The organism is Kribbella sp. VKM Ac-2568 (assembly GCF_004345365.1).
Lineage (GTDB): Bacteria > Actinomycetota > Actinomycetes > Propionibacteriales > Kribbellaceae > Kribbella > Kribbella orskensis.
Genome location: NZ_SLVF01000006.1, coordinates 334,030 through 443,263, shown reverse-complemented (window position 1 = coordinate 443,263; position 109,234 = coordinate 334,030). Strand labels below are relative to the sequence as shown.

Here is a 109,234-nt window from a genome sequence, read left to right as displayed (position 1 = left end):
TCAAGGTACGGCGACGCGCGTCAGGGGTGGAGTGGGACGTGCAGCTGACGCCGTTCCCGGTCTGGGGTGACGAGCGGTTGCTCGGCCGGGCGGTGACGAACTTGCTCGACAACGCCGCGAAGTACAGCGTGCCGGACAACCCGGAGCCCGATCGCGAGGAAGGCGAACCGGTCGGGCGGGTCACCGTCAGGCTGGTGGACGGCGTGCTGACCGTCACCGACAGCGGGCCGGGGATCTCCGACGCGGACCTGCCGCACGTGTTCGAGCGGTTCTACCGGTCGAGCGAGGCGCGGAGCCGGCCGGGTTCCGGGCTGGGCCTGGCGATCGTGAAGCACGCGGCCGAGCAGCACGGCGGCATGATCTACGCCCGCAACGCCCCGACCGGTGGAGCCCAGTTCACCCTCTGGCTCCCCCACGCCGCCACCCAGTCGCGCTGACGTCGTAGGACCCCGCAGCTGGGGCGGTGTGCGGCGGGCGGGCCCCCGGTACGACGTACCGGGGGTCAGCTCCGGTCTTCCGGGCCGCGGAGCTCGGCGTTGATCCGGAGCGCCTCGGCCAGCTGGTCTTCCAGGATGATGATCCGGCAGGCCGCGTCCAGGGCGGTGCCGTTGTCCACGAGCTCGCGGGCGCGCGCGGCCAGGCGCAACTGGTACCGCGAGTAGCGGCGGTGGCCGCCGTCGGAGCGCTGCGGGGTGATCAGCTTCGCCTCGTCCAGGCTGCGCAGGAAACCGGCCGTGGTGCCGAGCATCTCGGCGGCCCGGCCCATCGTGTAGGCGGGATAGTCCTCGTCGTCGAAGTTCGCGGTCGGCGTCTCGGTGTCTGTCACCTTCTGCTCCACTTGCTGGTCTGGGGTCACCGAACCTCCATGTCGATCGAACCTCCAGGTCGAGGGCCCCGGTGCCGAAGCACCAGGGCCCTGGGTTTGGATTTTCACCATCGGCCGGCCCGGGGGGCCGGTCTCTACTTCCGCGATCCGCCCTTGCCGGCGGATCCAGCGGGGATCGCTGAATGCGTAACCGAGGACCACCTTCCAATCACGAAGGGACTGCGGTACCCGCCCGGCGAAGCACAGCCAAGGCAGGCGATCCTGATGATGTCATCCACTCCTTTTCTCGAGGCGTTCTGACTTCTTGCGTTGCAACACGAAAAACGTTAGTCCTGCTGACCACGAATGTCTACCCCCGCGAGCACAGATTTTCGAGATCTCCCAGCCCACCTTCCTCCTCCGCACGACCGCGGCGCCCGTCCGGTACGCCGTACCGGGCGCTGCCGCGCCTGAGTCGTGTGGACGGGCTCACAGGTCCTTCAGGGGATCTTCATGGAGTTCTTCGGCAGCTCTGACGGGATCTTCAGGGGGTTCTCAGGTCCGGCAGCCAAGCTAGTCGTCATGACCGAGAACCAGCCGCAGCAGCCGCAGAACCAGCCCGGGAACGACACCCCGGCGCAGGGTTCGACGTACGGGAACCAGCCCCAGCAGGGGGCGACGCCGTCGTTCGGTTCGAGTTCGCCCGATCGCACGCAGCAGCTGCCGATGTCCGGCTACGGACAGCACCCGCAGCAGCAGTACGCGCCGCAGGGTGGACAGCAGCGGCCGGGTCAGTACCCCTCGGGTGGAGGTGCTTACCAACAGGGCGGGCAGTTCGGGACGGCCGGGGCGCATCAGGGGACGCCGCCGGGTCCGAACTGGCCGTTCGGCCCGCAGCCGCCTCAGGCGGCGCAGCCTGAGCACCCGAAGCCCAAGCGGCGCGGCCTTGCTCTGGTGGCAGCCACCGCGCTGCTGGTCGGTGCTGCCGGCGGTGTGGGCAGTGCGGCTGTGTACTCGGCGACCAACGACTCGTCGAGCAGCCCGTCGGTGACGGCGCCGCTCAACGGCAGCCAGGCTGCGCCGGTGTCCGCACCGGACGGCTCGGTGCAGAACGCGGCCGCGAAGGTGCTGCCGAGCGTGGTGAAGATCGGCGTGATGACCTCGCAGGGCGCGGCGACCGGCTCCGGCATCGTGATCAGCAAGGACGGCCTGATCGTCACCAACAACCACGTGGTCGCCTCGGGCGCCAACGGCGGCAAGATCTCGGTGATGCTGAACGACGGCCGCACCGTGCCGGCCACCATCGTCGGCACCGACCCGCTGACCGACCTCGCGGTGATCAAGGCGTCCGCCAACGACCTGAAGCCGGCCGTGCTCGGCAAGAGCGGCGACCTCGGCGTCGGCCAGGGCGTCGTCGCGATCGGTTCGCCGTTCGGCCTGGAGGCGACCGTGACGAGCGGCATCGTCTCGGCGCTGAACCGGCCGGTCACCTCGGGCGACCAGGAGCAGGACAGCACCACCGTCTTCCCAGCAATCCAGACAGACGCCGCCATCAACCCGGGGAACTCCGGCGGCGCACTGATCGACCTCGCCGGCCAGGTGGTCGGGATCAACAGCGCGATCAAGACCGCCGGAGGATCGGGACAATCCGAAGGCGGCAACATCGGCCTGGGCTTCGCAATCCCGATCGACCAGGCCAAGCCGATCATCGACGAGCTGGTGGCCAAGGGCAAGGCCACTCATGCGAGGCTCGGCGTCACGGTCGGCGACGCGCAGTCAACCGACGGGCTCCAGCAAGGAGCGACCCTCGGCGAGGTGACGTCCGGCGGTGCGGCGGACAAGGCCGGCCTGAAGAGCGGTGACGTGGTCACCGCGATCGACGGCAAGGCGATCGCGTCCGGGGACGCGTTGGTCGCCGCGGTCCGTTCGCACCGCCCGGACGATGACGTCACCATCACCTTCACCCGGGACGGCAAGTCCCAGACCGCCAAGGCCAAGCTCGGCTCCGACAACGGCAACCCGACCGGCTGACCCCACGATCTCCCCGGCCCGACCCAGTGGGCCGGGGAGCACCTCCCTGGTAGGGACTGCGACCGCCCACCGAGCGGCCGCAGTCCCGTTTTTGTTTGAGCCTTGCCTGAGCGTGAATCGGCGGGGCGGCAGACCTACCGCACGTCAGACAGCATGATCAGACCGAGGGCGCCGGCTGGGCTGGGCTGCGGGGCGCGTTCGAGGTGTGACTCGCGTCCACCTTCGGTGCGCCCGACATTCGCAGCAGTTTCAGACTCGAGGCCACGATCACGACGTAGGACAGCACCAGGCCCAGGACCAGCAGCACGAAGGCGACCGGAACCTGGAAGCCGATGCCGACCACGATCGCGCTGACCAGCGCCACACCGCTGGCCGCTGAGATCCCGGCCAGCGTCTTGGCGAACAGATCGCTCCTCGAAAGGGCGACCGCATAGACGATCCCGAAGAGGCCGAGCGCGGCCCAGGACACTGCGAACACCCCGCCGGTCACGTCGCCGAGAGCGTCGTACACCGCGACATAGCCCGGCTTGAGCGCAGAGTTGGCCTCGGCCCACGACCGGGCAATTTCCGGGAGGGACCCGACGACCATCGTCGCTGTCGCGCCCGCTGCGGCTGAGACGACGAACAGTGTTCGAGCGACCCCGGCCCATGCGCTGCCGCGCCCCGCCGAGAACACCCTGGTGATCACGCTGACGCCGACCAGCAGCAGCAGGAAGGCGGTCATGTCGAGGACCCGGGAGAAGGTCAGGAAGTGGCTCTGCGAGGCTCGCAGTATCGCTTCGCTCGGGTCGTCGGGGTACGACGGGTCGACGGCAGACTGGACGACCGCCGCGACGACGCCGAGGATTGCACTGGCGGCACCCACTCGGAGGAGACCACGGTCGGGCATTTGATGATGCGTGTTCATGGAACGACCTTTCTTGGCTGAAGGAACGTCCCGAGCCTGCCGAGAAGCGTTTGGGTGGCCTTAAGGCGCGGCAGACGGGCTTGCGAGACTGGCCTGGTCGGCGGAGGATCCGGTCATGATGGGTCGCGCCGGGCCATTGGCCTGGTCGCTGTCCGCGGTGGCGATGATGCTCTTCGCCGTCGGCGTTGGGCTGAGCGCAGCAGGCGCGGCGTCCGACGGCCCGCACCTGGGCACGACCGGGGTGCTGTTCTTCGCCGTTGTCCTGACCTACGCCCTTGTCGGAGCGGTCGTCGCCTCCAGCAGACCGTCCAATCCGATCGGCTGGCTGTTGCTGACCGAGGGGCTGCTCTTCCAGCTCGTCTGCTTCTCCATCGGCTACACGCACTACGCCGTGTATGCGGAGCAGGGTCGGCTGCGTGGCGGCGCCATGGTGGCCTGGGCGGGAAACGCGACCTGGATACCGATCCTCGTGGTTGCATCCCTCGTCTTGATGATCTTCCCCACCGGTCGCCTCCGCTCCGCGCGCTGGCGTCCCGTGGTCGTGGTGGGCTTCGTCCTCGCCACGGCAAGCTTCGCCGCGCAGGCCTTTCGGCCGGGTTCGATGGGCGGATCCCTGTCGTCGCTGGACAACCCCCTGGGAGTCCCGGGAACCACAGACTTCCTGTCGGTGCTGGGAGCCGTGTCAACGAGGGCCGCGGGGCCGTTCCTCGTGGGAGCGGCACTGCTTTCGTTCGGACTGCGGTTCCGGGAGGCCGACGGCGAGCAGCGCCAGCAGCTGCGCTGGCTCGCGTACGCAGCGTTCCTTCTGATCGGCGGCTTCCTGCTCGGAGACGTCCTTCAGACTCTCGGAGTTGCCAGCTCCATCTACGCCCTGGGCTACCTGGTGCCCTTGGCGGCGCTTCCGCTCGCCATCGGGATCGCGATTCTGCGCTACCGGCTCTACCAGATCGAGGTCGTCATCGACCGCACGGTGATCGTTGCCGGCGTCGCCGGGTTCGCCGGCCTCGTGTATGTCGCGCTGGTCGTTGGGGTGGGAGCCCTCGTGGGCGATCGGACTGGGTCGAACGTGGTCCTGGTGGCCGTCGCGACCGCCGTGATCGCGCTGGCCGCCCAACCGGTGCTTCGGTGGGCACAGCGGCTTGGGCGCAGGATCGCGTACGGCGCCCCATCGGCACACGAAGTGGAACTCGGTCTCGCGCTGCGGTGCCTGGGCGTTTTCAGGGTCTTCCGGGACGGCCACCCGGTGTCGTCGACAGCCTGGCAGTCGAAGAAGGCGCGGACGTTGCTCAAGATCCTCGTCGCTCGTCGGGGACGCTCCACACCACGGGAGCTACTCATGGAGCAGCTGTGGCCCGACGAGGATCCGGCAAAGCTCTCCAACCGGTTGTCGGTCGCCCTCGCCACAGTGCGCGCCGTCCTGGATCCCGACAAGCGGTACGCCGCGGACCACTACATCACCGCCGACAGGGACGCGATGCGGTTGGATCTGCAGCAGGTCGCCGTCGACGTCGAGGACTTCCTCGCCTGCGCGGGATCCGGTCTGACTCTTGTCCGGCAGGGTCGATCGGCTGAAGGCGCTCCGGCGCTGACCAAGGCGGCAGCCATGTACGCCGGCGACTTCCTCGAAGAAGACACCTACGAGAACTGGGCGAGCGACCTGCGGGATCAGACGCGCGCCACGTACATCACAGTCGTACGCACGCTCGCCGAGATCTCCGTCGAGGCAAGACAAGGCGACGCCGCGATCGGCCACTATCTGCACCTCCTGGCCAAGGACCCGTGGGACGAGGACGCGCATCTGAGCATCGTGCGCTCGCTCGAGGCGGCCGGCCGACACGGCGAGGCGCGGCGCCACTACCGCGGGTATGCCGCACGGATGACCGAGCTCGGCCTCCCTGCGGCTCCCTTCCCGACCCGAGGACCTGCCTGATTCGGGCTGCGCTCAGCGCGAGCGAAGGACCGAGCGGCCACAGTCCCGTCCTTCTTGGGCGTTTGACGGTTTTGTCAGAGGCAGGTGGCGCGGGCGTAGTCGAACTTGGCGTTGTAGGCGATGGCCGAGCCGGTCTTGTTGAGGACCGCGATGCCTGCCTTGGTGGTGTTCGGCAAGTTCATGTCAACCGTTCCCAGTTCTCGCCACTGGGAGTCCTCGACCGGGCGCCAGCGGGCGCTCACCGAGGTGGACGTCTTGGTCAATTGCAGGACCACGTGAGTCTTGTCCGTGGTGACCACTCGCGGGTCTGTGCTCATGGGTGAGTGGATCCTGGTGTGCGGGCCGCCGTTCAGGCGGTACTCGAAGATGATCGCGCCGACGTCGCCGTAGCTGCGCTCCAACCGCACATAGGTATCGGCGCTGTTCCACAGAAGTACTCCGGCACTCTGGAACAGCTGCTGGGGATTGGCGGTCAGGTCACTCTCGAACTTGAAGTCGCCGGTCAGCGGGTGCAGTAACTTCGGCGCGGTCTGGAGCTCCTCGTTGATATCCGAGCCGTCGGGCGCCGACATGTCGAGAGAGCCGTCGGCAACCTTCAGGGCACCATCGCCGATTCGTACCTCTTCCCAGCCGCCGTCGATCGCGTTGCCGTCGAAACCATCGCTGAACCTGCACCCGGCCGACCACGGCCGCAGTACGACGAGTGCGATGCTCGCGATCAGCAGAACCGCAAGACCGGCCGCAACCCAACGCCCACGGCCGCGACCCAACCGAGCGAGCCCCCAGCGGCCATGCCCGCCAGATCCCGCGGTCGCCTCCGTGGCCGTCGTGGTGATCCCGCCTGCCCCACCGGAACCAGACGGCAGCTCTTCGAGATCAACAAGCGGCTCCGGCCGCACCGGACTCGACACGCCAGTCTCCGGCGGTTCGGTGGTGTCGGCCGTGGCGAGGACTGCGTTGGCCGCGCTTGCGACGTTGCGGCTGTCGTCGTCGGCTAGGTGTTCGAGGGCGACTCTGGCGGCGAGCGCCTGGCCGGCATGGCCGCCGTTCAAGAGGCGGGCGAGTTCCTGGACGGCGCCGGCGCGAACGCCGGCGAGTGGGTGGTCGATGACTTGCTGGAGCTCGGGTGGCAGCGCCGCCGGCGCGGTCACCGGGCGGCTGCGTCGCGCCAGGTAGAGCTCACCCTGCATCTCCACGTCACGGCTCGGCGTCTGGTGGGGATTCTGTTCGCGGACACGATCGAAGACGTAGTCGTAGAGCTCGTTGAGCGAGACCCAGCCGTCCTGATCGCGGTCCGCGTCCCCGGTGGTCAGACCCTCCACCAGAGCCGACGTGAACACCGATGGGCGCGGGCTGTGGTCATCGGCGAGCTGATCGCCCTCGAAGGCGTACTCCATCGCGCTGGACGCCGTGATCACCGCCCGGCCGCGCCCACCGCCCAGCCTCTCGCCAGTGAAACTGTCCAGCACGTTGACGTCCCCGGCTGCCCGTACGGCGACGCCCCGGGCGAAGGCCCCGCCGTAGCAACAATCGAGCAGCAGCACGATGCTGCGGGCCCGGCTCGCCCGCATGCAGCGCTGGACGAAGTCCGCCGAGACCGAGGTGGAGCCGAGCCGGTTGGGACGAGTGTTGCGGGCGGCAAAGAACAACTCCCCGGACTCACTCTTCAGCCCATGACAGGAGAAGTGCAGCAGGAGCACGTCGCCGGACCGGGCGTCCGAGAACAGGTCCTCGATCCGTCCCTCGATGACGTGCGCGTACTCGTTGCGCACCACCTGCACCTCGAACGCGCCGATCTCCGCGTCCCCGAGTACCCCGGCCAGCGCCACAGCGTCCGCCGCCGGTGCCCGCAGCTGTTTGAGCCCGTCGTGCTCGTACTCGTCGTTCGCGACGATCAGCGCCTTCCGCGCCCCGTCCATTACCCGCCGCCAACCACCGTCGACCCGCTCGTCACCGGCCACACACCTCCGCCCCCGGTGGAACCTCTCCCGCCAATATGCACCCGCCCACCGGAACCCGACAATCAGCAGGCCCGCGCCCCGGTAATTGCCATGCGGCGGTGGAGCTGGGCGCGATAGCGTCCGCCGGTATGACGATCTCGCGTGAGCGCCCGCCCTTCGTGGCCGACGAACGGACCCAGCTGGTCGGGTGGCTGGACATGCAGCGCGCGCTCGTGCGCTACAAGTGCGAAGGGCTCGCCGAGGCGGACGAGCACCGCTCGGTGCTGTCGACCTCGCCGCTGATGACGATGGCCGGGCTCGTCTCCCACATGCGCTGGACCGAGCACTGCTGGTTCAACGTCCTCTTCCTCGGCGAGTCGTTCGAGGGGAACCCGCAGTTCCAGGAAGAGCCCGAAGACGCCGACATGATGGTCGACGACGTCCCGCTGGCCAAGCTCCTGGACGAGTTCGAACAGCAGTGCGCCCAGTCCAACGAGATCATCGCCGCCCACTCACTCGACGAGACCGGCAAACACCCCGACTTCGGCTCAGCCCAGGCAACCCTCCGCTGGATCCTCCTCCACATGCTCGAAGAAACCGCCCGCCACATCGGCCACCTAGACACCATCCGAGAACTCCTCGACGGCGAAAAGGGCTACTACTAACCGACCTGTGATTCGGCGGGTGGCACGAAACTCAGCCGCCGTACGCGGGAAGGACTGCTCGGGCGAGGGCGAGGGTTTCGGCTGGGCGCATTGCTGAGGTGGATGCTGCGCCTACGTTCACGAAGGTGTTCTTGCCCACGCGGTACGCGGTGAAGCCGTCGGGCTGTTGCCAACCCTCGGCTCCGACCTTCACCGGGCGGACCCCGGTCCATGCATCAGCTCCCGCGTCCTTCGCATAGATGAAGTTCAGGCCCTGGTCGGAGGCGGCTCCCCCGGCGCGGGTGAAGGCGGTCCTGGTGGTCGAGCCCCACAGGCAGTGGGCGAATCCGTCGACCAGGGCATCTCGACGGGCCGTGGCCTTGGCACCAAGCATTTTCTCGGCGGCCGCGGTGCCCGGCGCACATTCCGGGACCTGAACCACCGCAGGAGCTTCGGGGATCCCGCCCGGCAAGCTGATGATGGTCCTTGCGACTGCCTGGATGGCGTCCAGTTCCCCGCTGGTGTCCTGCGCGACTCTCACCAGCCGCTCGCCGCTACGGAACACCAACCACGGGCCGACTGCCGCTGGATTCATCGCCCAGGAACCCGGTCCGACGCCACCGTCGACCTGCTTCGCCACGTAGACGCCGCGCAACCCGGCTGCTTCGGCCAGGCGGATCTCAGCCGTCTCCTTGGCCGTCGTCGGAAGCACCGAGACCGAGATCCGGAATCGGTTGTTCGGGTTCGTGGAGTCTGTGAGCCAGCAACTGTCCGACAGCGGCTCCAACGTCGCCGGTGCGTCCTCGGTCTTCCAGGTGCCTGCGAGGGTCGGCCGGAGCCGTTCGCACAGGCTGCCCATCGGTTGCTCGGCGGCGCGCTCCTCGACCGCAGGCTGATCAGCGGAGTCACATGCAGACAGCGCCAGCGCGCACGCCAGCCCCACCCCGACTCGACGCATCCGTCGCACCCCCAGGAACACAAGGCAGCCGCTGCATGCCGTCGGCAGAGTATGCGATCCCCGCCGGGTCAGCTAGTCAGACAAGCGCCTCGGCAGTGGGACAAGGTATTACTAGAGGGTGGATATCCGCCGGGCCGACGACCGTTTCCGGACCCAGAACGAGTGGCTCGACTCGCGGCATTCGTTTTCGTTCGGGCCGTACTACGATCCGGCGAACGTCGGGTTCGGGTTGCTGATGGTGCACAACGACGAGGTGGTTGCTCCGGGCACCGGGTTTGACACGCATCCGCACCAGGATCTCGAGATCGTCACCTGGGTACTGCGGGGCGCGCTCGCGCACCAGGATTCCGAGGGGCACAGCGGCATCGTGTATCCGGGGCTCGCCCAGCGGATGAGTGCGGGTAGCGGCATCCAGCACTCCGAGCGGAACGACGCGGGCGAACCTGTCCGGTATGTGCAGATGTGGGTCCGGCCGGACGAGGTCGACCTGGACCCGACGTACCAGCAGGCCGAGGTCGACGACAGCCTCGCGACGGGTGAGCTCGTCCCGATCGCCTCCGGCCTGCCGAAACACGCGACCACCGCCGCCATCCGGATCAACCAGCGGAAGGCCGGCCTGTATGCCGCGCGGCTGTCCCCCGGTCGGGCGATCCAGTTGCCGCGAGCGCCGTACGTGCATCTCTTCGTTGCCCTAGGCACCATCACGCTGGAGGGCGCCGGAGACCTCGGTACCGCGGACGCGGCGCGGGTGGTCGCCTCCGACGCTCAACTCGTGACGGCCGGGCCGGAGGGAGCCGAAGTACTCGTGTGGGAGATGCTCGCCTAGTCGGTTTGCTCGGACATCGTCCAGACGTGGCGCAGGGACTGCCCGGCGAGGCCGTCGGGGTTCTGGGCGAAGCTTTCCACGTACTGGCTCATGTGTTGTTGCCAGCGCTGGTCGACCGGGTCGTTGGCGAGTTGGGCAACAGCCGCCTCGTAGTCGTCGCACTCGACCAGGTGGAAGAGGTCGCGGCCGCTGCGCCAGATGCTCCAGTCGTGGATGCCGGCCTGGTTCATCACGGTGATCAGCTCGGGCCAGACGCGGGCGTGCTCGACCTCGTAGGCGTCCTCGGTGCCGGGGATCAGCCGGCTGTGCAGTGCTAGGCGGGTCACAATCGTGCAGACTACGCCAGCAGTGACCGAACTGTTACGCGATCCGCGGGGGATCTCCTCGACGTGGCCGGTGTGCCCTGGCAGGTTTGGCGGGGCTGTTCTGGACAACGTATTCCGGCAGGAGGACCCGATGGTCGATCGGAGCGTGCCGTGGCCGACGGGTACCCCGAACTGGGTGGACCTGGCCGCCGACGACGCCGTCGTGGCTACGCGTTTCTATGCCGGCTTGTTCGGGTGGAGCTGCGAGCACCAGGGCGCGCGTGACTACTGGGTCTGCAAGCTCGACGGCGAGGACATCGGCGGCATCGGCCCGAAGCAGCCGGGGACAGCACACCTCGCGAGCCGCTGGACGACGTACCTCGCCACGGATCACCTGGAACGCACACTCGAAGCCATCGCAGCTGAACACGGCGAGGAGTTGACGGAACCGCGGGAGATCGGCGAACACGGCCGGATGGCGATCGCCGCCGACCCGAACGGCGCGATCTTCGGCCTCTGGCAGGCCGCCGAACACATCGGCAGCGCGCGCCGCGCCGATCCCGGCATGCTGGTCTGGAGCGAAGCGCTGAGCGACGACTACGAGACCGCCAAGGCGTTCTACACCGCCGTGTTCGGCTATCGCGCGGAGCAGATCGACACGCAGTACGCCGCTCTGTACGCCGGCGACCGCCCCGTCGCCGGGACCGGGGCGTTCCACCCGTACTTCGCCCCCGGCACGCCGCCGCACTGGCTGCCGTACTTCGCGACCTCGAGCACCGACGGCACCGTCGAGCAGGTGGAACGCGGCGGCGGCAAGCTCGTCGGCGATCCGCTGGACACCGACTTCGGCCGGATGGCGGTGCTCGCCGACCCCGAGGGCGCCCGCTTCGCGGTCATCCAGCTCGGCTGAACCAGCCGATTCCCGTTGTAGATCAGGGGGATTCGCCTCGGCAATCACCACCGGATCCTGCGATCCGGGCCAACTTCACGACCGCGTCGCGCGTCGTAGAAGTGTCCGGGCCGGCCGCGACCTGAGTATTTTTCCCCTCGTGGCAGGCTAGCCACACGCCGAAGACTGTTCCAGGTGTGTACCCGTCGCCGTGCGAGAGTTGAGAACGTGAAGCGAACTGCTGCCATCGTCTGTCTGAGTGCTGTCCTCGTCACCGCTGGTTGTTCCGACAGCAAGCCGGACAGCGGAGGGAAGGCCGATCCGAACAACGAGAAGCAAGCTTCCGCGGAAGCCGTCAAGAGCTTCGCCGCCGCCTGGGTGAAGGCCTGGGCGCCGAACGGCAAGCCGGACGAGGCGGCGGCACTGACCGACGCGCCGACCACCTTCGGACCGCGGCTCGACGGCGTGGACACCGCGCTCGTCGCCCAGTCCGCCACCGTGACACCGCAGGGCGAGCCGAACTGCACCGACGGCAACACCTGCACGCAGGAACTCGCCGTCGAGGCCGTACTGCGCGGCATCGGCACGATGAAGTGGACCAGTACCGCGACCGCGGTGAAGACGGGTGACGCCTGGAAGATCAAGGCCTCCGGCGACACCATCTACCCGGGGCTGGGCGAGGCGAACTACCTGAAGCGGGTTCGCGCCCTGCCCGCGCGGGCGTCCATCCTCGACCGGAACGGCCGCGCGCTGACCGCGAACCGCCCGGTCGTGATCGTCGGAGTCGCCTCGGGCAACGTGGCCACCCCCGCGACGTACGCGGCCTTCACCAAGAATCTGGACGTCGACGGCGCCAAGCTGAAGGCGCGCGCCGTCGCCGCGCCGGCCGGGCAGTTCGTCGACGCGATCACCATCCGCGCCGAGGACTGGGAGAAGCTGCGGCCGGCGATGGGCAAGCTGCCCGGCGTGCTGACGATGGGCGGCACCCAGTCGCTGCCGGAGACCTCGACGTTCGCGCGTTCGGTGATCGGCACGATGAAGACCGCCACCGAGGAGACCCTGAAGAACGCGGGGCCGACCGCCTCGAGCGCGGACCAGGTCGGCACCACCGGCTTGCAGTACGCGTACCAGCAGCAACTCGCGGGCACCCCGGGCGGCACAGTCACCCTTCGCGACGGCAAGACCAAGATGACGATCAAGACGGTCTTCTCGCAGCAGGGCAAGGCCGGAGTCCCGGTGAAGACCAGCCTCGACGCGAACCTGCAGCGCGCCGCCGAGGCCGCTCTGGCGACGAGCAAGCTGCCGGCGTCGCTGGTCGCGGTACAGGCCTCGACCGGGCAGGTGCTGGCCGCCGCCAACGGGCCGGACGCGACGAACTACAACCGCGCCTTCCAGGGGCACTACGCGCCGGGCTCGACCTTCAAGATCGTCACCTCGGCCGCGCTGATGGGCAGCGGGGAGACCGCGAACACCGCGCTGCCGTGCACGAACACCATCAACGTGTTCGGCAAGACCTTCAAGAACTACGACGGCCTCGCGGCGTACGGCAACGGCTCCATGCAGAAGGCGTTCAACGAGTCCTGCAACACCGCCTTCATCTCCCAGCATGGCCGGCTGCCCGCCGACGGGATGACGAAGGCCGCCGCGATGTTCGGCTTCGGGAGGGACCTGAAGCTGTCGATCCCGGCGTACGGCGGCGAGGTGCCCGCGCCCAAGGACGACGTCGCCGAGGCGGCCTCGATGATCGGCCAGGGCACCGTGACGGCGAGCCCGCTGCAGATGGCGATGGTGGCCGGCGCGGTCCAGCACGGTACTGCGCTGAACCCCGTCCTCGTCCCCGGCAAGGACCCGGCCGGCGCGGCCGCCTCACCGTTGCCCGCAGCAACCACCGCGGCGCTGCGCACGATGATGCGGACGACGGTCACCGGCGGCACCGCGCACGTGCTGGCCGCGAACGGCGCGGTCGCGGCGAAGACCGGTACCGCGGAGCTGGTCTCCAAGGGCAAGGTCATCACCAACGGCTGGATGGTCGGCTACCGCGGTGACGTGGCCTTCGCCGTCATCGTCGAAGGCGGCGCCTCCGGAGCGAAGGCCGCCGGGCCGATCCTCAAGACCTTCCTCACCAAGTTCAAGTAGACCGAGGACGAACGAAGCCCCGTCCGGCGCAGCGCGCGCCGGGCGGGGCTTGTCGTTGGAGCTACCGACGGCGTCAGCCGAGGTAGTCGCGCCAGGGGCCGGTGATGGCGAGGGTGATGCCCGGGGTCTGGATGTTGACGAAGAGCACCTTCCCGTCATCGGAGAAGGTCGGGCCGGTGAACTCGGAGTCGTTGAGCATGTTGCGGGCGATCGCGTACGTCGGGCCGCCGGGGGTCGAGCTGAGCACGTGGCTGCTGGCGTTGCCGTCCTCGGCCAGGACCAGCGAGCCCCACGGGGTGACGGTCACGTTGTCCGGGCCGTCGAAGTTGTAGTCGTTGTACTTCGCCTCGGTGCCCTTGTTGGCGGCGGCACTCTCGGGGAAGTAGGTGACCAGCTGGATGGTCTTGGCCTCGTAGTTGTAGAACCACACCATGCCGTCGTGCGGCACCGCGTCGGCCGGCAGGTCCGCCGAACCTCCCTCGGCGAAGGAGTTGACGACGTAGACACCCTCGTCGGTGCCGTAGACGCCCTCGAACTTCTTGCCCCGGGTGACCTGGCCGTCGGTGAACTGCTTGCGGACGGAGACCGAGACCGCGTCGCGGTCGGACACCGGCACCCACGCGACCCGGAACGGACGCAGCAGTTGGGCCGACGTCAGGTAGGCGACGTCCGGGATCGGTTTGCCGTCGTCTCCCAGGATGGCCATCGCCTCGAGGGTGCCGAAGTCGACGTCCGCGAGGTCCTTCCAGCTCTCCGAGCTGAGCTTGTAGCCGCGCGGTGCGGACCACCGGTAGAACAGGCCGTTGGGGCCCGAGGCGTCCTCGGACAGGTAGATGTGGGTCCGCGACTTGTCGATCGCGAGGGCCTCGTGGGCGTAGCGGCCGAGCGCCTTCAGCGGGACCGGGTGCGCCGTCTCGCCGTCGGCCCAGACCTCGAAGACGTACCCGTGGTCCTTGAGCCGGGTGGAGCCGTTGGCCTTGGACTCGGTCTCCTCACAGGTCATCCAGGTTCCCCACGGCGTCGGGCCACCGGCGCAGTTGGTGAGCGTGCCGGAGATGCCGACCCACTCGCCACGGTTCCGGCCGTCCTTGTCGACCGAGATGACCGTGCAACCGCCGGCCGAACCGACGCCCGCGTCGTACACGGTGCCGGCGATCTGCGGCACGCCCAGCGGGTCGTTGGCGCCGATCTCGTGGTTCTGGATCAGCAGGTAGTTCCGGCCGTCGTCGAAGGCGGCGGTGCCGTCGTGCAGGGCCGGGGTCGGCTGACCGGACTTGAGCTTGGTCTCGCCGGCGTGGGTGACGACCGTGTACTTGAAGCCCGGCGGCAGCGCCAGCAGGCCCTTCGGGTCGTCCATCAGCGGCGGGAACGGGCGGTGCGACGGGAACGGCTGGTGCTGCGGCCGGGGCGTCGCCTCGGCGAGCGACGGGACAGCGCCGACAGCGGCGAAGCCGACGCCCGCGGCACCGGCGCCGGCGGCACCGCGGAGGACAGAACGGCGAGCGAGAGACATGCGGATGCTCCTTGGGGCATTCGTGGGCGGACGTCCAGGGGACGCAGGCCCGAGGTTCGGTACACGCGAGTTCGCGCGGAGCTCGTGGTCTCCGGCGGGTTTCCTCGAGCGGACGCCGCGGTGGCCGTCGGAGCGAGTTGATCCTCTCCCCGGCCGACGGCCCTGCGGCAAACACAACCTGAACAACCGATGGCAGCCGGGGTGTCGACACGGACCTGGTTGCCGAGTGTGTCGAGTCGGTGACTCAGAAGCTCAGGATCTCCTCGACGGCTGCCTTCAGGTCGGAGGCGTCCAGCGTCACCAGCGCTTCGTCGGAGGGGATGCCCGGGGAGTTGAACAGGCGGAGGTCCCGGTGTTTGGCGGCGGCCTCGAGCACGGTGCGGATGAAGCGGGCATTGCCCAGTTCGTCGATGCGGCCGCTGGAGCAGACCTGGTCGAGGACGGCGGTCAGGCTGGCCATGGCCGACTCGGTCAGGTGGTCCCCGCGGTTCTGGACCAGGCGATAGGCGATCTCGCGGAGCTGGTCGGCGGTGTAGCGGGGGAAGTCGATGCGGCTGGAGAAGCGGCTGCGGAGGCCGGGGTTGGCCTCCAGGAACTCGGCCATCGGTTCGGAGTAGCCGGCCACGATCACCACCAGGCGGTCGCGGTCGTCCTCCATCCGCTTCAGCAGCGTGTCGATCGCCTCGGTGCCGAAGTCGTTGCCGGTGCGCTTCTTGCGCAGCGCGTACGCCTCGTCGATGAACAGCACGCCGTCCAGCGCGGAGTCGACCACCTCGTTCGTCTTCACCGCGGTCTGGCCGATCCACTCGGCGACCAGGCCGGACCGGTCGGTCTCGATCACCGTGTCCGCGGCGAGCAGGCCCAGCGCGCAGTACAGGCGGGCGACGACGCGGGCGACGGTGGTCTTGCCGGTGCCGGGCGGTCCGGCGAAGATCAGGTGGCCGCCGAGCTTGGCGGTGGGCAGGCCGCGCTCGGCCCGCATCAGGCCGGCCCGCACCTGGGCCGCGACCGCGGAGACCTGTCGCTTGACGTCCTCCATCCCGACGTTGCGGTCGAGCTCGTTGAGGATGCCCTGCACCGCGCCCCAGTCGGGCCGGCGGTGCAGCGACGGCTGGGTCGGCGCGCCCCGCCTGATGACGGGCGCGACAGGGCCGGTACTGCGGGGTGCCGGGCGGGTGTCCAACCGCAGGTCGGAGTCCGCCAGGGCCTCCGCGACCTGCCGGTGCGCGTTGTTCCGCTCGTAGACCCACTCGAACTGGCGAAGCGCGTTCTCCTCGCGGTTCGTGCCGCGGTAGACGAAGCCCAGGTAGTACTCCGCGTCCACCTGGACGAGGTTGTTCAGCTGCTGGCCGGCGGCCTGCCGGAGCAGGGTCTCCGCCTCGCTCCACTGCTCGACCGTGGCGAGCAGCATCCCGAGCCGCAGTACCGCCTCGGCGCCGAGGTGCCCGTCCTGCGGAACCTGCCGAAGCTCGTGGATCGCCACGTCGTACTGCTTGCGCAGCATCGCCACGTTGGAGAGCAGGAAGTGCCGCCGGGTGCCCTCGATCACCTTGTCGGCGGCTTCCGCGGCCTTGTCGATGTCACCCGCCGCGAGCAGGCGGAGGACCTCCGCGTGCCAGACGTGGTCGGTGGTCTCCAGCGAGTGGGTGAACCACCAGCCGGCCTGGAAGGTCGAGCTCAGCCGGCGCTTGTCCTGGTCCCGCTCCTCGCCGAACCGGCCCAGTCCGGCGACCAGCTTGTCGAGCGCGGTGTCGTGGTCGCCACCGGCCGCGTGGAAGCCGAGCCACGCGTCCGTCATCCCGGGATCCAGCTCGAGGGCCCGGGTGAAGGTGTCCAGCGCGGCGGGCTTGTCCGGCGTACCGGCCTCCTCGCCGGTCTTCGCGAAGCCCAACTGCTTGGCGCCCTTGACCCACAGACCGCGGGCCCGTCGCCGGGCCAGCAAACCCGCGGACTGCTCAGCCATCGTTCTCCCCAGGATTCGGAAACGGCTCGTGCATCCTCTCATCAGCCGATGTCGGCGGCGGGGTCTACGGTCGCGTCATGACTGGCACCGAGCAGACCCGGGCCGTGGTCCGGCTGTACTTCGAGACGATGAGCGAGCGCGAGTGGGACGACTTCGGCGCGCTGGTGACCGAGGACGTGATCTACGAGATGCCGCAGACCGGCGAGCGGATCACCGGCCGGGAGAGGTACCTCGCGTTCAACCGGGAGTATCCGGACGACTGGCGGCTCACCGTGACCCGGCTGATCGCGGACGGCGCGACCGCCGCCGCGTCGATGAACTTCACCGTGGGTGACGAGGAGCTGGTGGGTCTCGTGTACTTCGAGCTGCGCGGCGAGCAGATCGCCCGGATCACCGACTTCTGGCCGGAACCGTACGTTCCCCCGGCCGGCCGCGAGCATCTGGTCGAGCGCGGCGTGACCGGGCTGGATCGCCTGAGCCTTCCCTGAGAGTTCGCTGAACTCCCGGGGTTCGGGCGATTTCGTCACCTAGAGTGTCTCAATGGAGACCCTGATCTGCCCCAAGTGCCGAGGCTCGATGCGCACGTACGAGCGCAGCGGTGTCACTGTCGACCAGTGCACCGAGTGCCGCGGCATCTTCCTGGACCGTGGCGAGCTGGAGAAGCTCGTCGACGCCGAGATCGCGTACAACGGGCCGCAGCCGGGCCAACCGGTTCAGCCGGTCCAGCCCGCCCGCCAGCCGGAGTACGACCGTCCCCGGTACGAGGAGAAGCGGTACGACGACCGCCGGTACGAGGACAAGCGCCGCTACGACGACCGCGACAAGTACCAGCAGTACCCGCACCGCAAGAAGAAGAAGTCGTTCTTCGACGAGCTGTTCGACTGAGACTGAGGCCGACGTCAGGCACGGACAGCGATCACCGTGCCCTGCGCGATGGCGCAGAGCGTGGTGTCGCCGTGCTCGTCCTGCACAAACAACTCGCAGGTGCACGTCGCCTGCCTGCTGCTGGCGTGCGCCACCCGGGCCTCGGCCCGCAGTACCGCGCCCGCGGCGGGCCGGAGGTAGGTGATCGTGAATCCACCGGTCAGCACCGCCGGCCCGAGCGCGGTGCCGCCCGCGAAGGTGATCGCGTTGTCGGCGGCGTAGGCCAGGACTCCCCCGTGCAGATAGCCGTTCTGCTGCCGGAGATCGTCGCGGACGTCCAGTTCGAGGACCGCTCGGCCGTCACCGAAGGCGACCAGCCTGGTCCCCAACAGCACGCTGAACGGCTGCGACGCGAGCACCTTCTCGGCCAGCTCCAGAGTCAGCTCCATGCCGTCATGCTAACCGGCGAGTAACCCAGGGCTGAGGGGATCAGCGGCGGCGGCCGTGGAGGGCGGGTTCGCGCTCTTCCTCGGTGGTGCCGCCCCAGACGCCGTACATCTCGCCGACCACGACCGCGTGCTCGCGGCACTGCCGTCTCACCGGGCAGGTGCCGCAGAGTGACTTGGCCAGCACCTCGCGGGCGTGCTTGCGCATGCCCCGCTCGGACTCGGCGGAGAAGAACAGTTCCGGATTCACGTCCCGGCAGGCGGCATTGTCCTGCCACTCCCAGTTCTCGAGCAGCGGGGACGGGAGTCCCTCCGGCGCTTTGGTGACCGCCCCGGCGGGCGGCTTGCGCCTCATCGGCGGGTCCGTTGAAGGTGAGCCATCACAGACACCTCGGAGTGGTCGGGTTCCGCACGGCTGTCTGCATAACCGCGGCATCTGTCAAAGTACCCGCCGATAAACCTGCTACCGGGAGACCAGGATCCACATCGATGTTCCGGTCTGCGTGAGCACCTTGATGGTGACGCCGGCATGCGGCACCTTCACGCCGTACGACGGAACCTCGGCCGACCAGAAGTTGTTCCGGTCATCGAACACCCGTACTCCGTCCGCGCCGGCCACCACGGCGAAACTCAGCAGCCCGATGGCCGTCGTTCGTGCGGGATTGACGCGCCCCTTCCTCTCCCTGGCAAACGCTGGCTCCTCCTGGAATCGCCGGGCGACTCCCGGACGTGGCGGCGGTCCCGCGTCAGACAGTGGCCAGCGGCAACTATCTCGCGCTGAGACCACCGCAGCGCCGTCCTTGGGCCGGGTGCCACCGAGTCGCCCGCGGCGGTATCTTCCTACGGGTGAGCAGCCCGAAGGCACCGCCGCCTGTCACCCTCCGCCCGCTGACCGAGGACGAGTTCGTCGCCTGGAGCGAGCGGGCCGCCGCATCGTTCGCCGCCGGGATCGGCCCGTCCCGCGGACTCGACCCCGCCACCGCTCTCGAGGTCGCCCGCCAGGAGACCGCCAAGCTGCTCCCCGACGGGCGGGACACCGAGCACCACCTGATCTGGATGGCGTGCCACCACGGCGAACCGGTCGGCAACCTGTGGATCAGCACCCAGAAGAAGAACCCGTTCATCTACGGCATCGAGGTGGACGAGGACCAGCGCGGTAAGGGTTACGGCCGCTCGATCATGCTGGCCGGCGAGGAGGAGTGCCGCCGCCGCGGCTTCGAGCACCTCGAGCTGAACGTCTTCGGCAACAACACCACAGCGATCGCGCTGTACGACTCCCTCGGCTACGTCGTCACCTCACAACAAATGCGCAAGCCCCTCTGACGCTCGCCGCCCCAGCCAGCGCAGTCTCTTGTCCAGCCCCGCAGGCGCGAGGAGGGGACGCAGATCCGTCCGACGCGGCGACGGAGGAGCCGCGAGCTGGCGCCTAGCGCCCCGCGGCAAGGTCGGATGCGGCGTCCAGGTGGGCGGGGTTCCAGCCGAGTTCTCGGCGGGCCCGGTCGCTGCGCATCTGCTGGTCGAGTGCGTATGCCTCCGCGATCGGGCCCAGCTGCTCGAGCGCCTGCTCCAGGCTGATCTGCTCGATCTTGCCCGCGTGACCAGCAGCCTGCGCCAGCGCCGGGGCTAGCTCCGCGAACCGCAAGTTCTGCGCGACTCCGAGATACACCGCACCCGCCGGCGCCTCCAGCGCGAGCACGTAGAGATCCGCGATGTCGTCCACGTGTACCAGCGTCGTGTGATTGGCCCCGTCCCCGATCACCCGTACCGCGCCCTCCGTGCGCGCCGGCTCCACGAAGAACGCCTCGATCAGGCCGTTCGAGCGCCCGTAGACGAGTCCGGGCATCACCACGACCGGACGCGAACCGGACGCTGCCGAGGCGAGCACCCGGGCCTCGTTGTCGAGTCGCCAGGCGGTGATCGCCGGTGGATTTGTCGGCGCGCCTTCGTCGATCAACCCGTCGGTGTCGCCGTAAACCCAGACACCACCGGTGTGCACGTACGGTCCGCGACCACCGAGACCGTCGAGCATCGCCTCGGCCGCGGCCAGGTCGATCGTCGCCGCCTCCGGGCTGTTCACGGCGCCCAGGTGGATCACGCCGTCCGCCGCGGACGCGCCTGCCCGCAGTACATCGAGGTCGGTCAGGTCGCCGACGACGGCCTTCGCGCCCAGCGCAGTGACCGTTTCGACCGCCCGGTCGCTGCGGGCGAGCGCGGTCACCTCGTGGCCGTGCCTGCGCAATGACTCGATCGTGGCCCGGCCGATGTAGCCGGAACCGCCGGTCAGAAATACCTTCATGCTCAGTTCCTTTCGTCGTTTCAAGCCTCCTTCGGTCGCGCCCCGAGGTCCAAGACCTGTTCTGCCGTCTGTGATACCCCTGGGGTATGAGCTGGTGGATCCTGCACGTCGACATGGACCAGTTCATCGCCGCGGTCGAGATCCGGCGTCATCCCGAACTCCGGGGACTGCCGGTGGTGGTAGGTGGCTCGGGCGACCCGACCCAGGCCCGCCAGGTGGTTGCCACCGCGTCGTACGAGGCCCGCGAGTTCGGCGTGCACTCGGGGATGCCGCTCCGGGCGGCCGCGAAACGCTGCCCGGACGCCCTCTTCCTGCCGACCGACCCGGCGGCGTACGACGCGGCCTCCGCGGAGGTGATGGACACGCTGCGCGAGTTCCCGGTGATCGTCGAGGTATGGGGCTGGGACGAGTGCTTCGTCGGCGCCTCGACCGACGACCCGGAGGCGTTGGCCCAAGAGCTGCGCCGGGCTGTGCTGGAGCGGACCGGGCTGTCCTGCTCGATCGGGATCGGCGACAACAAGGTGCGGGCCAAACTGGCCACCGGGTTCGGGAAACGCGACAGCGGGTCCGGCGAGGGGATCTACCGGCTGACCGTCGCGAACTGGGCCGACGTGATGCACCACCGTCCGGTCCGCGACCTCTGGGGTATCGGCAGCCGGATGTCGCAGAACCTCAACGAACTCGGGCTGTTCACCGTCGCAGACCTCGCGGCCGCCGACCTCGACGTACTGAAGAAACGCTTCGGTCCGAAGATGGGCACCTGGTACCTCGCGCTCGGACGAGGACTCGGCGACACCGAGGTGACCGACGTACCGCGTGAGCCGGTGTCGCGAAGCCACGAGGAGACGTTCGCCACCGACCTCGTGGAGCGGGCGGAGATCGAGCGGGAGTTGCGCCGGATCGCCGAGACGGTGACGCGGGAGGTGGTCGCGGACGGCCGCAGCATCCAGCGGATCGCCGTCAAGGTGCGGTTCACCTCGTTCTTCACCCCGATCAAAAGCCGCAAACTGCCGGAGATCACCCAGGATCCCGAGGTGATCGCGGCGGCAGCGCTGGTGCTGCTGGAGAAGTTCGAGCTCCGCCGGCCGGTGCGCCTGCTCGGGGTCAGAGTGGAGTTCGCGACCTAGTGAACTTCTGACCCGGCGAAGGCGTCGAAGGGGTGCGGTCAGAGGACCGTCAGGACCTGAGGGAAGCCGGATGAAGCTCACTCGTACTGCCGCGCTCAGCGCAGTCGCCGCCGTCGTCCTCGCCGGCGGTGTCACCGCCGGTTTCGCGATCGGCTCACACTCAACCGACGCGAACGAGCACGCGGGGGCCGGCCCGAACGCCGGCGCCGGCACCAACCCCAGCGCGGAGCCCAGCCCCGGCTCGGGGACTGAGCCGGGCGGTAACGCCAGCACTGAGCCAGGCGCTCAGCCGAGCGGTGGGCCGAGCGCTCAGCCGAGCGGTGAGCCCAGCGCCAACCCCGGCGCTGAGCCGAGTACCGGGCCCAGCTCCAAGCCGAGTGCCCATCCGACGCCCGCGGTACCGGCGCTGACCCCGGCTCAGGTGCAGTACACGCATCGGGGCTGGGGAGATCCGGCCACCGAGGTCGGCGTCATCATCCTGGCGCCGAAGACCTGGTCGATGGTCAAGCTGTCCACCTTCGAGGTGCGGTTCAGCAGCCCGAACAAGCTCTGGAACCTCCGGGTGAACGCCAATGCCTCGGACCTCCCGGTGAAGATGCTGACCGACCGCAAACTCACCCTGGCCAGCACCGCGTCGGCCGACTTCAGGCTCATCTCCCGCGTGGACGGCACCACCAAGGCGACCAACCCGAACTTCACCGGAATGGTCTTCCACCACACGACCTTCACCTACACCTACACGGATCCCACCCGCGGTCCGCGGCTGGTCGTCGACCGGCTCGTCTCCATCAACGACGCCCAGCACACCTTGTTCGAGATCGTCGCCGGCGGCCGCCCTCAGGACGCCTCGGCCCTCGCCGCGATCACCGCCACGGCCACCCGGGACTTCATCCGCCTCCCGTGATCAGGTCAGGTCGTAGACGCGGCGGGCGGTGTCACCGAAGGCGGCGTCGCGTTCGGTACTGGTGAGACCTGAGGTCAGGTCGACGGCCGCCTGCATGACCTCGCTGTAAGTAGCGGCTAGCAGGCAGACGGGCCAGTCCGAGCCGAACATCACCCGATCGGGGCCGAACGCGTCCAGCACAACATCCGCGTACGGCTGGAGGTCCGACACCTTCCAGTCGGTCCACGACGCCTCGGTCACCATGCCCGACAGCTTGCAGCTCACGTTAGGCAGCGCGGCGAGCGAGCGGAGTTCCGTTGCCCACGGCTCCAGACTCTCGCCGACCACCGGCTTGGAGATGTGGTCGACCACGAACGACAACTCCGGCAGCGCCCGCACCGTCTCCACCGCGGCCGGCAGGTGCGGCGTCTTCGTCAGCAGGTCGTACACCAGCCCGGCCTCAGCCACCGCGGCAAGCCCAGCCCGTACGTCGGAGCGGCACAACCAGCGCGGGTCCTCCTCGTCGTGCACCTGATGCCGGATCCCCTTCAGCCATTGGCCGTCGGCTCGCTCCTTCAAGCGGGCCAGGGCATCCGCGACGTCATCAGCCGTGAGGTCCGCCCAGCCGACCACGCCCGCGACCAGTTCGTTGTCAGCGGCAACGGCCAGAAACTCCGGTGTCTCCTCGGGCACCCCGACGGTCTGCACCATCACGGTGGCGGTGACGTCCGTCGCGGCCGCCAGCGGGGCGAGGTCGTCGATCGAGAAGTTCCGCCGCAGCGGATCCATCGCCGGCCCGACCATCCAGCTCTGCTCCCGGACGCTCAGGTCCCAGATGTGGTGATGCGCATCAACCCGCCCGCTCATGCCGCTGTAGTCCTTTCCGCGTGGATCAGCCGGATCACCTGCTGGCTCATCGTGTCGTAGTCGTGGTCGTTCGCGACCTCGCCGCGGACGCGGTGGTCCCGCATCACCACCACCCGGTCGGCCAGCGTGATCATCTCGGGCAGGTCCGAGGTGATCAGCAGGATCGCCAGCCCGTTCGCCGCCAGGTCCCAGATCAACGTGTGGAAGGCATCCTTGGTCCGCACGTCGATCCCGACCGTCGGTTCGTCGATGATCAGGATCTCGGTCTTCGCCGCCAGCCACTTCGCCAGCGACACCTTCTGCTGATTGCCGCCCGACAACGTCCCGGCCAGCTGTTCAGGAGAGGCGATCCGGATGCCGAGCTGCTCGACATAGTCGGCGACGATCGCGGTCTCCGCCTTCTTCGGCACATAGCGCAGGAACGGCACGTGCCCGAGGGCCTTACGCAGCCGGTCCCACACGGTCACCGCGATGTTGCGGGCGACCGACTGCTCGAGGAAGACGCCCTCTTCCTTGCGGTTCTCGGTCACGTAGCCGATCTTGTACGTCTTCAGCGCGTCCCGGACGTTCTTGATCCGGACCACCTGACCGCGGACCCGGACCTCGCCCGCGGTGATCCGGTCGAGCCCGAGCAACGCCTTGGCCAACTCGCTCCGCCCGGCGCCGACGAGCCCGTAGAGCCCGACGATCTCCCCCGGCCTGACCTTGAGATCCACGTCGGTATGACCGGTCGCAGTACCGACCCCGGTCAGCTCAAGCAGCGGCTCAGCGTCAGCAGCCACCGTTCGACGCGGCAGCGTGAGGGCCTCGTGGACCCGGCCGACCATCAGGTCGACCACCTGGTCGCGGGTGAGGTCGGACAGCGCCCCCGACTCGAGCACCGACGCGCCGTCCCGCAGCACCGTGACGGTGTCGCAGATCTGGAAGACCTCTTCGAGCTTGTGGCTCACGAACAGCACCGAGCGGCCGTCGTTCTTGAGCTTGTCCACGACCCGGAAGAGCCGCTCGGCCTCGTTCGGCGTGATGGAGGCCGTCGGCTCGTCGAGCAGCAGCACCCGGCTCTCCACCGACAGCGCCTTCGCGATCTCGACCAGTTGGGCTTGTGCCACCGACAACTCCGTGACCGGCTTGTCCGGATCGATGTCCAGGTCGAGCTCTCCGAGCCAGCGGGCTGCCTCGGAGCGGATCCTTCCGCGGTCCACCAGCCCGCGCGAGGTCGGGAGCTTCTGCAGCAGGATGTTCTCGCCGACGGTGAACCCCGGGATCAGGTTGCGCTCCTGGTGCACCACACCGATACCCGCGGACGCCGACTCGTGCGGCGACCCGAACTGGACCTCCTGGCCGTCCAGCAGCAACCGCCCGCCGTCCGGCTTGTAGAGACCAGTGATCACCTTGATCAGCGTGGACTTGCCGGCGCCGTTCTCACCGAGGAGCGCGTGCACCGACCCGGCTTCCAGTCTCAGCGTCACGCCGTCCAGCGCCCGGACTCCGGGGAACAGCTTGTCGATCTGCTCCGCCTCGAACAGCGTCATGACACACCTCCGGCCACGGCCACGTCCGGCGCCTTCACGACGGTACGGCGCTCCTGCCGGCGGCTGCGGACCTGGCCGAGCACGACCGAGCCGAGCACCACGGTGCCGACGACGAAGTTCACCCAGCTCGGCTCGAGCGAGAACTCGGCCCGGGCCGTGTCGACGAAGCGGACGATGAAGGCGGCCAGCACGGTCCCGAGCACCACCGCGGAACCACCGGTCAGCAGGGCCCCGCCGATGATCGGGGCGGCGAAGCTCGGCAGCAGCCAGTCCCCACCGATGCTCTTGTTGACGCCGGGCGACGACGCGACGGTCAGGATCGCCGCGACACCGAGGATCGCGCCGGACAGCGTGTGCGCGATGATCACCGACCGGTCGTTGGAGATCCCGGAAAGCCTGGCGGCGATGGGGTTCCCACCCGAGGCGAGTAGTTGCCGACCCGGCACGGTCCGGCGAAGCATCACCGCGAGCAGCGCGGCGACCGCCAGCGCCACCAGGAAGATCAGCGGCAGCACGCCGAACACGGCGTACGAGCCAAAGCTCTTCAGGCTCTGCGGGTAGGCGTCGACCGTCCGCGTCCCGACCAAGCGGTACTGCACGCCGAGCAGGACGGTCATCGTCGCGAGGGTGACGATGAAGCCGTTGATCCTGGTCAGCACGACGAGCAGACCGTTCAGCAGGCCGGCGACGGACGCGAGCAGGAAGCCGATCAACAGCGCCAGCGGCACCGGCACGCCGTGGTCGGCCATCAGCACGCCCATCGCGCACGCGGCGAATCCGCCGACGGCACCGACGGCGAGGTTGAGTTGACCCACGGCTAGAACCACCATCTGAGCCAAGCCGATCAGTACTGGCACGGCAAGGAACTGAAGGAGCACTCGCAAGGAATTCGGCTCGAGCAGATCGCCGTTCGAGGCGATCACCAGACCGATGAAGAACACCAAGCAGATGACCAGCAGCGTCATCTCGGTGGTCCGGGCGAACCTCAGCGCGAACCGCTTCATCGTTCTCTCACCCCCTGCCGGTCGGAGAGCACTGTCCGGAACCGGTCGGTCGACAGGGCAACGAGCAGGATCAGGCCCAGGTAGATGTTCAGGCTCTCCAGACCGACGCCGAGCAGGTCGAGACCCTTGCGGATCACCGAGGTGAGCGCGGTCCCGAGCAGCGTGCCCCAGACCGAGACGAAACCGCCGGCCAGGAGCGTGCCACCAAGGATCGGGCCGAGGAATGACGGCAGCATGAACTCCTCACCGATCGTCGCCTTGATCGACCCGGTGCTGACGGCCAGCATGAACCCGGCCAGCGCGGCCAGGCAGCCGGACATCGCGTGCGCGGTGATCACTCGGCGGGCGGTCGGGATCCCCGACAGCTCGGCGGCCTTGACCGACGTACCTGTCATCAGGAGTTCACGGCCGAGCTTGGAGCGGCTGTAGATCCAGCCGACCACGACCATCGCGATCACCGCGAACATCGCCAGTTGCGGCACCGCCGGAGACCCGCAGACGTTGCCGATGCACACGTCCGCGAGCGAGTAGTTGCGCAGTTCCCGCATCCCCGGCGGCTTGGTGACGAAGGCGGCGTTGTCCGTCAGGACGGTGTAGACGAGCGGGATCAACCCGAGCAGCAGGAAGTCCAGCGCCAGCGTGACGACGAACGAGTTCACCCCGGTGCGCGCGATCACCCAGCCCGCGAGGGCGCCGATCGCGGTCCCGGCGACCAGCCCGACCAGCAACCCGGCGTACAGGCTGAAGTGCCACAGGTCGTAGGAGATGCCGGTGATCATCATCGAGAACGCGGCCATCCGGCCGACCGCGAGGTTCATGTGGCCGATCGACAGCACACTCATCTGCGCCAGGCCGACCACCGTGAACATCGCGATGTCGCGCAGCAGCGGGAAGACCACCAACTGCTGGTTGAAGAACGCCGGTCGCAGGATGCCGAACAGCGCGGAGAGGGCGACCACCAGGATCAGCAGGCCGATCCGCTGGTTCGCCCACCATGGGGTCCGGCCGCCGCCCCGCCCACGCGGCGGCTCGACCGGGGTCTCCGGTTCCTGCAGCGCCGCGGTCGCGGTCTCGGAGACCGGTGCGCTCACGAGACGCGCCGGTTGTCGATCGCGTCGCGGTCCCAGGCGATGCCGAGTCCGGGCTCGTCCGGCGCGACGGCGTGCCCGTCCACGATCTCCATCTCGGCCGTGGTGATCGCCCGCAACTGCGGGATGTGCTCGACGTACCGCCCGTTCGGTACCGCGGCCGTCAGGCTGACGTGCAGCTCCATCAGGAAGTGCGGGCAGACCTCGAGGTTGAAGGTCTCGGCCAGGTGCGCCACCTTCAGCCACGGGGTGATGCCGCCGATCCGGGCCACGTCGACCTGGACGATCCCGGCCGCACCGGCCGCGAGGTACTCGCGGAACTGCGACACGGAGTACATCGACTCGCCGACCGCGATCGGGATCGAGGTGGACTCCGCGAGCCGGACGTGACCGGTCAGGTCGTCGGCTGGGAGCGGCTCCTCGAACCAGCTCAGGTCCAGCGGCTCGAAGGCCCTGGCCCGGCGCTTCGCCTCGGCGTACGTCATCGACTGGTTCGCGTCCACCATGATGTCGAGCGCCGGCCCCACCGCATCCCGTACTGCGCTGAGTCGTTCGAGGTCCTCGTGCACGCGGGGCTTGCCGACCTTCAGCTTCACGCCGGGCCAGCCGGCCTTCTGCGAGGCGAGCGCCCCGGCGACGAGCTGGTCGGTGGTCAGGTGCAACCACCCGCCCTCGGTGTCGTACAGCGGCACGTTCCGGCGGAAACCACCGGCCAGCCGCCACAGGGGCTCACCGGCGCGGCGGCAGCGGAGGTCCCACAGCGCGGTGTCGACGGATGCCAGCGCGAGCGAGGTGATCGCGCCGACCGTGGTCGCCCGGGTGGAGGCGAACAGGTCGAACCAGATCCCCTCGACGTTCCGGGCGTCCGCACCGACCAGCCGCGGCAGCAGGTGGTCCCGCAGCATCGCGAGCACCGCCTTACCGCCGGTGCCGATCGTGTAGGAGTAGCCGAGGCCGACGAAGCCGTCGGTGGTCTCCAGCTCGACGAAGACCGTCTCCTGCTTGAGGAACGACTGCACGGCGTCGGTCCGGACGGTCTCCACCTCGAGGTCGACGAGAAAAGCCTCGACCCGGCGGATGGTTGTCTTAGGCAAAGTCTGCATGTCCCTCTGCGTGTTCCCCTGGGTGGTCGCCTGGGCGGTTGGCGGTGTGTGCGGCTGGGTTCCGGTCACGAGCAGGACAGCTGGGAGACGAAGTCCTTCTGCAGCTCGACCGTCTTCGCCTTCCGCTCGGTGTCGTAGCTGTCCACGTTGGCCTTGGTGACGACGAAGGAACCGGAGTCGACGATCACGCCCGGCGTCTTCATCGTGCACTGCTTGGAGCCGAGCAGGGCGAGCAGCCAGCCGCCGACGTACGCCTGGCCGACCGGGTTCTGCGTCACGGTTGCGGCGACCCCGCCGGACTTGATCCCGGACAGGATCTTGGCGTCGTCGTCGATCGCCACCACCTTGATCGGAAGCTTGCTGCTGGCAACGCCGTCCGCCGCGGCGACCGCCGGGTTGTAGGCGGTGGTGACGATGCCCTTGATCTCCTTGCCCTTCGACGCGAGCAGATCGGCGACCGCCTTCTGCGCGGTCTGCAGGTCCTTGTCGATGTCGGTGATCACCGGCAGTTCGGTCACCTTGCCACCGGTCTCGGCGATCGCCTTCTTCACCCCGGCGATCCGCCGCTGGGTGTTGGAGTCGACGTTGTTGCCGGTCAGGTGCACGATCGTGCCGGAGCCGCCGATCGCCTCGATCGTCGCCTGCGTCGCCTTGTACGCTGCCGCCTCGACGTCGGTGGACAGGCAGAAGTCGGCCGAGTTCGTGTCACCGGCCGGGCAGGAGGCCAGCGAGCCGACCGCGAACCCCTTCGCCTTCAGGTCCTCGAAGGTGGAGTTGATGTCGGTCGGCGACACCCCGAAGATGCCGAACGCGTTGTACCCCTGGGCCGCGAGCGAGTTGATCACATTGTTCTGCTTGCCCTGGTCCCACTCGCCGGTCTCGTTGAACGTGACACTGCCGAGCTTGAAGTCGGTCTTGTCCTGCTCGGCGGTGGTCTTCCAGGGCTGGAAATACGGGTGCGCCCCGCCCGGGATCAGGGCTAGCTTCACCTTGGAGCCGTCCTTCAGTTCCACCGGGCCGGTCGACGTACCGGTGGAGGCGTCGTCGCCGGCCGTACCGCCCGCGGTGTCGTTGGAGTCCTTGGTGCTGCAGCCGGTCGCGACGAGTGCGACGAGTGCCAGCCCGACAGCGGTTCTGCGGTAGAGCGACGATGGGACGGTCATGGGCGATGACTCCTCGAAGATCCTATAGGATATTGCGTGGTTGATGCTGCCGCTTCACACTGATGGCGTCAAGACATGTGTCGGTAACGACTGTGCACACTTGTGCCGGTCGGTCGGGCAGAATGAGGCTTCGGGAGGAGCTACTGTGACTGATGCGCATGTGGGTCTGGCGGGGCAGCTCACGCGCCTGCCCCAGCGACAGGTACTGAGCGACGACGTCTACGAGACGGTCAAGGGCCTGATCATGGACAGCGTGGTCGCGCCGGGAACCCGGCTGAACATCGACGCGCTGACCCGGGAACTGGGCATCTCGCAGACGCCCATCCGCGAGTCCCTGGCCCGGCTGGAGTCCGACGGCCTGGTGATCAAGGAGCCGCTGCGCGGTTACCGGGTGTCGTCGACGCTGACCCGGGCCGAGTTCGAGGACCTCTTCGAGTACCGGCTGCACATCGAGCCCTGGGCGGCCGGCCGTGCCGCGGAGCGGACCGCCCCGGAGGACCTGACCCGGCTCAAGAACGAGATGCTCAGCTACACCGACGTACCGGACCGGCCGGACTACGACAGCTACAAGGCGATGGCCGCGCACGACCAGCGGTTCCACGACCTGGTGCTGGAACTGGCCGGCAACGAGACCGCCCGGCAGTCCTTCGCCCGCACCCACTGCCACCTGCATCTCTTCCGGCTGTACTACGGCGGCGGGATCGCGACCAAGGCCCTGCGCGAGCACAAGACGATCGTGGCGGCGGTCCGCAAGGCCGACCCGGTCGAGGCGGCCGCCGCGATGCGGTCCCACATCGAAGCCTCGCGGGCGCGGCTGCGTCCCGTGTTCGACCAGGAACTTCCGTCTAGCTAGGAGAGTCTGTGGAACTGCTGCGCCTCGGCGCGGTCGGTGAGGAGCGCCCGTACCTGCGCTCGACCGACGGCACCGTCTATGACCTGAGCTCCGTCACCGCCGACATCGACGGCGCCTTCCTCGCCTCCGACGGCATCGCCCGGGCTCGGGCCGCCCTCGACGCCGGCTCCCTGCCGGTCGCGTCGGCCGAAGGACTCCGGGTCGGCGCGCCGATCGCGAAGCCGGCCGCCGTGGTCTGCATCGGCCAGAACTACGCCGCCCACGCGGCCGAGTCCGGCGCCGAACCGCCGAAGGAGCCGATCGTCTTCTTCAAGCACCCGAACACCGTCGTCGGCCCGTACGACGAGGTGCTGGTGCCGCGGGGCTCGACCCGGACCGACTGGGAGGTGGAACTGGCCGTGGTGATCGGCAAGACCGCCCGGTACCTGTCCTCCGACGAGGAGGCGCTGGCCTGCATCGCGGGGTACACGGTCGCCAACGACGTCTCCGAGCGCGCCTTCCAGCTCGAGGTGTCCGGCGGCCAGTGGTCGAAGGGCAAGTGCTGCGAGACCTTCAACCCGCTGGGCCCCGCGCTGATCCCGGCCGACGAGGTCGACGACCCGCAGAACCTGGACCTCAAGTCCTGGGTGAACGGCGAACCGCGCCAGGACTCCAACACCCGCGACATGATCTTCTCGGTCGCCGCCCTGGTCCGCGACCTCTCGCAGTACATGACTCTCGACCCGGGCGACATCGTCAACACCGGCACCCCGGAGGGCGTGGCCCTGTCCGGCCGCTTCCCGTACCTGTCCCCCGGCGACACCGTCGAGTGCGAGATCCAGGGCCTGGGGCGCCAGAAGCAGACCCTCGGCAAGGCCTGAAATCCGGTAGCGGACGGAGGCGGTCTGCGGCACTGTCTGCCGTATGACCTCCTCCGTACGCACCGTCACGTTCGACACCCACGACCCGTACACCCTCGCGACCTTCTGGGCCAAAGTGCTCAAAGGCAAACTCGCCGACGACGACTTCCCGGGCGACCCCGCCGCATCCGTCACCACCGACTCGATGACGCTGCTCTTCTGGCAGAACACCGACGGCAAGGCCGTCAAGAACCGCGTCCACCTAGACCTGGAACCAGACGGCCCCCGCGAAGCCGAGGTCGAATGGCTGCTCACGCTCGGCGCCACCACCTATGACGACCGCACCACCCCCGAAAAACTCGAACCCGGAGCAAAACCCGGCGCCGGCTTCGTAGTAATGCTCGACCCCGAAGGCAACGAGTTCTGCGTCCTACAAAGCGCCGCAGAGCGCAAGGCAAACAGCTAACCGGCACGACAACGATCGGCGGGTCGGGGCGGGTCGGGGCGGGTCGGCGGGTCCGTGATTGGGCCAGGTGGATGCGACAAGTCGCCTGCCTGGAGCCGGCCAGCTTCTCGGAGCACGTCGTGCATGCCGGGGCTGAGCTGTGGAAGCTCACGGAGCACCGCCGTCTGGTTCGCCGTGAATCAGACGTTCGCTGGTGGTTGGCGCCCTGTGGACCGGTCAGGTTGTCCACAGGCGCGCATCACCGGTCAGTCGAGCGGCAGGATGAGGACAGTGGGTGCACAGAGGCAATGTCCACAGAGCCGGTCGCGGCTAGGCGCTCACTGGCCACGGTGGCTGCGGCACACGAGCCGGCTGCGGACGATTCTCGAGGCGTCGACGACCCCTGGTGACCTCTACTCCCCTGAGTCAGAGAGCGGCGGCGTTTCGCCGGTGAAGGTTAGGCGCCAGTCGGTGGTCCAGGCGTGGACGGTGATTTCGAAGCCGTCTCGGGAGGCGGCTACGCGGTGGTGGGTTTCCTCGACCGGTTCTACCTCCGCTCGCCAGCCTCGGCTTTGGAGGACGGCGGCTGCTGCGGCGACTGCCCAGGCCGGGTCGGACGCGGTCGGCTCGCCTGTTTCGACGGTGATGCTGCAGACCGTGGCCGGGCCGCAGCCGTCGAAGAGGGCGCCTGGGTTGATCGGCCCTGGGTCGTGGGTGACCACAGCCTTCTGACCCGGTACTACGGCCGTCGCCACGGCGAGGAGTTCGGTTCGGAGGAAGTCGCGGGCCTCGGTCAGCGTCATCGCTGGGGTCCTTCCGGCCGTCGGGGGTGCGCGGCGGCGGTTCTGGCCGGGTGCGTCGCGGGGCGGGTGGCTTGCTCGAGTGCTCCCTGCTGCGGCACCGGGGTCGACGCCGCGGCACGGTCCGGCTTGGTCTTCCGGAGCGCGGCGATGCCGTCGAACACCTTGGCCGCCGCGCCGGCAGCGGAGTGCAGCGGCTCGCCCCAGGACAGCCCGAGCGCGAGCTTGGTCTCGGCCGAGCGGCTCGTGTCGGTGGTGGTGACGTGTGCGAGGTCGCCGCGGACCACCCGGCCAACGTTGCGGAGCGCCTCGCTGTTCGGCCGGTAGTACTCGTTGTGGCCCTGGACCGTGATCCCGCCGCCGGCCGGTTCGTTGGTCGCCATCCGGGTCGCGTCCGGGTAGGTTGCCGGGTCCGGGCCGTGCCACTCGGTATAGGAGACGTAGTCGCCTGGCGCCCGTTCGACGAACAACCTGGTCTGGGACGGCACCAGTTGGGCGGCGCCGTTCACTGCCTTCGCGACGCCGGGGCTGCCGGTCAGCACGACCCGGTCGACCCGCACGCCATTGATCAGTCCCTGCCCCACCACGTGGCTACCGTAGCTGTGCCCGATCAGCGTGACCTTTGCCGTGGGCAACGTCTCGGTGTCGAGCCCGGCAGTGAAGCGTCGCAGCCCGGGTCCAGCCTCCTGGGCCGGAACACTACTCATCGCGTCGCGAACGCCTTGTGGAGAGTAGTAGCCGAGCCAGAGCACGGACGCCGTCCCCGGCCCGGCCTCGCGCCGGATCAGATCCGCCCGGTCCACCTGGTCGCGCAGGGTCTCCAGGTTGTTGCCCATGCCGGGCACCAGGATCGCGATGTTGCGCGCCCGATCCAGATCGCCGAGCACCTCGACCGCCCGCCCCTGCCCTTCGGGCTCGACCACCAGGAACTGCCGCGGCCGCTGAACCTTCACAACGTTGCCTGAGGCATCCACGTCGATCCCTGACACCGGAGTCAGCAGCTCCTCCACAGTCTGAAGACGCCGCCGCTCGTGGTCTGTCGCAGTACCGGCGTCGATCGCTGCCCGCAGTCGGTTGCGGGCCGCGAGCAGGCGCAGGTGGTTGGCCCGGTAGCGCAGCGCGGCGGGTGCACCGTCGAGCGATCCGACCAGCTCGGGCCGGCCTTCGGCCAGGGCGATGCCGGCGCCCGGCGGCAGCGCGTCAAAGAACGCGCGCGCCTCCCGGGCCGCGGCCTCGGGCGGGAGGCTCCGCACCCGCCGCACCAACTTCTCGAGCTCCGCCATCACGACTCCCCGTCACAGTCGGTCACCCAGGCCTCACACCGGGCTCCCGGCAGTGTGGCATCGGAAACCCCCTGACGGGAAGTCCCATCTATCGGAAAGTGACCTACGAAGACGACGCGCGCACCACGAGTTCGGGCCGGATCAGGGTTTTCCGAGGCCGCGCACCGCTCTCGCCCCGGATCCGGCGGAGCAGCAGGTCGACCGCCGTAGTACCGACCTCGGCGGCCGGGAGGCGGACTGTGGTCAGCGGTGTCTGGAGGTAAGCGGCATACGGATGGTCGCCATACCCCGTGACAGCAACGTCCCGCGGTACTTCGAGTCCTTGCTCGGCGAGAACCCGCAGCAGACCGAGCGCGAAGTAGTCGTTCCCGGTGACGATGCCGTCCGGGTGATCCCCGCCGGTGACGAGTTCACCCGCGAAGCGATACGCCTCCTCGGGCTGCCACGGCAGCGCCAGGGAGTCGTACCGCTTCGTCGGTACTGCGCGAACGGTGTCGGCGGAAACGGACAGCCCGGCATCGTTCATGGCCCGCCGGAACCCCGCCACCCGGTCGGCCGTGGTCGTGATCGGCAGGTCCTCCTCCAGCACCAGCAGCTTCCGCGCCCCGCCGGCGATCAGGTGCGTGGTGGCGTCGTACGCACCTCGCTCGTTGTCCACGCCGACCATGTCGCAGTCGAGCTCGGGCACATCGCGGTTGACGAACACGAGCGGGATCCCGGAGTCGCGGACCCGGCGCCAGTGGTCCCACTCGGCCTGCACCGGGACCACGATCGCGCCGTCCACGGCCGAGCGCAGCAGCGCCTCGGTGGCCCGCTGCTCGTTCTCCGCACTCTCGTCGGTGACGAGCAGCAGCAGCGAGTACCCCTGGCCGCGGACGCCGAGCTCGATCGAGCTGATCAGCTGGGCGTAGAACGGGTTGGACGGGTTGGTGATGACGAGGCCGAGCGTCATCGCGGACCCGAGCACCAGCGACCGGGCGAGCGAGTTCGGCACATAGCCGATCCGCGCCGCCTCGGCCTGTACTGCGGCCCGCGTCCGCGAACTCACGCTGTCCTTGTCGCCGAGTGCCCGCGACACCGTGTTGACCGACAGCCCCAGCGCATCGGCGATGTCGCGCAAAGTCGGGCGACGCGCCTCCCCCATCAGGACCTCCAGTCGTTTACACGGTGGGAGAAGACTAGGGCGTGTCAGACACGCCCTAGGCCTTCACCGCTAGGTGGATGCGGACCTGGACCGTGCCTTCGACCACGGCGCGAACCCGCAGCCAGTTGCCGAACCCGGTCGCCGGCCAGCTCACCAGCTCGCCCTGCCCCGCGACGTGCGAGGCGTCGTCGAGGTCACACCAGGTGATGCCGTCAGGCGATACCTGGGTGACGAAGCGGGCCGCGCCGTCGCCGCCGACCAGCTGGACGAACCAGCGCGCCTCCCCGGCCCAGGCGACCTCGTACGGCTCGGTCTCGAAGTCCTTGTCGAAGGTGGTGTCGCGTTCCAGTACTGCGGTCATGGACTGTCGCACGATGCCTACCAATCAACCGAGATGAGGACGGAGTCGAGGAAGAGGAAGTTGCGCACCGACGAGTGGGTCCGGACCGAGAAGTAGAAGTTCAGCAGGTTCTCCAGCGTCTCGTAGCGCTCCTCGTACGGCGGGACCGGGACGTCGCGCATGTCCATCACCCGGTCGTTCACCTGGAGCTCAACGTTGCGGCGGGCATCGGTATCGACCAGCCAGCGCAGGTAGTGCCAGTTCACCTTGGTCGGGACCTCGTTGTAGCAGAGCTCCTGCGGCTCGCCGAACGCCTGCCAGTCCTCCGGGTTCGGCGCGGTGAAGTCGGCCGCGTACTCCAGCTTCACCTTGCCCTCGAAGTGCTCGCGGGGCGTCGGCTCGGGCACCGTCGGCGCGATCCACTGTCGCGTGAACCGGTTGTCCATGTCGGTGTTCTGGTAGCGCGCGACCGTGTGGTACCTCAGCCCACCGTCTCCACACAGATCGGTGGCCACGGTGAAGGCGCCGAACTGGGCCTCCGAAGGGTGCGTGTTGCCGTCCCACTGGACGTCGCCGAAGGTGTCGAGCTCCGCACCGCCGCCCAGGGTGGCCTCGGACTTGAACGCGAAGTACGTCTCGAGCTGGACCAGGCCGCGGCCGCTCATAGTGAGCCGGCGGATCGCCACCGCGGTGTGACCCTTGTACGGCCGGGTGGCGAGCTTGAGCGCGTAGGTGCCGCTCATCGCACCGTGGGTGCCGATGTCGAAGAAGGTGCAGGACGACAACTGCGGCGGGCGGAAGTCGCGCATGTGCGCGTCGACCGTGCCGAGGTCGCCCCGGCCGTTGTAGTTGCCGAGCAGTTCGCACCAGCCGTGCGTCCCGCTGTCGAAGTCGTCGAACGCCAGGATGCGCGGCAGCGGCGAGAACTTGGACAGGCGTGGATCGGCGGCCAGCAGCGCGGCTCTGACATCGGTGGTCACGCGTGCCTCCAGGGTGACGGGGGTGGATGACAGCGAAGTTAACGTTCACGGGAATTCGTCGTCAATCGGCTGTTGCGCCCACTGGAACGGCGTCCTATTGACACGTAAATCACACACTTCTACGGTGCATTAACGCTCCCGTTAACGTTCATGTAACAAGACTCCGCCCGAATCGAGGCCGCCATGCAGTCGCTGAGCCGAGCCCTGACCGTCCTGGCCGAGCTCAACCGGCAGAACCGCCCGTACGGCGTCACCGAGCTCGCGGTCGCGGTCGGGCTGCACAAGAGCACGGTCCACCGGATCCTGATCACGTTCTGCGAGCACGGGCTGGTCGACCGCGTCGGCGATCACCAGTACTGCGCCGCCGAGGGCCTGAGCGGACTCCGCGGCTCGACCTGTACTACGGCCGGCCCGGGTGACCTGCTGTCCGGTTTGGGCGGCCGGCTCGGGCGGACCGTAGTACTGGCGAGGCCCGGGCCTCGTCCTGCCGCGGGCGGTGTCGGCTGCACCGTGCTCGAGGTAGCAGCCGTGGCCGGTCCGGCCAGAGGTTCCAGTGAGCTACGACCGACGGTGAAGCCCGGTGATCCGGTGTCGCTGCACCGGAGTGCGTTGGGCCGGGCCTACCTGTCCGCGTTCCCCGCCAGCGAGGTCGACGCCCACCTGGCCGACAGCGGCGACCGGCACAACACCCTCGCGGCCCTGCACCGCGCCCGGGAGACCGGCTTCGCCCACAACTCCCGGCCGGTCGCCTCGCTCCCGCGGATGGTCGCAGTACCGGTGCGTGATGCGGACGGGCAGTGCGTGGCGTCCCTCGGCGCCGAACTCGCGGGCGGCGCGACCGCGATCGAAGAGATCCGCGTCGTCCTGACCGCTCTCACCCGCGGCGCAAGACAGCTCAGCGCACCACCCGCGGCCCAGCTGGCCCACCGTCGGGGCGCCTGATGGCGGCTTATGTTCTGCGGCGGTTGTTCTTCTCGGTGTTCGTGCTCTGGGGCGCGGTCACGATCATCTTCGTCGTACTGCGCCTGGTGCCCGGCGATCCGGCGTACATCATGCTCGGGCCGGACGCGGACCAGGCGCAGGTCGCGGCGCTGCGGGCCCAGCTCGGCCTGGACCACTCGCTGATCCAGCAGTACGCGACCTACCTCTCGAACGTCGTCCGGCTCGACTTCGGGCAGTCGTTCCGGCTGAACGCGGACTCGATGAGCCTTGTCCTGCAACGGGTTCCGGCCACGGTCCAGCTGGCCAGCACGGCGCTGCTGGTGTCCCTGCTGATCGGCCTCCCGCTCGGTGTGGTGGCGGCGCTGCGGGCGAACACCTGGATCGACCGCGGCATCTCCGTGTTCTCGCTGCTCGGTCAGTCCACTCCGTCGTTCTGGCTGGGCATCGTGATGATCCTCCTCTTCGCCCGCGGGCTGCAGGTCCTGCCCAGCTCGGGCTCCGGTTCGTGGGCGCACCTGGTGCTGCCGACCATCACGCTCGCACTGCCCTTCCTGGCGATCCTGGTCCGCCTCACCCGCAGCGGACTGCTCGAGGTGGTGCACGAGGGCTACGTGCAGACCGCCCGGGCCAAGGGCCTGCTGGAGTCGACGGTGATCCTGTCGCACGCGCTGCGCAACGCCCTGATCCCGATCGTCACCGTGGTCGGGCTGCAGTTCGGCGCTCTCCTCGGCGGCACGGTGATCGTCGAGACCGTGTTCGCCTGGCCCGGCGTGGGCCGCCTGCTGATCGACTCGATCGGCCGCCGCGACTACGGCGTCGTCCAGGCGTCGATCCTGCTGGTGGCCACCATCTTCGTCGGAATCAACCTGCTCGTGGATCTGATCTACGGCTTCCTGGACCCCCGCGTCCGCCTGGCTGGTGACTGAGATGACCTCTACCGACCTCGACCTGACCACCACCGCCGTACCGAGGCCCGCCACCAGTACGCGCGGCCGGGCCGGCTCCGCGAGGATCCGCTTCGGCCTGGCCGTGATCATCGTGTACGTCGTCGCTGCCGCGATCGGGCCCTGGCTCGTCCGGTTCGACCCGGTGGCCACCCGGACGCAGGACCGGCTCAAACCACCCGGCAGCCGGTTGTCCGACGGCTCACTCGCGATCCTCGGCACCGACCAGGTCGGCCAGGACCTGCTCGCCCAGATGTTGCAGGGGGCAAGGATCTCGATCGCCGTCGGCCTCGCCACCCTGCTGCTGGCCGGCACCATCGGCGTCACCGTCGGCCTGGCCGCGGGGTACTTCGGCGGCTGGCTGGACAGCGTGCTGATGCGGCTCGCCGACATCCAACTGGCCTTCCCCTCGATCCTGCTGGCCATCTTCATCGCAGCGTTGCTCGGACCCAGCGTGGTCAATGTGGTGATCGTGCTGGCGGTGTCCAACTGGGTGACGTTCGCCCGGGTCACTCGCGGCCAGGCGCTGACCACCCGGCGGCGGGAGTTCGTCGACGCCTCCCGGACTCTCGGTGCGGGGACGTGGCGGCTGATCCGTCGCTGCGTGCTCCCGGCCTGCATCGCCCCGGTGCTCGTGGTGGCGACCGTCGAGATCGGCCACGTGATCCTGGCCGAGGCGTCCCTGAGCTTCCTCGGTCTCGGGACTCCGGCCAGTACGCCGAGCTGGGGCGTCACCATCGCGAACGGGCGCAACTACCTGGCCGACGCCTGGTGGATCTCCACCGTGCCGGGGATCGCGCTGGCCTTCCTGGTGGTGTCCCTCGGCGTACTCGGCGACGCCCTGCGGGACCGGTACGACCCTCGCCTGAGGAGCCTGTGATGACGTCCGAACCTCTGTTGTCCGTCCGGGATCTCCGGGTCGAGTTCAGTACGTCGGCCGGCGTGGTGACCGCGGTCGACGGCGCCTCCTTCGACGTACGGCGTGGTGAGACGGTCGCGTTGCTGGGCGAGTCCGGCAGCGGCAAGAGCGTCACCGCGCAGGCGATGCTCGGCATCATCCCGAAGCCGGCGGGCCGGGTGACCGGCGGCTCCATCGAGTACGACGGCCGCGACCTGCTGGCGCTGCCCGCCACCGCGACGCGGGAACTGCGCGGCCGGGAGATCGCGATGGTGTTCCAGGATCCGCTGAGCTCCCTGAACCCGGTGTTCCGGGTCGGAGCGCAGATCGGCGAGATGTTCCGCAAGCACCGCGGCGCCTCCCGCAAGGAGGCGCGGGCAGAGGCGCTCGAACTGATGCGCCGGGTCGGTATCCCGGCCGCCGAGAAGCGGCTCGACGACTACCCGCACCAGTTCTCCGGCGGGATGCGGCAACGCGTGATGATCGCGATGGCCCTCGCCCTGTCACCGCGACTGCTGATCGCCGACGAGCCGACCACCGCCCTCGACGTCACCGTGCAGGCCCAGATCATGGACCTGCTGGCCCGGCTGCAGGACGAGGAAGGGATGTCGCTCGTCCTGATCACCCACGACCTGGGCGTCGTGGCCGACGTCGCCGATCGCGTCGTCCTGATGTACGCCGGGCGCGTGGTCGAGGCCGGTCCGATCCGCGAGGTCTACGAGCACAGCGCACATCCGTACACGGCCGGGCTGATGGGTTCCCTGCCTGCGATCGACGGACCCCGCGAACGGCTCACTCCGATCCAGGGTGCGCCGCCGGATCTGCTGGACCTGCCCTCGGGATGTTCGTTCCGGCCGCGCTGTGCCTTCGCCTCCGAGCGCTGCGCGGACGAGGAACCAGTCCTGCTCGGCGCTCCGGGACGACCCGCACCGCACAGCTCCGCCTGCCATCACGCCGGGAAGGTGCTCACCGATGCCCCCTGAGACGACACCCCTGCTGCAAGTGCGCGACCTGCACACCACGTTTCCCCTCCGCTCCGCGCTGCTCCGGCGTACGGTCGGGCACGTCCAGGCAGTCGCCGGGGTGTCCTTCGACATCCCCGCGGGCGGCACGCTCGGCCTGGTCGGCGAGTCCGGCTCCGGCAAGTCGACGGTGGCCCGCACGATCGTCGGGCTGGAGAAGTGCGCGGCCGGCAGCATCCTGTTCGAGGGCGAGGACCTCACCTCGTTGCCCCCGGCCCGGATGCGGCAGGTGCGCCGCCAGTTGCAGATGATCTTCCAGGACCCGTACGCGTCGCTGAACCCGCGGGCGACGGTCGAGCAGATCATCACCGAGGCGTGGGAGATCCACCCTGACGTCGTACCGCGGGACCGGTTCAAGCCGGAGGTCCGTGAACTGCTCGAACGGGTCGGGCTGAACCCGGACCACGCCGCGCGGTACCCGCACCAGTTCTCCGGTGGCCAGCGGCAACGGATCGGGATCGCCCGGGCGCTCGCGCTCCGGCCGAAGCTGGTGATCTGCGACGAGGCCGTATCGGCGCTCGACGTCTCCGTGCAGGCCCAGGTGCTCAACCTGCTCGCGGAGCTGCGCGAGGACCTCGGCCTGGCCTATCTCTTCATCGCGCACGACCTGTCCGTGGTCCGGCACATCTCCGATCAGGTGGCGGTGATGTACCTCGGCCGGATCGTCGAGACCGCTTCCCAGCAGGAACTCTTCGCCGAACCCGTCCACCCGTACACCCAGGCCCTGCTGTCCGCGGTGCCGGATCCGTTGCCCTGGGCACGTCCGCCGCGGACGCCGATCATCATCGGAGGCGACGTGCCCTCTCCTGCGGATCCGCCGTCCGGCTGCCGATTCCGCACCCGCTGCTGGAAGGCGCAGGACGTCTGCGCCACGGAGGATCCAGCCCTGGAGCCGAGGCTCGGCCTGCATCCGGCCGCCTGCCACTTCGCCGAGCGCCGTACCGAACTGGTGGTCGGCTGATGAGCCGGAACGTCGAGGTGGTCCTGCTCCGGCATGGCGAGTCCTGGTGGAATGCGGAGGACCGGTACCAGGGACAGCAGGGCACCGGCCTCAGCGATCTCGGCAGGCAGCAGGCGAAGCAGGCCGCGGAGTACCTGCGCAGCGCCTTCCCGTCGTTCGACCAGGTGGTCGCGAGCGACCTGCAACGAGTCGCCGAGACGCTGCAGCCGTACGCCGAGGGCGGGTGCCCGCCGGCGCGGTTGGACCGCCGGTGGCGGGAGATCGACGTCGGCACCTGGGGCGGCCGGACCTTCACCGAGATCCTGCGTGAGGAGCCCGAAGTCGTCGCGGCGTTCGCCCGCGGCGAGGACGTCGCCCGCGGCGGCGGCGAGACGTTCGCCCAACTCCGGACCCGGGTGTGGGAGGCGGCCCGCGCCACCATGAGCGGGACCCGAGTCCTGGTAGTGACCCACGGCGGTCCGATCCGGGTCGCCGCCGCGGAAGCCCTCGGCCTTCCGCCGGGCGGTCAGCTGTCGCTCGATCCGCCGGTCAACTGCTCGGTGACCGTACTCCGGCTCGTGGTGGAGGGCGGCTCCGTCAGCTCGACCGGCTTGGCCGCCTACAACATACCGACCTCATCCGTCTCCGAGCGCGCCGAGGAGCAGCCCTCATGACCGTTGCCTTGAGCAACTTCAGTTTCGTCGCGATGACCTACAACCTGTGGGGCGACTACTACCTCGACGACCGGCGGGATGCGCTGCGAGCGCTGCTGACCACGCGACCGCCTGACCTGCTGGCGGTCCAGGAACTGAAGGACAGCACTCGCTCGCTGCTCGACGAGGCACTGCCTGGACACGACCGGGTCGAGGATTCCTTCCCTGGTTGGGAGAAGCAGAGCAACCTGTGGTGGCGGCGCGACCTGTTCGAACTGCTCGAGCACGGCGCCGAGGACGTCGGAATCCTCTCGCCGGACGCCGCCCTGTTCTGGGCCCGCCTCCGCCCCAACGCCCCCGAGCTGCCCGACCTTCTGTTCAGTACTGCGCACCTGACCTGGCCCGGTCATCCCGATGAGCGAGCCGATCTCGGCAATCGGCGCGTCACCCAGGCCCGGGCGGTCGCCGAGGCGCTGGAACGCCTGGCGGGCGACGGTCCGTGCCTGTTCACAGTCGACATCAACGACATCGGCCCGCCGCAGTGGGAGCTCGGCAACGCGAGCTTCCTGGACAGCTTCACGGCGCTCGGCCGGCACTCGCCCGTCACCCACCCCGTCGTACCGACCGTGGCGACCGGGTCGATCGGCACGAGGCTGTCGCCGCTCGCCTCGCCACCGAAGGCGATCGACTGGATCTTCAGCCGTGGTCCGCTCGCGGCGCGCTGCAGCGAGGTCGTCGACTTCTTCCACGCCGGACGCGCGCCCTCCGACCACCACCCCGTGGCCGCCACCTACACCTTCACGCGGCCTCAGGTCATGCCCTAGCCATGCCCTAGCCGTGCCGGTCATGCCCTGCCCTGCCCTGCCCTGCCCTGCAAAGGAGATCGACTGTGTTGAGGAAACGAAGGTTGCTGGTGGCCACCACGGCCGCGGTTGCCCTGGCGCTCGGGCTGATCGCCTGTTCGCCCGCGAGTGAACCAGGCAGCGGGGAGCAGGTGCTGCGCTACGCGCCGGCCATGTTCCCGGTGTCGCTGGACACGCACAAGTACGCCGGCGAGGAGGCCGTGCAGACCGCGATCCAGCAGATCATGGAACCGCTGGTACGGGTCGAGGACGGCAAGATCGTGCCGGTGCTGGCGACCTCGTGGGAGAACCCGGACCCGGCGACCTGGGTGTTCAAGCTGCGCTCGGGGGTGAAGTTCTCCGACGGCACCCCGTTCACCGCGAAGGACGTGGTCGCGTCGTACCAGCGGCACCAGAAGCTCGACGGGCCGCTGGTCCCGCTGTACGGGACGGTGACCTCGTTCGCGGCGACGGACGACCTGACCGTCACGGTGAAGACCAGCAAGCCGCTCGGCACCCTGCTCAGCTCGCTGACGCTGCTCTTCATCGGCCCGGCGGACAAGATCAACACCGAGGGGTTCTTCAGCAAGCCGATCGGCACCGGGCCGTTCACCGTGACCGAGTTCGCGCCGGACGAGAAGCTCACCCTGGCCGCCAACCCGACGTACTGGGACGGCGCGCCGAAGCTGAGCCGGCTCGAGTTCGTCGCGATCCCCGAGGTGGCCGGGCGGATCACCGGGCTGGAGAACGGTGAGATCGACGTGCTGACCGCGATCCCGCCGGACCAGGTGCCACAGATCAGCGGCAGCAAGGGCATCACCTACGCCACCACGCCGAGCTGGACCTATTTCTTCGACTGGTTCAACTCCAACCGCAAGCCGTTCAACGACAAGCGGGTTCGGCAGGCGATGTGGCACGCGCTCAACCTGGAAGGCACGGTGAAGGACCTGTACGGCGACCTCGCCGGCGTCGCCCAGGCTCCCCTCGCGCAGGGCGTGATCGGCGCGCCCAAGCTGTCGCCGTACTCCTACGACCCGGCGAAGGCGAAGCAACTGCTGGCCGAGGCGGGGTTGCCGAACGGGTTCAGCACCTCGATGCAGTGGCCCCTGGAAGGTGGCCCGAACATCCGGGCGCTGGCGCAGGCGATGATCTCGGACTGGGCCAAGATCGGCGTCAAGGTGCAGCCGCTGGAGAAGGAGCGGGCCCAGTGGCTGGAGGACTTCGGCAAGCTCAACTGGGACATGAACCTGCAGACCAACGTCAGCGGGACCGGCGACGCCGACTACACGCTGGCCCGGCTCTACGTCTGCTCCGCGAAGCGGAACGGCTACTGCAACCCCGCGCTGGACAAGCTGCTGCTGGACGCGCGGACCTCGATCGACCAGGCCGAGCGGTCGAAGCTCTACGACCAGGCCGGGAAGATCATCTGGGACGACGCGGTCGGCATCTTCCCTGCCGACCTGGCCAGCAACAGCGCCGTCCGCGACCGGGTGCAGAACTTCGTGATGCCCCCGAGCGGCCGTCCCCTGTTCGCCAAGGTGACCGTCTCGGACGGCTGATCAGCCGCCCGCGAGCAGACTCCAGCGACCGTCGTACTCGCTGAACCGCACCACGGCCAGCGGCCGGACGTCGACGTGGCGGAGGGACTCCGCCGGCGCTTCGAGCACATACAGGATCGCCGCTCGAACCACCGCCGGATGGACGACGGCCGCCACGTCCCGGACCCCCGTACTGCGCTCCGTCTCGGGCTGGGCCAGGTCGCCCAGCCAGTCGGCGACCCGGGTGATCAGGTCGTTCGCGCTCTCGCCGCCGGGTGGCGCGGCATGCGGTCGGTCGAGCCACGCGGCGACGGGCTCGGGTGAGGCCGCGAGCAACTCCTCGAGGCTTCGCCCGGTCCAGTCGCCGTACTCGCGATCGCGCAGGGCCTGGTCCACCGTCGGGACCAGGCCGAGCGCCTCCGCTGTCTGCACGGCGGCCGGCTCCGGACCGGAGTACACCTCGGCCGCGTTGATCCTGAGCTCACGAGCCGCCTTGACGCTCGACGTGTCCGGAGCGGCCGCGCCACCCAGGACGAGGCCCCGCAGGTCCGGGGTCAGGGCATGAGCGACCAACGTGAGACTCGTCAAGCTGCAACCACCTCGGACTGGGACACCGGAGTACGACGGTCGATCACCGCGGCGAACCCGAGCCCGAGGAGCAGCCAGAGCACCGACTGCGTCCCGAGCGAGGCGAGCCGGAACTGCCAGAGCAGCGTAGCGGGGAACGACCCCGGAACCTCGTTGATCGACGGCAGGATCAGGTACGCCACGACCACGGTCGCCAGGAAGGCGGCCGCGCCGACGCCGAGGCGGATCCACTGCGCCGGGCCGAACCGCTGGGCCCAGCGCGAGGCGGCGACCCCGGCCCAGACCGCGAGCAGGCCGATCACCACGGTCAGTAGGTAGGTCACGGTCCGCTTGGTGATCGTTTCCGGATCACCGACCGCGGGTGGATTCGGCGGGTACTTGACGAACGGCACGAGGACGATGCCGACGAAGCCCGCGGCGGCCACCCCGAGCGCGGCGTACGAGTCGCTGCCGGTCCGCAGCCGGCGCCGGAACAGGGCGAAGCCGACCGCGAAGATGCCGCCGAGCGACACGCCGTACAGGGAGGTGGCGAGGAACAGGCCGGCTCGCTGGCCGGTGCGGCTGACGAGGGGCTCCTCCTCGGCCTCGGCCGGGACGGCTTGACCGCCCGCGTCATGGGTGTGCGCGGCACCGGCGGCCTCTTCGATGGCGATCGCGGAGTCGATGTGCGGTTCGCCCATCACGTACGCGAAGGTTCCGGCCAGCAGGCCGGCGAAGAGTCCCACCAGAAGTCCGCGCACCAGAACAGATCCGAAGGTGCGCATGGCGATCCTGTCTTTCCGATCAGGCGGTGACAGGACTCAGTGGCAGGGGACGCCGAGCAGGTGGCGCCCGTCGTGCATCAGCTCGTGCAGGTACATACCCGACTGTGAGACGGCGCCCTGGTCGAACGCGACCAGGTAGGCGAGCATCAGCAGCAGGCCGACCGCGAGCAGGGCGACGGCGAGCAGGCGCGGCGAGATGGCCGGTACGGCGACCGATCGGGCAGGCGTGGGTGCAGACATCGAGTACCTCCTGGGGAAGTGCGCGTCCCCTTCGAAAGGCTGCTGATGCCCGAGCGTCCTGACTCACGAGCAAGCTCGCTCACAGTGGCGCGGCCGTACCGGTCTCTCACCGGTTTCCCTCATGGCACCGCAGGTTGTCCCTGGAAAGGTAGCCGCCCGCTTCACCCACGGTCAACGCGCCGGCGCGCCCCCGTCCAGATGCCGGAGCCTGGCGAGTGTCGGAATTCACCTGCGGCTGCGGGCGGGGCGGCCCTAGTGTGAGGGGATGCCGTCCGGTCATCATCTGCTCGCGTTCGCGATCACCTCGTTCGTGATCATCGTGGTTCCTGGGCCCAGTGTGTTGTTCATCGTGGGGCGGGCGCTGGCTGTCGGGCGGCGCGAGGCGGTGTTGACGATGGTGGGGAACACGGTCGGCGCGGCCGTGATGCTTGTTGCGGTCGCGCTCGGGCTAGGTGCGCTCATCGCCGCCAGCGCGATCGCCCTGACCGTGGTCAAGCTGGCCGGAGCGGCGTACCTGATCTATCTCGGGGTACACGCGTTCCGGACCCGGAAGTCGCTGGTCGCGGCGTTGCAGGGCGAGGTGAAGCCCGGGAACGCCCGGCGGGCGATGCGCCAGGGGTTCCTCGTCGGGGTGACGAACGCGAAGACAGCGGTGTTCTTCGCCGCGGTCCTACCGCAGTTCGTCGACAAGAACGCGGCGCCCGCGTCGCTGCAGGTCCTGCTGCTCGGGCTGATCTTCATCGTCATCGCCTTGTGCTCCGACAGCCTGTGGGCCCTGGTCGCCGGGACCGCCCGCGAGTGGTTCGCCCGCTCGCCGCGCCGCCTCGAACTGGTCGGTGGCACCGGCGGGCTGATGATCATCGGACTCGGCGCCAGCATCGCGGTCACCGGCTCCAGGGAGTAGCCCGCTACCCGACCTGCTGCTTGGTACGACGGGCGGCGAAGACGCCGAGCAGGGCGAGTACGGCGGGGAGCCCGAAGGCGGTCAGGTAGGCGGTGGTCGCCGAGTGCGGCTCGATCGCGGCGAACAGCGAGCCGCCGACCGCGAGCACCGTGGCTGTGGCCAGCGCGTCACTGAGCTGCAGCGCGGAGCTGTTCGCGCCCTGCTCCTCGCGGCTCGAGTACTCCAGGATCAGCACCGAGACGGTCGGGAACACCGTGCCCATCCCGAGACCGGCGAGCCCCCACCCGAGGATGCCCACGAGCACCGGAACGTGCGGGTTCAGCGTCAGGGTCGCCGCCGTGATGCCGAGCACGATCGAGATCATCCCGGCCTGCAGGAACACCTCGTGCGAGAACGGCTGGTGCGGCCGGCCCCGGTACCACGAGGCGGTGGTCCAGGTGAGCGCGCTGACGGTGAGCACGAGCCCGGCGAAGGAGGGCGAGAGTCCACGTTCGCGGGTCAGCATCAGCGGGAGGAACACCTCGGCTCCGAATCCGGCGGCCGCGACGAGGCCGCGGAGCGCGACAACAGCCGGGAGCCCGGTGCACATCGTGAAGGTCCCCTTGGGCAACAACTTCGGCGAGAAGGCGATCACCCCGGCCAGACCGACGGCGAGCAAGGCGATCTGGAGAATCCCGCGCTGCTGACCGCCGTAGTGGAGCAGGCCGACGCCCACCGCCGCGGCGATCGCCCACATAGCTCGCCGGTCCCAGAGCGACCTGTGCTCCTGCTCCTGAGTACCGGCGTCCGCACGAGCCAGCCCGGGGCGCATCACCAGGGCGGCCGGGATGGCCATCGCCGGTACTGCGAGGAACACGATCCGCCAGCTCCCGTGCTCGACGATCAGGCCGGCGATCGCAGGGCCGACCAGGGACGGGACCACCCAGCCGGTGGCGAACGCGGCGAAGATGCGCGGCCGGAGCTCTGCCGGGTAGAGGTGGCCCACGACGACGTAAAGGGCGACCGTGAGGAGGCCGCCGCCGAAGCCCTGGATGATGCGCCCGACGACGAGCACCTCCATCGTCGGGGCGATCCCGGCGATGATCAGGCCGGCCAGGAACCAGGCGGTGCCGTGCCAGAGCGGCCGGGCCGGGCCCTTCAGGTCGCTCCAGGTGCCGGAGACGACCATCGCGACGACGCTCGACGCGAGCGGGCCGCCGAACGCGAGCGCGTACAGGGACAGCCCGTCCAGCGACTGCGCGACGGTCGGCATCGCGGTGGTGACCGCGAGGGACTCGAACGCGACCAGGGTGATCAGCGCGACCATCCCGATGGTCAGTGCCCGGTACTCCGGCGCGAGCACGCTGCGCGGCCGAGGTGGTGCCGCGGTGCTCGTCGAAGGGTCAGCGGTTGTCGTCATGTAGAGACCCTCGGACATCAAGTGCTCTTGAAGTCAACTTTTCGACTTCAAGGGCGCTTGAGATTAGGAGTAGGTCAGAGGACCGCGGCGAGGACCAGGGCCAGGATCGGCGGGACAGCCTGCAGGGCGGCCGGGCGGGCCATGCGGCGGTCCGACGCGATCAGCACGATGCCGGCGCCGGCCATGCAGGCGCAGGCGAACAGCGCGATCGCGTGGCCCTTGTCGCCACCGGCGATCAGCCCGCCGATCGCGCCGATCGCGAGGAACAGGTTGTAGAAGCCCTGGTTGAACGCCCAGGGCCGGACTGCCTCCGCCTCGGCCTCGGTCTTGATCAGGAAGCGCTGGTAGGTGCTCGGCTTCTTGAAGAGCAGGCTCTCCAGAGCGAAGACGGCAAGGTGGAAGACACCGGCCAGGGCGACGAAGATCTGCGCGATCGTGTTCACCAGCGAACCGTACCGCCCGGATGCCCCCGGCAACAGAATGTCGCCGATACCGTCAGCTCATGTTCGCCAAGCGGTCGCGAAGGCGCGGGCGGGATTGGCGACGAACACCGAGGTCGCGAAGTCTTCGCCGAAGTGGCGGATCAACCTTGGCCTGAGTCCGGTGAGCAGGAACGGGATTCCCGGACCGTCCGCGGTGAACCGCGCCCGGGCAGTGGTCGTGTCGCCGCCGAGCAGCAGACGGTCGGCGTACCCGGCGTCGACCAGAGCGCCCAGACAGTCGAACAGCCGTGGATCGGTCGCGTGGTTCGCCCGGGACGGCCCGTCGAAGGCGAGGAACGATCCCCGGGCGGCAAGCTCGAGGTGGAATCCGTGGTCGGGGAATCGGTTCAGATGTCCGAGGATCACGTTCGCCGGTGGGACGTTGAGCTCATCGACCAGGAGATCCAGCACCGCATCCGCCGCCGTCCCCAACTCATGGTGGATCGCGATCGGCGCACCGGTCGCGTGATGCGCCTCGGCCGCCGCACTCATCACCGTGCGCGCGTGCTCCTCTAGGCGATGAAACCCACCGGCAACCTTGATCAGCCCAGCCTTCACGCCGGTATCGCCGATCCCCTCGGTCAACTCCTGGACGAACACCTCCGCCAACCTCAGTCTGACCGCCTCCACCACACCGTCCGGGTAGTGCTCCGCCCGGTGCAAACCCGTCGACGCCACGAGGTGAATCCCTGTCTCAGCGGAGATCTTCGGCAGGATCGCGGCCCGCCGCCCGAGCCCGTACGGAGTCCACTGCACGATCGCCTGCCCACCCACCTCGGCGAACGCTCGCACCTCGGCGAGGGCTGCGTCTTCGTCGTCCAACTCCTGACCGGGCAGCACTGCAGTCTTGAAGAACAGGTGATCGTGCGAGTCCGTCACCCCGAGCTCCTCGGGCGCCACATCCCGCAGCACCGTCCGTACCTTCATCCGTCCCCATCCTGCCATTCTTCTGACGTAACGCCCGAACCGTTACGACGGTAACGGCCGGGGCGTTACGCTGTCCACGTGAATAGTCGATGGCCCGCGGCTGGTGCGGTGATTTGGAGGGCGCGGTGAGCGGCCGGACGGCGCTGCGGTTCGATCTCGGGGCGACCTGGCTCAACCTGCTGGCGACCCGTGGGACGCACTTCGGCGAGCATCCGGTCGAGCGGATCCCGACGGTCGAGCGGTTGACCGAATGGTTCGAGGGGGCCGAACTGACCCCGACGCGGAAGTTGTCGACCCGAGACCTCCAGCGGACCTGGGAACTGCGCGAACTCCTGCGCCCGATCGCCCTCGCGAGCGTGGACGGCGACGAGCCGAAACCGACCGACGTCAGCGCTCTCGACCGGTTCCTGCACGCTCACCCTGCGCCGATCCGCCTTGCGCTCACGGACCGGCTGACTCGCGAGCGCCCGAAGACAGCTTCCGAGGCACTCGGCCGGATCGCTCGCCAGGCCGTCGACCACCTGACCGGCCCCGAGCGCGAGTTCCTGTCCGCCTGCCCCGAGCACGATTGCCGAGGTGTCTTCAGCGACCCCTCCGGCCGCCGCCGCTGGTGCCCGAACCCCGCCTGCGCCAGCCGAGGCCGAGTCCGGGCCCTACGCGCAAGACGAGCCCAGTCAGAGAATTCCTGACCGGGCCCGCCTCAGTACAAGCGAAAGGCCGGACCGACCCTGGGGTCAGTCCGGCCTTCTGTCGCTTCGAGTGTCTAGCGACCGCGGCCTGCGCGGGTGCCTGCGGAGAAGGCTGCTGCGCCGGCTGGGCGGCTGGTCGCGCCCGGCGTGGTGGTGCTGTAGCTCTTCGGGGCGGAAGCGCCGCCGCGGGGGTTGCCGCGCGACTTACCGCCCTGGCCGCCTCCGTTGCGAGCACCTTGGCCGGCCGCACGCGGCGCGCCCGGTCCGGCGGCGCGCCGACGGCGACCACCGCGACCCCGGCCGTCCGAGGATCCGCCGGCACCGGTACGGCGTACCGACTCCGACTGGACCGCGGACTTCACCGGCGGGGTGACGAAGGCGCGCTCGCCCGGCGCCAACTGCGCGAGCAGCGGGTCGCCGACGCGGAGCTTGGTCACCTTGGCGGAGATGCCGGCCTTGCGGGTCAGGTCCCGGACGTCGCGGACCTGGTCGTCCGTCATCAGCGTGATGACGGTCCCCTCGGCACCGGCTCGCGCAGTACGGCCGGAGCGGTGCAGGTAGGCCTTGTGCTCGATCGGCGGATCCGCGTGGATGACCAGCGTGATGTCGTCGACGTGGATGCCGCGGGCAGCGATGTCGGTCGCCACCAGCGTCTTCGCCGAGCCGTCGGAGAAGGCCTCGAGGTTCCGGGTGCGGGCGCCCTGCGAGAGGTTGCCGTGCAGTTCCACCGCCGGTACGCCGAGTGCGATCAGCTTCTTCGTGAGCGACTTCGCGCCGTACTTCGTGCGGGTGAAGACCAGCGTGCGGCCCGGTGCGGCGGTCAGGTCGACCAACACCGGCAGCCGGGTGTCGGACTGCACGTGCAGCACGTGGTGCGTCATCTTCGACACCGGCGACTGGGCCGAGTCGACGCTGTGCGTGACGGGCGACTTCATGAACCGCTTGACCAGGACGTCGACGCCGGCGTCCAGGGTGGCCGAGAAGAGCAGCCGCTGGGCGTTCGCCGGGGTCGCCTCCAGGATCCGCCGGACGGCGGGCAGGAAGCCGAGGTCGGCCATGTGGTCGGCCTCGTCCAGCACGGTGATCTCGATCGCGTCGAGCTTCGCGTGCCCGGACTTGACGTGGTCCTCGAGCCGTCCGGGGCAGGCGACGACGATGTCGACGCCGCGGCGCAGGCCGCTGATCTGCGGGCCGGCGCCGACGCCGCCGAAGATCGTCATCGTGCGCAGGTCGAGCGCATCCGTCAGCGGCGTGATCGACGCCTGGATCTGGGTGGCGAGCTCACGGGTCGGCGCCAGGATCAGCGCGCGCGGCTGGTTCGGACGGCGCCTGGTGCCGCTGGCCGCGAGCCGGGCGAGCACCGGCAGCACGAACGCGTAGGTCTTGCCGGAACCGGTCCGGCCGCGACCGAGCACGTCCTTGCCCGCCAGCGAGTCCGGCAGCGTCGCCGCCTGAATCGGGAACGGCTTGACCACACCGGTCGACGCGAGCGCCTTGACCAGTCCGGCCGGGACGCCGAGCTCGGCGAACGTCATGTCGTCGTCGATCACCGGCACGTCGAGCTCGTCGTACAAGTCGCTCTCCACAACCGTCTCGACCACGCGGTCGGCGCCGCGGGAGCCGGTACTGCGGGAGTCGGCGCCGCGCTGGTTGCCGCCGCGGCGGGTGCGCGGGCTACGCTTGCTCTGCGGGGCGGTGGTGTCACCAGCCGGCCGGCGTGAGCCGTTGACGGTGCCTTGCGGGGATGCGGTGGTGGACGAGGCGTTCAGCGTGGTTCCGATCTGGGTGTTCCCGTTCTGGGCATTCCCGTTCTGGGCGTTCCCGTTCTGGGCGATCCCGTTCTGGTTGTTGCCGCTGGCACCGGTCCGGCGACGGCGGCGGGGGCGCGCCGGGGCCTCACCCTGGGCGCGCGGAAGAGAGGTAGAGGGGGCGGAAGTGGGCGTGGTGTTACCGGGGCGGCTAGCCGCCATGAAGTACTCCAAGAAAGTCGGGGGGTCGTCCTGCCCGGCGCAGCCAGGTGGGCCGCGGCGCGTGGTGGTCGACTGCTAGCGCAGCGTGTGCACTGAATCGGCCCGAGGCAGAACTGGGCGGGCCGTCACAGATAGTGTACGTCACCCCAGGACCATCTGCGGAGAGTATCCAAACTCAGTGCGCCGTCAGGAACTCCCGAACCAGCGCCGCCACTCCGGCCGGGTCCTCGAAGAGCATCCCGTGCGACCCGTCGAACTCGACCACCCGGCAACCACGTGGGTCCCGCTCTTCCCGGCCCCACAGGTCCTCGACGACGCCGCGCTGCTGGGCCCGGAACAGGTCGGCGAAGGGTTCCTGGGCGGGGAACAGCCTGGTGGCGACGACGGCGAGCGCCGGGCAGCTCAGACCGTCGTACAGGTCGGTCGTGCGTTCGGCGGCGATCAGTTCGCGGATGACGTCGAGGGCCGGGCGCTCCGGCGGAGGAAGGTCTGTCCGTTTCTGCGGACGAGATTCCGCCGGAGGTGCGGCTGCTGAGTGACGAGCATCTCCTCGACCTCCGGCGTCAACGGCGCCGCCATCGCCTCCGCTTGCGCCTTGAACACCTCGTTCAGCTTCTCGCGCGCGGGCTCGACGTCCACCTGCCCCGGGTACGTCGAGGGCCAGCCGTTGCCGTCCAGATTCACCAGACCAGGGCATTCCGGGTGGCGCTTGCCCCAGCGCACGGCGAGCATCCCGCCGAGCGAATGCCCGACCACGAACGGGTTCCCGAGATCGAGGGTTTCGAGCTCGTCCAGCACCTCGTCCCATCGCCAGGAACTGTCACTGGATCCCCCATGGCCGGGCAGGTCGACCGCCGTCAGACTGAAGCCGTCGAGGTGTTTCGCGAACTCCTGCCACTGATCCGCGTTCCCGCCGCCGCCATGCAGGAGGAGCACCCGCGGGCCGGCCCCGCCGTACTCGTAGCTGGCGATCATGATCGTCCCAACTCTCGTTCGCGGACCGATGACACCGTGACCCCGCCGTCGGGGTCGCGGGAAAGCTTGCCTCTGACAACCAAGTCGTGAACTCCCTGGCGGGTGATACCGAGCATCGCTCCGGCCAGTGCGTACGGGACCGCCGTCGCGCTGGGATGGCCGACCCGACGCAGCACGGCGCGGCCCAGCGGAGTACGCCACCAGTCGGCGGGCGGGTCGAACGCAGTGTCGCCCGGATACAGCGCGCCGATCAAGGTCGCGGCAGCCCAGGCCGCGTCCCGGTCGTCGGGACCGAGCAGCCGGGCGGCGAAGGATCCAGCCGCGGCTTCGGCTTTCCGCCGGAGGCCGGCGAGGTCGGAGTCGACCAGGATCTCCAACGGGTCGAGCAGCCTGCGCTCGATGATCCCCACCAACTGCCGGGTCAACTCGTCCATCTGCCACCGCCCTCGCGTCTGCTTGACATAGATCGTCAAGTACTTGACAGCTGATGTCAAGCGGAGGATCAGCAGGTACGGTTCAGGCCGTGAGCACAGCCGACGTCTTCCGCACGGATCCGCCCAATGTGGGTGGGGAGCGTGAGTTGCTGCAGGGATTTGTGGACTTTCACCGGGGCACGCTGTTGTGGAAGACCTCGGGGTTGACCGGCGAGCAGCTCGTCCGGGCGAGCACCGAGCCGTCGACGATGAGCCTGCTGGGGTTGATCCGGCATCTCGCCGAGGTCGAGCGGTACTGGTTCCAGGTGTGCCTCGCCGGGCGGCCGCTGCGGCTGGAGCTGTGGACCGACGAGCATCCGGACGGCGACTTCGACCTGGTCGATCCCGCCCAGGCGGAGCAGGATCTCGCCGATCTGAAGGCAACGATCCGAGCGTCGGACGAACTCGCCGCGGCCTACTCCCTCGACCACACGTTCAAGCGACCGCGGGGCGATGCGGAGTACTCGCTGCGTTGGCTCTACCTCCACATGGTCGAGGAATACGCCCGCCACAACGGCCACGCCGACCTGCTCCGCGAACGGGTCGACGGCCTGACCGGCGAATAGCCCCGCAGGCCGCAGCCCAGGCCCTAGGCCTTGATCTTGCGGATGACGCCGACCAGGTCGTTGACGACGCCTTTGACGCCGGGGATGCGGGTCAGGCGGAGCAGCCGGTCGACCAGGGGAACCGTGCTGACGATCAGGGTCCGGGTCCGGCGCAGCCCCTCGCTGTCGTCGTGCACCCAGAACAGCACGATGCCCATCTGCATCAGCCAGAGCAGCTCGGGAAGTTCGGCCCGGAGATCGGCCGGGAGCTTCAGGTCGGATCCGTCCACCACCTGACGGAAGATCTCGACACTCGCCTCCCGGGCCGGCCGCGACTGCTCGCTGAACGGCGACAGCGGACTCTTCGGCTCGGCCGCCGTCTTGAAGAAGGTGCCGGCGAACTCGTGGTACGGCGCCGACACCTCCAGCCAGCTCTCCAGTACTCCGGTGAGCCGTTTGGTGAAGGACTTCTCCCCGGCCAGGATGCCGGCCACGGCCTCGCGGTGTTGCACCTGCAGGTGGTCGTAGTACGCCTGCATGAGGTGTTCTTTGGAGCTGTAGTAGTAGTACGCGTTGCCGACCGAGACGCCAGCCTCCGCGGCGATCGCGCGCATCGTGGTCTTGCCGTAGCCCTGCTCGCGGAACAACCGCAGGGCGGTCGACAGGATCAACTCACGCGTCTGCTCACCCTTGGCGGTCGCACTGTCCGTCACGTCAGTCAGAGTAATCACCCGTCGTTCTCCACCCAGACCTGAGCCGCCAGCCGCTCCTTGAACCGCCTGCAGGGGCCACACTGCGCGTCGTACGGGACTACTGACTGCTGCATGATCGGTCAGTAGCCGGAAGGCGTCGGCTGTTGGGTGCCGGTCAACGGGCGGTCGCCGGCGAACCCGTTCGGCGGGACCGGCGGCGCGGTCATCTCCTCGATCCGGCTGCGGCGGCGGATCGCGTTGAAGACCCACACGTTCACCAGGTGCAGCACCCCCAGCACCACCATCACGATGCCGACCTTGACGCTCAGCGCCTCGATCAGCCCGCGCGCGTCGGCCACCGTGTCGCCGGTTCGCAGGAACAGCGTCACGAACCCCAGGTTGACCAGGTAGAAGCCGGCCACCAGCAGCCGGTTCACCGCGTCCGCGAAGTCCGCGTTGCCGTGGAACACGTCGACCAGGAAGATCCGCCCGTTCCGGCTCAGCGTCCGCGCCACCCAGATCGTCAGCGGTACCGCGATCAGCAGATAGAGCAGGTACGTCGTCACCGTCATCGTCATCGTCGCCTCATCCTCACCATTTGAACACGTTCAACTCTTCAATGCTCTGAGCGTAGACCCAACTTTTGAACACGTTCAACACCTGCTCTTGGTGACCTGCGTCTCCTCTCCTCCGCGGCGTTGATCTGCGTGCCCTGCCCGCGTGCCCGCGTGAGGTTGTGCTCGTGGGGCGGCAGGATGCAGTGATGCGAGGGATGCGGGAGAAGGTGCTGGAGCGGTGGATCGCGCGGTACCGGCTTGCCTGGGAGACGAACGATCCGGCGGACATCGCCGCGCTGTGGACCGAGGACGCCGCCTTCTACCGCCGGCCGGACGAGGAGCCGGTGCTCGGCCGGGACGCGATCGTGGACGCCTGGCTCGAGGTCGCGGACGCGCCCGGGGAGACGACCTTCGACTACCAGGTGCTCGGCTTCGGCGACGGGGTCGGCTTCGTCCGCGGCTGGACGACGTACCTGACGGACCCGCCGAGCGAGTTCAGCAACCTGTGGCTGATCCGGCTGGACCGGGACGGGCGCGCGCACGAGTTCACCGAGTGGTGGATGGAGAAGACCTGAGCCGGGCGCGGGCGTAGGATCGGCGTCAGGCGCCCAGGGTGCCACCGGTCCGCGGGAAGGGCTCAGCCCACCTGGTTTCGAGCTTGCGCGGTGCCAGCCACCTCCTTTCTCGCCCGACGACGCGGACAGCGGGCACGTAGAGAGGAGGTCGCCATGCCGACCCGTCAACTCCCCAGTCCCCCGAGCCTCGAGCACCTGAAGAAGCAGGCCAAGACCCTGCTCAAGCAGGTCAGGGCGGAGGATCCCGCGGCTGTCGCACTCGCCGCCGAGTTCCACCCCGTCAGCAACCTGGCCGATGCCCAGTTGGTGATCGCCCGCAGCTACGGATTCGCCAGTTGGTCAAGGCTCACGCATCACCTCGACCTGATCACGCAGTACAGCCGTTATCCCCACCGTCAGGCGATCGGCGGACCCTTGGACACCCCTGGCCGGCGGGCCGACGAGTTCCTCCGACTCGCCACGCTGCAGTATGGCTCCGACGACCCGGTACGCCGGAGCGCGGCGTGCGAGCTGCTGACGAAGTTCCCTGATGTTGCCCTGAGCAACATCTACACGATGGTTGTCGCCGGCGACGTACCGGCTGTTCGTGCGGAGCTGGCCCGGGACGGCGCGCTGGCCAGTCGTGAGGGTGGTCCGTATCGGTGGGAATCCCTGCTCTACTTGAGTTATTCGCGCCTCGACGTGACGCCGGAGGCGCCGGTGGAGATCGCCCGGATGCTGCTGGCTCATGGTGCTGATCCGAATGCCGGGTACCTCTGGGAGGGATTGCCGTCGCCGTTCACCGCGTTGACGGGTGCGTTCGGCCGGGGTGAGGGGGATCAGCCGCCGCATCAGAGCCGGCTCGCGCTGGCCCGGCTGCTGCTCGAGGCGGGAGCCGATGCGAACGACAGCCAGACGATGTACAACTGCGGGCCGGGGTGTCCGCCGCCGTACGACGACGACCACCTGGAGCTGTTGCTCGAGTTCGGGCTCGGCCGAGGGGATGGCGGGGCGTGGCACGAGCGGTTGACGACCGTACATCACACGCCGCGACAGCTCCTGGAGGACGAGTTGGTCTTCGCGTCCTCGGAAGGCCTGCTCCACCGGGTGCAACTAGTGCTTGCCCAAGGCACCGATCCGGACGGCCGCGGGACCGAGCATCCGATCTTCTGTGGTCATCGGGCGTACGAACTGGCCGCCGTGGTCGGGTACACCGAGGTCGCGGAACTCCTGCGGGCACATGGTGCGGCGCCGCTCGACGACGTTCATGAGCTGTACGCCGCGGTCATGCAGGGCAGCTCTTTCGAGGCTGACAGCGACCTGGCGGCCCGGGCGGTGCAGCGCAATCGCTTCCTTCCGTTGCGGGCGGCCGAGCTCGGCCGGACCGAGGCGCTGGAGCCGTTGAAGGAACTGGGGTTCGACCTGAACGTGCTCGGGATGAACACGCCGCTGCACCAGGCGGCGTTCCACGGGCATCTGGAGACGGTGAAGAAGCTGATCGAGCTCGGGGCCGACCCGACCATCCGCGACTGTGGGTACAACAGCACTCCGCAGGGCTGGGCCGAGCACAACCACCAGCAGCACGTCGTCGACTACCTCGGCGGCCTCTGAGCCGGCCTACGGGCTGACCGCAAGGAAGACGAAGGAGCTGAAGATCATCAGGTGGACCGCGCCCTGGAGCAGCGTGGCCCGGCCGGTCGCCAGCGTCAGCATGCTGACGATCACCGTCAGCGCGAACAGGACCATCTCCGTGCCGCCGAGGCCAAGGACCAGCGGGCCGCTGAGCCAGATGGACGCGACCGCGATCGCCGGGATGGTCAGCCCGATGCTGGCCAGGGCCGATCCGAGTGCGAGGTTCAGGCTCGTCTGCAGCCTGTTCCGCAGGGCGGCGCGGACCGCGGCGACGGTTTCCGGGAGCAGCACCAGCAAGGCGATGACGACGCCGACCACGGCCACCGGAGCACCAGCCGACTCGACCGCGTCCTCGAGCTTCGGTGAGACCGTCTTCGCCAGGCCGACGACCGCGATCAGGCACACGAAGAGCAAGCTCAGGCTGAGCACCGCGACCCGCCCAGTCGGCGCCGCCGCGTGCACCTCCCCGTCCTCCTCGTCATCTACAAGATCGGCCGCGATCGACACCTTCTCGGCCTCCGAGCCGGCCCCGGCTGCCGCGCCATCTTGGCCCGCCCCGGCGGAAGCCCCCGCGACCGTCCCGACCCCAACCGCTGCGGTCTCTTCGGCGGCCACCGGGAGGAAGTAGTCGCGGTGCCGGATCGTCTGGACGAAGACGAAGACTCCGTACATCGCCAGCGACGCCACCCCGGCAAACGCGAGCTGGGCCGGGCTGAAGGTGGCCCCCGGAGTACTGGTGGTGAACGTCGGCAGTACGAGGCTGAGCGTGACCAGCGCGGTCATCACGGCGAGTGCGCTCCCCGACGCGTGCACCCGGAACTGCTGCGTCGTGTGCCGGACCGACCCGACCACCAGCGCGAGTCCGACGATCCCGTTGCAGGTGATCATCACCGCGGCGAAGACCGTGTCGCGGGCCAGCGAGGCCGCCTTGTCCCCGCCTGACGCCATCAGCGTCACGATCAGCGCGACCTCGATCACGGTCACCGCGAGGGCCAGGATCAGCGTGCCGAACGGTTCGCCGACGCGATGGGCGACGACCTCGGCATGGTGGACGGCGGCGATCACCGCGGCGCCGAGACCCAGGCAGACGAGGACGATCAGCACTGCGCCGAGGTCGCGGCCCCAGGTCAGCACCAGGACGACGAGAGCGAGCGGGGGCACGGCCAGACTCCAGCGCGGCAACCCATGGACAACGGTGTTTGTCATCCCCCGCGATGCTATCCGCGCGGCGCGGAATCCAGTTGGCATCCACCGCTCAACGCGTGATGCTTTTCGCACACCGAGAATCCTTGCTCGCCAGGTGGAGCCGGGCTGAAGAGAAGGGCTGCTGTGGAGATCCGAGACGCGACTGCCGGCGACTGGCCGGCGATCTGGCCGTTCTTCCACCAGATCGTCACCGCCCAGGAGACCTACGCCTACGACCCGTCGATGACGAGGGAGCAGGCCGAGTCGCTCTGGATGGCCCCGTCGAACTCGCCGCAGGCCCGGACCAGCGTCGCGGTCGATGCCGACGGCACGGTCCTGGGCAGCGCCAACATGTACCCGAACCGGCCGGGACCCGGCGCGCACGTCGCGAGCGCCAGCTTCATGGTCGACGCGTCAGCTCGTGGGAAGGGCGTTGGCCGGGCTCTCTGCGAGGACATGATCGATTGGGCCGGCCGGGAGGGCTTCCGCTCGATCCAGTTCAACGCGGTGGTCGAGACGAACGAGGCGGCCGTGAAGCTCTGGCAGGCCCTCGGCTTCCAGATCATCGGCACCGTCCCCGAAGCCTTCCACCACCCCACCCACGGCTACGTAGGCCTCCACGTCATGCACCGCGCACTCTGATCACCCCGCTCTGATCAGGCCGTTCTGATCACTCCGTCCTGATCGTGAGGGCTGTTCAGAAGGAGGCTAGTTCCTCCGCGGTGAAAGCCCGGAGCAGGCAGAACTCGTTGCCTTCGGGGTCGGCCATCACGATCCAGGAGGCGGACTCGTCCTGGCCGATCGAGGTCCGACGGCCGCCGAGCGCCACGATCCGGGCCTCCTCGGCCGCCTGGTCCTCCGGTCGGAGGTCCATGTGCACGCGGTTCTTGACCGCCTTGGCCTCGTCCGCGGGCACCCGCAGGAACAGGATGTCCGGCACGATGCCGTCCTCGGGGCTGCCCTCCGGCGGCTCGAGCACGGACTCCTTCTCGTTCTCGAAGGTGATCCGCCACCCCAGCACGTCGGCCCAGAACCGCGCCTGCGCGGCCGGATCGATCGCGTCGTAGTTCACACACTGCACCCGGATGCTCATATCGCACACCTTGGCCGCACCATACCGGTGCAGTCCAATCGGAGGGGAAAGTCTGCTTGGATCGGCTCATGAGCGAGTCCCGCGCCCGGCGTATGTGGCGAGTCCTGGAGCCGTACCACGCGATCAGCTACTTCGCGCCCGACACCAGACAGGCCACTGACGCACTAGGCCTGCGCGGCGGCTGGATGAGCTACTTCGGCTGCCGGGCGGCTCCCCTGGGCGCAGTAGGCCCAGACGTGGTCGCCGCGCTCTTCTACAACTTCCACCCGTCGATGGTCGCCCGCGCGATTCCCGACGCCTGGAACTACGCCTCGCCCGAGCAGTTGCTCACCGCTCGCCTCGAGGCGGTCGACAGCGCAGTACGCCGTCTCCTGCCCGACCCCAGTACTGCGGTACGCCGTACGGCTGAGCTGGCTCGTCGGGCGGCCGAGCTGGCTCCGGTAGCGGGGAGGGCGCTCGGTGCGGCGAACGCGGCGCTGGAGTGGCCCGACGAGCCGCACCTGGTCTTGTGGCAGGCGACCACCATCCTCCGGGAGTCCCGAGGTGACGGGCATGTCGCTGCGTTGGTCGGCGCGGAGTTGAGCCCGTGCCAGGCGTGTATCACCATCTCTGCCGCAGGTGGGCCGTCCAAGCAGGTGTTCCAGGTCAACCGGCGCTGGAGCGACGAGGAGTGGGCCGAAGCCGAGGAGGACCTCAAGTCACGAGGCCTGCTCGACGCGGACGGAGTGCTGACCGAGGCGGGTCGCGCGCTGCGTCAGCAGGTCGAGGACACGACCGACAGGTTGGCCGAGCAGGGCTGGTCAGCCTTCGGCGACGAGGCCGCGGCGGAACTCGACCGGTTGATCCGCCCGATCAGCGGCATGATCATGGCGTCCGGCGCGGTCCCACCCGACAACCCGATGGCCATGCGCTGGGAACCGGAGGAACTGCCGCCTACCGCTTCTGCGGACCCCGGACGGTGACGTAGATCAGGGATACCCCGAACGCGGCGACGATCGGCCCGACGATCGCCCAGAGGGAGCTCCCGGTCATCGAGCTGCCGCCGATATACCCGAGCCCCTGCAGCGCCCAGATGACGCCCACCACCGTGAGTAGGACCCCCAGCGCCACGAACACAGCCTTCTTCATGCTCTGACCCTAGCCGCATCGCCACCATCTCCCCAGCCGATCTCCGGCCGGATCTCAGGAGGTCCGGAGGCCCGAGTGGGCCGCTTGGAGGACCGCGGTGGTGAGGGCGGTGAGAACGGCCGATTCGAGTTTCCAATGTTGCCAGTAGAGCGGCACGTCCACATATTTGCCTTGGGCAACCTCTACCAGGCGGCCGGCGGCAAGATCCTGCTCGACGACCTCCTCCTCGATCATCCCCCAGCCAAGCCCGAGGCGGATCGCCCGGACGAACGGCCCCGGCGCCGGGATCGAGTGCACCGGCGGGTCGAGCCGACGGCGGGTGACCTTGCGGATCAACCGGTGTTGCAGCATGTCCTTCGGGTTGAACACCATCATCGGCGCCACCGCGAGCGCCTCGGGGAGCGGCCGCCCGGTCAACCAGCGCTCGGCGAACTCCGGGCTCGCGGTCGACAGGTAGCGCATCTTCCCGAGCGCCCGGATCCGGCAGCCCTGCACGGGCCGCGGGTCGGCTGTCACCGCGGCGAGTACCGTGCCGTTCCGGAGCAGTTCGGCCGAGTGGTCCTGATCCTCCTGACGAAGGTCGAACGCGGTCACCAACTCCGTGGGTACTGCGAGCAACGCGGGCAGGAACCAGCCGTTCAGCGAGTCCGCGTTCACCGCGATCGGCAGCCGCAGGCCTTCCGCCTTGCCCTTGACCGCGGCGATCGCCTCGGACTCCAACAGCGACACCTGCCGTGCGAGCCGGAGCAGCGCCTCCCCCGCGTCTGTACTCCGGGCCGGCTTGGTCCGCTGGATCAACACCTGCCCCAGGTGGCTCTCCAGCGCCTTGATCCGCTGGCTGACGGCCGACGGGGTGACCTGCAGGCGCCGCGCGGCCGCGTCGAAGCTGCCCTCGTCGATCACGGCCGCAAAGGTGTCCAGTTGCGCTGCATCGATCTGCATACTGCGGAGTCTATTCGTCGATGAAGCCCAACTAATGGTGATGAAGAATCTTTAGCTGGAATACCTGTCCGGTCGACCCTACGGTCGAGACATGCCCCTACTCGCCGGCTTTGCCACGTCGCTATCCCTGATCGTTGCGATCGGAGCGCAGAACGCGTTCGTACTGCGTCAGGGGCTGCGCCGCGAGCACGTCCTGCCGGTGGTGCTGACGTGCGCCCTCTCCGACGCTCTCCTGATCTCAGGCGGAATCGCCGGCCTCGGAGCGCTCCTGACCAGCAGCCCCCTCGCGCTGAACATCGCGAAGTACGGCGGTGCCGCCTTCCTCTTCGGATACGCCGTGATCGCGGCGCGGCGGGCGATCAACCCGGGCCTGATGAGCCCGGCGGATCACGCGCCGGCCGCGTTGCGCAGCGTCGTACTGACCTGTCTCGGGTTCACATATCTCAACCCGCACGTCTATCTCGACACCGTCGTGCTGCTCGGGGCGTTGGCGAACCAGCGGGGCTCCGACGGGCGCTGGCTCTACGGTGTCGGCGCGGTCGCCGCCAGCTTCGGGTGGTTCTTCGCGCTCGGGTTCCTGGCCCGCAAGCTCGGACCCGTCTTCGCCCGGCCCCGCGCCTGGCAGTTCCTCGACGCCGGCATCGCCCTCGTCATGACCACCCTCGCCGCCTGGATGGTCCTGCCTTGACCGCCCTCACCAGGATGGCGCGACTGCCCGGGGCACCCTCGCCCCCGTGAAAGCTTCTGCCTTGATCTAGCGTGAGGTCAGCTGCATCCGCTTGCTGGTCAGGGGGTTCGCGTGGACGTGTCGGTGTTGTGCGATGCGGTGGCGGTGTTTCCAGAGGCTGTGGAGGCAGCGCTGCCCGGGTGGTCGCCTGAGCACCAGCGGTGGACCGAGGCGAACCTCCCGGGGAACGTGGATGCCGCCGGCGGCTGGTGGCTGCATTTCCACAGCTACCTGGTGACCAGCGACCGTGGCGCTACCCTCGTCGACACAGGGATCGGCCCGGCCGGTGGAGAGGCGGCGAACTGGCTGGGGACGACCGGGCGCCTCCCCGAGCTCCTCGAAGCCACCGGGGTGCGCGAGGCGGACATCGACACGGTGATCCTCACCCACGTCCACCTCGACCACGCCGGCTGGAACACCGCCGGGGAGCATCCGCGCTTCGGCAACGCGACGTACGTGGTGCAGCAGGCTGAGCTGGATCACGCGCACGGCGGGCCGACCTACGAGCGGTTGATCAAGCCGATCGCGGACGCCGGGCAACTCCGGGCCGTCGACGGTGAGACCTTGCTGGACGACGGGCTCCGGCTGTTGCCGACGCCAGGGCACACACCTGGGCATCAGTGCGTGGTGACTCAGCGGGCGGTACTCGGCGGAGACGTACTGGTGCACCCGGCGCAGGCGCGGTGGCCCGAGCTGACCTACGTGTACGAGCGGGACCCCGTGGTTGCCGTGACCTCCCGGCGCGAAGTACTGGCTCTAGCGGCCGCTACTGGAATCCCCATCGCTGCTGCACATCCGCACACCGCGCTCGACGACTCTGCCCTGCCGCTGGTGGGTTCAGGTCTCGGTGACGAGGTCTGCCGCACCTACCGGCTCTGACGCGTGGCACTGGTTGTGGGGCTGGCTCAGCGGTAGCCGGTGGTGTCGGCCGGCTTGCCGGGGTCCTGGACCTCGACGATGTAGCGCCAGGCGTCGGGCCGGCTGCCGTCGAGGTCGGTGAAGCCGTAGACCTTCGCGAGCTCGCCGCTCGACACCGACTTGCCGTTCCAACGCGCGACGTCGGGGTCCGCGGCGAGGGCGGCAACAGCGCGACCGACGTACGACGGACTCTCCGAGATCGCGAAATGCGGGATCGCCTTGGTCGCGTCCCGCCAGTTCGCCTCGGTGACGCCGAAGCCGTCGAGCATCGCCTCGGACCGCAGCCACCCGGGCGACAGCAGTACGGCGGTTGCCTGGTGCGGTGCGAGCTCGTGCGCCAGGGCGAAGGCCATCCGGCTCACCGCACCTTTGGCGACGTCGTAGAAGAAGGAGACGCGGTAGTTGGTCGCGTTGTAGTCGTTGGTGCCGTCGGTCATCTCCACCACGAGGCCGCCAGGCGACTTGATCAGCAGCGGCAGCGCGAAGTGGCTGGTGATCGCGTGCGTCTCCACGCCGAGCCGGAACAACCGCAGGCCGCTGTCGAGGTCCGACTCCCAGACCGTCTTGTCCCAGTTCGGCTCGCCCGACTGGCCCCAGATGTCGTTCACCAGGATGTGCAACGCGCCCTGCTCGGCCTCGATCCGGTCGACGAGAGCACGAACCTGCTCAGGATCCGTGTGATCCACCTGTACTGCGATGCCATGGCCGCCCGCCGCGTCCACCAGTTCCGCGGTCTCCTCGATCGTCTCCGGCCGTTTCATCTCCGACTGCTGCGCGCGGGTCGTCCGCCCCGTCACGTAGACGGTCACCCCGGCGGCGCCCAGCTGCACGGCAGTCCCGCGCCCTGCCGCCCGGGTCGCACCGGTGACCAGCGCGACCTTTCCCGCCAACGGCTTCTCACTCATGCCCTGCTCCCTCCTCGAACGCCGGACTCCCCAGCTAGCCATACGCCGTATGATTTCTGTACCATACGACGTATGGTTAATGCTGGCAAGGCTGGTCCCCGGCGGAGTGGTCGGCCGCGGTCGGGCGAGGAGCGGCTCAGCCGGCAGGCGATCCTCGAGGCGGCGCTGCGGATCGTGGACGACGAGGGCATCGAGGCGATGACGATGCGCCGGCTCGCCGCCACGCTCGGCGTGAACCCGATGTCGATCTACCACCACCTGCCGAACAAGGCGGCGGTGTTCGCCGGGCTGGCCGAACTGGTGTTCGCGGACGTCGACTCACCCGACCCGGGCGACGCTGTTCCTTGGCAGGACCAGTTGAAGGGCGCCGCCCGCGCGTATCGGAACGCCCTTCGTGCTCACCCGAACCTCGCGCTCCAGGTCCTCTCCGACACGTCCGCGGTCTCCGACGTCGTCGTGACCACGGTCGAGCCGTTCTACCGAGCGCTGGATCGCGCCGGACTCTCGCCACGCCAGATCTTCGAGTCTGTGAACACCCTGATCGACTTCATCCACGGCTTCTCGCTCGGGGAGGCGGCGGTCCGCGCCGACACCTTCGACCTGGCCCCAGATCTACTGACCCGGGTTCAGAACCTCCCATCGGGCAAGGCTCCGACGCTGACCCGGGTGGTCGAATCCCTCGGCGAAGAAGGCCTTCACTACGACTTCAGCGAGGGCTTCGAGTCCGGCCTGACGACGCTGGTCAATGGCTTCACCGCTACCTGGACCTGACCGAGTACGACCGGCGTCAGTCTGGGGCTGGGACTGTCCCATCGGGGGATGGGGCGGAGGTCTGACCGGTCTTGCTCTTGGGCTTGTGGCGGGAGATGGCAACGCCGAGCAGGCAGAGGGCGCCGCCGGCGAAGGCGAGTGGGGCGGGAGCCTCGTCCAGGAGGAGCCAGGCCAGGAAGATCGTGAGGGGTGGGACCAGGTAGGTGGTGGCGCCCATCTTCCCGGCGCTGGTCCTGGCGAGCGCGTAGGCCCAGGTAGTGAATGCCAAGGCGGTTGGGAACGCGCCTAGGAAGACGACCCACCAGATCGTGGATGGTCGGGCGTCGGCCGTCTCGCGGACCAGGGCTGGCGCGAAGGGCAGGCAACTGATGGCGCCGATCGTGCAGGCCAGCCACGTCACCTCCAGAGCAGGGAGGCGTCCTAGCAGTGGCTTCTGGGCGACGACCCCGATGGCGTAAGCGATGGCGGCCACCACGCAGAGGATCACGCCCCAGGTCTCCGCTTTACCCTCGGACGACGACGTGCCGATCAGGACGACGCCACCGAACGCGGCGATGCTTCCGATCACCAGTTGCCGCTGGAATCCCTCGGCCAACAGCAGACCGGCGAGCAGCGCGATCAGCAGCGGGCCGATGTTCACCAGCATGGCGGCGGTACCGGCGTCGAGTCGTTGCTCGGCCTCGTTCAGCGCCACGTTGTAGACGCCGAACCACAACAAGCCGCAGACGAGCAGCAACTTCCAGTCACCACGGGCGGGCCAGCGCCGAGGCCGGCTGAAGACGAACACCCCGAGCAGCAGACTTCCGACGAGCAACCGCCCCAACGACAGCGCACCCGCCGAGAACTCGTGCCCCACATGCCGGATCGCCACGAAGGCCGAGGCCCAGAGCACCACCGTCACGCCTGCCGCTCCCGCAGCGAGCAAACCCTGCCGCCGATCCGTCATCATCACCCTCCGACCGTAGGTGCCCCACCCTTCGGCCGGCACCGAATATTCAACGCCCGAGACCCCCCGAGTGTGAGCCCCGCGGCGTCGGGCCTGGCAGGTGAGCGCGCCGGCGTGAGCCGGGCGGCTGAGTGCGGGCCGGGTGGTGAGAGTCGGGTGGTGAGAGTCGGCGGTGTGAGGATGGCGTCATCGCTGTCCACCCTCCTCGCTGGCTAGCTCCTCGGCTTCGTCGTCGGTCCGGACTCCGGGCGGCGGCAGGGTGAACGGGGTGATCAGCGCCGTCAGCAGCAGCGGCACGGTCAGCCCCGCGACCAGGATCGGCAGGCTGAACCAGACCGATCCGAGCGCGAACCCGGCGTAGACCGCCACCGCGAACACCTCGGCGAACAGCCCCGACACGGACGTCACCGTCGCGCGAGCAGGACCCTGGATGGCGTCCTGCAGCCGCGCCTCGGCCACGACGATGACGAGTTGCATCACCCCGTAGCCGACGGCGATCGGCACGAAGCCTTGCGCCGTCCCACTGAGCGACCCCCAGGCCAGCAACCCGGCAGCCATTCCCAGCGCCACCCCGAAGAACGACGCACGCCTCCGGTACGCCGGACCCGCGAGCGCACCGCCGATCGCCTGGGCAGCCACCGTGCCGGCGATCAGCAACGGCACCAGCGTCGTCGACGCCCCGACATCCCTTGCCAGCAAGGGGAAGTACTCGTCGAACGCCAGGAATCCACCCAGCAACGCGACCAGGGCAACAGCCTTCCGGACAGTACGGCTGGTCGACGCCTCGGACAGACCCGAGCGCAGCATCAGCGCGTACCGACCCAACGGCCCGTGCCCGGCGCCAGGCTCCACCTCCTCCGTTTCGTCAGCCGTGGCGACCCGCGCCGCCTCCGGCAGGGACAGGGCTACAACTACTTGCATCAGGCAACTGACCAGGCTGACGGCACCCACCAGGGGGTAACCGCCGAGCTCGTACAGCGGAGCTGCCAGCAGAGTGGCCGCCAGGTTGAGGACCAGCGAGGCCGACCTCGCCCGGCCGAGCAGCCCGGCATACCTGTCGGCAGCCCCGCGCGCGGCGAGCTCGTCGTACACGAGGGCTTCGAAGGTTCCGGAGATCAGCGCGGAGCTGACGCCCCAGAGGACGAAGCCCAGCGCGAACCCGGCGTACGAGGGAACGACGATCCAGCTGGCGAAGCCCAGTCCGCTGAGGACCGAGCCGAGCACCAGCAGTCTGCGGCGGGAGAACGTGTCCGCCAGGGCGCCGGAGGGCACCTCGAGGAGGAACGCGGTCGTCGACCAGATGATGAACAGCGTCGAGATCTCGGCCGCCGACAGGCCGTGATCCGTGAACAGCAACTGGTACAGCGGATACAGCGGGATGAAGTCCTGCAGCGCCTCGTACGCGACGATGCGGGCGGACAGGCTTCGCGGTACGGCGCTCATCGCAGCCCTCCCGGTCGGTGGATCGGGGGGCTCGGAGCAGCTAGGCGGTCAGGAGGTCAAAGGTGCGGGCTCGAGTAAGTCATGTCTAAGAAGGTATCCGGGAAGTCACTGCCGGAACAGATCTTTTGTGCCGGGTGTGGACAAGTGCAGCACCTGGTACCGCGTGCCCGGCACGATGCCCGGTTCGCCGCTCCACAAGGTGAAGTGGACCAGTTCCCACCGGGTCGGGTCCACCGCGATCGCCGAGCTGTGGACACCCGCCATCGCGGCCGTGCTCCGCAGGACATCGGCAGCCTCGGCGACCGGTTCGGCCGGATCGATGTCGGGCGGCAGCATCAGCGTGTACTTCGTCGCGGCCACCGCGGTCTGATCGATGTCGGGCCCGGCCAGGGTGGCCGCCCCCGTCCAGTGCCGCACGATCGGGCGCCCGAACGACTTGCAGATCCCACTGAAGAAGCCACCGCCCCAGAGGAACCGGCTCATCCCGGCCGTGTCGTTCCACAGGTAGAAGGGCGCGTACTGATTCACGGTCGCGCCGTTCGCCTGGTCCTGGACCAGGTAGGCCTTCAGCCCGAGCCCCTCGAAGTCGTCCGTGCGCGCGCCCAACGTCTCCACCCGCCGCCGGATGATCCCCATGTCGTAGTCCGCCGGCAAGGTGATCTCGTACTGCATCGCGTACACGCGCCCACTCCCTCTCGTCGACTGCCGTACATACTAGTAGGTACAAACACCGGCTCGTCCAGCCCGACAGCTAATTCGGAAGCCAACCCACGGACGATCCGGCAGGGTTGGGGAATGAGCGACGTTGGCGAGCGGGTCTGGCGGAAGCTACCGGAGGGTGCTCGGGAGGGTCTCACCACGGGACTGAGTCCGTCGGAACTGCAGACGGTCCTGCTGGAGGTCAGCCGCGCCCGGGCCGCGGCCGTCACGCCTGCGCGAGTCATGCAGCGCTGGCGGGAGGATCGGTTCGTCCGGCCGTCCACAGTGGATCCGCGAGCACTCGTGAAGACGCAGGCGAGGCTGTGGGAACGCCTACCGGAGCGATTCGCGGGCGTCGAGTTGTCGCCGGTCACCCCGCTAGGCACCTGTTCGTCCGTCGCGACCATCGACCAGAACCGGGTGGTCAGCACCATCCGGAGTACGGAGGTCGCGAGCGACCCGACCAACGAACTCGCGATCGAGGCCGCCGTACGCCGACGCGCCGGTCAGGCCCGGGTGGATCTCGCCGCCTGCCAACGGGTGGTTCGCGCCCAGGCAGTCGACGGGCCCGGGCTGTTCGCGCACTTCCAGCTGTTCGCGTTGGTGTCGAGCGCGCGGGACACTGGTTCGGGACGCGTCGAGGCGGAGATGCTGGTGGACCATCTGCGCTACTGGCACGACGTACTGGGTGATGAGGCGCGGCTGACCTTCACCACGTTCGCGCGGTCCGCGGTAAGTGAGCGGATCAACGACACCGTGCGGCCCGCGCTCAAGGTCGAGTTCGCCGAGGATGCGGAGCGGACCAACGGCTCGAACTACTACTTCGGTACTGCGCTCGGCGTGGGCTCGGGTGATGCCGATCTGGGCGACGGCGGGTTCACCCGGTGGACCGCGGACTTGCTGGGTGACGCCAAGGAGCGGTGCCTGATCTCGTGCGTGTCGACCGAGCGCCTGACCGCAGTGCTCAATCCCGGAGGTTGAGCGGCGCCGCCTCAGTGCTGATCAGGACGATGGTGCTGTCTTCGGTCAGCGGCAATTTGTCACGCGCCACTCGTACGCCGGCCAGCGTGGCGGCACCACTCGCACCGGAGGAGATTCCCGCGGCGCCGAGGTCCTCCACAGCCAGGAGAGCCTCGTCCTCCTCCACAGTGACGGATGCGTCCAGCCCGGCTCGCAGTACGGGCCAGGCGAGGCTGGACGGCGTACCGCAGTTCAGGCCGGCCATGACGGTTGTGCTGGTCTCCACCGTGACGGGCTCGCCGGCCAGCAGACTACTGGTGATACAGGCGGCCCGTGCGGGCTCTACTCCGAGAACCGACGGCGCAGGAGACTCGCTGCGGTAGTGAGTGACAGCCGCTTGAGCCACGGAGCCCACACCCATTGGTACTACGACGAGATCGGGCTGCAGGTCGATCTCGCGGAAGAGAGTCGAGTACCCGTCGACGATGCGCTGCGGCACGACCTCATAGCCGGGCCAAGCCGAGTCCTGAATCAGCACAGCGCTACCAGTAGCTGCCTCGGCCGCAGCAACCACAGCAGCGTCGTACGAGTCCTCGATGATCGTGACGGTGGCGCCTTCGGAGCGGATGGCCTCGATCGCAGGGGCGCTCACGACGTACGGGATGAACACGTGTGACTCGAGGCCGAGCATGGCGGCCATGCGGGCTACTGCACGACCGTGGTTGCCATCGGTCGCGGTGACGAGTCGGGTCACGTCCGGATGGTCCTGCAACGTGCGGTGGATGGCCCACCAGGCGCCAAGCGCCTTGAAGGCGGGCAGTCCCAACCGTTGCGACTCGTCCTTCACCAGCACGCGGCCGACACCGAGTTCGGCAGCCAACGCCGGTACTTCAGTCAGCGGCGTGGGCCGGTAGTCGGCCAGGCCTTGATGGAAGGCCAATGCGTCAGCGGGCGCGGCTGAGCAACGCCAGGCCTGAGCGGAAGGGTTGCTGTACCAGAGCACTACCTAGCCACCGGAGCACTGACTAGGCGACCAGCGCGAACGCCTGCGCGGAAGTCGAGTACGCCCCAGGGGACGAAACGGTGCGCTGCGGCGACGATTCGGCCACCCGGATCGACGAGGTCTGCAGCCGCAGCGGCACGGTGGCCCGCACGGCGGTGGCGAGGTCGAACTGCACCTCGGCGAGCAGGTCGGACAGCTCGAGGTCCAGCGCCCGGCAGATCGCGGCCAGGATCTCCGAGGACGGCTCCTTGCGGCCGCGCTCGATCTCGGACAGGTAGGGCACCGACACCTGAGCCTGTTCGGCGAGCTCGCGCAGGGTGATCCCCCGCTCGCGCCGCAGCCGGCGGAAGACGTTTCCGATCACCTGGCGTAGCAACACGTCTGGTCCTCCTCGGTCCGATGTCCTGTACCGAGTGTGCCACCCCGCCCGGGTCTGCGGTGGGCAGATCTGCCGAGGGCAGATTCCCGGGCCGGATCGCCGTGTGGCGCCCACGCTGGAGACATGAGCGAGACCACGTCACCGAATGCCCTCGACAACCACATCTACCAGCGCCTGCTCTGGCAGCGCATCGTCGTGCTCGGCGAAGAGATCAAGGAGGAGAACGCGAACGCCCTGTGCGCCCAACTGATCTTGCTGAACGCCGAGGACCCCAAGGCGGACATCTCGCTCTACATCAACTCCCCCGGCGGCTCGGTGTCGGCCGGGCTGGCGATCTACGACACGATGAACTTCATCAGCAACGACGTCGCGACGTACGCGATGGGGCTGGTCGCCTCGATGGGCCAGGTGCTGCTGACCTGCGGCACGCCCGGCAAGCGGTTCGCGCTGCCGCACTCGCGGATCATGATGCACCAGCCGCTCGGCGGCATGGGTGGCACCGCGACCGACATCAAGACCCAGGCAGAGCAGATGATCCTGGCCAAGAAGGACCTGGCCAGGCTGCTCGCCGACCGGACCGGGCAGCCGCTGGACCGGATCGAGACGGACTTCGACCGGGACCGCTGGTTCACCCCGGACCAGGCGCAGGAGTACGGGATCGTCGACCAGGTGCTGACGCGTCCTCCGGCGCCCGTGCCGGCGTGAAGTACTCCGGCTACTGCTGACCGAGGGCTTGAGCCAGATCGCCGGTGAGGTCGTCTGGGTCTTCGAGGCCGATGCTGAGCCGCAGCAGCCCTGCGTGCGGCTTGGCCTCGTCCGCGACCAGCCGGTGAGTCAGCCCGGCCGGGTGCTGGATCAGGGTGTCCACCCCGCCTAGCGACACCGCATGGGTGATCAGCCGCAGCGACGCGGCCACCCGGGCGGCAGCGTCGTACCCGCCTGCGGTAGTGAAGGCCAGTACTGCGCCCGGCCCTGCCTGCTGGCGGCCGATCAGCCCGCGCGGGTCGCACTCGGGGAGGCCGGGGTAGTACACCTTGTCCACAGCCGGGTGGGTGCTCAGCCAGTCGGCCACCTTCGCTGCCGAGGCCTGCTGCGCGCGCACCCGTACCGGCAGCGTCTGGAGCCCGCGGTGCAACTCGTACGCCGCCAGCGGGTGCAGGAGTGCTCCGGTGAGCGCACGGATCTGCCGGAGCCGGGCGGTCCACTCGGTGTCGGCAGCAACCAAGCCGCCCATCACGTCGCCATGCCCACCGAGGTACTTCGTCGCCGAGTGCAGGACCAACGTGGCCCCCTGCGCCCTTGGCCGCTGGAGCACCGGGGTGGCGAAGGTGTTGTCCACAAGCACCGGCACGCCGTTGGCCAGGCGGGTCACCTCGGCGATGTCCACGAGTTCCACCGTCGGGTTGGCGGGGGTCTCCACCAGTACCAGTCCGGTGTCCGGCTGGAGTGCCTCGGCGATGCCGCCCGGGCTGGTCCAGGTGACCGTCGTACCGAGGAGGCCTGTGGACAACAGGTGGTCCGACCCGCCGTACAGCGGGCGGACGCCGACCACGTGCGGGCGTTCGGCGGCGACGGTCGCCAGCAGGCAGGCGGTGAGGGCGGCCATGCCACTGCCGAAGGCGACGGCTCCCTCGCACTGCTCGAGCTCGGCGAGCGCCTGCTCGAGGCGGGCGACGTTCGGATTCCACAGCCGCTGGTAGACGAGGCTGCCGCCGTCCGGGCCGTTGCCGAGCGCCAACGCGTCATACGACGCGCCGCCGGCGGCCACGCCGGGCAGCGGGTAGGTCGTGGAGAGGTCGATGGGCGGGACGTGGACGCCGAGCGCGGTGAGGTCGTCACGGCCGGCGTGCACGGAGCGGGTGTCTGGCTGAGTCATCTTCGCCTCCTTCGGGTGAGGCGAGGATGGAATCTTCTGCAGACGGAGTGCAATAGTTCCGAAGAAAATTCGTCCACAGGCTTGTCCACACGCTGTGGATTCTGTGGATGACATTTACAGTGGGGGCATGCCGAAGGATCGTCGGACGCCTGGACCGGCCCCGCGGCCGGTGGCTGCTGCGCTCGACGAGGTCGATCAGGAGCTGGTCCGGCTGCTGACGGCCGACGGCCGGATGCCGAACAACGCACTGGCCGAGGCGACCGGGATCGCGCCGTCGACCTGCCTGACGAGGGTCCGCGCACTGCGCGAGCGCGGGGTGATCCGCGGATTCCACGCGGACGTGGATCTGGCGGCGCTCGGGCAGCCGCTGCAGGCGATGGTGGCGATCCGGATCGGCGCCCACTCACGCGACGAGATCGACCGCTTCCGCCACCAGGCTCCACGCCTGCCCGGCGTCCTCGCGCTCTACCACGTGAGCGGCGCCAACGACTACCTGCTGCACGTGGCCGCCGCCTCCCCCGACGCCCTCCGCGAGTTCGTCCTGGACCACCTCACGGCAGATCCTGCGGTCAGCCACGCCGAAACCAGCCTCATCTTCGAACACGTCCGAGGCATCCCCACAAGCTAGCCGCGGACCGGCTGCCGGGCGATCGCTCGCCAAGGGCTAGCGGGGCTTCAGGTTCCAGGCTTTGGCGAGGAGGGTGTAGGAGGCGCGGCGCTCGGCCGGGTCGTGGATGTTGGTGGTGATGATGAGTTCGTCGGCGCCGGCGGATTCCGCTCGGCGGGCCAGGTCGGCTGCTACCTGGTCCGGGGTTCCTACTGAGACCAGGCCCGACCATTCCTCGACGGCTGCTCGTTCGCCTTCGGACCACGGGTAGGCCGCGGCTTCCTCGGGGGACGGGAGCGGGCCGGGGCGGCCGGAGCGAAGACGGAGCATGGAGAGTTCGTTGGCGCGAGCGAGAGCCTGGGCGCGTTCCTCGGTCTCGGCGACGATCGCAGCCAGGGCCAGGATCGCGTGCGGCTGGGACTGCTCGGGGGAAGGCTGGAACATCTCTCGGTAGGTGCGGATCACGCCTGCCGGGTCGAGGGTGCCGAAGTGGCCGGCGTACGCGAAGCCGGTGCCGAGCGCGGCAGCCGCCTGGCCGCCGTACGCGCTGGAGCCAAGGATCCACACGGGCGGCAGCGGTACGTCGTCCGGCTGCGCGGAGATCGGGGCGAACGGGTGGCCCGCCGGGAAGCCCTCGGCGTACGCGCGCAGTTCGGTGTACTGCTCGGGGAAGTCGTCGGCGCCCAGCGCCTCGCGGCTGCGGCGGAGGGCCAGGGCGGTGCGTTGGTCGGTACCGGGGGCTCGGCCGATGCCGAGGTCGATCCTGTCCGGATAGAGGCCGCCCAGCACGCGGAACGTCTCGGCCACCTTCAGCGGCGAGTGGTTCGGCAGCATGATGCCGCCGGAGCCGACCCTGATCGTCGAGGTCGCCGCGGCGACGGCTGCGATCATCACCTCCGGGCTGGAGCTGACCACGCTCGGGATGTTGTGGTGCTCGGCGAGCCAGTATCGCTGGTACCCGGCGGCTTCGGCGGTCCGCGCCAGCTCCAGGGTCTCGTGCAGCGCCTGGGACGGTCGCGTCCCGGTCGGCACGGGCGAAAGGTCGAGCACGGACAGCGGCATACCTTCGACACTCACGACTAACACCCAACCACCCCTCCCCAACCCCTATTCCTCCGACCTGTACTCCGGTCAGCCGGGCGGGCGGGGTCAGGCGGGATAGGGAGTGGTGGTGCGGGCTTCGCGGAGGGGGCGGGCCCACCAGGCCAGGTGATCCAGGAGGGTGGTCGCTGCCTGCGGGGTGGTGGGGTCGGTCGGCGCGCCCTCGGGGGTGAAGGGGTCCGTGGGCTGGTGGAAGCAGAGGGTCTCGCGAATGGTGACGGCGTGGAGCTCGCCGAAGACCTGGCGGAGTTGCTCGGCGGCGCGGAGTCCACCGGAGCGGCCGCCGTAGACGATGAAGGCGACGGGTTTGGCGTACCAGGGGCGGCGGACGGCGTCGATGGCGGTCTTGAGGTCGCCCGGGTAGCCGTGGTTGTACTCGGGGCAGACGATGACGATCGCGTCCGCCTCGTCGATCCGCGCGGGCAGCTCGGTCAACGGAGTCTGATCGAGATCCACCAGATCGAGCTTGAAGTCGTCGCGTTGCTCCACCTGCCGGCCGAACCAGTCGGCCACGGCCGTGCCGAACTTTCCCGCCTCGGAGTTCCGGACGAGCAGGACCAGCCGCAGCGGATGAACAGTCACTTTTCGGACCGTAGTACCTCAACAAGACTTGAGGTCAACCGGCGACGGGCGGGGCGATCGTCGTACGTGCGCGGTCTATTCCGATCCGGATGCAGAGGTCTCGGGGTGGGAGGGGTTGGCAGGCGTGTCTGGGTCCGCGGTCGCCGGGTCGGGCTCGGCGGGCTCGGCCGGTTGGTCAGGAGTCGGAGGCATGGACGCGGGTGGCCGCGGCGGCGTGGCCGTGGAGAGGGCCGTCTTCGCGGCCCGCATCAACTCGACGGACTCCGCCGACCCAGACGGCTGGGACGGCTCCGAGCTGTCGGACTGGAGGACGCCCACCTCGGTCCAGGCCGTGCTGACAGCAGAGACCTGCGGAGAGTCAGCGCCGAAGAGAGTCTCAGCGGCGGCGAGCGTGGCCTGGGCGAAGTCGATGAAGGTAGCCGTCTCCGACAACTCGCCGGAAGTGAGGGTGTCGTACCAGATCCGGCCGGCGTCCCCGTACGCGTTGCCGCCGAGAGCCATCGCCACCAGGTAGAAGGCGTGGTTCGGGATGCCCGAGTTGATGTGGACGCCACCGTGGTCGGCGGTGGTCTCGACGTACCCGGACATGTGGGCCGGCTGCGGATCCCGCCCCAGCCGCGGATCGTCGTACGCCGTGCCCGGCGCCTTCAGCGAGCGCAGCGCGGCGCCGCTGACGCCCGGGCGGAAGATATCGGCGCCGATCAGCCAGTCGGCGTCGGCGGCACTCTGGCCGCGGTGATGCTGCTTGGCCAGCGAGCCGAAGACGTCGGAGATGCTCTCGTTCAGCGCGCCCGACTGTCCCTCGTAGACGAGGTTGGCCGTGTACTGCGTGACGCCGTGGGTGAGTTCGTGACCCGTCACGTCGATGGACCGGGTGAAGTCGCCGAAGATCTCGCCGTCCCCGTCGCCGAAGACCATCTGCGCGCCGTTCCAGAAGGCGTTCGCGTAGCCCCGGTCGAAGTGCACGGTCGAGCTGAGCAGCAGCCCCGCGCCATCGATCGAGTCGCGCCCGAAGCACTCCTGGAACATCGCCCAGGTCGCACCCGTCCCGTCGTACGCCTGGTTGACCGTCAGGTCCGTGGTGGCGGGGTCGCCCTCGGCGCGGACCACGGTGCCGGGCAGCGAGGTGCCGTTCTCCGCATCGTGGACGACTCGTCGCGGCCCTTGTCCGGCCCCCTCATCCTGGAAAGGAGCGGCATCCTGGGAAGGAGTCGCCGAGGAGCGGGCCCGGAACACGGCGTCGTGCTGCAGCGACAGGCGGTAGCGAGCGCGCAGGTTCGGGTCATCCGCGGTCCGCTCGAGGTGCTCGAGCAGGTACGGCGGGACGATGTGATGGACCCTCATGACCAGATGGTGCCCTTTCGAACGGGCACAGCAAAGGGCGAAATGCGGTAAAGTCGAGGATTTGTGGCTACCACCAGAGAAATGAAGGAAACCGGCTCTGGGAACCTGCGAAGGATAGTTTATCACGAGGGGTTGGAATTGCTGAAACCGGTCCAGGCTGAACAGGTTTACCTGACGACTTTCTATACGGCGCTCGACCGTGAGCGGGAGCGTACGGAGAGTCGCCGCGGCGACGAGCAGATCGCCGGCACCCGCAACGCGCAGGCCCTGCACCAGCGCGACGGCCGGATCCGCGACCTCAACGCGCGCCTGTCCCGGCTGAACTCGGCCGAGGAGGGGCTGTGCTTCGGCCGGCTGGACGACGAGTCCGGCGAGGTGCTGCACATCGGCCGGATCGGTCTGCACGACGAGGAGTACGAGCCGCTGCTGGTGGACTGGCGGGCTCCGGTGGCCAGGCCGTTCTACATCGCCACAGCGGTGGCGAATCACGGCATCGTGCGCCGCCGGCACATCCAGACCCGGCTCCGCCAGGTGGTCGACGTCCAGGACGAGCAGCTCGACCTGGACCGGACCGCGGACGGCGCGTCCCAGCCCGGTGGCGGGGTGGTCGGCGAGGCGGTGCTGCTGAACGCGCTGGAGGCCCGGCGGACCGGCACGATGGAGTCGATCGTCCGGACGATCCAGGCCGACCAGGACCGGATCATCCGCTCGGACCTGGCCGGGGTGCTGGTGGTCCAGGGCGGTCCCGGCACCGGCAAGACGGCAATCGCGCTGCATCGTGCGGCTTTCCTTTTGTATACACATCGAGAGCTTCTCGAAAAGCGCGGAATTCTGGTAGTCGGCCCCAATCCGACGTTCCTGAAGTTCATCGGCCAGGTGCTGCCGTCGCTCGGTGAGGACGGTGTCCGGCTCGTCACCGTCGCGGAGCTCTACCCGGGCCTGACCGCGACCCGGCCTGAGCCGGCCGAGGTGTCCGAGGTCAAGGGCCGCGCGGTGATGGCCGAGGTGATCGAGACCGCGGTCGCCGACCGGCAGTGGGTGCCGGCCGAGCCGCTCGAGCTCACCGTCGACCGGACCGTACTGCGGCTGGATCCGTCGCTGTTCGAGGACGCCCGCGCCAGGGCTCGCGCCCGCCGGCTGACCCACAACCAGGCCCGGCCGTTCTTCCTGAAGGACATCATCGACGCGCTGACCGGCCAGTACGCGGACATCATCGGCGAGGACCCGCTCGGCGGCGAGAACCTGCTCGACGACTACGACCTCCAGGAGCTACGCGCCGAGGTGGTGGCCGAGCCGGCCGTGGTGGCGTTGCTCGACCGCCTTTGGCCGCTGCTCACCCCGGAGGACCTGCTGGTCGACCTGTACGGCGACGAGGACAGGCTGGCGTCGGCGGCTCCACAACTCAGCCCGCTGGACCGCGAACACCTGCTCCGGTACGGCGACGACTGGAGCCAGGCCGACGTCCCACTGCTCGACGAGGCGGCCGAGCTCCTCGGCGACGACGGGCGCGACCGAGCCCGCGAACGCGCGGAGCGAGCCCGGGCGATCGCCTATGCCCAGGGATCCCTGGACCTGTTGTCGGGCTCGGGATCGACCGACTACGACGAGGACGACGAGGCGGAGATCCTCAGCGCCAAGGACATCCTCGACGCGGAGACCCTCGCCGCGCGGTACGAGGCTGGGGACGATCGCACGCTGGCGGAGCGGGCCTCGGTCGATCGCCGCTGGACGTACGGGCACGTGATCGTCGACGAGGCGCAGGAGTTGTCCCCGATGGCGTGGCGTGCGATCGCCCGGCGCTGCCCGCTGCGCTCGATGACGCTGGTCGGGGACGTCGCCCAGACGGGTGCGGCCGGCGGTGGTACCAGCTGGAAACAGGCACTCGCGCCGACGTTCGGGGATCGCTGGCGGCTTGCGGAGCTGACGCTGAACTACCGGACACCGGCCGAGGTGATGGAACTCGCCGCGGCTGTCCTGAAGGAGGTCGACCCGACCGCGAAGCCGCCTCGCTCCGTCCGGTCCACCGGGGTGAAGCCTTGGCACGTGGAGGTCCCGGCCGCGGAGCAGGCGGCGTACGCGGGCAAGGTGGCCGGTGCAGAGGTGCAGCACGGGCAGGTCGGGGTGATCACTTCGCGGCATCGGCTGGAGATCGTGCAGGAGGCGATCGGCGACCTCGCAGATGTCACGGTGCTGACTGTCGCCGGGGCCAAGGGACTCGAGTTCGACTCGGTGCTGGTGGTCGACCCGGACGGCATCCTGGTCGAGTCACCCCGGGGACTGCGGGACCTGTACGTCGCGCTGACCCGCTGCACTCAGCGGCTCGGTGTCATCGGTCCGCTACCCGACGTACTCCGCGACTCGGACACGTGGGAGATCCGGAGCTGAGGTCTGTTCCGGCCGCCCCGATCGTCATATTTTCGGAAGATGAAGAAGCCACTTCAGTGTCTTCTCGGCTTACACAGGTGGAGAACCGAGCGCAACGAGGAAGGGCAGCGGTACCAGCTGTGCCTGCGTTGTGGGACTTCGCGCGACAAGCTCTCGCTCAATGACTTCGGAGCCGGATTCTGAGAGCTAGTGGTCGACGCAGCACTTCTGCTGGTGCTCGACCTCGAACGGAATGAGTACGCCGCCGGCGGTCGGCTGGACCAGGAGGACCACCCGGCCGTTGCGGCGGATGGGGCGGACGAAGTCGAGGGTGTCGATCACGGTGTCGTCCTCGACCGGGAGACCGCCGAGGGCTTCCACCTCGTCGATGCCACCGCGTTCGCGGAGCTCGGCCGCGCCGGCCCGGATGATCGCCGAGCCGACCTTGTCCGCGACGGGGTCGGTGCCCAGCCTGCCGCCGAGCGGACCCAGGTCCGAACCGGAGATGGAGACGGCGAGGTGCGGCCGGTCGCCGCCCGGCACCATGTGGGTGCAGGCGACGATCGGACCGGACACGGTGGCGAGCAGCTGGTGCAGGAGGTGCTCGGCCTCGAGCGTGTCCCGGCTGTCCGCGTCGACGGCGATGATCACTTCTTCGGCAGAATCCAGATCGGGTTCGTGTAGAACCACAGGTCGGCCCACGGGTCCGCGTCGCCGACCACGTCGAGCTGCGGTCCCTTCGGGTCGATCGCCGCACCGAGGTAGCCGGCCTGGCTGCGATTGCCGTCGGTACCGCGGACGCGCACGTAGAACGGCTCCTCCGCCTTGCCGAGCGGCAGCACCTCGGGATCGGGCTCATGGTCGCGCGGGTGAGCGTGCGAGTGTCCCATCGTGCGTCCTCTCGGATGGCAGAAACCGCCGGGATCATCGCCTTTCCGAGTGACAGCAAGGTGTTTCTCCACATGAACCTCACAGGCCGCCTCCTGCCTCACCTTCCCTTGTTCTGCGATGGCGTCGCAGCTGCCGGCGGGCATGGACACAGCGGCCGGACCCGGTTTGAATGGCGCGGATGAGACGGCAGGTGTGGGCGGTGGTGCTGGCGACCGTGTTGGTGGCGGTGGTCGGCGTCGTGGTCGCCCTTGCCTCCCGCAACGACGCTGCCTCGCGCGGCGGCGACCTGGGCACCGTGCCCTCTGCCGGCGAGTCGCCCACGGCAAGGAACGTCGTCACGCCTACGCCGCCCCCGACCACCCGCCCGAGACGGACGCGACCGATCGTCTATGTGTTCCCCGTCGGTGGGTGTAAGGCGTCTGCCTCGCAGAGTCATCATGACTATCCGGCTTCGGACATCTTCGCGAAGGTGGGATGCCGGTTCGTGGCGCCTGTGGATGGGCGGGTCGACGAGGTGACTCGGGTCGATGCGTGGGACCCGAAGACGAATGTGGGCCGGGATCGCGGCGGGTTGTCGGTGTCGGTGGTGGGGGTCGATGGGGTCCGGTACTACGGGTCGCACCTGTCGGCGATCGCGGCGGGGATCAAGCCCGGCCTTCAAGTCAGGGCCGGGCAGACGTTGGCGCTGACAGGGAAGACCGGGAGCGCGCGGGCAACGCCGGCTCATCTGCATTTCGGGATCAGCTGGCCGACAGCGGCGGGCAAATGGTGGATCCGGCGCGGGTCAGTCCCGCCGCAGAGCTACCTGAACGCGTGGCACGACGGCAAGACGCTGTCGCCGGTTCAGGCGGTCGCACGCGCCCGGACGGCGTACGGGGTCGATCGCGGGTGCCGCTCGTACTGCTGAGGGTCAGCGAAGCGGACGGAAGAAGGCGCGGATGTCGTCGACGAGGAGGTCGGGGGCTTCCAGCGCGGCGAAGTGGCCGCCGCGGTCGAACTCGCTCCAGTGGGTGACGTGGTGCTCCCGCTCGAGGATGTGCCGCATCGCGGGATCGGTCGGGAAGACGGCGACGCCAGTGGGCACGGTGGAAGGCGGCGGATCAGCCGATGCGTGGCGGTTCTCGTAGTACAGGTTGGCCGAGGTCGCGCTCGTGTTGGTGAACCAGTAGATCGACACGTCGGTGAGCAGGTGGTCGAGCGAGACCGCGTCCTCCGGCAGCGGGCGAGCCGGGTCGGTCCACTCCTGGAACTTCTCGAGGATCCACGCGAGCTGCCCGACGGGTGAATCACTCAGGCCGAACGAGACCGTCTGCGGCTTGGTCGACTGCAGTTCGGCGTACCCCGTGCCGGTGGACCGAACCTGCTTCGCCGCCGCGAGCTTGGCCTGGTCGCGCTCGCTCAGGTCGTCGAAGTCCCCGGGCCTCGCGGCAGGAAAGGCCAGACCACCATTGAGGTGTACGCCGACCACGTGGTCCGGGTTGATCCGCCCGAGCAGCGGTGACACCACCGACCCCGTGTCACCACCCTGAGCGCCGTACTGCGAGTAGCCGAGGCGGGCCATCAGCCTGGACCAGGCTAGGGCGATCCGCTGGTGGTTCCAGCCGGATTCCTCCAGTGGGACGGAGAAGCCGTGGCCCGGGACGGACGGCGCGACCACGTGGAAGGCATCGGCCGGGCCACCGCCGTGGGAGGCGGGATCGGTCAACGGGCCGAGCACGTCGAGGAACTCCGCGACCGAGCCCGGCCAGCCGTGCGTCAGTATCAGTGGGAGCGCGCCGGGTTCGGGCGACCGCGCGTGCAGGAAGTGGATCGTCTGACCGTCGATGCGGGTGGTGAACTGCGGGAACGCGTTGAGCCGCTCCTCCCAGCTCCGCCAGTCATACTCCAGCCACCTAGCCACAACCCGCTGTAGGTAGTCGACGGGCACCCCGCGCTCCCAACCGGTCGAAGGGAGCGCTCGGGGCCACCGGACGCGCTCCAGCCGCTCGCGCAGATCGTCGATCGCCTCCTGTGGCACCTCGATCCGGAACTGCTCGATCCCTACCGGCGAATCCATTCCGCCAGGCTAGACAGCGGCCTTCGATCCGGTGCGGATTTTCCTGTCCGCGAGATCGAGTGGCAGCAGAGCGACGAGGAGGAAGACTCCGCCGAGGGGCATCAGGTCGAGGTTGATCGTGATGGTGATGAAGCCCAGCAGCAGGAGCACCGGCGACCAGACCGGCAGCTGGTGTTCGCGGGTGAGGAGGATGGCCAGCGTGAGCAGACCGGCGAGGAACAGCAGCGGGCCGACCGTGTAGAGGGTGTCGTACAGGCCGAGGTCGCCGGGCCAACGGTCGTACTCATCGCCGATCACGGACATGGCGGCGTGGTCGTCGGCGCGGAATCCCACGATCAGGTCGATCACGATCACCCGGAGGAACGCGGCGACGCCGATCAGCCCGGCCACCAGCGCGACCAGGCTCACCCCGCGCGCTCGGGCGAGCAACCCGCGCAGGACGAACAGCGCCACGGCGTACAGGGTGAAGCCGGTCAGGAAGAGCAGGTGGCCGATGGTCCAGGCGAGGCCGGGGCCGTGATCGCCATCCGCGCCGTCGATCCACCGGATGATGCCATAGGCAATGAAAAGGAGCGGTGCGGCAACGAAGGTCTTGGTCATGGTCACCATGCTGGCGAGCCGGCCCGGCCCGCACCTCGCCGCCGAGGACCAACTTGCCGCTGCGACTAGGTCGTGGGAGTGATCAGGCCGGTCTCGTAGGCGGCGATCACCGCCTGGACCCGATCGCGAAGGCCCAGCTTGGCCAGGGTGTTGCTGACGTGCGTCTTCACCGTGTGCTCGCTCACCGTGAGGGCCGCGGCGATCTCAGCGTTCGAGAGGCCGCGGCCGAGCAGGACCAGCGTCTCCCGCTCGCGCGACGTCAACACGTCGAGGCTCGCGGCCGGACCACTGCGGGGGCGGTTGCGGGTGAGGTCCGCGATCAACCGGCGAGTGATGGTCGGCGCGAGCAGCGACTCGCCCGCGGCGACCACCCGGACGGCGTGGACGAGGTCGTCGCGGCGGACGTCCTTCAGCAGGAACCCGCTCGCTCCCGCGTACAGCGCGTCGTACACGTAGTCGTCGGAGTCGAAGGTGGTCAGCATGATCACCTTCGTCGCGGTGCCGGCGCAGATCGTGCGAGCCGCCGCCAGCCCGTCCATCCGCGGCATCCGGACGTCGAGCAGCGCAACCTCGGGCCGGTGGGCGCGCACCAGTTCGACCGCCTCGGCGCCGTCGCCCGCCTCGCCGACCACCTCGATGTCGGGCTGCGCCTCGAGGATCATCGCGAACCCGCTGCGGACGAGTTCCTGGTCGTCGGCAAGTACCACTCGGATCATCGGACTCCTTCTGGACAAGGCAATCTGGCCCGAACCTCGAAGCCACCACCCGGACGCGGCCCGGCCTCCGCAGTACCGCCGCAAGCGGCCGCACGCTCCCGGATCCCGACCAATCCATGGCCGCCAGCAACAGTTGCCTGCTGCCCCTGCCCGTCGTCGACGATCGAGACCTCGAGCTCGTCGGCCGACCATTCCAGCCGTACTGCGACGTGCTGCGCGCGGGCGTGTTTCACGGTGTTGGTGAGCGCCTCCTGGACGATCCGGTACACCGCGATCTCCGTGTCCGGTGGCACCGGCCGCCGCTCACCCGTCACCTCGAGCGACGCGGTCCCACCGACGAGCTCGGGCAATTCGTCCAGGGTCGGCTGCGGAAGTCGCTGCGTTTCGTCCGCCTTGAGCACGCCTAGCAGCCGCCGGAGTTGCGTCATCGCGTCCCGCCCGGCGTCCGCGATCGCCTCGAAGGCCTGCTCCGCCCGCTCGGGATCACGCCGTACGACGACCGGGCCGGCCTCGGCCTGCACCACCATCAGGCTGACCGCGTGCGCCAGGATGTCGTCCATGTCGCGAGCGACGCGGGCCCGTTCCTCCGCCGCGGCGCGGGCCGCTTCGGCGACGCGCTCGCGCTCGAGTTGCTCCGCCCGTTCGCGCAGGGTCTCGGCATGCTCCCGACGGGTCCGCTCGAGAGAGCCCAGCAGGAACGCGGCCAGCGGAAGCAGCAGGGTGAACATGAACTCGTCGAGGTCGTTGTGCTTCAGCAGCAACGAGGCCGGCGGGAAGGTCACGAGGATGGCGACGAGTACGCCGAGCCGCTGCCACCGTTTCCGGCCGAGACTGGCGACCGTGTAGATCGCCACCAGGCCGGCGTACTGCAGGTTCTGTCCGGGGCGGTGGTACGCCGAGACTTCGGTGGCGGCCGCGCCGACGATCACCATCACGGCGAAGGGGGCGCGCCGGCGCCAGAGCAGCGGGATCACCGTAGCGAGGTTCAGGAGCAGGCCGAGCGCGGTCGCCTCGCCCGGGGCGGCGCCGATGAACGGGACCGAGGTCGCGACGGCGACGGCGAGCACCAGGCCCACGTCGACGGCGCGGTCGACCGGCCGCGGACCGGGGATCCCCAGGCGCGCCAACCAGCCATCGATCAGTCCGAGCACGCCCCCAGTCTGACTCAGCGGACCGGCCAGGACCTCGCTCGCACGAGCGAGGTCCCCGCCCCGCCTCCCCCGACCCGGTCAGTGCCCGGAGCCGCCGCGGGGCGGCGAGTGGGGCACGGCGGCCGGCTGGCTCAGGGCCAGGTGAGCATGGCGGCGCCGCGGGCGGGGGCTGCCTGGTTCGCGGGATCGCCTGCTCTTCAGGCGTTCGCGTAGTACTCGGGTTTCATCTCAATCAGCTGGACGTAGTTGCCGTCCGGGTCGATCATCGTCGCGAACCAACCGACGCCCCGATCCTCGGGCTCGACCAGCCACTCCACGTCGAGCGTCCGCAGATGCGCGGCCGCCGCCTGGATGTCGTCGACCGCGAAGTTGATCACCACGCGACCGGGTTCGGCGGTACGGCCGGCGACGTCGTCGCGCTTCTCGATCACCAGGCCGAAACCACCGACGTTGAGATTGCCGTAGCCGTCCGTCTCGGCGCGGAAGCCGTCGCGGTACCACGTCTTGAGACGGTCGGGGTCGGTGCTGCCGAGCAACATGCTGTTCAGAACGGGCCGGTCCATGATGTCTCCTCCTCCGAGCCGGCTTTCGGCTCACGACCGGTACGTCGGAGTCGCCGCGGCAGGCTCGACACGGCCCGGCGGCAGAGACAGAAAAACGTCCGCACCGGAGGACCAGGCGCGGTCACGGTGCGGACGGTGAATGTTCTTCTACTTCAGGCGCTGTTACTAAGAGACTTACTGAATCACGCGCATTCCAGAGGGGATTGAGGGCGGCAAGCGAGGGGCAGAACGCCCGCTGTCGCTTGCCGCCGATCGATGGCTTCGATCCCGCAAGTCCGGAGGACTAGCGGGGGGCCACATCCCACATGCGCTCGCCGGGCAGGGGGTCGGGGAGACGATCGACGGCCGGCATCGGGTCGTTGGTGACCCGGAGACCGGCGAAACGACGGCTCATGGCGTGTGCGTACCGCTCGGCCAACGCCGGTTCGGCGTTGTAGTCGGCGATGACATGCTCACCGAACCAGACTCGTACGCGTCGGCGCTCAGACGTCTGGGTGGCGGTGGCGGTTGTCACTTGTCCTCCTGGTAATTCGAGGGGTGGTCGGCCTTCAGGCGCGGAGCGAGCGCGGTGCCGGTGCGCCGTGTGTTCACCGTCACGTCAGATCCAACGGACGACGCGGACGTCAGGTCACGCCCGAATTTGGCCGATCGTCCAGAAAGTGGAATCCATTCCCCATCGCCGCTCGAAGCTTTGTTCGGTTCTCGCTGGAGAGCCAATTCACAGGGTTTCCTCAGGAACGACACGCCGGGTGTGACATCGCCGCTCCGTAGGCTGGGTGACGTGACCATCGAAGACGCTGGGCCGAGGGCTCTGGCTGTTCCTGAACGGGTCGTACTGCCAACGGGGATCGCCACTGTCCAGACCGAACAACTGATCGGAGACGTCAGCGACGCGCTCCGCTTGCTCGACGCCGTGGAGCGGGTCCGCGGCCATGCACACCCACTGATCCTCGGCCTGCAGGACGCCGTCGGCATGAAGATGCCCGCCGCTCTCGTGCTGAGCGCGATCTCGAACGGCCGGGACACGGTCGAGGCCGTCGCCGAGCAGATCGGCACCACCCCCGGCGAGGCAGAGCTCGCGATCGCCGACCTCGCCGCGCTCGGCTTGGTCCGCACCTCCCCGGAGCTCGCCGTCACCGGGGTTGGCCAGGCGCGACTGGCCCAGCTGGACGGCCTGACGGTCCGCGTCCTCGACGTGGTCACCGGCATCCTCGGCCCGACCGACGCTGCCCAGCTGGTCCGCCTGCTGCACACCGTCGCCGACGGCCTCGAGTCGGCCACCGTCACCGCCACCGCATCGGACCAGTCCCTCCCGCCAGCGATCCTGCACAACTGACCACCGCGCGTACGGCGTACCGCCTGAGTACGCCGTACGCGGGTGATCCCCGCGTACGCCGTACCGGCGGGGTGATGTCGAAGCGGGCGGGGGTGGCGTCGACGTACCTGGTGAAGGGCACCGCTTGGTGCGTGACGCGAGGAGGGCGAGATGTTCAAGGAGACGAAGGCGTTCAGCGGGTTCTCGGTGGACGACATCCCGGCGGCCAGGGAGTTCTACGCCGGGACGCTAGGGCTCGAAGTAACCGAGGACAACGGGATGCTCCAGCTGCAGATCGCCGGCGGGAATCCGGTGCTGGTGTATCCGAAGGACAACCATGTGCCGGCCGAGTTCACCATCCTGAACTTCCCGGTGGACGATATCGCGGCCGCCGCGAAGGGGCTGGCAGACCGAGGGATCACGTTCGAGCGGTATGGCGACGGCCACGACGAGCAGGGCGTCTTCCGAGCGGGCGGACCGCCGATCGCCTGGTTCAAGGACCCGGCGGGCAACGTGCTCTCGGTCATCGAGGAATGAGCGGTCAGCTGCTGGGGATCGGGTCGTCGTACTGCCCGAGGCGACCCTGGTAGCGAGAGTGGCCGAGATACGGCCACGCGTAGGCGGTGCAGCCGTGCAGGCCGAGGGTCTGCTGCTGCATCACGGGCGCGGGCTGTCCCGCAGCAGGGCACAGCTCGTGCCCGCGGCCGAGCCGGTGGCCGGTCTCGTGATTGATCATGTACTGCCGGTACTGCGGCAGCGGTGCTCCGTAGTTCGGGACACCGTGAGCCCAGCGGGCGACGTTCAGCACGACGCGGTCGCCGATCCGGCAACTCGTGTACCGGTCGGGGCCGCCGCCACAGATGGCGTCGCGGGTCGACGGCGTGACGAGCATCAGGGTGAAGTCGGCCGCCTGGCCCGGACCGACCTGACGGAATCGCCAGAGTCCACCGGAGGCCCAGCCCTGCGGGGCGGCGTACGTGGCCCGGACGAAGTTGGCGAAGGCGGTGCGGTCGACGCCCTTGATGCCGCCCTCGATCGCGATCTGGAAGGTGCGGAGGGTGCCGGCCTTGCCGATCGTGGCCGGGTTGCCGGGGAGCACCGAGTAGCGCACCGTCCCCCGCTGCGGGTAGGCGATCCGCTCCGCTGGTCCGCCCGGCGCCGAGCTCGTCTTGGGCGAGACCTTGGCGCCGGGACCGCTGGCGGGCTCGTTCTCGGCTTCCCCTGGGTCGTTCTGCGCCCGGCCGTTCTGGGATTGACCGTTCTGGGATGGGCCGGTGGAGGTGTTGGCGGCCGGCCGCTCCGGGTAGCCGTTGCGGGCGAACGGGCTGGCCGGGAGCTGGTACAGAGCTCCCACGGCGACCGCCGCCGCGATCCCCAGGACGGCGACCCTCATCTTGCGCATCGACAAGCTCCTCACACCGCGCCCACGTTGAGCGCGTCCTCACCTCTTACTTGCCTGATCCGGCAGAACCCCTTCTCGGTCCGGTGATCTCACGACCCGTGCTGCCTCGACCTCTGTTGCCTCGACCTCTGGTGCCCGATCCCGCGGAACCCATGAATCGCGCTTCCATGCTCGCTCGCTCTCGAGCGGACTCAAGCGCGGACGATCCTCAGGCGTTGGGCCGGGTAGCTGCTGTCGGCGAAACCGAGCGCGCGGTACAGGCCGTCGCCTTCCGCGGTGGCGTGAAGCTCGACCTGGCCGACGGCGGTCTCGTCGCGGTACCAGTCGAGCAGTGCGATCACGCAGGCGCGAGCCAGGCCGCGGCGACGGAAGGCCGGCTCGGTGCTGACGTTGTACAGGTGCCCGCGCGTCGTGCTGAGGTCATTCGGACCGGGCGGGTGCACGTTGCAGTTCCCTGCGGCGCCGGCGACCACGCCGACCTCCGGGTCGTCGACGACGAACGCGGCGAACGTCTCCGTCGAGGCGAGCTGCTCGGTGAAGAACCGCAGCGCGGACTCCCGCCATGGTGCGTCCGCACCACCGATGTCCTGGCCCATCGCCGCAAGCATCAACCCCCTGAGCCTGACAAGCGCCTCCGCGTCATCCGGCTTGGCCCGACGTACCTCGATCCCAGTCACCCGGAAATCATCTCCCGCCGCGGTCGGACGAGTTGTAGGCGCCCAACTGCTGGATCTGGTTGGGCCGGCGGCAGGTCTCAGCCGAGCGGCGTACCTGTCACGCGTAGCGGATGCCGAGGCCGCCGTCTACGGACCAGTTGGCGCCGGTGACGAAGGCGGCGGCTGGGGAGGCTAGGAAGCAGACGACTTCGGCGACGTTCTCGGGGGTGCCGATGCGGCCGAGGGGGTGGACCTGGAGGGCGGAGTCGCGGGCGCCGGGGATGGTGTCGAAGAACTCCTCGAGCAGGTCGGTGCCGATGAAGCCTGGGCTGACGGCGTTGACTCGGACGTCGTGCGGGGCGACGTCGAGGGCGAGGCTGCGGGTCATGCCGACCAGGCCGGACTTCGCCGCGGCGTACGGGAACATGCCGGCGGTGGTCAGGTTCGAGTGGATCGAGGCGATGTTGACGATCGAGCCGTGCCGGGCGGCGATCATCGCGGGCAGCACCTGGCGCGCCATCAGCCAGGCGCCCTTGAGGTCGACGTCGAAGACGCTGTCCCATTCCTCGACGGTCATCTGGGTGGCATCGGCGTAGGCGTTCTTGCCGGCGTTGTTGACGAGCACGGTGATCGGCTTGCCGAGTTCCTCGGTGAGCGAGGCGACGGATCGGCGGACAGAATCCTCGTCGGTGATGTCGCCGACCGCGGCAGCCACCGTCGCGCCGGTCTTCCTGATCTCCTCGGTGGTGCCGGCGAGCTCATCAGCCAGTATGTCGAGCAGCGCGACCGCGGCGCCTTCCTCGGCGGCCTTGGCGGCTACTGCGCGGCCGATACCCCGGGCGGCTCCGGTAACGAGCATGACCTCGTCCGTCAGACGTCCAGACACTGCTGCCTCCTCCATCGGTGTAGAAGCACCCTAGTGCCCGTAGATCCCCGCTCGGGCGGCCGCGGCGGAATCTCTCGCATACTGTTCGGCGGCCACGCGCGACAGCGGCTGCCGCAGCAACACCAACTGGTGGTAGATCGGCGCCGTCGCAGTCATCAGAACGCGCTGGGGATCGGTGTCCGGCGGGACCTCGCCGCGATCGATGGCTCGCTGTACTACGACCGCGCTCCGGGTGTACCGGTCCTCCCAGAAAGCACGCAACGCGTCGGCCGCCTCCGGAGTACGGAACGAGGACGATATGACGGCGACCGTCAGCGAAGGCGCGACGGCTAGTGCGTCATGAATCTCCCGGTTGAGCTTCATCAGGTCGCCTTCGAGCGAGCCGGTGTCGGTCGGCGCCCAACTGTCATCCACGCCCGCGGCCAACAGATCGACCAGCAAGCCGGCGACAGTTCCCCAGCGGCGGTAGACCGTCGTCCGGTGCACGCCCGACCTCGCGGCGACGCCGTCGATGGTGAGCCCGTCGTACCCGTGCTCGGCCAGTTCGGCCTCGACGGCCTTCAGCACGTCCGCCCGGACCCGGGCGGTCCGGCCGCCGGGCCTGGTTGCGTTCTCAGCAACTGCCATGGCATGATCCTAATGCAACATTCGTCGCATTAACCGGAGGTAGCAGTGATCTTCTGACCCCCGCCGTCGAACCCGGCCGTCATCTCGTGACCGCCAGCCGTTCCCGCGAGAGTCAGGAGGACACCTATGTCTACCCAGTTGTCCGAACTCGCCCGGCATCGCGGCGCGGGTCGGCTCGGGTTGTTCAGGCGGGACCAGCTGCAGACTCGCGTGGGCTCGTTGTCGACGGGACAACGCCGACGCTTGGCGCTCGGCCGCCTGCTCACCACGCCGTACGACCTGATGGTGCTGGACGAGCCGACGAAACCACTTGTCGCTCGTGCCGGTGGAAGAACTGGAAGCCGCGCTCGGCCGCTACGACGGAGCCCTGGTGGTGGTCAGCCATGACCGGCGCTTCATCTCTCGTTGGCGCGGCGTGACTCTCGAACTGAAGGAGAATTCCCTTGCAGGTCACTGAATTCACTGTCGCCGCAGCGGACGAAGGCCCGTACGGCGTGACGTTGGGCGTGGGTGGCTCGGAGGTGTGGACCACGCTTGTTCATGCGGGAGTGGTTGCGCGGGTCGTGGACGGTCAGGTCGAGCGGTTCGAGCTGGGTGCGCCCGGGAGCCGGCCGAGCGTGATCGTGTCCGGGCCGGACGAGGCCGTGTGGTTCACCCGGAACGGGGACGACCGGATCGGGCGGATCGGGCCGGACGGGGTGGTGTCGGCTGTGGACGTGCTCAGAGCGGGAAGCTCGCCGTACGGGTTGTGCGTCGGGCCGGACGGGGCGCTGTGGTTCACGTTGATGACTACGGACCGCATCGGCAGGGTGAGTGTGGAGGGAGTCGTCTCGGAGTTCCCGATCGGCACGACCGGCGCGTTCCCCGCGATGATCACGGCCGACGAGGACCTGTGGTTCACGCTCAACCAGGGCAACGCGATCGGACGGATGACCGTGGACGGCGAGGTGACGACCTATCCGTTGTCCACAGCGGGCGCCGGACCGGTCGGGATCAGCGCGGGCCCGCAGGGCGTGTGGTTCGTGGAGATCATCGCGGGCCAGGTCGGCCGGATCGACCGGGACGGCAAGATCGAGGAGTTCCCGCTGCCGGATCGGGCGTCGAAGCCACACGCAGTGATCGCGCTTCCTGACGGCGGCTGTTGGGTGACCTTGTGGGGTTCGGCTGCCTTGGTCCGGCTGGACTCCCACGGCACGGTTGTCGACCAGCATCAACTGGGCGAAGGCACCGAGCCACACGGCCTCGCGGTCGCGCCCGACAGTTCGGTCTGGGTGGCGCTCGAAACCGGGACACTGGCCCACGTCGTTCACTGAGCCCGCTGAGTGAGGTGTTCTCGACCACAGCCCACGCTGAGCGAGACCTGCGAGTGAGGGGACTCACCCGGTGGAGGGAGGACGTCGGAGCGGTGCGGGAGCAGTGTGGATCTCGTGACCACAGTGGTGGGACCGAGGGTGGCGGCGCCGGCGAAACGCTCGACCGGCGCGCGGATCAAGGACGTGCTGGCGGTGGGCCGCCCGGCGTTCTGGGTGGTGTCGGTAGTTCCTTATTACGTAGGGATTCTGCTGGCCACCCACCGGTTGGTGCCGACCGTCGAGGACTGGCCGCGGTTGATCGTCGGCGCCGTGGTCATGGGTCCGTTGCTCTGGCTGGCGGTGCTGGCGATCAATGACGCATACGACCTACCGGGTGATCTCCTCAACCCGCGCAAAACGACGTCGCCGCTGCTCGACGGCCGCGTCTCGCTCGCGGCGGCCAAGCGGATCGCCCTCATCGCAGGAATCGCATCGATCGCGGTGGGCCTGATCGTCGGCGTCGTGTTCACCCTCGGCGTCGTGCTCGCGCTGCTGCTCGGCTGGGCGTACAGCGTGCCGCCGGTCCGGCTGAAGACCCGGGCCGGGTTCGACGTCGCCGTGAATTCCCTTGCCCTGGGCACCTTCGGCCCACTGGCCGGCTGGGCCGCGGTGAGCCCGGACCTCAGCGACTTCCCGTGGCTGATGGCGTTGCAGGGCACGTTGGCCGCGATCGGGCTCTACCTGCCGACCACGCTCGCCGATCTCGAGGCGGATCGTGCCGCGGGCTACCGGACGATCGCGGTCCGCCTCGGCGCGAGTACGACGTACCGGCTGGGCTTCGCATTCTGGATCGCAGCTGCCGGGCTGTCCGTCGTACTGGCCGCGCTCGATGCGGTGATTCCGCGGAGCATGCTGGCGCTGGAGATCGTGATGGTGCCGGTGCTCGTCGCGGCGTACCGGCAGTTGATCGGGCCGAGGATGACCTTCAAGGGAGTCGTCGTGCTCGCGTCACTCTTCCTGTTCCCGTGTGGGACGTTCGCGCTGACCTACACCGGGGTGCTCTGAGCACTCACACGTCCCGGTCGCAACCCGTTCTACAGGTATGGATTTCGACTGGCAGAAGCTGACCGCGGAACTCGACGAGCACGGCTGCGCGCTCACGCCGCCTCTGCTCACACCCGAGCAGTGCACCGAGATCTCCGGCCTGTACGACGAAGTGCACCGGTTCCGCTCCACGATCGACATGGCCCGCTACCGGTTCGGCTCTGGGCAATACCGGTACTTCGACCACCCGCTGCCCGAGGTGATCGCCGAACTGAGGGAGGCGTTCTATCCGCACCTGCTGCCGATCGCGCGCGACTGGGCCGCGCGACTCGGGCGACCCGCGCCCTGGCCGGACACCCTCGATGAGTGGCTCGACGCCTGCCACCAGGCTGGGCAGGTCAAGCCGACGCCGATCCTGCTCAAGTACCAGGCCGGCGACTGGAACGCGCTGCATCGCGACCTGTACGGCGACCTGGTGTTCCCGCTGCAGGTGGTGATCGGGCTGGACCGGCCGGGCGTGGATCACGCCGGCGGCGAGTTCCTCCTGGTCGAGCAGCGGCCGCGCGCGCAGTCCCGCGGTACGGTCACGTCCTTGCCGCAGGGGCACGGGCTGATCTTCACCACTCGCGACCGCCCGGTGAAGTCCGCGCGCGGCTGGTCCGCGTCCCCGGTGCGGCACGGCGTGAGCACCGTCCGGTCAGGACTCCGCCACACGCTGGGACTGGTTTTCCACGACGCCGCGTGAGCTGATCCGGTCCTGGAAGGACCGCCGGGAGACCGCGGCAACCACCTCGGCCAGGACCTGACCGAGCGGCGCCGACAGTTCGGCGTCCAGCTCGGCCATCGCGGTCGTGGTCGCCTTCCACTCGGCCTCGATGGTCGGCAGCAGTTCGCGTGTCTTGTCGGTGAGGTGCACGATCCGCTGCCGGGCGTCCGAGCCGGGTTGCAGGGTCACGAGTCCAGCGCGTTGCAACTGCGCGACCGTCTGGCTCGCGGCGGAGTGCGTCACGCCGACCGCAGTCGCCAGGTCGCGGATCGACAACGGGCCCTCGGCAACGATCGTGCGGATGATCGGCGAGAACCTCGGCCGGTACTCAGGCAGGCCGAGCTCCAGGTAGACCTTCGCCACGTCCCCGTCGAGCAACTCGAGCACGTGCCGCAATCGGGTGCCGATCGCGCCGTCCATGGTAGTAATCTAACAGCACTGTTAGATCTGACGCGACGGAGGCCCTCGATGTACCCGGCGGACACGGAACCGTACGACCACGGCATGCTCGATGTCGGAGACGGCCAGCTCGTCTACTGGGAGGTGTGCGGCAACCCCGACGGCAAGCCCGCGGTTGTGCTGCACGGCGGACCCGGCTCCGGAGCCCGGCCGTTCTGGCGCGGCTACTTCGACCCGGCGAAGTACAAGGTGGTGCTGTTCGACCAGCGCGGCTGCGGGCACAGTACGCCGGACGCCGCCGAGCCGGAGGCGGACCTCAGCACCAACACCACCTGGCACCTGGTCGCGGACATCGAGCAGTTGCGCGAGCACCTCGGCATCGAGAAGTGGCTCGTCCTCGGTGCGTCGTGGGGAGCCACCCTGGCCTTCGCGTACGCCGAGCAACACCCGTCGTCGGTCTCCGAGATCGTCCTGTTCAGTGTCACGAGCACGACTCCCCGCGAGGTCGAGTGGATCACGCGGGACATGGGCCGCATCTTCCCCGAGGAGTGGGCCCGCTTCCGCGACGTCGTACCGGAGAACGAACGGGACGGAAACCTGGCCCAGGCCTACTCGCGCCTGCTGCATGACCCGGATCCGGCTGTCCGCGACCGAGCGGCCCGGGCCTGGTGTGAATGGGAGGACACCCACGTCGCCACGCACTCCGGTTACCAGCCGGACCCGCGCTACGAAGACCCCGTACTGCGACTCCGCTTCGCGCGGCTGGTCTCGCACTACTGGGGACACGCGGCCTGGGTGGAAGACGGCGCACTGCTCCGCGACGCCGGGAAGCTGGCGGGTATCCCCGGAGTACTGATCACCGGGCGGCTCGACATCAGCAGCCCGCCGGACACCGCGTGGCACCTGGCGCACGCCTGGCCCGACGCCGAGTTGCACATCGTCGGGGACGCCGGCCACGGGGCGAGCAGCGCAAGTGTTTCCGACCTCGTGCTGGCCGCGATCGACCGCTTCGCCGGCTGACTCAGGCATCGCCGTCGGCCGGATCGGCGACAGAAAAGTTGATCGCTCATCTTTACAACGATTGATGGTGCCTGGACCCTGTTGGGATGACGGTGACCCGGACTGATCTCGAGTCGGACTACAGCCTCGACCGCGACGCGATCGCGCGGTTCGCCGAGGACGGGTTCGTCAAGCTGAAGAACGTGCTCAGCCCGGAGACCATCACGCAGTACGAGCCGGAGATCACCGGCAAGGTGATCGAGTTGAACACGCAAGACCTGCCGCTGGAGGAGCGCGACACCTACGGCAGGGCGTTCCTGCAGGTGACGAACCTGTGGCAGGACAGCGAGCAGGTGCTGGAGTTCGTCTCGTCGCCGCGGCTGGCCCGCATCGCGGCGCAACTACTCGGTGTCCGATCGGTCCGGCTGTACCACGATCAGGCGCTCTACAAGGAGTCCGGCGGCGGGGTGACACCGTGGCACGCGGACCAGTACTACTGGCCGTTCGCCACGGATCGGTGCGTGACCGTGTGGATCCCGCTGCAGGAGACACCGCTGGAGATGGGTCCGCTGGCCTTCGCCTCCGGGAGTCATACCTTCGAGCACGGACGGGACCTGCCGATCAGCGACGAGTCCGAGCGGGTTTTGCAGGAGGCGCTGGCCGAGCAGTCGTTCCCCGAGGTCGTCGAGCCGTACGAACTGGGCGAGGTGAGTTACCACCTCGGCTGGACGTTCCACCACGCGGCGCCGAACGGTTCTGACGTACCACGCCGGGTGATGACGATCATCTACGTGGACGCGGCGATGGAGATCGCGCCACCGGCCAACAACTTCCAGGAAGCCGACCTGGCCGCGTGGATGCCGGGCAACGCGGCCGGCGAGACGATCTCATCGCCACTGAACCCGGTCCTGTACGCCAACTGACCGCTGCTCGCCCCTCGCCTAGCCTCCCTCAGCACCCCGCCCGCAACGGACGGCCGCTTACCTTAGAGGCGGCTGCGCATCTCGGCGTCGAAGGAGTCCTGCAGCGCCTTCATCGCAGCCGCCTCGGCAGGATCCGCGAACAACTCGGGCAGCGTCGCCGGATCGACGTCGTACAGGTGGGTCTGGAGCCACCAGATGTTGCCCTGCGGGTCCTTGATCCGGCAGCCGCGATCGCCGACGATCCTCGACGTGGTCAGCTCGGTCACCACCGTCGCACCCGCCTCCAGGGCCCGCGCCAGCACTCCGTCCACGTCGTCGACGTACACACTGAGCAAGCTCGGCGTAGCCGGCCAGTCCGGCCGCGCGTCGAACGCCATCAACACCGAGTCGCCGACTATGACCTCTGAATGCCCGATCGTCCCGTCCTCGTTCAGCACCCGGAACGCCTTCTCGGTCTCGAACACGTGCTCCACGAACTCGAGCCAGGCCGCGGCGCCTCGGACGGAGACGTACGGCGTGACAGTGCCCTTACCACCGGGATTACTTGATTTCGTCGTCATGCCTCGAGCCTTCCAACAGAAGAGGACAACTTGTGTCCTCTACCTTCGGCGGTCAGGCACACCCGCTGGTTCGGCTGAGGGCGCGCATTGCGGCTAGGACCTGGCGGTCTGTGGGGGCGGGTGTGGCCGGCGTGGGACCCGGGGCGCGGAGACCGTCGAGGACGTAGGAGAGATGGCGCCGCCAGGCGGTGGGCGCGGCATCGGCGGTTCGCTGGATCAGGCCTGCGGCCGCCATGAGGATCAGCACTACGTCCGCGTGGCCGAAGTCGGCGCGCAGGACACCCGCGTCCTGCGCGTTGTCGATCAACTGGTTGAGGTTGTCGAACGCGATCCCGCGAAGCTCAGCCAACTCCCCTTTGCCGCCGATCGACGCGGTGAGCAGATCGGCGAGAGCGCGGTTGGTCGCCTGGAGTTCGCCCAGGAAGACCAGATGTCCGGCGAAGGCGTTCCACGGGTCGGGCTCGGCCAGGGCGCGTTCGCTGGCGTCGACGACCTGCCGGAGGGTGTCGAGGAAGACCGCGGCGATCAGATCCCGGCGGACCGGGAACCGGCGGTAGAGGGTGGCGTTACCAACACCGGCGCGGCGGGCGATCTCGTCCAGGGGCGCGTCGAGGCCACGCTCGGCGAAGACGGCCCGCGCGGTTTCGACGAGCAACAGGCGGTTGCGCTCGGCATCGGCCCGCAGGTTCTCGGTCGGCATGCGGTCCAGCATACGGGGCTAAATGGGGAGGCGTCCCCGTATCGGTGGTACCGTCGGAACTAAGTAGGGACCAATCCCCGATTAAGACTTCGAAGGTGGCTGCAGATGGCACGCGCATTGGTGATTGCGGAACGCGACGAGAAGCCCGCGATCCAGGAAGTACCGGCCCAGATCCCCGAGGCGGGTCAGGTCCGGGTCGCGGTCGAGGCGGCGTCGGTGAACGGGATCGACGCGGCGACGGCGGCGGGGTACCTGTGGGATCTGATGCCGCACACCTTCCCGGTCACCCTGGGCCGCGACTTCGCGGGCCATGTGGAGGCGGTTGGCGATGGTGTGACGAATGTCCAGGTCGGAGATCGGGTGGCCGGGGTGATCACCGGGATGACTCTGGGCAAGGGTGCCATCGCCGACAGCGTGACGGTCGACGCCGGCACGACTGCCGTGATCCCCGAAGCGGTCAGCTCGGCCCAGGCGGCCGGGCTCGGCCTTGTCGGTCTGACCGCGACCGCTCTGCTCGACGCCCTGAAGCTCACGGCCGATGACACGGTCCTGGTGTCCGGCGCGACCGGCGGTGTCGGAGCAGTCGCAGTGCAGCTGGCTGCGGCGACCGGAGCGAAGGTGATCGGTACGGCTCGCCCCGGAGCGGCCGAGTTCGTTCGCGGGCTGGGCGCGCACGAGGTCGTCGACTACACCGCCGACCTCGGCGCCGCTGTCCAGGCAGTGGCACCGGACGGCGTGACCGCGGTCGTCCACGCGGCCGGCGACCCCGCCACCGTGGCCGGGGTCCTGCTGCCGGGTGGACGCCTGGCATCAGCGCTGGGCGCGACCCCGGAGCAGGCCGGTCGCGACGACGTCATCGTTCTGCCGGCGATGGCGGACGCGACCAGCGAGCAGCTCACGAAGTTGCTGGAGGCAACGGCCAACGGCAGCCTCCAGGTCCCCCTGTTCCACACCTACACCTTCGACGAAGCGCACCAGGCCGTTTCCGACTTCGGCAGCCACAAACTCGGCAAACTGGTCATCATCATCCGTTGATCCGAGCCCTGGGCACACAGGTTGCGGCTAGGAGGCCGCGGAGGTGTAGCGGCCGGCCAGGCTGATGGCCGCCTCCTTCAGTTCGGGTGGGCCGACGAATTCGAGGTCGGTCTCGAACATGCCGAAGGTGGCGGCCAGGCCGGTCCAGGACCAGCCGTTCAGGGTCAGCCGGCAGGAGGTCGGGCTGACCTCTTCCACGAGTGCCTCGCGGCCGGCCCAGCGGGCGATGTCCGAGGCCTTCGCCTGCAGGATCGCCGTACCGCGGCACGGCCACTGGTCCCGGCTCTGGAAACGACTCGAGATGTACGTCGCGACGTCGGGCGCGGGGAGTTCGCGCGGGGTGAAGCGCGGCCCGGTCGGGGTCTTCGGCAACATCCGGTCCACCCGGAAGGTGCGCCAGTCGTTCCGCTCGAGGTCCCAGCCGACCAGGTACCAGCGGCCGCCCCAGGTCACCAGGTGGTGCGGCTCGACCCGGCGGGGCGGCACCCACTCGTCCTCGGACGCACCTGGGGACGCGTAGTCGAAGCGCAGTACCTCGCGGGCGCGCAGCGCGGTACCGATCGCGATCAGGTGTTCGGAGTCGACCTTGATCCGGCGCGAATCGGCGTACCGGTCGACCGTGGTGACCTGGAGGGCGTCGACGCGTTGCCGTAGTCGCGCGGGCATCACCTGGCGGACCGTGGCGAGCGCGCGCAGGGCGCCTTCCTCGATGCCGGTCACGGTGGTCGTCGCGGTCTGCAGCGCGACGGCGACCGCGATCGCCTGGTCGTCGTCGAACAACAGCGGAGGCAGGTCGGCGCCCGCGTCGAGGCGGTAGCCACCGTCGGGGCCCTTGGTCGCGCGCACCGGATAACCGAGGTCGCGCAGCCGGTCCACGTCGCGGCGGACCGTACGCGGGCTCACTTCCAGCCGTTCGGCCAGCAGCGCGCCCGGCCAGTCGCGGCGCGCCTGGAGCAGGGACAGCAGCGAGAGAAGTCGAGCCGAGGTTTCGGACATGCCTTCAGATTGCCACGGGTAACGGCCAGAACCTGTCCTCTACTGCTGGAAATGTCGTCCCCAAGAACCCTGACGAAGGAGACGACCCGTGATCAGCACCCGAGAGCTCACCAAGGACTTCGTGGTGAGCCGCACCGAGACCGTGCACGCGGTCCGCGGCATCAGCCTGGACGTCGAACCGGGCGAACTCGTCGCCGTGCTCGGCCCCAACGGCGCCGGCAAGACCACCACGCTGCGGATGCTCACCACCCTGATCGCCCCGACCTCCGGCACCGCGAAGGTCGCCGGGTACGACGTCGCCGCGGAGCCCGGCCAGGTCCGCCGGCAGATCGGGTACGTCGGCCAGGGCAACGGCGCCGGGCATTCCCAGCGGGTCAGCGACGAGTTGTACGGCCAAGGCGTGATCTACGGTCTCGACCGCCGCGCGGCACGCCAGCGCGCGGAGGAACTACTCGAGTCGCTCGAACTGAAGGACCTCGCGCGCCGCAAGGTGTCCGAGCTGTCCGGCGGTCAGCGCCGCCGGCTGGATGTCGCGATGGGCCTGGTACACGCGCCCGGGTTGCTCTTCCTGGACGAGCCGTCGACCGGCCTCGACCCGCAGAACCGCGCGAACCTGTGGGACCACATCCTGCGGATGCGCGAGCAGTACTCGATGACGATCGTGCTCACCACGCACTACCTGGACGAGGCCGACTCGATGGCCGAGAGGGTCGTCGTGGTGGATCACGGCGAGGTGATCGCGGACGACACCGCCGATGCCCTGAAGGCGAAGCTGGCCGGCGACCTGCTCCAGCTGACCATTGCCCCCGGCAACCTGCAGGAGCTGGCCCGGCTGGCGGACAAGTTGCCCGGCGCGAAGGATCTGGTGGCCGAGGGCGACCGGATCACCGTCAGGGTCGCAGACGGCCCGGCCGCGTTGCCCGAACTGATCACCGCCGCCCAGCACGCCGGCGTACCGGTCGCGACCGCGCAGGTGCACCGGCCGACGCTCGACGACGTCTTCCTCAACCTCACCGGCCGCAGCCTGCGTGAGGCCGACTCCACCGGAAAGGCCGCAGCATGACCACCCTGACCGTTTCCTCCGTGCACCTCGGTACGCCGGAGGCCGGGCGGCGCAGTCTGCTCCGTGACACCGGCATCGTGATGACCCGCGAGCTGAAGCCGGTACTGCGGGACCCGTTCTCGTTGCTCTTCGGGATGATCCAGCCGCTGATCTTCCTCGGCCTGTTCGGGCCGCTGCTGGCCGGGTCGATGGGCGGGTCGCTCGACGGCGGCGTCTGGCAGTGGTTCGTGCCGGCGATCCTGGTGATGACGACGCTGTTCGGCACCTCGGCGACCGGGGCGAACCTGCTCTTCGAGTTCCAGACCGGTGCGCATGAGCGGATGATGGTGACGCCGCTGAGCCGGTCGTCGCTGCTGGTCGGGCGGGCGTTGAAGGAGATGGTCCCGCTGCTCGGCCAGGCGGTGATCGTGATCGCGGTGATGGTGCCGTTCGGCTTCGACCTGCACCTGGACGGCGCGCTCCTCGGGCTCGCACTGTTGGCGGTGTTCGGGATCGGGCTAGGCTCGTTCAGCTATGCGCTGGCGATCGCGGTACGCAAGCAGGACTGGATGTTCTGGGTGGTGCAGCAGACGTTCCTGTTCCCGCTGATGATCCTGTCGGGGATGCTGCTGCCGCTGGAGACCGGGCCGGAGTGGATGCGGGTCGCGTCGAAGTTCAACCCGCTGTCCTACCTGGTCGACGCGGAGCGCGCGCTGTTCTCGGGTGACGTCGCCTCGATGGCAGTGCTGTGGGGCTGGCTCGCCGCTCTGATCACCGTTGCCCTCGGGCTCACCGTCGGCATCCGGACGATGTTGCGCTCGGCAACCTGATCGCGACGTGAATCGGCGCCCCGGAGAACTGTGAGTTCTCCGAGGCGCCGTTCCGGTGTCAGCGCTGGTGGGCGGCGCTCACCTCGTTGAGATGGATCAGGACGTCGTACGAGTTGCCCAGCGCGATCGGGATGTCCGGGAACGGGTAGCCGGTGCCGAAGAGCTTCGTCCACATCTCCGGCCGCTGGCAGACCGAGGGCCGCGAGCACGACGACCCGTACTTCGGCTGGTTGTCCTCCGCCCTGGACCACGACCCGACCACCGTCAACCTGGCGACGAACCTGCACAGCCGCCCCGTCGGCGTACGACCCTTCATCGAACTGGAGCCGACCAACCACCCCCCCCGCCGCCGCCGCCGAGGAACGCAACGGCATCACCCTCGCCCGGATCCGAGAGATCGCCGAACGCGCGTTGCATCGCGACAACTGAGACCGGGTCGTTGGTTTGGCGGTGCTGGGTCTCTGGGAGTGGGACTCTGGGCTGGCCACTGACATCGCCGGGCCGTGCCGTGCGGAGACAGGTGCACCGTCAGGCTGACTATCCACGGGCGCCTACCGGATTACAGCGGCGTGCGGGTGCGGACCACGTTCTCTGGTAGCGCCCGGTGGAGGGGCGCATCACCCCACACAAGGTCATCCTGCACGTCTAACCCCAGATCTACGGAGCGGGCGCGGTGCGAGAAGCACCACCGACGATCTGCGCTGGGCGAGCCCACCGACTCCCGAGAGCGCCAACGGCTGCAGTGGAGCTGAGCTCCCCGCACATCACCATCGGAACGATGCCTACGGCCTGTGTTTGCACCTGCGTGCCCTCTGTGTCGCGAGGGCAAGACCTTGCGCCGATCCCACCTTGCCGAGTCGCGTAGCCGCGCCGACAAGCCCAGTCGCGTAGTCGATCCGACTTGCCGAGGCCTGCGGCGATAGCCGGTCTGCGGCTGGTGCCTGCTGGGCTGATGTCTGCCAGTGCTGACGTCTGCCGGGGCTGAGTCCGTTAGGCTAGCGGCTTCGCCTGTCGAGGCTCCTTACTCCACCGCCTCGGCAGGATGCCTACCGCGGGGCCTGAGGAGCTGACCGATCCGAAGGTCGCCACTCGAGCAGCCTCACTGGTGTCCGGCCACACCGAGACGAGTGCTCTCGCTGGTCGCAGGATGACTGCAGTGACCGAGTGTTCGTTGAACTGTGGTTCGCTCCCGCGTGGGCAAGGCGCGCACGCAGACTAAGGGGCTGTTTCACCGATCTCGGCAGCGGCCATGCGGAGCGCGGCCATCGGAGCCCACCCCACTGGCGCGGTCGACCCGACGGGCGCGGTCGGCCAGAACGGTGTGGACAGCACCGATGACATGGTGCTGGTGTGCCACGACGGGATGCGGCGGTTGCTTCGTCGGCGTCTGCGCGCGCCAGGTCTCCGCCTCGGCACGCACCGCCGGCCAGGGCTACTCCACCGGAGTCCGGTGGTTTGTCCCCGGCGGACGGTCAACTCGGTGAGGCACATGGTGGATCTGCCCAGTGGTCCGTGGTCCGCTTGCTGAGCCGTTGCGGCCAAGGCTCTGCTGAGGGTGGCGACCCGGGACCGTCGCCGACGCGGTGAGTGCCGAACCGACCGGTGTCGTCGATCGTGCCCGCCACATGGGAGGCGTTGACCGTCCTCGCGGCAGGCCGGTCGTGGTCACCCCGCGGGTTGAACCGCGCTTCGACGTTTTCGGTGGTGGCCTGTTCCGGCTTGTCTGTGGGCATGCTGTGGTCGGCCCATGGATCGAGCCGTGCGTCAGGGGCTTCGAGTCGTGCGTCAGCGTCTTCTGTGATGGCCCGTGTCGGTTCATCGGTGCGGTGCCAGTCCCGGTCATCGGTAAACGCCTGTGCCGGATGGCTCGGGTGATGCCAGTCCCGGTTGGTGGTGGCCGGTGGCGGGTTGTTGGCGTGGTGCAGCGCCCGGTGACCTGGGGCCGGGTCGCCGGGTGGACGGGTGTGGCTGCCGGAGCCTGGTTCGGGCGGGTCGGCATCGCCCCAGGGGTCGAACTGCGCGACCGCGGCGGTCGCAGTGGTGGTGGTGCATGCCGGGTCGTGGGTGTGGTTCCGGGCAGGGCTGCGCAGCGTTTCGTGGCCGCGGTAGCTGGTGGTGGGTGTGCGGTAGCGGGTTCGGGTGGGGCCGGGTTCGGCCCAGGCGGGGCGGGCGACGGTGACGGTGCCGTGGTGGAGGGTGATGGTCCAGTGGCCGTGGTGGGTGTCGATGTGGTGGCGGCGGCAGAGCAGGACCAGGTTGGTCAGGGCGGTGGGGCCGTTGTCGATCCAGGAGATCAGGTGGTGGGCGTCGCAGAAGATCGGCGGGGCTTTGCACACGACGCAGCCTTTGTCGCGGGCGTTCAGGGCGCGGCGGATGGCGCGGTTGACGAAGCGTTGGGCCATGGCGACGTCGAGGGGTTCGGAGTTGGCGCCGAGCACGATCGGGATGATCTGCGCCTCGCACGCCAACCGCCGGATCGCGCCCGCGGACAGCCCTTCGCCGTGCACCAGGGTGCCGACCGCGTGGGCTCCGGCGTCGGTGAGGTCTTTGAGGTCGATGGTGATCGTGATGTGTGCTTTCGGGCCGTGCCCGGCCTCCGCCGCGGCGCCACTCGCGGCGGCACGAGTCTGGGTGGCGCTGCCGGCCGCCGCTGGCGTGCCGTTGCCGCTGGGTGATCCGGTGGTCTCGGCATCGTCCAGGGTTGCTCCGGCCGGGTCGGCCGGATCGGCTGGATCTGCCGGGGTGGCGGTGGTGATGGCGTTGGAGGCGACGTTGAGGACGTCGGTGAGGGCGTCGGCGCGGCGCTTGTCCGGTGAGCGCGGGTCCAACTCGCCGGTGACGGTCTTACGGGGCTTCGAACCGGACAGGATCAGGGACTGGAACAGTTCGGCGTTCTCGTTGGCCAGGTAGCCGCTGAACTTGACGCCCCGGTCCGCGGGCCGCAGCCGCAACTCTTCCCGGGCATAGGCCTTGTCCTCTTCCGGTGCCGGCCCGTCGGCGTCGAGCAGGTCGCGGACCCGGCGGGCCGCCTTGCGCAGTTCCGACGGACAGAAATGGCGGCCCAGGGCGACTAGCTGTTGTTCGGCCACGGCCAGGTCCTCGACCGCGACGGTCTTGGGCACGTTCTCCAGTTCGGCCACGATCGCCGCGGCCTGCGCCGGAGACAACACCACTGCATCGGCTCCGGCCTCCCCGCCCGGCTCACCACCCGGGTCGCTGGCCGGCTCGTCGTCGTTGGCGTCTGCCGGATCCCCGACGCCGGTGGCTGGCAGGGCGTTGGTGATGGCGGGGTACTTGCGCAGTGCTTTGGCCAGGGCCAGGTCACGCTTGATCACGCCTGGGTCGAGGCGGTGCCGGAAGGCGAGGAGGCGGGCGGTGTCGCCGGCGCCGAGGGTGGCGGCGTGGCCGGTCGCGTCGTAGGCGGCCAGGACCTGCAGGCGGTAGGTCTGCAGCCGGGAGATCTCGGCCTGCAGGGCGTCGAGAGTCGTCAGCTGTTCGCTGTCACTCATCGACCACACCGGCCGCTCGCCCAAGATCTCCATACCCCAGACCCTAGATGCCGGCTCGGACAGTTTCTGTGCCGGAAGGCCCTTATCTGTAAGGGATTCCGAAGATTGACCGAAACTCGACGCAGGCATCGGATTCGGTCAGCTTGTCCACAACCACCTGCAGCTGTGGACGTAGGCGAGAAGGATGTCGCGGGTCGGCCGAGCCACCTGCAACCAGGCCTTCGCGGCCCGCGGTGCCGTCCGCAGGTCGATCAAGTAGTCGCGGTACGGGACCCTGTCGAGACTGTGCTCGTTGTTGCCGAGCGCAGCGGGGCCGACGGCGAACGTGCGCATCGCGCCGGCCGGGCCCTCGGTGTCGCGAGCGTTGAAGGAACCGTGGTCGAAGCTCAGGCCGACCGAGACGTAGCGCTTGCCGAGCGCGTCGCGGAGGAACTCGGCCTGCGCCTTCGGGTCGTCCGCCGGCATCGTCGTCTTGATCGCGATGTGCCCGTTGTGCGCGGACAGCACGAAACCTTGTCACCAGTGGTGCGGGTCCACCAGGTGACGTTCGCCGCCATCACCTCGTCGCGGAACCGCATCGCCTGCGGCAACACCTTCGGGTTCTGTGGGTCGAAGGAGTAGAACCTGGCCACCTGCCAGACGGCCCGCGCGTTCTGCAGCGCCCACGTCCTGTCGGAGCTCGGCGGAGTGCCTGCACCTTCGCGATCGCCTTGCGGGTGTCGGCTTCGAGCTTCTGCCGCTCAGGGGTTTGCCCATGTAGACCGCGGTCCAAGGAGCCACCTCGGGGCCTGCGACGGCAGACCGGCGCTGAGGTGGCGAGGGCTGTACTCGCAGGCAGGGCGGCGGCTGTCGCCGCCCACCCCATCCGGACAATGCCCGACCTGATGGTGGGGTCTGCTCTACCTAGAGCTTCTGGAGTGCTTCGTGCATGCCCTGCTCGGCCTCGTCACCGAGCTTCTTGAACTGGCCCTTGAGCAGCGGCTGGGCCAGCCGGGTCACGCCCTTGAACTCGAACTCGGCGCGATAGGTCACCTCGGTCCCGCCACCGGCCGCGCGGAACGTCATCGTGTCGAGCGCGGTGACGGTCTTGTTCTCCCCGCGCAGCTGGAAGATCTTGCCCGGCTCGAGCTGCTCCACGACGTACTCCAGCTCGGTCTCACGCCCCGCGAAGGAAGAGGTGTTCCGGTACTTCGTCCCGGGGCCGCCGTCGCCTTCGACCCTGACCGTCCGCACGGTGCCGGGATCCCACTCGGTCGTGGTCTCGAAGTCGGCCAGATAGCTGAATACCGCCTCGACCGGCCGGTCTACGGTAATGACGCGCTCGATGGTGATCACCTCGTCAACGCTACCGGCCGCATAAGTTTCGCAGAATCTTCAGCGATCGGTGACAGCCAGGATCTCAGGAATGGCCACGTGCCAGGTCTCCGATCCCACCGTCCGTCGAGATCCCGACGACGTGCGCCCGGCTGATGCCGATAACCGCGCGACGGATCAGTACCGCGGGTGTTGCAAGGACGTCTGGTGCTCAGTCGGAGCCGAGTTGGACTGGCTGCCCACGCCGGCGTTGAGGGCGAGGCCGAAGGCGATCACCCCCAGCAGGCAGGCCACCGCACGGACGTTGTTGGCCGGGTTCCACTTGGCCAGGTAGTTCAGCCACTCGGCCGCTCCCGCGGCGGAGTTCGGGTCGAGCGCGGCCAGCTTGTCGTTCAGCGGGATGTTGACCGCGATGCTGAGCACCATCACGCCGACCAGGTAGAGCGCCGCTCCGGCCAGCAACCACCACCGGCCCGGGCTGTCCCGGACGAACGCCAGGACCGCGAGCGCCAGGCAGATCAGAGCCGTGCCCAGGAAGATCAGCAGGAAGAGCGGGTTCTGGATCCGGACGTTGATGAGGTTCATCGCGGTCGCGCCCTGACCGGGTGGCATCCGCTCCAGTGAGCTCATCACCGTGGTGCCGAAAGCGAAGAACAGCCCACCCATCAGGCCCACCCCGCCGAGTGCGGCCAGGGTGAGGATCTTGGTGAGGTTCATACCGACCACACTCCCGTCTTCGCGGTCTCGCGCGCCCAGTCCGCGAAGTCCCGCGGCGCCCGGCCGAGAACCTGCTGGACTCCGTCCGACACGTACTCCGAGCGGTGGTTGCGAATCACCGCGAACAGGTCGCGGACGGACTCCGCGTCCTCCCGCAGTACGCCGTACTCGACCATCTCTGCGACGTGCTGCTCCGGCACGAGGTCGACCGAGGCGATCGGCCGGCCGGTCGCGGTGGAGAGCTCGGCCGCCACCTCGGCCATCGTGAGCGTGCGCGGCCCGGACAGCGAGTAGGTCTCGCCGGTGTGCCGCTCGTCGAGCAGCGCGGCGGCCATCACGTCGCCGACGTCGTTCGTGTCGATCCAGGCCTCGGCGCCGTCGCCGGCCGACAACCGGATCTCCCCGGCCTGCACGTAGTCGAGCATGAAGTCCTCACTGAAGCCCTGCATGAACCACGCGGGCCGGACGATGGTCCAGTCGGCGCCACTGTCCTTGACCGCGTGCTCCAGCTCGAGGCCGCTCTCGTAGACGGCGAACTCGCGGCCCGGGCTCCCGACACCGCGGCCGGACAGCAGGACCACACGGCGCAGTCCTTCGGACGCTGCCTGCTTGATGAACTTGCCCGCCTGGGCGAGGCCGGTCGGCCCGACCGGCGGAGCGAGGTACGCCGTGTCGATGCCGGCGACCGTGCCGGACCAGGTGTTCTCGTCGTACCAGTCGAAAGGCTGCTCGCTCGAACGCGAGGCCAGCCGGACCGGGAGCTGCCGGGCGTCGAGCTGCTCGACGACGCGGCGTCCGGTCTTGCCCTTACCACTCAGGATCAGAATCGGTGTGTTTGTCATGGCTTCAGTCCATCGCGAATGGATGAGACAAACCATGGTTGTCTGGCGCAATTCCATGTCTGTGCGTCTCAACCTGGGGTAGGCTGGCCGCTATGGACGTCCTCGACGATCTGCTCGCCGGCACCCGGGCGCGGGGCGGTGTGTTCAACCTGACGATCATGGATCCGCCCTGGGCACTGGACATCCGCGACGCCGCGCAACTGGCGCTGGCCACCTTGGTGCGCGGGTCGGCGTGGATCTCCCGCGCCGGGCTGCAGCCGCTCCGGATGGAGGAGGGCGACGTCGCGGTGATCGTCGGGCCCGAGCCGTACGTCGTCGGCGACGAGCCCGGCACGCAGCCACAGTTGCGGATCCACCCGGGTGGCATCTGCGAACCGTTGCCTGGGGCACCTATCGACTACAGCGCCCGGCTCGGGGTCCGCACCTTCGGCGGTCGCCCCGAGGGCACCGCGATGGTTGTCAGCGGCACCTACCAGCTCGAGGGCGACGTCAGCAGGCGGTTGCTCGCGGCCCTCCCGCCGGTGCTCGTGGTCCCGGCGGCCGAGATCGCCGGCCCGGTGATGGAGATGGTGCTCGGCGAGATCCAGCGAGACGAGCCGGGCCAGCAGTCCGTGCTCGACCGGTGGCTCGACCTAGCGCTGATCACCACGCTGCGGGCCTGGTTCGCGCGGCCGGAATCGCACGCCCCGGGGTGGTACCAGGCGCAGAGTGACCCGGTCGTGGGCCAGGCGTTGCGCCTGCTGCACGAGGACCCGGCGTACCCGTGGAGCGTTGTCGAACTGGCCGATCGCACCGGGGTGTCACGAGCGAGCCTGGCTCGGCGGTTCAGCGGGCTGGTGGGGGAAGCGCCGATGGCCTACCTCACCGGCTGGCGGATCACCGTCGCCGCGGATCTGTTGCGCGAGACCACGGACACAGTCGAGTCGATCGCGCGCCGCGTCGGCTACGCGAACGCCTTCGCTCTGAGCGTCGCCTTCAAACGCGTCCGCGGCACCAGCCCGACCGCACACCGCCGGGCCGCGGCCGCCTAGCTGCTGCCTGCCCCTCGTCCAGCTGACCGTGGTCTGGCTGATCGTGGTCTAGCTGGTCGTGGCGTCGATGAAGGCGAGCGCCTGCGGCCAGGAGAGCTTGAACGCCTCGGCGTTGACCTCCTGGTCATGGCGCCCGCGATCCGAGAACCCGTGATCCGCACCAGGGTAGAAGTGCGTGATCGTGGCACCGGTCGGCCGCGCCTGCAACGCGGTCTGCACCGCCTCGAAGTCAGCCACCGGCACGATGGTGTCGGCGCTCGGGTAGAGCACCATCACCGGCGCGGTGATCCCGCCCACCTCAGCGACCGTGTCGTACGAGTGCTGCGGCGCGAGCTTGGACGGCACGGTCGGGTGGTACGAGATCACGTTCGCCAACCGGTGCTCCCTGGCCCCCAGCAACAGCGCCAACCGCCCACCCAGACACCAGCCCATCACGCCCGCCTGCTGACAGCCGAGTTCCCCCAGGAGGTGGTCCAGCAACGCGACCTGCTCGCCGAGCGCGCTGTCGTCGTTCATCTCGCGCAACAGCCCTGACAACTCCTCCCGCGTCGAGTTGTCGGTGCTGCGGCCCTTGAACGGGTCCCACACCAGCGCGGTGATCCCCCGGCCGGCGAGCTCATCCGCCCAGTCGCGGACCTGCTCGCCGATGCCGGTGATCATCGGCAGGAACAACATCCCCGGCCCGCCCTCGACACCCTCCGGCCTGGCCAGATAAGCGCCGAGATCTCCCACCCTGACAGTCGCCGTCTCGATCATGACCCGCACGTTAGCCGACCGCCTGGGCGAACGTCAGACCCGCTGGGCCTTGAGCATCCGGAGGCCGGCGAGGTTGACGAGAACCAGGATGATCGCGGAGAAGACCAGCAGCGCGAGCTGGTCCGGGAGCACGGCGACGCCGACACCGACGGCAAGAACCGGCAGCGCGAGTCCGGCGTACGCGATCAGGAAGAGGGCGGCAAGCACCTCGCCGCGCGAACCCGGGTCGGCCAGCGACGCGGCGGTCGCGACGGCGCCCCGGAAGACCAGGCCGACGCCCGCTCCGGCGACGACCCCGCCGATCACGAACAACCAGAGGCTGGGGATCAGCCCGCCCACGGCGATCCCGACCAGACCGGCCGACATCAACGCGAGCCCGAGCCGCAACTGCTGCTGCCTCGCGAGCCGCACGAACACCACCTGACTGGTCGCACCCGCGATGAACACCACGAACGTCACCACCCCGGCGAGCAGCCGCGAGGTGTGGTGCAACGTGCCCGCCAGGAACGTCGGCGCCAGCGAGGTGAACAACCCGAAGATCGCGAAAGCGGCGAACGCCCCGACCGCGGTCGCGAAGAACAGCGGCTTCGCGGCGGCCGGCAATGCCACCCGCTGCGGCCGGTACGCCGGACGCACCTCCAGTCGTTCCACCGTCTCCGGCACCAACGCGATCCCCAGCGCGCTGAGGAGTAGCAACACCAGGAACAACTCGTACGGCCGATCCAGCGGCGCCGCGACGTACTGCGCGAGCAGACCACCCACGAGCGGACCGAACGCCAGACCACCGAGGTTCACCATGCTCGAGATCAGCGCGGACCTGCTCCCGTCCTCCTGAGGCCTGGCGATCTGCCGGAGCTCGGACAGGTGCGCGGTCGCCGTCGCGGTCAGTACTCCGACGCCGACACCGGTGACGAACCGTGCGAGGAGCAGACCGGGCACGTCCTGCCAGACGAGGAAGATCGCCGCCGCCAGCGCCTCGGCCAGCACCGCGAGCAGCGCGACCCGGCGACGGCCGAGCCAGTCGCTGATGTGGCCGGCCAGGTACAGGCTGGCCATCACGCCGACCGCGTAGGTGGCGAAGATGACCGTGATCATGAACGTCGGGCACCCGTCCCGACGCTGGTAGATGGCGTAGAGCGGGGTCGGGACGGTGGAGAACGCCATCGTGATCAGGAACGCGGCGGCGATCATCCAGAACCCTGTGCTGTGGGCGAACCGCACGGGCGAGCCCGCCTTGTCGAGCGCACGAGGGCCGGAAAGAGTTGTCATGCTTCCAGACTTACTCGCCGGATCTATCGAGTCCAACGAATCTTCTTGCATCGTGTTATCGCTCTGATCGATAATTGCCGTCGTGGATTCGAGACAACTGGAGTACTTCGTCGCCGTCGCCGAGGAGTTGAGCTTCACTCGCGCGGCGCATCGGCTCTTCACGGTCCAGTCCACCGTGTCCGCCGCGATCCGGGCGCTGGAGGCGGACCTGAAGACCACGCTGTTCGACCGATCCACCCGACGGGTCACCCTGTCGGATGCCGGCCAGGCCCTGCTGCCCGAGGCGAAGGCCGCGCTGGA

General features: G+C 69.0%; 124 protein-coding genes and 1 riboswitch (2 of these 125 running past the window's edge). Of the genes, 53 read left to right on the top strand and 71 right to left on the bottom strand.

Translation table 11 applies throughout. The features are described 5' to 3' along the window. On the top strand, positions 1-437 hold the 3' portion of the coding sequence (locus EV648_RS20140) for a cell wall metabolism sensor histidine kinase WalK (RefSeq protein ID WP_241995392.1). Its footprint begins 1,342 nt before the window's first position; 437 of the gene's 1,779 nt are visible here — the last part of the coding sequence; its start codon lies off the left edge, out of view; it ends in the stop codon at positions 435-437. A gap of 65 nt (positions 438-502) precedes the next feature. Here EV648_RS20140 and EV648_RS43310 read toward each other — a convergent pair whose 3' ends face one another. Further along, positions 503-826 (bottom strand): MerR family transcriptional regulator, encoded by a 324-nt coding sequence (locus EV648_RS43310; protein ID WP_241995391.1) that lies wholly within the window; start codon positions 824-826, stop codon positions 503-505. A 561-nt stretch (positions 827-1,387) separates the two neighbouring features. Between EV648_RS43310 and EV648_RS20130 the strand changes: the two genes are divergently transcribed. Next, a complete protein-coding gene (locus tag EV648_RS20130) occupies positions 1,388-2,836 on the top strand; it encodes a S1C family serine protease (protein ID WP_132293720.1) in 1,449 nt (482 codons plus the stop codon). Positions 2,837-2,993: 157 nt separating this feature from the next. Here the strand turns inward: EV648_RS20130 and EV648_RS20125 are convergent, their stop codons facing one another. Beyond that, positions 2,994-3,743: a hypothetical protein gene (locus tag EV648_RS20125; protein WP_132293718.1), complete on the bottom strand. Its 750-nt coding sequence runs from the start codon at positions 3,741-3,743 to the stop codon at positions 2,994-2,996. Positions 3,744-3,858: 115 nt separating this feature from the next. On the opposite strand from EV648_RS20125, the gene EV648_RS20120 reads away from it, so the two are divergent. After that, positions 3,859-5,673, top strand: coding sequence for a BTAD domain-containing putative transcriptional regulator (locus EV648_RS20120; protein ID WP_132293716.1), 1,815 nt, complete (start codon positions 3,859-3,861; stop codon positions 5,671-5,673). A 74-nt stretch (positions 5,674-5,747) separates the two neighbouring features. On the opposite strand, the gene EV648_RS20115 is transcribed toward EV648_RS20120, so the two are convergent. Next, on the bottom strand, positions 5,748-7,634 hold the full coding sequence (locus EV648_RS20115) for a caspase family protein (protein WP_199234709.1): 1,887 nt from the start codon (positions 7,632-7,634) through the stop codon (positions 5,748-5,750). Between the two features lie 128 nt (positions 7,635-7,762). Here EV648_RS20115 and EV648_RS20110 point away from each other — a divergent pair, with 128 nt between their 5' ends. Then, positions 7,763-8,278 carry a DinB family protein gene (locus tag EV648_RS20110; RefSeq protein ID WP_132293714.1) on the top strand — a complete coding sequence of 172 codons (516 nt, stop codon included), beginning with the start codon at positions 7,763-7,765 and terminating at the stop codon, positions 8,276-8,278. A 31-nt stretch (positions 8,279-8,309) separates the two neighbouring features. Here EV648_RS20110 and EV648_RS20105 read toward each other — a convergent pair whose 3' ends face one another. Continuing rightward, positions 8,310-9,215, bottom strand: a complete 906-nt coding sequence (locus EV648_RS20105; protein WP_132293712.1) for a hypothetical protein — start codon at positions 9,213-9,215, stop codon at positions 8,310-8,312. Positions 9,216-9,333: 118 nt separating this feature from the next. On the opposite strand from EV648_RS20105, the gene EV648_RS20100 reads away from it, so the two are divergent. Continuing rightward, on the top strand, positions 9,334-10,041 hold the full coding sequence (locus EV648_RS20100; protein WP_132293711.1) for a pirin family protein: 708 nt from the start codon (positions 9,334-9,336) through the stop codon (positions 10,039-10,041). On the opposite strand, the gene EV648_RS20095 is transcribed toward EV648_RS20100, so the two are convergent. Then, positions 10,038-10,367 (bottom strand): L-rhamnose mutarotase, encoded by a 330-nt coding sequence (locus EV648_RS20095; RefSeq protein ID WP_132293710.1) that lies wholly within the window; start codon positions 10,365-10,367, stop codon positions 10,038-10,040. The two genes, EV648_RS20100 and EV648_RS20095, sit on opposite strands and share 4 nt — an antisense overlap. Positions 10,368-10,497: 130 nt before the next feature. Here EV648_RS20095 and EV648_RS20090 point away from each other — a divergent pair, with 130 nt between their 5' ends. Both EV648_RS20090 and EV648_RS20085 read left to right on the top strand, forming a co-directional pair. Next, positions 10,498-11,256, top strand: a complete 759-nt coding sequence (locus tag EV648_RS20090; RefSeq protein WP_132293709.1) for a VOC family protein — start codon at positions 10,498-10,500, stop codon at positions 11,254-11,256. 207 nt (positions 11,257-11,463) lie between these two features. Further along, on the top strand, positions 11,464-13,371 hold the full coding sequence (locus EV648_RS20085) for a penicillin-binding transpeptidase domain-containing protein (protein WP_132293706.1): 1,908 nt from the start codon (positions 11,464-11,466) through the stop codon (positions 13,369-13,371). Between the two features lie 73 nt (positions 13,372-13,444). Here EV648_RS20085 and EV648_RS20080 read toward each other — a convergent pair whose 3' ends face one another. Then, positions 13,445-14,884: an alkaline phosphatase PhoX gene (locus EV648_RS20080; protein ID WP_132293703.1), complete on the bottom strand. Its 1,440-nt coding sequence runs from the start codon at positions 14,882-14,884 to the stop codon at positions 13,445-13,447. Positions 14,885-15,128: 244 nt separating this feature from the next. After that, entirely contained in the window at positions 15,129-16,847 is a 1,719-nt protein-coding gene (locus EV648_RS20075) for an AAA family ATPase (RefSeq protein WP_132293700.1), read from the bottom strand. Positions 16,848-16,924: 77 nt separating this feature from the next. Here EV648_RS20075 and EV648_RS20070 point away from each other — a divergent pair, with 77 nt between their 5' ends. Then, positions 16,925-17,335, top strand: coding sequence for a nuclear transport factor 2 family protein (locus EV648_RS20070; RefSeq protein WP_132293697.1), 411 nt, complete (start codon positions 16,925-16,927; stop codon positions 17,333-17,335). 52 nt (positions 17,336-17,387) lie between these two features. Continuing rightward, positions 17,388-17,732, top strand: coding sequence for a zf-TFIIB domain-containing protein (locus EV648_RS20065; RefSeq protein ID WP_132293694.1), 345 nt, complete (start codon positions 17,388-17,390; stop codon positions 17,730-17,732). Between the two features lie 14 nt (positions 17,733-17,746). Here the strand turns inward: EV648_RS20065 and EV648_RS20060 are convergent, their stop codons facing one another. The 3 genes from EV648_RS20060 to EV648_RS44170 all read right to left on the bottom strand — a co-directional run bounded on the left by EV648_RS20060 (position 17,747) and on the right by EV648_RS44170 (position 18,752). After that, complete coding sequence (locus tag EV648_RS20060) at positions 17,747-18,160, bottom strand: PaaI family thioesterase (RefSeq protein ID WP_132293691.1); 414 nt, start codon at positions 18,158-18,160, stop codon at positions 17,747-17,749. A 40-nt stretch (positions 18,161-18,200) separates the two neighbouring features. After that, positions 18,201-18,512 (bottom strand): WhiB family transcriptional regulator, encoded by a 312-nt coding sequence (locus EV648_RS20055; RefSeq protein WP_132293688.1) that lies wholly within the window; start codon positions 18,510-18,512, stop codon positions 18,201-18,203. 108 nt (positions 18,513-18,620) lie between these two features. After that, complete coding sequence (locus tag EV648_RS44170; protein ID WP_241995390.1) at positions 18,621-18,752, bottom strand: immune inhibitor A; 132 nt, start codon at positions 18,750-18,752, stop codon at positions 18,621-18,623. A 251-nt stretch (positions 18,753-19,003) separates the two neighbouring features. Between EV648_RS44170 and EV648_RS20050 the strand changes: the two genes are divergently transcribed. Next, positions 19,004-19,480: a GNAT family N-acetyltransferase gene (locus EV648_RS20050; RefSeq protein ID WP_132293685.1), complete on the top strand. Its 477-nt coding sequence runs from the start codon at positions 19,004-19,006 to the stop codon at positions 19,478-19,480. Between the two features lie 103 nt (positions 19,481-19,583). Here EV648_RS20050 and EV648_RS20045 read toward each other — a convergent pair whose 3' ends face one another. Further along, complete coding sequence (locus EV648_RS20045; RefSeq protein ID WP_132293682.1) at positions 19,584-20,453, bottom strand: NAD-dependent epimerase/dehydratase family protein; 870 nt, start codon at positions 20,451-20,453, stop codon at positions 19,584-19,586. Positions 20,454-20,539: 86 nt separating this feature from the next. On the opposite strand from EV648_RS20045, the gene EV648_RS20040 reads away from it, so the two are divergent. Further along, positions 20,540-21,580, top strand: a complete 1,041-nt coding sequence (locus EV648_RS20040) for a DNA polymerase IV (RefSeq protein ID WP_132293679.1) — start codon at positions 20,540-20,542, stop codon at positions 21,578-21,580. A 70-nt stretch (positions 21,581-21,650) separates the two neighbouring features. Beyond that, a complete protein-coding gene (locus EV648_RS20035; RefSeq protein ID WP_132293676.1) occupies positions 21,651-22,484 on the top strand; it encodes a PT domain-containing protein in 834 nt (277 codons plus the stop codon). On the opposite strand, the gene EV648_RS20030 is transcribed toward EV648_RS20035, so the two are convergent. The 6 genes from EV648_RS20030 to EV648_RS20005 all read right to left on the bottom strand — a co-directional run bounded on the left by EV648_RS20030 (position 22,485) and on the right by EV648_RS20005 (position 29,220). Then, positions 22,485-23,330, bottom strand: a complete 846-nt coding sequence (locus tag EV648_RS20030) for an amidohydrolase (RefSeq protein ID WP_132293673.1) — start codon at positions 23,328-23,330, stop codon at positions 22,485-22,487. After that, a complete protein-coding gene (locus tag EV648_RS20025; protein ID WP_132293670.1) occupies positions 23,327-24,862 on the bottom strand; it encodes a sugar ABC transporter ATP-binding protein in 1,536 nt (511 codons plus the stop codon). Before EV648_RS20025 ends, EV648_RS20030 begins: the two co-directional genes overlap by 4 nt. Continuing rightward, positions 24,859-25,866 carry an ABC transporter permease gene (locus EV648_RS20020; protein WP_132293667.1) on the bottom strand — a complete coding sequence of 336 codons (1,008 nt, stop codon included), beginning with the start codon at positions 25,864-25,866 and terminating at the stop codon, positions 24,859-24,861. The genes EV648_RS20025 and EV648_RS20020 overlap by 4 nt, the downstream gene beginning before the upstream one ends. Further along, a complete protein-coding gene (locus tag EV648_RS20015) occupies positions 25,863-26,957 on the bottom strand; it encodes an ABC transporter permease (RefSeq protein WP_199234708.1) in 1,095 nt (364 codons plus the stop codon). Before EV648_RS20015 ends, EV648_RS20020 begins: the two co-directional genes overlap by 4 nt. Next, positions 26,954-28,057 (bottom strand): mandelate racemase/muconate lactonizing enzyme family protein, encoded by a 1,104-nt coding sequence (locus EV648_RS20010; RefSeq protein WP_132293664.1) that lies wholly within the window; start codon positions 28,055-28,057, stop codon positions 26,954-26,956. The genes EV648_RS20015 and EV648_RS20010 overlap by 4 nt, the downstream gene beginning before the upstream one ends. Positions 28,058-28,122: 65 nt before the next feature. Next, positions 28,123-29,220, bottom strand: a complete 1,098-nt coding sequence (locus tag EV648_RS20005) for a substrate-binding domain-containing protein (RefSeq protein WP_132293661.1) — start codon at positions 29,218-29,220, stop codon at positions 28,123-28,125. A gap of 145 nt (positions 29,221-29,365) precedes the next feature. Here EV648_RS20005 and EV648_RS20000 point away from each other — a divergent pair, with 145 nt between their 5' ends. From EV648_RS20000 to EV648_RS19990, 3 genes are read left to right on the top strand one after another with little or no spacing between them, the layout of a single operon-like run. Next, positions 29,366-30,073: a GntR family transcriptional regulator gene (locus EV648_RS20000; protein ID WP_132293658.1), complete on the top strand. Its 708-nt coding sequence runs from the start codon at positions 29,366-29,368 to the stop codon at positions 30,071-30,073. Positions 30,074-30,081: 8 nt separating this feature from the next. Further along, a complete protein-coding gene (locus tag EV648_RS19995; protein WP_132293655.1) occupies positions 30,082-30,933 on the top strand; it encodes a fumarylacetoacetate hydrolase family protein in 852 nt (283 codons plus the stop codon). Positions 30,934-30,976: 43 nt separating this feature from the next. Continuing rightward, positions 30,977-31,378 (top strand): VOC family protein, encoded by a 402-nt coding sequence (locus EV648_RS19990; RefSeq protein WP_132293652.1) that lies wholly within the window; start codon positions 30,977-30,979, stop codon positions 31,376-31,378. A gap of 392 nt (positions 31,379-31,770) precedes the next feature. On the opposite strand, the gene EV648_RS19985 is transcribed toward EV648_RS19990, so the two are convergent. The 5 genes from EV648_RS19985 to EV648_RS19965 form a co-directional block, all read right to left on the bottom strand. Continuing rightward, entirely contained in the window at positions 31,771-32,160 is a 390-nt protein-coding gene (locus EV648_RS19985; protein WP_132293649.1) for a hypothetical protein, read from the bottom strand. Further along, the gene (locus EV648_RS19980) at positions 32,157-33,440 is read right to left on the bottom strand and encodes an alpha/beta hydrolase (RefSeq protein ID WP_132293646.1); all 1,284 of its coding nucleotides are present in this window, start codon (positions 33,438-33,440) and stop codon (positions 32,157-32,159) included. The genes EV648_RS19985 and EV648_RS19980 overlap by 4 nt, the downstream gene beginning before the upstream one ends. 103 nt (positions 33,441-33,543) lie before the next feature. Next, positions 33,544-34,584, bottom strand: coding sequence for a LacI family DNA-binding transcriptional regulator (locus tag EV648_RS19975; RefSeq protein WP_132293643.1), 1,041 nt, complete (start codon positions 34,582-34,584; stop codon positions 33,544-33,546). A gap of 55 nt (positions 34,585-34,639) precedes the next feature. Next, a complete protein-coding gene (locus tag EV648_RS19970) occupies positions 34,640-34,957 on the bottom strand; it encodes a hypothetical protein (protein WP_132293640.1) in 318 nt (105 codons plus the stop codon). Between the two features lie 5 nt (positions 34,958-34,962). Next, the gene (locus tag EV648_RS19965) at positions 34,963-35,904 is read right to left on the bottom strand and encodes a DUF6772 family protein (protein ID WP_132293637.1); all 942 of its coding nucleotides are present in this window, start codon (positions 35,902-35,904) and stop codon (positions 34,963-34,965) included. Between the two features lie 183 nt (positions 35,905-36,087). Here EV648_RS19965 and EV648_RS19960 point away from each other — a divergent pair, with 183 nt between their 5' ends. From EV648_RS19960 to EV648_RS19925, 8 genes are all read left to right on the top strand, one after another. Further along, a complete protein-coding gene (locus EV648_RS19960) occupies positions 36,088-36,846 on the top strand; it encodes a helix-turn-helix domain-containing protein (RefSeq protein ID WP_132293634.1) in 759 nt (252 codons plus the stop codon). Continuing rightward, entirely contained in the window at positions 36,846-37,772 is a 927-nt protein-coding gene (gene nikB, locus EV648_RS19955; RefSeq protein WP_132293631.1) for a nickel ABC transporter permease, read from the top strand. Before EV648_RS19960 ends, nikB begins: the two co-directional genes overlap by 1 nt. Position 37,773: 1 nt before the next feature. After that, positions 37,774-38,670: an ABC transporter permease gene (locus EV648_RS19950; RefSeq protein ID WP_132293628.1), complete on the top strand. Its 897-nt coding sequence runs from the start codon at positions 37,774-37,776 to the stop codon at positions 38,668-38,670. Continuing rightward, positions 38,670-39,671 (top strand): ABC transporter ATP-binding protein, encoded by a 1,002-nt coding sequence (locus EV648_RS19945; protein ID WP_132293625.1) that lies wholly within the window; start codon positions 38,670-38,672, stop codon positions 39,669-39,671. Before EV648_RS19950 ends, EV648_RS19945 begins: the two co-directional genes overlap by 1 nt. Beyond that, positions 39,661-40,671, top strand: a complete 1,011-nt coding sequence (locus tag EV648_RS19940; RefSeq protein WP_132293622.1) for an ABC transporter ATP-binding protein — start codon at positions 39,661-39,663, stop codon at positions 40,669-40,671. The genes EV648_RS19945 and EV648_RS19940 overlap by 11 nt, the downstream gene beginning before the upstream one ends. Continuing rightward, the gene (locus EV648_RS19935) at positions 40,671-41,324 is read left to right on the top strand and encodes a histidine phosphatase family protein (protein ID WP_132293619.1); all 654 of its coding nucleotides are present in this window, start codon (positions 40,671-40,673) and stop codon (positions 41,322-41,324) included. The genes EV648_RS19940 and EV648_RS19935 overlap by 1 nt, the downstream gene beginning before the upstream one ends. After that, on the top strand, positions 41,321-42,127 hold the full coding sequence (locus EV648_RS19930) for an endonuclease/exonuclease/phosphatase family protein (protein WP_132293616.1): 807 nt from the start codon (positions 41,321-41,323) through the stop codon (positions 42,125-42,127). The genes EV648_RS19935 and EV648_RS19930 overlap by 4 nt, the downstream gene beginning before the upstream one ends. Positions 42,128-42,192: 65 nt before the next feature. Then, positions 42,193-43,704, top strand: coding sequence for an ABC transporter substrate-binding protein (locus EV648_RS19925; protein WP_132293613.1), 1,512 nt, complete (start codon positions 42,193-42,195; stop codon positions 43,702-43,704). On the opposite strand, the gene EV648_RS19920 is transcribed toward EV648_RS19925, so the two are convergent. From EV648_RS19920 to EV648_RS19910, 3 genes are read right to left on the bottom strand one after another with little or no spacing between them, the layout of a single operon-like run. Then, positions 43,705-44,271, bottom strand: a complete 567-nt coding sequence (locus tag EV648_RS19920; RefSeq protein WP_132293610.1) for a histidine phosphatase family protein — start codon at positions 44,269-44,271, stop codon at positions 43,705-43,707. Next, positions 44,268-45,035, bottom strand: coding sequence for a CbtA family protein (locus tag EV648_RS19915; protein WP_132293607.1), 768 nt, complete (start codon positions 45,033-45,035; stop codon positions 44,268-44,270). The genes EV648_RS19920 and EV648_RS19915 overlap by 4 nt, the downstream gene beginning before the upstream one ends. A gap of 36 nt (positions 45,036-45,071) precedes the next feature. Continuing rightward, positions 45,072-45,275: a CbtB-domain containing protein gene (locus tag EV648_RS19910; RefSeq protein WP_132293604.1), complete on the bottom strand. Its 204-nt coding sequence runs from the start codon at positions 45,273-45,275 to the stop codon at positions 45,072-45,074. Positions 45,276-45,328: 53 nt separating this feature from the next. Then, positions 45,329-45,393: riboswitch (cobalamin riboswitch) on the bottom strand. A gap of 147 nt (positions 45,394-45,540) precedes the next feature. Between EV648_RS19910 and EV648_RS19905 the strand changes: the two genes are divergently transcribed. Further along, positions 45,541-46,179, top strand: coding sequence for a LysE family translocator (locus EV648_RS19905; protein WP_132293601.1), 639 nt, complete (start codon positions 45,541-45,543; stop codon positions 46,177-46,179). Between the two features lie 4 nt (positions 46,180-46,183). On the opposite strand, the gene EV648_RS19900 is transcribed toward EV648_RS19905, so the two are convergent. The 3 genes from EV648_RS19900 to EV648_RS19890 form a co-directional block, all read right to left on the bottom strand. Continuing rightward, positions 46,184-47,578 carry an MFS transporter gene (locus EV648_RS19900; RefSeq protein ID WP_132293598.1) on the bottom strand — a complete coding sequence of 465 codons (1,395 nt, stop codon included), beginning with the start codon at positions 47,576-47,578 and terminating at the stop codon, positions 46,184-46,186. Between the two features lie 74 nt (positions 47,579-47,652). After that, positions 47,653-48,021 carry a DUF1304 domain-containing protein gene (locus tag EV648_RS19895; protein WP_132293596.1) on the bottom strand — a complete coding sequence of 123 codons (369 nt, stop codon included), beginning with the start codon at positions 48,019-48,021 and terminating at the stop codon, positions 47,653-47,655. A gap of 57 nt (positions 48,022-48,078) precedes the next feature. Next, the gene (locus tag EV648_RS19890) at positions 48,079-48,987 is read right to left on the bottom strand and encodes a phosphotriesterase (protein ID WP_132293593.1); all 909 of its coding nucleotides are present in this window, start codon (positions 48,985-48,987) and stop codon (positions 48,079-48,081) included. 125 nt (positions 48,988-49,112) lie between these two features. Between EV648_RS19890 and EV648_RS19885 the strand changes: the two genes are divergently transcribed. Continuing rightward, positions 49,113-49,676, top strand: coding sequence for an ABATE domain-containing protein (locus tag EV648_RS19885; protein WP_199234707.1), 564 nt, complete (start codon positions 49,113-49,115; stop codon positions 49,674-49,676). A gap of 74 nt (positions 49,677-49,750) precedes the next feature. Here EV648_RS19885 and EV648_RS19880 read toward each other — a convergent pair whose 3' ends face one another. The 3 genes from EV648_RS19880 to EV648_RS19870 all read right to left on the bottom strand — a co-directional run bounded on the left by EV648_RS19880 (position 49,751) and on the right by EV648_RS19870 (position 53,055). Next, complete coding sequence (locus EV648_RS19880; protein ID WP_241995389.1) at positions 49,751-51,646, bottom strand: DEAD/DEAH box helicase; 1,896 nt, start codon at positions 51,644-51,646, stop codon at positions 49,751-49,753. A gap of 441 nt (positions 51,647-52,087) precedes the next feature. Then, complete coding sequence (locus tag EV648_RS19875; protein WP_132293587.1) at positions 52,088-52,621, bottom strand: alpha/beta fold hydrolase; 534 nt, start codon at positions 52,619-52,621, stop codon at positions 52,088-52,090. After that, positions 52,618-53,055 carry a hypothetical protein gene (locus EV648_RS19870; protein WP_132293584.1) on the bottom strand — a complete coding sequence of 146 codons (438 nt, stop codon included), beginning with the start codon at positions 53,053-53,055 and terminating at the stop codon, positions 52,618-52,620. The genes EV648_RS19875 and EV648_RS19870 overlap by 4 nt, the downstream gene beginning before the upstream one ends. Before the next feature lie 89 nt (positions 53,056-53,144). Here EV648_RS19870 and EV648_RS19865 point away from each other — a divergent pair, with 89 nt between their 5' ends. Continuing rightward, complete coding sequence (locus EV648_RS19865; RefSeq protein WP_241995388.1) at positions 53,145-53,660, top strand: DinB family protein; 516 nt, start codon at positions 53,145-53,147, stop codon at positions 53,658-53,660. 23 nt (positions 53,661-53,683) lie between these two features. On the opposite strand, the gene EV648_RS19860 is transcribed toward EV648_RS19865, so the two are convergent. After that, entirely contained in the window at positions 53,684-54,352 is a 669-nt protein-coding gene (locus tag EV648_RS19860; RefSeq protein ID WP_132293578.1) for a TetR family transcriptional regulator, read from the bottom strand. A 119-nt stretch (positions 54,353-54,471) separates the two neighbouring features. Beyond that, complete coding sequence (locus EV648_RS19855; protein WP_132293575.1) at positions 54,472-54,909, bottom strand: hypothetical protein; 438 nt, start codon at positions 54,907-54,909, stop codon at positions 54,472-54,474. A 185-nt stretch (positions 54,910-55,094) separates the two neighbouring features. Here EV648_RS19855 and EV648_RS19850 point away from each other — a divergent pair, with 185 nt between their 5' ends. Further along, complete coding sequence (locus EV648_RS19850) at positions 55,095-55,463, top strand: nuclear transport factor 2 family protein (protein ID WP_241995387.1); 369 nt, start codon at positions 55,095-55,097, stop codon at positions 55,461-55,463. A 153-nt stretch (positions 55,464-55,616) separates the two neighbouring features. After that, the gene (locus EV648_RS19845) at positions 55,617-57,053 is read left to right on the top strand and encodes an ankyrin repeat domain-containing protein (RefSeq protein WP_132293572.1); all 1,437 of its coding nucleotides are present in this window, start codon (positions 55,617-55,619) and stop codon (positions 57,051-57,053) included. Between the two features lie 6 nt (positions 57,054-57,059). On the opposite strand, the gene EV648_RS19840 is transcribed toward EV648_RS19845, so the two are convergent. After that, on the bottom strand, positions 57,060-58,280 hold the full coding sequence (locus EV648_RS19840) for a calcium:proton antiporter (RefSeq protein ID WP_132293569.1): 1,221 nt from the start codon (positions 58,278-58,280) through the stop codon (positions 57,060-57,062). A 123-nt stretch (positions 58,281-58,403) separates the two neighbouring features. Between EV648_RS19840 and EV648_RS19835 the strand changes: the two genes are divergently transcribed. Continuing rightward, complete coding sequence (locus EV648_RS19835; protein WP_132293566.1) at positions 58,404-58,901, top strand: GNAT family N-acetyltransferase; 498 nt, start codon at positions 58,404-58,406, stop codon at positions 58,899-58,901. 55 nt (positions 58,902-58,956) lie between these two features. Here EV648_RS19835 and EV648_RS19830 read toward each other — a convergent pair whose 3' ends face one another. Further along, positions 58,957-59,352 (bottom strand): VOC family protein, encoded by a 396-nt coding sequence (locus tag EV648_RS19830; protein ID WP_132293563.1) that lies wholly within the window; start codon positions 59,350-59,352, stop codon positions 58,957-58,959. Positions 59,353-59,420: 68 nt separating this feature from the next. Between EV648_RS19830 and EV648_RS19825 the strand changes: the two genes are divergently transcribed. Continuing rightward, complete coding sequence (locus EV648_RS19825) at positions 59,421-60,314, top strand: hypothetical protein (protein ID WP_132293560.1); 894 nt, start codon at positions 59,421-59,423, stop codon at positions 60,312-60,314. Here the strand turns inward: EV648_RS19825 and EV648_RS19820 are convergent. Beyond that, a complete protein-coding gene (locus EV648_RS19820; protein ID WP_132293557.1) occupies positions 60,286-60,480 on the bottom strand; it encodes a hypothetical protein in 195 nt (64 codons plus the stop codon). The two genes, EV648_RS19825 and EV648_RS19820, sit on opposite strands and share 29 nt — an antisense overlap. Positions 60,481-60,534: 54 nt before the next feature. Beyond that, the gene (locus tag EV648_RS19815) at positions 60,535-61,422 is read right to left on the bottom strand and encodes a LysR family transcriptional regulator ArgP (RefSeq protein WP_132293554.1); all 888 of its coding nucleotides are present in this window, start codon (positions 61,420-61,422) and stop codon (positions 60,535-60,537) included. A gap of 91 nt (positions 61,423-61,513) precedes the next feature. Between EV648_RS19815 and EV648_RS19810 the strand changes: the two genes are divergently transcribed. Both EV648_RS19810 and EV648_RS19805 read left to right on the top strand, forming a co-directional pair. Continuing rightward, positions 61,514-62,110, top strand: coding sequence for a LysE/ArgO family amino acid transporter (locus EV648_RS19810; protein ID WP_132293551.1), 597 nt, complete (start codon positions 61,514-61,516; stop codon positions 62,108-62,110). A 111-nt stretch (positions 62,111-62,221) separates the two neighbouring features. Next, positions 62,222-63,028: an MBL fold metallo-hydrolase gene (locus tag EV648_RS19805; RefSeq protein ID WP_132293548.1), complete on the top strand. Its 807-nt coding sequence runs from the start codon at positions 62,222-62,224 to the stop codon at positions 63,026-63,028. 26 nt (positions 63,029-63,054) lie between these two features. Here the strand turns inward: EV648_RS19805 and EV648_RS19800 are convergent, their stop codons facing one another. Further along, positions 63,055-63,972, bottom strand: coding sequence for an SDR family oxidoreductase (locus EV648_RS19800; protein ID WP_132293545.1), 918 nt, complete (start codon positions 63,970-63,972; stop codon positions 63,055-63,057). 72 nt (positions 63,973-64,044) lie between these two features. Here EV648_RS19800 and EV648_RS19795 point away from each other — a divergent pair, with 72 nt between their 5' ends. Next, a complete protein-coding gene (locus tag EV648_RS19795; RefSeq protein ID WP_132293542.1) occupies positions 64,045-64,743 on the top strand; it encodes a TetR/AcrR family transcriptional regulator in 699 nt (232 codons plus the stop codon). A gap of 16 nt (positions 64,744-64,759) precedes the next feature. Here the strand turns inward: EV648_RS19795 and EV648_RS19790 are convergent, their stop codons facing one another. From EV648_RS19790 to EV648_RS19780, 3 genes are all read right to left on the bottom strand, one after another. Beyond that, positions 64,760-65,692: a DMT family transporter gene (locus EV648_RS19790; protein ID WP_241995425.1), complete on the bottom strand. Its 933-nt coding sequence runs from the start codon at positions 65,690-65,692 to the stop codon at positions 64,760-64,762. 183 nt (positions 65,693-65,875) lie between these two features. Continuing rightward, the gene (locus EV648_RS19785; RefSeq protein WP_241995386.1) at positions 65,876-67,132 is read right to left on the bottom strand and encodes an MFS transporter; all 1,257 of its coding nucleotides are present in this window, start codon (positions 67,130-67,132) and stop codon (positions 65,876-65,878) included. A 105-nt stretch (positions 67,133-67,237) separates the two neighbouring features. Then, on the bottom strand, positions 67,238-67,804 hold the full coding sequence (locus EV648_RS19780) for a DUF4865 family protein (protein WP_199234725.1): 567 nt from the start codon (positions 67,802-67,804) through the stop codon (positions 67,238-67,240). A 123-nt stretch (positions 67,805-67,927) separates the two neighbouring features. Here EV648_RS19780 and EV648_RS19775 point away from each other — a divergent pair, with 123 nt between their 5' ends. Next, the gene (locus EV648_RS19775; RefSeq protein WP_132293536.1) at positions 67,928-68,812 is read left to right on the top strand and encodes a hypothetical protein; all 885 of its coding nucleotides are present in this window, start codon (positions 67,928-67,930) and stop codon (positions 68,810-68,812) included. On the opposite strand, the gene EV648_RS19770 is transcribed toward EV648_RS19775, so the two are convergent. Further along, a complete protein-coding gene (locus EV648_RS19770) occupies positions 68,796-69,731 on the bottom strand; it encodes a pyridoxal-phosphate dependent enzyme (RefSeq protein ID WP_241995384.1) in 936 nt (311 codons plus the stop codon). The two genes, EV648_RS19775 and EV648_RS19770, sit on opposite strands and share 17 nt — an antisense overlap. Before the next feature lie 85 nt (positions 69,732-69,816). Then, on the bottom strand, positions 69,817-70,173 hold the full coding sequence (locus EV648_RS19765; RefSeq protein WP_132191708.1) for a helix-turn-helix domain-containing protein: 357 nt from the start codon (positions 70,171-70,173) through the stop codon (positions 69,817-69,819). 123 nt (positions 70,174-70,296) lie between these two features. Here EV648_RS19765 and EV648_RS19760 point away from each other — a divergent pair, with 123 nt between their 5' ends. Next, positions 70,297-70,878: a ClpP family protease gene (locus tag EV648_RS19760; protein ID WP_132293530.1), complete on the top strand. Its 582-nt coding sequence runs from the start codon at positions 70,297-70,299 to the stop codon at positions 70,876-70,878. A gap of 10 nt (positions 70,879-70,888) precedes the next feature. Here the strand turns inward: EV648_RS19760 and EV648_RS19755 are convergent, their stop codons facing one another. Then, entirely contained in the window at positions 70,889-72,049 is a 1,161-nt protein-coding gene (locus EV648_RS19755; RefSeq protein WP_132293527.1) for a PLP-dependent aspartate aminotransferase family protein, read from the bottom strand. A gap of 127 nt (positions 72,050-72,176) precedes the next feature. Between EV648_RS19755 and EV648_RS19750 the strand changes: the two genes are divergently transcribed. Further along, on the top strand, positions 72,177-72,677 hold the full coding sequence (locus EV648_RS19750) for an Lrp/AsnC family transcriptional regulator (protein ID WP_132293524.1): 501 nt from the start codon (positions 72,177-72,179) through the stop codon (positions 72,675-72,677). A gap of 36 nt (positions 72,678-72,713) precedes the next feature. Here the strand turns inward: EV648_RS19750 and EV648_RS19745 are convergent, their stop codons facing one another. The 3 genes from EV648_RS19745 to EV648_RS19735 all read right to left on the bottom strand — a co-directional run bounded on the left by EV648_RS19745 (position 72,714) and on the right by EV648_RS19735 (position 75,683). Then, the gene (locus tag EV648_RS19745) at positions 72,714-73,733 is read right to left on the bottom strand and encodes an LLM class flavin-dependent oxidoreductase (protein ID WP_241995383.1); all 1,020 of its coding nucleotides are present in this window, start codon (positions 73,731-73,733) and stop codon (positions 72,714-72,716) included. Positions 73,734-73,805: 72 nt separating this feature from the next. Then, a complete protein-coding gene (locus tag EV648_RS19740; protein WP_132293521.1) occupies positions 73,806-74,339 on the bottom strand; it encodes an NADPH-dependent FMN reductase in 534 nt (177 codons plus the stop codon). Between the two features lie 75 nt (positions 74,340-74,414). Continuing rightward, on the bottom strand, positions 74,415-75,683 hold the full coding sequence (locus EV648_RS19735; protein ID WP_132293518.1) for a M4 family metallopeptidase: 1,269 nt from the start codon (positions 75,681-75,683) through the stop codon (positions 74,415-74,417). A gap of 132 nt (positions 75,684-75,815) precedes the next feature. On the opposite strand from EV648_RS19735, the gene EV648_RS19730 reads away from it, so the two are divergent. Then, positions 75,816-78,068 carry an ATP-binding domain-containing protein gene (locus EV648_RS19730; protein WP_241995382.1) on the top strand — a complete coding sequence of 751 codons (2,253 nt, stop codon included), beginning with the start codon at positions 75,816-75,818 and terminating at the stop codon, positions 78,066-78,068. A 186-nt stretch (positions 78,069-78,254) separates the two neighbouring features. On the opposite strand, the gene EV648_RS19725 is transcribed toward EV648_RS19730, so the two are convergent. Then, positions 78,255-78,698, bottom strand: coding sequence for a hypothetical protein (locus EV648_RS19725; RefSeq protein WP_132293512.1), 444 nt, complete (start codon positions 78,696-78,698; stop codon positions 78,255-78,257). Further along, positions 78,695-78,937, bottom strand: a complete 243-nt coding sequence (locus EV648_RS19720) for a hypothetical protein (protein ID WP_241995381.1) — start codon at positions 78,935-78,937, stop codon at positions 78,695-78,697. Before EV648_RS19720 ends, EV648_RS19725 begins: the two co-directional genes overlap by 4 nt. 179 nt (positions 78,938-79,116) lie before the next feature. Here EV648_RS19720 and EV648_RS19715 point away from each other — a divergent pair, with 179 nt between their 5' ends. After that, the gene (locus tag EV648_RS19715; protein ID WP_132293509.1) at positions 79,117-79,845 is read left to right on the top strand and encodes a M23 family metallopeptidase; all 729 of its coding nucleotides are present in this window, start codon (positions 79,117-79,119) and stop codon (positions 79,843-79,845) included. Between the two features lie 3 nt (positions 79,846-79,848). Here EV648_RS19715 and EV648_RS19710 read toward each other — a convergent pair whose 3' ends face one another. The 6 genes from EV648_RS19710 to EV648_RS19685 form a co-directional block, all read right to left on the bottom strand. Further along, on the bottom strand, positions 79,849-80,994 hold the full coding sequence (locus EV648_RS19710; RefSeq protein WP_132293506.1) for an epoxide hydrolase family protein: 1,146 nt from the start codon (positions 80,992-80,994) through the stop codon (positions 79,849-79,851). Between the two features lie 9 nt (positions 80,995-81,003). Next, positions 81,004-81,594 carry a hypothetical protein gene (locus tag EV648_RS19705; RefSeq protein WP_132293503.1) on the bottom strand — a complete coding sequence of 197 codons (591 nt, stop codon included), beginning with the start codon at positions 81,592-81,594 and terminating at the stop codon, positions 81,004-81,006. A 65-nt stretch (positions 81,595-81,659) separates the two neighbouring features. Further along, on the bottom strand, positions 81,660-82,310 hold the full coding sequence (locus tag EV648_RS19700) for a response regulator transcription factor (RefSeq protein ID WP_132293500.1): 651 nt from the start codon (positions 82,308-82,310) through the stop codon (positions 81,660-81,662). Further along, a complete protein-coding gene (locus EV648_RS19695) occupies positions 82,307-83,461 on the bottom strand; it encodes a sensor histidine kinase (RefSeq protein WP_199234706.1) in 1,155 nt (384 codons plus the stop codon). Before EV648_RS19695 ends, EV648_RS19700 begins: the two co-directional genes overlap by 4 nt. A 197-nt stretch (positions 83,462-83,658) precedes the next feature. Then, a complete protein-coding gene (locus EV648_RS19690; protein WP_132293497.1) occupies positions 83,659-84,024 on the bottom strand; it encodes a VOC family protein in 366 nt (121 codons plus the stop codon). A gap of 283 nt (positions 84,025-84,307) precedes the next feature. Next, positions 84,308-84,538, bottom strand: coding sequence for a hypothetical protein (locus tag EV648_RS19685; protein ID WP_012924486.1), 231 nt, complete (start codon positions 84,536-84,538; stop codon positions 84,308-84,310). Between the two features lie 267 nt (positions 84,539-84,805). Here EV648_RS19685 and EV648_RS19680 point away from each other — a divergent pair, with 267 nt between their 5' ends. Continuing rightward, entirely contained in the window at positions 84,806-85,360 is a 555-nt protein-coding gene (locus EV648_RS19680) for a MarR family transcriptional regulator (RefSeq protein ID WP_132293494.1), read from the top strand. 150 nt (positions 85,361-85,510) lie between these two features. Next, positions 85,511-85,876, top strand: coding sequence for a VOC family protein (locus EV648_RS19675; protein WP_132293491.1), 366 nt, complete (start codon positions 85,511-85,513; stop codon positions 85,874-85,876). 4 nt (positions 85,877-85,880) lie between these two features. On the opposite strand, the gene EV648_RS19670 is transcribed toward EV648_RS19675, so the two are convergent. The 4 genes from EV648_RS19670 to EV648_RS19655 all read right to left on the bottom strand — a co-directional run bounded on the left by EV648_RS19670 (position 85,881) and on the right by EV648_RS19655 (position 88,910). Next, complete coding sequence (locus tag EV648_RS19670) at positions 85,881-86,741, bottom strand: DUF3152 domain-containing protein (RefSeq protein ID WP_241995380.1); 861 nt, start codon at positions 86,739-86,741, stop codon at positions 85,881-85,883. 191 nt (positions 86,742-86,932) lie between these two features. Continuing rightward, complete coding sequence (locus EV648_RS19665; protein WP_132293488.1) at positions 86,933-87,418, bottom strand: GNAT family N-acetyltransferase; 486 nt, start codon at positions 87,416-87,418, stop codon at positions 86,933-86,935. A 97-nt stretch (positions 87,419-87,515) separates the two neighbouring features. Next, positions 87,516-88,283: an SDR family NAD(P)-dependent oxidoreductase gene (locus EV648_RS19660; RefSeq protein ID WP_132293485.1), complete on the bottom strand. Its 768-nt coding sequence runs from the start codon at positions 88,281-88,283 to the stop codon at positions 87,516-87,518. 30 nt (positions 88,284-88,313) lie between these two features. Continuing rightward, positions 88,314-88,910 carry a TetR/AcrR family transcriptional regulator gene (locus tag EV648_RS19655; RefSeq protein WP_132293482.1) on the bottom strand — a complete coding sequence of 199 codons (597 nt, stop codon included), beginning with the start codon at positions 88,908-88,910 and terminating at the stop codon, positions 88,314-88,316. A gap of 126 nt (positions 88,911-89,036) precedes the next feature. Between EV648_RS19655 and EV648_RS19650 the strand changes: the two genes are divergently transcribed. The 5 genes from EV648_RS19650 (at position 89,037) to EV648_RS19635 (ending at position 91,991) form a co-directional block, all read left to right on the top strand. After that, a complete protein-coding gene (locus EV648_RS19650; RefSeq protein ID WP_241995379.1) occupies positions 89,037-89,297 on the top strand; it encodes an ATP-binding cassette domain-containing protein in 261 nt (86 codons plus the stop codon). Continuing rightward, positions 89,236-89,367: a hypothetical protein gene (locus EV648_RS44770; protein WP_255512856.1), complete on the top strand. Its 132-nt coding sequence runs from the start codon at positions 89,236-89,238 to the stop codon at positions 89,365-89,367. Before EV648_RS19650 ends, EV648_RS44770 begins: the two co-directional genes overlap by 62 nt. Then, positions 89,354-90,223, top strand: coding sequence for a virginiamycin B lyase (locus tag EV648_RS19645; RefSeq protein ID WP_132293479.1), 870 nt, complete (start codon positions 89,354-89,356; stop codon positions 90,221-90,223). Before EV648_RS44770 ends, EV648_RS19645 begins: the two co-directional genes overlap by 14 nt. Positions 90,224-90,337: 114 nt before the next feature. Beyond that, complete coding sequence (locus tag EV648_RS19640; RefSeq protein WP_241995378.1) at positions 90,338-91,267, top strand: UbiA family prenyltransferase; 930 nt, start codon at positions 90,338-90,340, stop codon at positions 91,265-91,267. A 37-nt stretch (positions 91,268-91,304) separates the two neighbouring features. Then, the gene (locus EV648_RS19635; protein ID WP_132293476.1) at positions 91,305-91,991 is read left to right on the top strand and encodes a 2OG-Fe(II) oxygenase; all 687 of its coding nucleotides are present in this window, start codon (positions 91,305-91,307) and stop codon (positions 91,989-91,991) included. Here EV648_RS19635 and EV648_RS19630 read toward each other — a convergent pair. After that, entirely contained in the window at positions 91,944-92,432 is a 489-nt protein-coding gene (locus EV648_RS19630; RefSeq protein ID WP_132293473.1) for a MarR family winged helix-turn-helix transcriptional regulator, read from the bottom strand. The two genes, EV648_RS19635 and EV648_RS19630, sit on opposite strands and share 48 nt — an antisense overlap. Before the next feature lie 48 nt (positions 92,433-92,480). Here EV648_RS19630 and pip point away from each other — a divergent pair, with 48 nt between their 5' ends. Further along, a complete protein-coding gene (pip, locus tag EV648_RS19625; protein WP_132293470.1) occupies positions 92,481-93,431 on the top strand; it encodes a prolyl aminopeptidase in 951 nt (316 codons plus the stop codon). A gap of 86 nt (positions 93,432-93,517) precedes the next feature. Beyond that, positions 93,518-94,333 carry a phytanoyl-CoA dioxygenase family protein gene (locus EV648_RS19620; RefSeq protein ID WP_132293467.1) on the top strand — a complete coding sequence of 272 codons (816 nt, stop codon included), beginning with the start codon at positions 93,518-93,520 and terminating at the stop codon, positions 94,331-94,333. 62 nt (positions 94,334-94,395) lie between these two features. On the opposite strand, the gene EV648_RS19615 is transcribed toward EV648_RS19620, so the two are convergent. After that, positions 94,396-94,893: a VOC family protein gene (locus EV648_RS19615; RefSeq protein ID WP_199234705.1), complete on the bottom strand. Its 498-nt coding sequence runs from the start codon at positions 94,891-94,893 to the stop codon at positions 94,396-94,398. 52 nt (positions 94,894-94,945) lie between these two features. Beyond that, positions 94,946-95,593 (bottom strand): TetR/AcrR family transcriptional regulator, encoded by a 648-nt coding sequence (locus tag EV648_RS19610; RefSeq protein WP_132293464.1) that lies wholly within the window; start codon positions 95,591-95,593, stop codon positions 94,946-94,948. Positions 95,594-95,698: 105 nt separating this feature from the next. Here EV648_RS19610 and EV648_RS19605 point away from each other — a divergent pair, with 105 nt between their 5' ends. After that, positions 95,699-96,628, top strand: coding sequence for an NADP-dependent oxidoreductase (locus EV648_RS19605; protein WP_132293461.1), 930 nt, complete (start codon positions 95,699-95,701; stop codon positions 96,626-96,628). Between the two features lie 27 nt (positions 96,629-96,655). On the opposite strand, the gene EV648_RS19600 is transcribed toward EV648_RS19605, so the two are convergent. Further along, positions 96,656-97,624 carry a YafY family protein gene (locus EV648_RS19600; RefSeq protein ID WP_132293458.1) on the bottom strand — a complete coding sequence of 323 codons (969 nt, stop codon included), beginning with the start codon at positions 97,622-97,624 and terminating at the stop codon, positions 96,656-96,658. Between the two features lie 88 nt (positions 97,625-97,712). On the opposite strand from EV648_RS19600, the gene EV648_RS19595 reads away from it, so the two are divergent. The 3 genes from EV648_RS19595 to EV648_RS45250 all read left to right on the top strand — a co-directional run bounded on the left by EV648_RS19595 (position 97,713) and on the right by EV648_RS45250 (position 99,987). After that, entirely contained in the window at positions 97,713-98,687 is a 975-nt protein-coding gene (locus tag EV648_RS19595) for an ATP-binding cassette domain-containing protein (RefSeq protein ID WP_132293455.1), read from the top strand. Further along, a complete protein-coding gene (locus tag EV648_RS19590) occupies positions 98,684-99,496 on the top strand; it encodes an ABC transporter permease (protein WP_132293452.1) in 813 nt (270 codons plus the stop codon). The genes EV648_RS19595 and EV648_RS19590 overlap by 4 nt, the downstream gene beginning before the upstream one ends. Positions 99,497-99,648: 152 nt before the next feature. Then, positions 99,649-99,987 (top strand): DUF2199 domain-containing protein, encoded by a 339-nt coding sequence (locus EV648_RS45250; protein WP_199234704.1) that lies wholly within the window; start codon positions 99,649-99,651, stop codon positions 99,985-99,987. A gap of 981 nt (positions 99,988-100,968) precedes the next feature. Here EV648_RS45250 and EV648_RS19580 read toward each other — a convergent pair. The 6 genes from EV648_RS19580 to EV648_RS19555 form a co-directional block, all read right to left on the bottom strand. Continuing rightward, entirely contained in the window at positions 100,969-103,038 is a 2,070-nt protein-coding gene (locus EV648_RS19580) for an HNH endonuclease signature motif containing protein (protein ID WP_132293449.1), read from the bottom strand. Between the two features lie 105 nt (positions 103,039-103,143). After that, the gene (locus tag EV648_RS19575) at positions 103,144-103,509 is read right to left on the bottom strand and encodes an erythromycin esterase family protein (RefSeq protein WP_370452734.1); all 366 of its coding nucleotides are present in this window, start codon (positions 103,507-103,509) and stop codon (positions 103,144-103,146) included. Continuing rightward, the gene (locus tag EV648_RS45245; RefSeq protein WP_132294110.1) at positions 103,392-103,664 is read right to left on the bottom strand and encodes a hypothetical protein; all 273 of its coding nucleotides are present in this window, start codon (positions 103,662-103,664) and stop codon (positions 103,392-103,394) included. The genes EV648_RS19575 and EV648_RS45245 overlap by 118 nt, the downstream gene beginning before the upstream one ends. A 244-nt stretch (positions 103,665-103,908) precedes the next feature. Beyond that, on the bottom strand, positions 103,909-104,340 hold the full coding sequence (locus EV648_RS19565) for an SRPBCC family protein (protein WP_199234703.1): 432 nt from the start codon (positions 104,338-104,340) through the stop codon (positions 103,909-103,911). Positions 104,341-104,496: 156 nt separating this feature from the next. Further along, positions 104,497-105,036: a DUF1772 domain-containing protein gene (locus EV648_RS19560; protein ID WP_132293443.1), complete on the bottom strand. Its 540-nt coding sequence runs from the start codon at positions 105,034-105,036 to the stop codon at positions 104,497-104,499. Beyond that, on the bottom strand, positions 105,033-105,878 hold the full coding sequence (locus tag EV648_RS19555; RefSeq protein ID WP_132293440.1) for an NAD(P)H-binding protein: 846 nt from the start codon (positions 105,876-105,878) through the stop codon (positions 105,033-105,035). The genes EV648_RS19560 and EV648_RS19555 overlap by 4 nt, the downstream gene beginning before the upstream one ends. Positions 105,879-105,970: 92 nt before the next feature. On the opposite strand from EV648_RS19555, the gene EV648_RS19550 reads away from it, so the two are divergent. Then, positions 105,971-106,909, top strand: a complete 939-nt coding sequence (locus EV648_RS19550; RefSeq protein WP_132293437.1) for an AraC family transcriptional regulator — start codon at positions 105,971-105,973, stop codon at positions 106,907-106,909. A gap of 48 nt (positions 106,910-106,957) precedes the next feature. Here the strand turns inward: EV648_RS19550 and EV648_RS19545 are convergent, their stop codons facing one another. Next, the gene (locus tag EV648_RS19545; protein ID WP_199234702.1) at positions 106,958-107,665 is read right to left on the bottom strand and encodes a dienelactone hydrolase family protein; all 708 of its coding nucleotides are present in this window, start codon (positions 107,663-107,665) and stop codon (positions 106,958-106,960) included. Positions 107,666-107,698: 33 nt separating this feature from the next. Next, positions 107,699-108,934, bottom strand: coding sequence for an MFS transporter (locus EV648_RS19540; RefSeq protein ID WP_132293431.1), 1,236 nt, complete (start codon positions 108,932-108,934; stop codon positions 107,699-107,701). An 82-nt stretch (positions 108,935-109,016) separates the two neighbouring features. On the opposite strand from EV648_RS19540, the gene EV648_RS19535 reads away from it, so the two are divergent. Next, positions 109,017-109,234 carry the 5' end (the start) of a LysR family transcriptional regulator gene (locus EV648_RS19535; RefSeq protein ID WP_132293428.1) on the top strand. 685 nt of this gene lie beyond the right edge of the window, so 218 of the gene's 903 nt are visible here — the first part of the coding sequence; its start codon is at positions 109,017-109,019; its stop codon lies off the right edge, out of view.

What these genes read in the sequence shown, in the direction of transcription:
- EV648_RS20130 (WP_132293720.1), top strand. Translation starts at nt 1,388, where the DNA reads ATGACCGAGAACCAGCCGCAGCAGCCGCAGAACCAGCCCGGGAACGAC.
- EV648_RS20125 (WP_132293718.1), bottom strand. Translation starts at nt 3,743, where the DNA reads ATGAACACGCATCATCAAATGCCCGACCGTGGTCTCCTCCGAGTGGGT.
- EV648_RS20120 (WP_132293716.1), top strand. Translation starts at nt 3,859, where the DNA reads ATGATGGGTCGCGCCGGGCCATTGGCCTGGTCGCTGTCCGCGGTGGCG.
- EV648_RS20110 (WP_132293714.1), top strand. Translation starts at nt 7,763, where the DNA reads ATGACGATCTCGCGTGAGCGCCCGCCCTTCGTGGCCGACGAACGGACC.
- EV648_RS20105 (WP_132293712.1), bottom strand. Translation starts at nt 9,215, where the DNA reads ATGCGTCGAGTCGGGGTGGGGCTGGCGTGCGCGCTGGCGCTGTCTGCA.
- EV648_RS20090 (WP_132293709.1), top strand. Translation starts at nt 10,498, where the DNA reads ATGGTCGATCGGAGCGTGCCGTGGCCGACGGGTACCCCGAACTGGGTG.
- EV648_RS20080 (WP_132293703.1), bottom strand. Translation starts at nt 14,884, where the DNA reads ATGTCTCTCGCTCGCCGTTCTGTCCTCCGCGGTGCCGCCGGCGCCGGT.
- EV648_RS20075 (WP_132293700.1), bottom strand. Translation starts at nt 16,847, where the DNA reads ATGGCTGAGCAGTCCGCGGGTTTGCTGGCCCGGCGACGGGCCCGCGGT.
- EV648_RS20070 (WP_132293697.1), top strand. Translation starts at nt 16,925, where the DNA reads ATGACTGGCACCGAGCAGACCCGGGCCGTGGTCCGGCTGTACTTCGAG.
- EV648_RS20065 (WP_132293694.1), top strand. Translation starts at nt 17,388, where the DNA reads ATGGAGACCCTGATCTGCCCCAAGTGCCGAGGCTCGATGCGCACGTAC.
- EV648_RS20060 (WP_132293691.1), bottom strand. Translation starts at nt 18,160, where the DNA reads ATGGAGCTGACTCTGGAGCTGGCCGAGAAGGTGCTCGCGTCGCAGCCG.
- EV648_RS20055 (WP_132293688.1), bottom strand. Translation starts at nt 18,512, where the DNA reads ATGAGGCGCAAGCCGCCCGCCGGGGCGGTCACCAAAGCGCCGGAGGGA.
- EV648_RS20045 (WP_132293682.1), bottom strand. Translation starts at nt 20,453, where the DNA reads ATGAAGGTATTTCTGACCGGCGGTTCCGGCTACATCGGCCGGGCCACG.
- EV648_RS20040 (WP_132293679.1), top strand. Translation starts at nt 20,540, where the DNA reads ATGAGCTGGTGGATCCTGCACGTCGACATGGACCAGTTCATCGCCGCG.
- EV648_RS20035 (WP_132293676.1), top strand. Translation starts at nt 21,651, where the DNA reads ATGAAGCTCACTCGTACTGCCGCGCTCAGCGCAGTCGCCGCCGTCGTC.
- EV648_RS20030 (WP_132293673.1), bottom strand. Translation starts at nt 23,330, where the DNA reads ATGAGCGGGCGGGTTGATGCGCATCACCACATCTGGGACCTGAGCGTC.
- EV648_RS20025 (WP_132293670.1), bottom strand. Translation starts at nt 24,862, where the DNA reads ATGACGCTGTTCGAGGCGGAGCAGATCGACAAGCTGTTCCCCGGAGTC.
- EV648_RS20020 (WP_132293667.1), bottom strand. Translation starts at nt 25,866, where the DNA reads ATGAAGCGGTTCGCGCTGAGGTTCGCCCGGACCACCGAGATGACGCTG.
- EV648_RS20010 (WP_132293664.1), bottom strand. Translation starts at nt 28,057, where the DNA reads ATGCAGACTTTGCCTAAGACAACCATCCGCCGGGTCGAGGCTTTTCTC.
- EV648_RS20005 (WP_132293661.1), bottom strand. Translation starts at nt 29,220, where the DNA reads ATGACCGTCCCATCGTCGCTCTACCGCAGAACCGCTGTCGGGCTGGCA.
- EV648_RS19990 (WP_132293652.1), top strand. Translation starts at nt 30,977, where the DNA reads ATGACCTCCTCCGTACGCACCGTCACGTTCGACACCCACGACCCGTAC.
- EV648_RS19985 (WP_132293649.1), bottom strand. Translation starts at nt 32,160, where the DNA reads ATGACGCTGACCGAGGCCCGCGACTTCCTCCGAACCGAACTCCTCGCC.
- EV648_RS19980 (WP_132293646.1), bottom strand. Translation starts at nt 33,440, where the DNA reads ATGGCGGAGCTCGAGAAGTTGGTGCGGCGGGTGCGGAGCCTCCCGCCC.
- EV648_RS19975 (WP_132293643.1), bottom strand. Translation starts at nt 34,584, where the DNA reads ATGGGGGAGGCGCGTCGCCCGACTTTGCGCGACATCGCCGATGCGCTG.
- EV648_RS19960 (WP_132293634.1), top strand. Translation starts at nt 36,088, where the DNA reads ATGCAGTCGCTGAGCCGAGCCCTGACCGTCCTGGCCGAGCTCAACCGG.
- nikB (WP_132293631.1), top strand. Translation starts at nt 36,846, where the DNA reads ATGGCGGCTTATGTTCTGCGGCGGTTGTTCTTCTCGGTGTTCGTGCTC.
- EV648_RS19950 (WP_132293628.1), top strand. Translation starts at nt 37,774, where the DNA reads ATGACCTCTACCGACCTCGACCTGACCACCACCGCCGTACCGAGGCCC.
- EV648_RS19945 (WP_132293625.1), top strand. Translation starts at nt 38,670, where the DNA reads ATGACGTCCGAACCTCTGTTGTCCGTCCGGGATCTCCGGGTCGAGTTC.
- EV648_RS19940 (WP_132293622.1), top strand. Translation starts at nt 39,661, where the DNA reads ATGCCCCCTGAGACGACACCCCTGCTGCAAGTGCGCGACCTGCACACC.
- EV648_RS19935 (WP_132293619.1), top strand. Translation starts at nt 40,671, where the DNA reads ATGAGCCGGAACGTCGAGGTGGTCCTGCTCCGGCATGGCGAGTCCTGG.
- EV648_RS19930 (WP_132293616.1), top strand. Translation starts at nt 41,321, where the DNA reads ATGACCGTTGCCTTGAGCAACTTCAGTTTCGTCGCGATGACCTACAAC.
- EV648_RS19915 (WP_132293607.1), bottom strand. Translation starts at nt 45,035, where the DNA reads ATGCGCACCTTCGGATCTGTTCTGGTGCGCGGACTTCTGGTGGGACTC.
- EV648_RS19910 (WP_132293604.1), bottom strand. Translation starts at nt 45,275, where the DNA reads ATGTCTGCACCCACGCCTGCCCGATCGGTCGCCGTACCGGCCATCTCG.
- EV648_RS19905 (WP_132293601.1), top strand. Translation starts at nt 45,541, where the DNA reads ATGCCGTCCGGTCATCATCTGCTCGCGTTCGCGATCACCTCGTTCGTG.
- EV648_RS19900 (WP_132293598.1), bottom strand. Translation starts at nt 47,578, where the DNA reads ATGACGACAACCGCTGACCCTTCGACGAGCACCGCGGCACCACCTCGG.
- EV648_RS19890 (WP_132293593.1), bottom strand. Translation starts at nt 48,987, where the DNA reads ATGAAGGTACGGACGGTGCTGCGGGATGTGGCGCCCGAGGAGCTCGGG.
- EV648_RS19880 (WP_241995389.1), bottom strand. Translation starts at nt 51,646, where the DNA reads ATGGCGGCTAGCCGCCCCGGTAACACCACGCCCACTTCCGCCCCCTCT.
- EV648_RS19875 (WP_132293587.1), bottom strand. Translation starts at nt 52,621, where the DNA reads ATGATCGCCAGCTACGAGTACGGCGGGGCCGGCCCGCGGGTGCTCCTC.
- EV648_RS19870 (WP_132293584.1), bottom strand. Translation starts at nt 53,055, where the DNA reads ATGGACGAGTTGACCCGGCAGTTGGTGGGGATCATCGAGCGCAGGCTG.
- EV648_RS19855 (WP_132293575.1), bottom strand. Translation starts at nt 54,909, where the DNA reads ATGACGATGACGGTGACGACGTACCTGCTCTATCTGCTGATCGCGGTA.
- EV648_RS19850 (WP_241995387.1), top strand. Translation starts at nt 55,095, where the DNA reads ATGCGAGGGATGCGGGAGAAGGTGCTGGAGCGGTGGATCGCGCGGTAC.
- EV648_RS19845 (WP_132293572.1), top strand. Translation starts at nt 55,617, where the DNA reads ATGCCGACCCGTCAACTCCCCAGTCCCCCGAGCCTCGAGCACCTGAAG.
- EV648_RS19840 (WP_132293569.1), bottom strand. Translation starts at nt 58,280, where the DNA reads ATGACAAACACCGTTGTCCATGGGTTGCCGCGCTGGAGTCTGGCCGTG.
- EV648_RS19830 (WP_132293563.1), bottom strand. Translation starts at nt 59,352, where the DNA reads ATGAGCATCCGGGTGCAGTGTGTGAACTACGACGCGATCGATCCGGCC.
- EV648_RS19825 (WP_132293560.1), top strand. Translation starts at nt 59,421, where the DNA reads ATGAGCGAGTCCCGCGCCCGGCGTATGTGGCGAGTCCTGGAGCCGTAC.
- EV648_RS19820 (WP_132293557.1), bottom strand. Translation starts at nt 60,480, where the DNA reads ATGAAGAAGGCTGTGTTCGTGGCGCTGGGGGTCCTACTCACGGTGGTG.
- EV648_RS19815 (WP_132293554.1), bottom strand. Translation starts at nt 61,422, where the DNA reads ATGCAGATCGATGCAGCGCAACTGGACACCTTTGCGGCCGTGATCGAC.
- EV648_RS19810 (WP_132293551.1), top strand. Translation starts at nt 61,514, where the DNA reads ATGCCCCTACTCGCCGGCTTTGCCACGTCGCTATCCCTGATCGTTGCG.
- EV648_RS19800 (WP_132293545.1), bottom strand. Translation starts at nt 63,972, where the DNA reads ATGAGTGAGAAGCCGTTGGCGGGAAAGGTCGCGCTGGTCACCGGTGCG.
- EV648_RS19795 (WP_132293542.1), top strand. Translation starts at nt 64,045, where the DNA reads ATGGTTAATGCTGGCAAGGCTGGTCCCCGGCGGAGTGGTCGGCCGCGG.
- EV648_RS19790 (WP_241995425.1), bottom strand. Translation starts at nt 65,692, where the DNA reads ATGATGACGGATCGGCGGCAGGGTTTGCTCGCTGCGGGAGCGGCAGGC.
- EV648_RS19785 (WP_241995386.1), bottom strand. Translation starts at nt 67,132, where the DNA reads ATGAGCGCCGTACCGCGAAGCCTGTCCGCCCGCATCGTCGCGTACGAG.
- EV648_RS19780 (WP_199234725.1), bottom strand. Translation starts at nt 67,804, where the DNA reads ATGCAGTACGAGATCACCTTGCCGGCGGACTACGACATGGGGATCATC.
- EV648_RS19775 (WP_132293536.1), top strand. Translation starts at nt 67,928, where the DNA reads ATGAGCGACGTTGGCGAGCGGGTCTGGCGGAAGCTACCGGAGGGTGCT.
- EV648_RS19760 (WP_132293530.1), top strand. Translation starts at nt 70,297, where the DNA reads ATGAGCGAGACCACGTCACCGAATGCCCTCGACAACCACATCTACCAG.
- EV648_RS19755 (WP_132293527.1), bottom strand. Translation starts at nt 72,049, where the DNA reads ATGACTCAGCCAGACACCCGCTCCGTGCACGCCGGCCGTGACGACCTC.
- EV648_RS19750 (WP_132293524.1), top strand. Translation starts at nt 72,177, where the DNA reads ATGCCGAAGGATCGTCGGACGCCTGGACCGGCCCCGCGGCCGGTGGCT.
- EV648_RS19735 (WP_132293518.1), bottom strand. Translation starts at nt 75,683, where the DNA reads ATGAGGGTCCATCACATCGTCCCGCCGTACCTGCTCGAGCACCTCGAG.
- EV648_RS19720 (WP_241995381.1), bottom strand. Translation starts at nt 78,937, where the DNA reads ATGGGACACTCGCACGCTCACCCGCGCGACCATGAGCCCGATCCCGAG.
- EV648_RS19715 (WP_132293509.1), top strand. Translation starts at nt 79,117, where the DNA reads ATGAGACGGCAGGTGTGGGCGGTGGTGCTGGCGACCGTGTTGGTGGCG.
- EV648_RS19710 (WP_132293506.1), bottom strand. Translation starts at nt 80,994, where the DNA reads ATGGATTCGCCGGTAGGGATCGAGCAGTTCCGGATCGAGGTGCCACAG.
- EV648_RS19705 (WP_132293503.1), bottom strand. Translation starts at nt 81,594, where the DNA reads ATGACCAAGACCTTCGTTGCCGCACCGCTCCTTTTCATTGCCTATGGC.
- EV648_RS19700 (WP_132293500.1), bottom strand. Translation starts at nt 82,310, where the DNA reads ATGATCCGAGTGGTACTTGCCGACGACCAGGAACTCGTCCGCAGCGGG.
- EV648_RS19690 (WP_132293497.1), bottom strand. Translation starts at nt 84,024, where the DNA reads ATGGACCGGCCCGTTCTGAACAGCATGTTGCTCGGCAGCACCGACCCC.
- EV648_RS19675 (WP_132293491.1), top strand. Translation starts at nt 85,511, where the DNA reads ATGTTCAAGGAGACGAAGGCGTTCAGCGGGTTCTCGGTGGACGACATC.
- EV648_RS19670 (WP_241995380.1), bottom strand. Translation starts at nt 86,741, where the DNA reads ATGCGCAAGATGAGGGTCGCCGTCCTGGGGATCGCGGCGGCGGTCGCC.
- EV648_RS19655 (WP_132293482.1), bottom strand. Translation starts at nt 88,910, where the DNA reads ATGGCAGTTGCTGAGAACGCAACCAGGCCCGGCGGCCGGACCGCCCGG.
- EV648_RS19650 (WP_241995379.1), top strand. Translation starts at nt 89,037, where the DNA reads ATGTCTACCCAGTTGTCCGAACTCGCCCGGCATCGCGGCGCGGGTCGG.
- EV648_RS19635 (WP_132293476.1), top strand. Translation starts at nt 91,305, where the DNA reads ATGGATTTCGACTGGCAGAAGCTGACCGCGGAACTCGACGAGCACGGC.
- EV648_RS19630 (WP_132293473.1), bottom strand. Translation starts at nt 92,432, where the DNA reads ATGGACGGCGCGATCGGCACCCGATTGCGGCACGTGCTCGAGTTGCTC.
- pip (WP_132293470.1), top strand. Translation starts at nt 92,481, where the DNA reads ATGTACCCGGCGGACACGGAACCGTACGACCACGGCATGCTCGATGTC.
- EV648_RS19620 (WP_132293467.1), top strand. Translation starts at nt 93,518, where the DNA reads ATGACGGTGACCCGGACTGATCTCGAGTCGGACTACAGCCTCGACCGC.
- EV648_RS19615 (WP_199234705.1), bottom strand. Translation starts at nt 94,893, where the DNA reads ATGACGACGAAATCAAGTAATCCCGGTGGTAAGGGCACTGTCACGCCG.
- EV648_RS19610 (WP_132293464.1), bottom strand. Translation starts at nt 95,593, where the DNA reads ATGCCGACCGAGAACCTGCGGGCCGATGCCGAGCGCAACCGCCTGTTG.
- EV648_RS19605 (WP_132293461.1), top strand. Translation starts at nt 95,699, where the DNA reads ATGGCACGCGCATTGGTGATTGCGGAACGCGACGAGAAGCCCGCGATC.
- EV648_RS19600 (WP_132293458.1), bottom strand. Translation starts at nt 97,624, where the DNA reads ATGTCCGAAACCTCGGCTCGACTTCTCTCGCTGCTGTCCCTGCTCCAG.
- EV648_RS19590 (WP_132293452.1), top strand. Translation starts at nt 98,684, where the DNA reads ATGACCACCCTGACCGTTTCCTCCGTGCACCTCGGTACGCCGGAGGCC.
- EV648_RS19580 (WP_132293449.1), bottom strand. Translation starts at nt 103,038, where the DNA reads ATGGAGATCTTGGGCGAGCGGCCGGTGTGGTCGATGAGTGACAGCGAA.
- EV648_RS19560 (WP_132293443.1), bottom strand. Translation starts at nt 105,036, where the DNA reads ATGAACCTCACCAAGATCCTCACCCTGGCCGCACTCGGCGGGGTGGGC.
- EV648_RS19555 (WP_132293440.1), bottom strand. Translation starts at nt 105,878, where the DNA reads ATGACAAACACACCGATTCTGATCCTGAGTGGTAAGGGCAAGACCGGA.
- EV648_RS19550 (WP_132293437.1), top strand. Translation starts at nt 105,971, where the DNA reads ATGGACGTCCTCGACGATCTGCTCGCCGGCACCCGGGCGCGGGGCGGT.
- EV648_RS19545 (WP_199234702.1), bottom strand. Translation starts at nt 107,665, where the DNA reads ATGATCGAGACGGCGACTGTCAGGGTGGGAGATCTCGGCGCTTATCTG.
- EV648_RS19540 (WP_132293431.1), bottom strand. Translation starts at nt 108,934, where the DNA reads ATGACAACTCTTTCCGGCCCTCGTGCGCTCGACAAGGCGGGCTCGCCC.